This is a genomic window from Streptomyces sp. NPDC050164 (assembly GCF_044459945.1).
Taxonomy (GTDB): domain Bacteria; phylum Actinomycetota; class Actinomycetes; order Streptomycetales; family Streptomycetaceae; genus Streptomyces; species Streptomyces coeruleorubidus_A.
Map to the genome: position 1 here is coordinate 45,105 of NZ_JBITJK010000026.1, position 84,719 is coordinate 129,823.

Here is an 84,719-nt window from a genome sequence, read left to right on the forward strand (position 1 = left end):
GCGCAGTTCCCCGCGCCCCTTGCGCCTCAGCGCCATCGAGGATGTGGTCGTCACGCGAGTGCGGATGCATTGGGGTTGTTCGCGCAGTTCCCCGCGCCCCTTGCGCCTCAGCGCCATCGAGGATGTGGTCGTCACGCGAGTGCGGATGCATTGGGGTTGTTCGCGCAGTTCCCCGCGTGCCTGAGAGACCTACTGGCGCCATAGAGGGTGCTCTCTGTCCGCCCACTCTCTGCTCACCGAACCCGTGCGCATGCCTCTGCGGGATTCCGGGTCGGCCAGGGCCATGCCGATGTGGCCGGCGAGGACTATGCCGATGGTGAGGGCCAGCCAGTCGTGGACGAAGGTCGCGCTGGTGCGCCACAGGAGGGGGGTGAGGTGGGTGAACCACATCATCAGGCCGGTGCCGAGCATGACCAGGGTGGCGCCGGCGATCCAGGACGCGTAGAGCTTCTGGCCGGCGTTGAACTTGCCCGCGGGGCGGGATGTGGGGCGTTTGTCGCGGTGCAGGGCGGCGCGCAGCCAGGTGCGGTCGTGCGGGCCGAAGCGGTTGAGGTGGCCGAGGTCGGTACGGAGGGCGCGGGAGACGAGGCCCGCCAGGACCGGGACGGGCAGGGCGAGGCCGGTCCATTGGTGCAGGGTGACGACGAGGGCGCGGCGGCCGACGAGTTCGGCGAGCTGGGGGACGTAGAGGCAGGCCGCCGTCAGGACGCAGACGCCCATGAGCGCGGCCGTCGTGCGGTGTACCCAGCGCTCGGTACGGCTGAAGCGACTTACCGCGACCGCGGTGTCAGGTCGTAGGCTCATCGTCCCGTCCGTTCGAGCGGCCCACCCAGGCGTCGATGTCGTAGCCGCGTTCCTCCCAGTAGCCCGGCCTGACCTCGTCGGTGACGGTGATGCCGGAGAGCCACTTGGCGGACTTGTAGAAGTACATGGGCGCCACGTAGAGGCGGACCGGGCCGCCGTGGGAGTGGCCGAGGTCCTTGTCCTGCATGCGCAGGGCGACCAGGACGTCCGCGCGGCGGGCCTGGTCGAGGGTGAGGCTCTCGGTGTACGTGCCGTCGAAGCAGGTGAAGCGGATGGCCTTGGCCGTGGGGCGGACCCCGGCGGCGTCGAGGAGCCGGGACAGGCGTACGCCCTCGAAGGGGGTGTCGGGAACGCGCCAGCCGGTGACGCACTGGACGTCGCGGACCAGGCGGGTCTGCGGGAGGGCCTTGAGGTCGGCCAGGGTGTAGGTCGTGGGGCGGTCGACCAGGCCGTCCAGCTTCAGGCGGTAGGTGCCGGCGTTCTTGCGCGGGACCGACGAGGCGACCGAGTAGTAGCGGAAGCCGCCGCCGTTGGGGAGCAGTCCCGTCAGGCCGGTGGGGTCCTTGTCGACGGCGCCGCCGAGGAAGCCCTCCAGGCCGCGTTGCAGTTGGGGCGCGGCGACCACGCCGAGGGCGCCCAGTCCGAGGGTGCCGAGGAAGACGCGGCGGCCGACCGGGGTGCCCCGCTGTTCGGGGTGTCCGTCGTTCATGCCCTCATGTACGTCCTCGTTCACGTTCTCATTCGAACACCCGCGGCCCCGTCAGGACAGGGATCGCGGGTGCTCGTCAGAGTTCCGTAACCACTTCTTACGCGACCGGGGTCAGGACGACGCCGCCTTTTCCAGCTGGAACGCCTCGTTGCCGAGCCCGATCCGGGCGTGCTTCTCGGGATCGCGGGCGCGCAGCACCAGGCCCAGGAACAGGCCGGCGGCCAGGGCGAGGCCGATGATGCCGGGCAGCACCCAGCTCAGCGAAGAGCCCGGGCCGGCGCCGACGAGGACCTCGAAGTCCTTCACCGTGTAGCCGGCGATCACGAGCAGGGCGAGGCCCGCCAGCGCGGAGGTGACCAGCCGCCAGGCCTGGGCGCCCGCGGCACCCCGGCGGACGAAGAAGACGACGACCGAAAGGGAGGCCGCCGCCATCAGCACCATCACGCCGAGGGCGCCGATGTTGCCGAACCAGGTGAACAGCTGCAGGACGGGCGCGGTCGGGTCGCCGGCCGGCTTGTCGTCGGCGATCGCGAAGGCGGCCACGACCACCACGGCCACGACGGTCTGGAGCAGCGAGCCGGTGCCGGGCGCGCCGCTGGTGCCGCTGGTGCGGCCGAAGGCGGCGGGCAGCAGGCCCTCGCGGCCCATGGCGAAGGCGTACCGGGCGACGACGTTGTGGAAGCTGAGCAGGGCGGCGAACATGCCGGTGACGAACAGGACGTGCAGGACGTCCGTGAAGGTGCCGCCGAGGCGGGACTCGGTGAGGAAGAACAGCAGTCCGGCGCTCTGCTTCTGGGCCGTGCCGACGATCGCGGCGGGGCCGGTGGCGACGGTGAGGGCCCAGCTGCTCAGCGCGAAGAAGACGGCGACCCCGCCGACGGCGAGGAACATCACCCGCGGCACCAGGACGTGCGGGCGGCTGGTCTCCTCGGCGTACACGGGTGCCTGCTCGAAGCCGAGGAACGCGGCGATGCAGAAGCACAGCGCGGTGCCGACGCCCGCGCCGGTGAGGGTGTCCGGGTTGAACGCGTGCAGCGACAGGCCTTCCGTGCCGGGGTCGGCGAGGGCGGCGACGTCGAAGATCACGACGAGGAGCACCTCGATGACGAGCAGCACGCCGAGCACGCGCGCGTTGACGTCGATCTTCAGCCAGCCCAGCAGGCCGACGGCGAGCGCGGCCACCAGCGCCGGTATCCACCAGGCGATCTCCACCTCGGCGTAGGTGGCGAGGAGCCCGGAGACCTCGAAGCCGAAGATGCCGTAGATGCCGATCTGGAGCGCGTTGTAGGCGACGAGGGCGACCAGGGCGGCGCCCGCGCCGGCGGTGCCGCCGAGGCCGCGGGAGATGTACGCGTAGAAGGCGCCCGCGTTGTGGACGTGGCGGCTCATCTCGGCGTAGCCGATGCTGAACAGGATCAGGACGACGCCGAGGACGACGAAGAGCAGCGGCTGCCCGACGATGCCCATCACCGCGAATGTAGTGGGCATGACACCCGCGACCACCATGAGCGGGGCGGTCGCGGCAAGGACGGAGAGCAGCAGTCCCCCGGTGCCGAGCCGGTCGGCGCGCAGGGCGCGCTCCTGCCCCTTGAACGTACTGATGCCGCCGGCGGCGGTTGTGCTCGTGCTCGAACTGTCCGTGGTCATCGGGAGAGCGTCCTCACTTCTGGAATTTCCGGGGGTGTCAGGCCGTACCGAGCGCGGCGGCGCGGGCGGCGGCGAAGGCGGTGTGCGGGTCGCGGTCCGGGTACGACCAGGGCGCCGGGGTGGCGTGCCGGCCGATCCGGTGGAACAGGGCGGCGGCCTCGGCGCCCCGCCCCTCGCAGGACTTGGCGTGGGCGAGGAAGTTGAGGTCGATCAGCCGGCGCGGGTGCCCCTCCAGCTCCCACTCCAGCCACCAGTCGAAGGCGGCCTTCATCACCTGCCGGGCGCGGCGGCCGGTCCAGTGGCCCGAGGCGGCCGGGTCGGCGGGTTCGTGTCCGGCGGCGGCCAGCGCGCGGTAGCGCTCGGCGTGCGCGATGACCGGCAGGATCGCGAGCGGGGAGTCGGCGGGTGCCTGTTCGGCGGCCCAGTTGGCGAAGTCGTAGACCTCGTGCAGCGGGTCCGGGCCGGCCTCCGTGCGGCGTCCGGCGAGCCGGGCGACCATCAGGTGGTTGGCGTGGTGGTGGTCGGCGTACCGGGCGCGGACCTGCTCGAAGGTCCGGACCACGTCCTGGTCGGTGCCGAGAGCGCACTCCAGCAGGAGCAGGCCGAGCCAGGGGGTGGGGTCGGCGGGGGCGCGGGCGGCGGCGTTCGCGCAGGCCTCGCGGGCCCGGACCGGCTTGTCCTTGCCGTGCAGGGCGCGCCGGGCCTGGGCGAGGGCGAGCAGGACGGAGGCGTCGGCGGACTCGGGTTCGGCGAGCAGCCACTCACGGGCCCATGCGGCGCAGTAGGACTCCCGCGCGAGGACCATGACGCGGTGGCCGCGCCGGTCCCAGTCGTCTGCGGTGTGCACCAGCAGGGAGCGGGCGTTCTGCCAGCGGCCCTGCGCCAGCGCGGCGCGCGCGGTCACGAGGTCGGCGTCGTCGAGGGCCTCGTCGAAAGCCTGCGCCGCACGTCTGCGGCCACGACCGAGGGGAGGCGGGGGCGGGGGTGGGGGCACCGCGGAACTTCCTCACGCGCTCTTCTTGTGTTTCGCGCTCTTCTTGTGTTTCGGCTCACGGCGGTCGATGGAGCGCGTGTGTGCGCTTCGCCATGAACTGATCACGCACAGCCAACCCGCAGCCAACGGTTTACGTCAAGGGCCGCAAGGGCGTTACACGCGTCAACTGCTGTTACTTGTGTGGGTTTTGTGGTCAGCGGGGGTCCAGAGGAGGATGTGGCGGGCATCCGATTTATCCGTTTCGCCCTTTGTGGCGTGCGTCATAGTGCTGGGGGGTCGGCACCTCGCACGATGGGACGACGTACGGGCGCGCCGGGCGGAGCCGGCCGGTACAGTCGGCCCTTACGCCATCGTGACCCGACCTGATGATCGAGGTACACCGCGTGTCGGTTCTAGTCCTGATGCTCGCCGTGAGTGCCGCCTGCTGTCTGGGCTTCGGTTTCGTCCTTCAGCAGAACGCGGCCCAGCGCGCCCCGCTCAACGACTTCCTGTCCTTCCGGCTGCTGCTCGACCTGGTGAAGGTGCCGCGCTGGCTCGGCGGCATCGCGCTGATGGTGGTCGGCATGGGTCTGGGCGCGGCCGCGCTGGGGCAGGGGGAGCTGTCGCTGGTGGAGCCGCTGCTCGCGACGAACCTGCTGTTCGCGCTCGCGCTGTCCCGCCGGCAGACCCGGCAGCCGCTCGGCCGCCAGGGCTGGGCGGGCCTGCTGCTGCTGGCGGGCGGAGTGAGCACGTTCATCGTGGCGGGCGAGCCGCACGGCGGCGCCGCGACGGCCGATCCGATGCGGCAGTGGCTGATCATCGGGGCCATGACCGGGCTCGCCCTGCTGCTCACGGCGCATGCCAAGCGCTCCCGCCTGGGCTCCGGGCCGGTGCTGCTGGCCCTGGCCGCTGGGCTGCTGTACGGCGTGCAGGACGCGCTGACCCGGGTGAGCGGGGAGAAGTTCGCCGAGGGCGGCTTCGCCGGGCTGCTGACCGGCTGGCAGCCGTACGCCGTCCTCGCGCTGGGCGTCACGGGGCTGCTCCTCGTGCAGAGCGCCTTCGAGACCGCGTCCCTGCGCAAGTCGCTGCCCGCCCTGACCGCGGCCCAGCCGATCGCCGGGATCATCTGCGGCGTCGGCTTCCTGGGCGACCGGCTGCGGACCGACGCGGTGGCGCTGAGCTGGGAGGCGGGCGGTCTGCTTGCCGTGATCGCCGGGATCGTGCTGCTGGGTCTGCATCCGGCCATGCCGACGGGTACGGCGCAGCGGGTACGCGTGGGGCAGCTTCAGCCACAGCCGCAGTGAGGCCTCGCGCCCTGCTTGGATGAGGGCATGAGTGCTGCTGACGAGATCCTCGACATCGTCGACGAGAACGACCGCGTCATCGGGCAGTCGCCCCGGGGCGAGGCCTACGCCAGGGGCCTGCGGCACCGCTGTGTGTTCATCCAGGCGCGGGACGCCGAGGGGCGGATCTTCGTGCACCGGCGGACCCCGACCAAGCTGGTCTTCCCCTCCCTGTACGACATGTTCGTCGGCGGAGTGGTCGGCGCCGGCGAGGCCTACGACACGGCGGCCCTGCGCGAGGCAGAGGAGGAACTGGGCGTGACGGGTCTGCCGCTCCCGCGGTACCTCTTCAAGTTCCTCTACGACAACGGCGCCGGCCAGACCTGGTGGTCGGCGGTGTACGAGGTCCGCTGCGACCTGCCGGTACAGCCGCAGGTCGAGGAGGTGGCCTGGCACGACTTCCTGCCCGAGGACGAGGTGCGGCGGCGCCTGAGCGACTGGGAGTGGGTACCGGACGGACTGGCGGCGTACGAGCGGCTCAGGGCGTTTCGGTCGATGGGCTGAGCGGGTTCGTCCCGCGGCTGCGGAGGGCATCGCGGAGGCGGCACCGGCAACGCCCGGCGACCGTGTCCCCGGTAGGGTCACGCACGTGATCGAGTTCGTACGGAACGTCCGTTTGTGGTTCGCGCCCGCGCAGGTGCGCCAGGACGGCGAGACGCCCGACTACCGGTTCTCGCTGGCGAACGAACGCACCTTCCTCGCCTGGCTGCGCACCGCGCTCGCGCTGATCGGCGGCGGCTTCGCCGTGGACCAGTTCCTGCCGGACCTGCGCTGGGGCTGGCGGGTGGGGCTGGCGCTCGCGCTGCTGGCCGCGGGCGTGCTGTGCTCGCTGCGGGCGGTCAACCACTGGGTGCGCTGCGAGCGGGCCATGCGCCGGGGCGAGGACCTGCCGGTGTCCCGGTTCCCGGCGGTACTGAGCCTCGTCGTCGCGATAGTGGCCCTCGCCATGGTCGTCGTGGTGCTCGTGGGGTGGGAGGGGTGAACGCGCCGGCGGCCCGACGGCAGGACCCCGACCGCGACCCCGGGCTGCAACCCGAGCGGACCCGGCTCGCGTGGCGGCGTACGACGCTGTCGGGCACGGTCTCCGCCGTACTCGCCGTGAAGACCGCGCTGCACGGCGGGGCGTCGGCGCCCGGGCTCGTCGCGTGCGCGCTGTGCTGCGTCCTGTGGCTGGGCTTCCTGAGCATCGCCCACCGCCGCATCCGCACGCTCTCGGCCACCGCCAGCCCAGCGGCGTTCGCTCCCCGGCACGCCACGGCCGCGGTGCTGTGCACGCTGGCGATGGCGGTGTGCGGGGCGGCTCTCGTCGTCTAGGGGCGGGACGCGGCGGGGGCGGCCGCCGGGGCACGGCACGCCGGAGGCCCGGGCACCGCACGGCGGGACGCGGCGAACGCCGGACACCAGGCCCCCCACGGCAGGACGCGGCGAACGCCGGACACCAGGACACCGCACGCGAGGGGGCCGGACGCCAGGACACCGCACGGCGGGACACCGCACACCGCACGCCGGGCACGGCGCGCCAGACTCCAGGACACCGCACGCCGGAGGTCAGGGCACCGCACGGCGGGACACCGCACACCGGATGCCGGGACACCACACGCCAGGGCGCCGCACACCGGATGCCGGAACACCACACGCCAGGGCGCCGCACTCCGGACACCAGGACACCGCACGCCTGACGCCAGGACACCGCACACCGCACACCGCACACCGCACACCGCACACCGCACGCCGCACACCAGGCCGCGGTCAGCAGCTACGTGTCCTCCGGCTCCCAGTCCACCGTCACTACGATCTTGCCGCGCGTCCGGCCCTCCTCGTTCAGCCGGTGCGCGTCCGCCGCGCGTTCCAGCGGGAACGTCTCGGAGACGTGCACGCTCACCACGCCCTGTTCCGCCAGTTCGGACAGCCGCTGGAGGTCCTCGGCGTCGGGGCGGACGAAGTAGTAGCGGCCGCCGTAGTTCACGACGCCGCCGTCGGCGACCGACACCAGGCGGCCCTCGGGGGCCAGCAGGTTCGCCGATACCTTCAGCGCGTCCCCGCCCACCGTGTCGAACACCGCGTCCACACCCTCGGGCGCCAGCCCCCGCACCCGCTCGCCCAGGCCCTCGCCGTACGTCACCGGCTCCCCGCCGAGGCCGCGCACGAAGTCGTGGTTGGGCTGGCTCGCCGTGCCGATCACCCGGGCGCCGAGGTGGGCGCCGAGCTGCACGGCGATCGAGCCGACGCCGCCGGCCGCGGCGTGCACCAGGACGGTCTCGCCCCGCTTCACCTGGAGCAGCTTGACCAGCACCTGGTAGGCGGTGAGCCCGACCAGCGGCAGACCGGCCGCCTCCTCGAAGGAGAGATTGCGCGGCTTGCGCGCGAGGGTGCGCAGGGGCGCGGCCACGTACTCGGCGAAGGTGCCGCGGGAGAGGAAGTCCTCGCGTACGTACCCGATGACCTCGTCGCCGACGTCGAACTCCGACACGGCCATGCCGGGCCGTACGACGACGCCCGAGACGTCCCAGCCGGGCACCACGGGGAAGGCGGCTTCGAAGAGCCCCTCGAGGTAACCCTCACGGGCCTTCCAGTCGACGGGGTTCACGGCCGCCGCCCGCACCTTCACGAGCACCGAGTCCGGGCCGACCTTGGGATCGCGGACCTCCCCGAACGCCAGCACCTCGGGTCCGCCGTACCGTGAGTAGCTGATCGCCTTCATGGCTTAGACCTTCCGGGCTCGCCGCGCGGCACGCAAGCCGGATGGCCTGAACGAACCGGCCGTGACCTCCCCGGCGCCCCGCGGCGGGAGTCGTCGGCCTATCGTGGCTCCGATCACGTTTCGGCCCCACTCTGGACGACATACCGACCGGTCGGCATCATGAGTCGGGAACTGTTCACCTGCCCGTAGGAGCGACGCATGAGCCCCGACCACCCGCCCGGACTCGACCTCGACCGGCTGCGCGGCCTGCTCGACCGCGAGCGGCCCGGCCTGGTGAGCGGCGCCCTGTCCGGACGGCTGATCGAGGGCGGACGGTCGAACCTCACCTACGCGGTCTCCGACGGCACCTCCCGGTGGGTCGTACGGCGGCCCCCGCTCGGCCACGTCCTGGCCACCGCGCACGACATGAAGCGCGAGCACCGCGTGATCAGCGCGCTGCACCCGACCGCCGTGCCGGTTCCGCGGCCGGTGCTGCTGTGCGAGGACGAGGAGGTGCTCGGCGCGCCGTTCTACGTCATGGAGTTCGTCGAGGGCACCCCGTACCGCACGGCCGACCAGCTCGCCCCGCTCGGTCCGGAGCGGACCCGGGGCGCGGTGCTGAACCTGGTGGACGCGCTGGTGGAGCTGCACGCGGTGGACCCGGGCGAGGTGGGGCTCGCGGACTTCGGCCGCCCCGAGGGCTTCCTGGACCGGCAGCTGCGCCGCTGGGGCAAGCAGCTGGACGCCTCGCGCAACCGCGAGCTGGCCGGGATCGACGAGCTGCACGCGACGCTCGGACGGCAACTGCCCTCCTCCCCCGCCCCGGCCGTGGTGCACGGCGACTACCGGCTGGACAACGTCCTGATCGGCGAGGACGACCGCATCAAGGCGATCCTCGACTGGGAGATGTCCACCCTGGGCGACCCGCTCACCGACCTGGGCCTGCTGGCGATGTACAGCCTGCCCCTCGACACCGCTGACTCCCCCGTCTCCACGACGGCCGAGGCACCGGGGCACCCGGACCCGGCCGAACTGATCGAGCGGTACGCCGCCCGCTCGGGGCGCGACGTCTCCGCGGTCGCCTGGTACACGGCGTTCGCCTGGTTCAAGCTCGCCGTGATCCTGGAGGGCATCCACTACCGCTACACCCTGGGCCAGACGGTCGGGCGCGGCTTCGACCGCATCGGCGACCTGGTCCCCGTCTTCATCGAGCACGGTCTCACCACCCTTCAGGAAGGCTGACGGACATGGACTTCGCGTTCGACGCGCGCACCGAGGAACTGCGCGGCAAGCTGCTGGCCTTCATGGACGAGTACGTCTATCCGGCCGAGGCCGTCGCGCACGAGGAGCGGGCCCGGCTCGCCTCGCCGTGGGAGACCCCGGCGGTGGTCGAGGAGCTGAAGGCCGAGGCGCGCAGGCAGGGCTTGTGGAACCTCTTCCTGCCGGACTCCGAGTACGGCGCGGGGCTCACCAACCTCCAGTACGCGCCGCTCGCCGAGATCATGGGGCGCTCCCCGCAGCTGGCCCCGACGGTGACGAACTGCGCGGCACCCGACACGGGCAACATGGAGGTGCTCACCCAGTTCGGCGACGAGCAGCAGCGCAAGCAGTGGCTGGAGCCGCTGCTGGCCGGTGAGATCCGCTCGGCGTTCGCGATGACCGAGCCGGAGGTGGCCTCCTCGGACGCCACGAACATCACCACGCACATCGAGCGGGACGGTGACGAGTACGTCGTCACCGGCCGCAAGTGGTACATCTCCGGGGCGATGCACCCTGACTGCAAGATCTTCATCGTGATGGGCAAGACGGACCCGGAGGGTTCGGACATCCGCCGTCAGCAGTCGATGATCCTGGTCCCCCGTGACACGCCGGGCGTGACGATCGAGCGCGCGATGCAGGTCTTCGGCTACGAGGACCACTACCACGGCGGCCATGCCGAGGTGATCTTCGACCACGCGCGCGTGCCGGCGTCGAACCTCATCGGCGAGGAGGGCGGCGGCTTCGCCATCGCACAGGCGCGGCTCGGCCCCGGCCGGATCCACCACTGCATGCGGCTGATCGGGATGGCGGAGCGGGCGATCGAGCTGATGTGCCGGCGGGCGGTGTCCCGTACGGCCTTCGGGAAGGCGCTGGCCCAGCAGGGTGTGGTGCACAACTGGATCGCGGATGCGCGGGTGACCGTGGAGCAGTTGCGGCTGCTGGTGCTGAAGACGGCGTGGCTGATGGACACGGTCGGGAACAAGGGGGCGCACACCGAGATCCAGTCGATCAAGATCGCGACGCCCCGGGCGGTCGTGGACATCCTGGACCGGGCGATCCAGTTGCACGGTGCGGGGGGTGTGAGCCAGGACTTCCCGCTGGCGGAGCTGTACGCGGGGGCGCGGACGCTGATGATCGCCGACGGGCCGGACGAGGTGCATCAGCGGTCGCTGGCGCGGCGGGAGCTGAAGCGGTACGTGTGACGCGGCGGGGCGGCGGGAGGGTTTTTCGCCCCCGCCGCCCCTACCCGTCCCGTCTCCAGGGGCTCCGCACCTTCGACCCCGCTCGGGGCTGCGCCCCCAGACCCCCTCTTCGGCCTGAACGGCCTCGTCCTCAAGCGCCGGACGGGCTGGGTTGCGCAGCTACGGGCGTAGTGCGCGCAGCAGCAGGTCCGCCAAGTGGTCGGCTACCTGCTGGGGGCTCATCGGGCCCTCGGGGCGGTACCACGTGGACAGGTGGTGGACCGAGCCGAAGTGGTAGTCGACCACGAGGTCCGCCGGGGTCGCCCTGGAGAAGACGCCCGACTCCTGGCCCTCCTCGACCAGCGCGCGGAAGCGCTCGTGGTAGCGGCGGCGCTCGGCGCGGACCTGCTTGTTCTTCTCGGGGCTCAGGTGGTGCATGGACCGCCAGAAGATCATCGCGTCGTCGAGGTTCTCGATGGTCGTCACCACGACGTCCGCGGCCGCGGCCCGCAGCCGCTTCTCCACCGGCTCGTCGGCGTCCGCGACGGCGTCCAGTCTCTCCTGCTGGATGCGCAGCACGCGCGCGTACACCTCGTGCAGGAGGTCGTCCTTGGAGCCGAAGTAGTGGTACAGCGCACCCTTGGTGACACCGGCCGCCTCGACGATCTCCTGCACCGAGGTGCGGTCGTAGCCCTGCTCGGCGAAGAGCCGGGTGGCGGCGGCCAGGAGCCGCTGAGGTACGGGGGTGCCGTCCGAGTCCGTCGTCCTGGGCACTGCCGCCACCTGCCTTTCCGTACTGCTGTCAGTTGCCTTGCATCCGGGAACGAAGCTCCCGACGGAGGATCTTCCCACTGGCCGTCTTCGGCAAGTCCGGAAGGATCTCCACCTGGCGCGGATATTTGTAGGCGGCCAGTCTCTCCTTGCAGTAGGCGGCGAGTGCATCCGGGTCCGTGTCGGCGTCCGGACGCAGGCTGATGTACGCCTTGACGGTCTCTCCGCGGTACCCGTCGGGCACGCCGACGACAGCGGCCTCGCGCACCGCCGGGTGCGTGTAGAGCACGTCTTCGACCTCGCGCGGCCACACCTTGAAGCCGGACGCGTTGATCATGTCCTTCTTGCGGTCGACGACGTACAGCCAGCCCTGCTCGTCCATGAAGCCGATGTCGCCGGTGCGCAGTTCGGCGCCGGGGAACGTCTCGGCGGTGGCGTCGGGACGCCGCCAGTATCCGGGCACGACCTGCGGGCCCCGGACGACGATCTCGCCCTGCTCGCCGAAGGGGACCTCGTCACCGTTGTCGTCGACGATCCGTACGACCGTGTCGGGGCCGGGCAGGCCGACCGCGAGAGTCCCGGAGACCGGGTCGACGGGCGCCTGAAGGCCGGGCGGCACGGAGGCGCACGGCGCGGTGCACTCGGTCAGGCCGTAGCCGTTGCGGATGTACGGCCCGAAGCCCGCCCGGAACTTCTCCACCAGCGCGGGCGGCAGCGGGGCGCCGCCGGAGGAGATCACCCGGAAGGAGGAGAAGTGGTCGCGGGTGACGGACGGGTGGGCGGCCAGCGCCATGAAGGCCGTGGACGGGCCGACGGTGTAGTGCGGCCGGTGCTCGGCGAACGCGTCGAGCACCACGCCGGCCTCGAAGCGGTAGGCCAGCACGAGCGTGCCCGCGCTGTTCAGGCAGGCGCCGAACTGGCAGACCATGCCGGTGATGTGGAACAGCGGCGCCAGCGCGAAGTAGACGGGCCGCTCGGGCAGCCCCAGTCCGGTCCGCTGCCGCTCGGCGTTGTACATGATGTTGCCGTGCGTGTTGGTGGCGCCCTTGGGCGTGCCGCTGGTGCCCGAGGTGTAGCTGATCAGCGCGATGTCGGAGGGAGCGGGGTCACGCCCCTCGGGCGCCTTGTCGCCGGCCCGCGCCACAGCCACCAGGTCGTCCGCGTCCGGGGCCTGCGGCAGCCGCTCGAAGGTCAGCACGCGCGCGTCGCCCCGCGTCTGGAAGTCCAGCTCGCACCCGGTGAGCACGATCCGCACGGGCGAGTCCGCCGCCGTCTCGCGCAGATACGACTCCCACGCCCGGTCCGAGCAGATCAGCGCGGCGACCTCGCCGTCCCGCAGGACGTGGGCCACCTCGCCCGCCTTGTACATCGGGTTGACGGGCACCACGACCGCGCCCGCCTTCCAGGCGCCCAGCACGGCGAGCACGAAGTGCGGGGAGTTCTGGAGCAGTACCGCGACCCGGTCGCCGCGCTCCAGTCCGCGCGCCGCGAGATGCCCGGCGACGGAGTCGCTGAGCTCGTCGACGTCCCGGTAGGTCAGGCGGCCGTCGAAGTAGGCCAGGAAGTCGCCGTCGGGCGTCTCGGCCACGGCCCGGCGCAGGGCATGCACGAGGGAGCCCGCGGGGCTTATCGCGCCCTTCTGGGCGTCGCTCAGCAGGTCCAGCCAGGGTTTGGCCGCGTAACGGGACTCGGTCACCGGCTCTCCTCCCACTGCTGCTGGATGCGGTTCATGCCGGTCAGCCACCGGTCGGGGTCACCGGCCCGGGCCTGGTAGTACGCGGCGACCTCGGGGTGCGGCAGGATCAGGAACCGGTCCTCCTCGATGCCCTTCACCAAGGCGTCCGCCACGGCCTCCGGCTCGATCGCGGTCGGCTGGAGCACCAGGTCGCCCGCGCTGCCGGTGGCGGACAGCATGTCGGTGCGTACGCCCTGCGGGCAGATGGCGTGGACCTTCACGCCCCGGTGCCGGTACGTCAGCGACAGCCACTCGGCGAAGGCGAGGGCGCCGTGCTTGGTGACGGCGTAGGGCGCGGCGCCGATCATGGTGAGCAGCCCGGCGGCGGAGACGGTGGAGACGAACCGGCCGCTGCCCCGCTCCAGCCAGGCGGGCAGCAGCTCGTGAGCGGCCCGGACATGCGCCATGACGTTCACGTCCCAGGAGGTCGCCCAGGCCTTCTCGTCCAGCGGCCCGTCGGCGTCGCCACCTTCGAAGGCGACGCCGGCGTTGGCGCAGTAGACGTCGACGGTCCCGCCGAGCGCGTCCCGGGCCGCGCCGACGATCGCCGAGGCGTCACCGGGCACGGCGACACCCCCGACCTCCTCCGCGACGTGCTTGGCCCGCTCGGCGTCCAGGTCATTGACGACGACCCGGGCTCCCTCGGCGGCGAAGCGCCGGGCGAGTGCGGCTCCGATTCCGCCGCCTGCTCCCGTGACAACGACTCCAGCCCCTTGAAAGGCTCCCACCATCGGTCTCCTTAGACGCGGGTCAGCTATGGCGCCAGACTAACCGGTCGGTATGTACCAGGGAAGGGTCGGCTGACAACGCCCCTGAAAGGGGCGCGGGGAACTGCGCGATCAACCACAGGCAGCCCGCAGCCTCCCCACAGCCCGCGGGAGCGCTTACCGTGCCCATGCCGACCGTCCCCGCTCAAGGAGGTCACCGCATGCGCCCTTCCAGACGAGCCGTCATCACCGCGGCCACGGCGGCAGCCGTTTCAGCCGCCCCCGGCACCGCCGCAGCCCAGTCCCACAGACAACTCCGCACCGGCTTCGAACGACTCGCCCACGATGGCTACACGCTGCTTGACGGCCAAAAGGTCGGCATCGTCACCAACCCCACCGGCATCACACGCGACGTCCGCCACATCGTCGACGTCATGCACGAGGACGACCGCCTCGACCTCACCGCCGTCTTCGGCCCCGAGCACGGCTTCCGCGGCACCGCCCAGGCCGGTGGCTCCGAGGGCCGCTACGACGACCCGGCGACCGGCCTGCCCGTCTACGACACGTACCTCAAGAGCGGCCGGCCGCTCGCCGACATCTTCACCGCGTCCGGCGTGGACACGGTCGTGTTCGACATCCAGGACGTCGGCGCCCGCTTCTACACGTACATCTGGACCCTGTACGACTGCATGGAGGCCGCGCGGCTCGCCGGCAAGCGGTTCGTGGTCCTGGACCGGCCCAACCCGGTGACCGGACGCGCGGCGCTGGGGCCCGTGCTGCACAAGGAGTTCGCCACGTTCGTCGGGCGGCAGCCCGTCTCCCAGGCCCACGGGATGACCGTCGCGGAGCTGGCCCGGCTGTTCAACGAGGAGTTCCTGACCGAGCCGGTACCGCTGGAGACCGTGCCGATGTCGGGCTGGAGGCGCTCGGACTTCTACGACGCCTCCGGGCTGCCCTGGGTGCCGCCGAGCCCGAACATGCCGACGCCGGAGACGGCCCTGGTGTACTCGGGGACGTGTCTGTTCGAGGGCACGAACCTGTCGGAGGGGCGCGGCACGACCCGGCCGTTCGAGCTGCTCGGCGCGGAGGGCATCGACCGGCGCTGGGCCGCCGCCGCGAACGAACTCGCCCTGCCCGGCGTGCGCTTCAGGGAGGCGTACTTCGCGCCCACCTTCTCGAAGTTCCAGGGAAGGACGATCGGCGGTGTGCAGGTCCATGTGCACGACCGGGACGTCTTCGATCCCGTACGGACGGGGATCGCCCTGCTCGTGACGGCCAGGAAGGTGTGGAGCGGGTTCGCCTGGCGCCCCGACAACTGGATCGACAAACTCACCGGCTCCGCGCGCGTGCGCACGATGATCGACGCGGGCGCGGACACCGACGAGGTCGTGGCGGGGTGGCAGGAGGAGCTGGCGGCGTTCCGGAGGCTGCGGCGGAAGTACCTCCTCTACCGCTGAGGGCGGCAGCGCGCGCCAATGCGCCCGTGACGTATGGCCAAGCTCCCCCGTTGGCAGGACGATGCGCCACATCGCGCGCGTCACCCGGGGGAACAGGGGGCCTGTCATGGCGGATCCGGCGATGAGTGTGACTCCCTACTGGGAGCTGACCTTCGACGCGGACGGGGACCCGGCGGGCCGCCGGCGCGACCGGCTGCTCGCCGGGGTGAGCGAACACAAGGTGCGCGACCTGGTCGTCTTCGCGCACGGCTGGAACAACGACCGCTCGGGTGCGACCCGGCTCTACGACCGGTTCCTGGCGCCCGTCCCGCGGCTGGCCCCGGCGGCCCGGATCGGGTACGTCGGGGTGCTGTGGCCGGCGATGCGGTTCTCCGACGAGCCGATCCCGGACTTCCCGCGGGCCGTGGCGGCCGGGGCACCCCGGCGCCCGGTGCTCGACAAGGACACGCGGCACGCGCTGCTGGAGTCCTTCCCGGGCCGGGCGATCCTGGTCGACCAGATCGCCCGGCTGCTGGAGCAGCAGCCGCCGGAGGAGGCCGAACTGGAGGAGTTCGGGCGGCTGGTGCGGCTGCTGGTGGAGGTGGTGGCGCCCGGGCCGCAGGCGCTGTTCGCGGCGGACACGGTGGCGGAGGGCGTGCCGCAGAGCGAGCCGGAGATGTTCGCCGGCTCCTCGGCGGCGGCCTGCGAGGAGTTCGCGCGGGCGCTGGCGGGCCTCGAAGCGCCCGGCGCGCAGCAGGGGTTCGGCCTCCCCAACCCCTGGGAGGGAGCGCACGAGCTGCTGCGGCAGGCGACGTACTACGCGATGAAGCGCCGCGCGGGAACGGTCGGTGAGCGCGGTCTCGGCCGGGTCCTCGGGCAGCTCGCGAAGGCGGCGCCGGGCGTGCGCGTGCACCTCGTCGGGCACAGCTTCGGCGCGCGGCTGGTGTCGTTCGCGCTGCGCGGCCTGGCCGAGGGCGTGCGCACGGTGAAGTCGGTGACGCTGCTCCAAGGGGCGTTCTCGCACTACGCGTTCGCGGCCCGGCTGCCGCACGACGCCCGCGCCGGAGGGGTGCTCCAGGGGCAGCAGAACCGCATTGACGGTCCCCTGGTGTGCTGCCACTCCCGGCACGACTCGGCCCTGGGCACGATGTATCCCCTGGCCTCGCGCATGGCGGGCGACAGCCGGTCGGTCGCGGGCCTCGGTATCGGGCGGGCCCTGGGCGCCAAGTGGGGTGCGATGGGCTACGGCGGGGTGCAGGCGGTGCCGGGCACGCGCGCGTACACCCTCGCCGAGGCCCTGCGGGCGAAGCTGCCCGCCTCGGGGTGCGTGAACGTCGACGCGGCGGTGGTGGTCAGGCGCGGTGGCCCGCCCGCCGGCGCGCACAGCGACATCCTGCACGAGGAGCTGGCCCGGCTGGTGCTGGCGGCGGGCCGCATCCGCTGACCCGCCGCCGGCCCGTTGCGTCACCGGTGCGAGGTGAACTCCACGACCTGCTGGTAGGTCGGCCGGTTCTGCCAGCTGATCTTGCCGTGCTTGATGCCGCCGAGGGTGCGGTGGTTGATGGAGTCGGCGCACCACTGGTCGCCCGCCGAGCACACGTCGTCGCCCGGGTAGACCTGGGCCGCGGTCTTGCCGGCCGCCTCCTTCAGGGTGCTGACGAGGGTGTCACGGCAGGCGCCGAGGTCTCCGCCGCCGCAGTACTCGCGGGCCAGCGGTCCCCGCACCTGCTCGCCGAGCACGGCCCGGATGTCCTTGTCGACGTAGCTCCACCAGCCGTACTGGAAGGAGCTTCCGGCGTGCGACCCGGTCGGGCCGTGGGAGGCGGACGGGGACTCGTCGACGGGGAGGTTGGCGGTCATCGCCTCGAACAGCTCGCTGCCGAGGCCCGGTTCGAACTCGGCCTTGACCAGCAGCGGCCACCAGGCGTCCAGGATGCGGATCGCGTCGGCGTCGGCGTACTTCTTGGAACCGGCCGAGGTCTCCGTGCGCTTGCCGCCCGCGGCGACCCACGCCTGGAGTTTGCCGACGGCGGCCGCGGCGGTGGGATCGGTGACCGGCGAACTGCCCACGACCTTCAGCAGCCTGGGCAGGACGTCCTCCGCCCGCAGGTCGGCCGTGCCCGCGTCGGCCATGGCCTTCACCAGCGCGGCCCTGGTCACCCCGCCCTGCTGGACCAGTTTCTTCACACGGTCCTGAAGGAGGTTGCCGCGGTGCACGGAGCCGTTGCCCCAGGGCGCGGTCGTGTAGTCCTTGGCCTGCTTGTTGTTCCAGGAGATGTAGTAGTCCTGGTCGATGGAGTTGGGGTGGGCGGAGGGCGGGGTGTAGTCGGCCGTGTTGGTCGCCGGGTCCCAGCCCCGCCACTCGTACGCCGGCCGGGCCCACACCGGGAACTCGGCGTCGACGCCGTTCGCGCGCACCGGGTTGTCGCCGCTGTTGTAGTAAGCGGTGTGCTCGGAGTCGACGTAGAACCAGTTGAAGGTGTAGTTGATGTGCTGCACCGCCTTCTGGAACGACTCCGGGCCCTTCACGTAGTCCGGGTCGTTCAGCATCTGGAAGCCGATGATGGAGTCGGCCTCGTGCATGAAGGACGAGCGCAGGGTGGTGTAGGCGACCTTCTTGCCGCCGACCGTCGCGCGGTACTCGACGGGTCCGTACTTCGTGCGCCAGACGCGCATCGTGTAGGAGCCGGCCGCGGTGCCGTCGGCGGTCGTCGGCTTCCAGGCGTTCTTCCGCTCGACCTTCTCCATCGGCGTGCAGGTGCCGCGGTACAGGTAGTGGTAGTCGTCCTTGCACAGCTCGACGGCGTACGTGTCGATGATGTCCTGGCCGGAGGTCGTGGCGCTCCACGAGTAGTCCTGGCCGCGGCCGAGTTCGACGTACATGCTCAGACCCGCGAAGGAGGCGCCGCGGGCGCTGATGCCCGGCCCCTGGAGTTCCTGGAGCAGCAGCAGCTGGGGCGCGAAGTAGCCGGTCTGCGGGCCGAACACGGCGACCGGGTGGCCGCTGGCGGTGTGCTCGCCGCTGACCACGAGGGCGTTGGACATGCCGCGCTTGGCGGACGACAGGGCCGTCCTGGCCGCCTCGCCGGAGGCGTTGATGGCGCTTGAGCCCCTCGCGCTGCCCGTACGGTCGTGGACCAGCGGTTCCTGGGTCACCGAGCCGGCGTCGGGCAGGGCCCGGCCCTGCGGGTCGGCCGGTTTGGTCGCGTACGGGAAGCTGCCGTCGTGCTGGGTGAGGACGGCCTCCGGGTCGTTGCGCTCGCGGAAGGACTCCCAGACATTGGTGCCCTCGGCGACGCCGTACTTCTCCTGGGCGGCCAGGAGCGAGAGGGCGTTGTTGACCTCGCCGCCTCCGCCGGAGCCGAACAGCGCGCCGATGACGGAGGCCAGCGCGACCATGTCGGTGATCTTGAAGTGCTCGATCTTCCCGGCGTTGGTGACCGAGTCCTTGTGCCCGGTCAGGACGTACTCGCCGGGGAAGTACCGGCCGTTGTCGGAGGCGTCGATGTAGGCGTTGATGCCGTCGAGGTAGGCCTTGGCGTCGGCGAGGGCCAGCTTGCCGCGCTCGCCGTTGGTGGCGACGGCGTTGTCGATCTGTGCCTGGAGATCGGCCTCGGAGTACGGGGCGTGCCGCCAGAACTGCTGTTCCAGGCCCTGGTTGGAGGGCGCGCCGCCCGCGAAGGAGGTCAGCTGACCGCGTCCGACGTGCCGGAAGACGTCCATCAGCCACAGCCGGTCCTGGGCGGCCGCATAGCCGGCGCCGAACTCCGTGCCGTACCTGGTGGTACCGGTGATGTGCGGCACACCGGTCTTCTTGTCCCGGACGATCGTCACGTCGCTGCGCCCGGCGGGTTTGACGGTGGAGGCGACCTGATCGGCCGGGACCCCGAAGGACGCGTCGTTGAAGAAGTTGTTGATCTTGTCGTTGGTGAGGCCGGTGTACCCCTTGGCGAGGTCGGCGTAGGGCCCGAGCTGGTCCGCGGCGTGCTCGGGCTGGGTGCCGAAGGCCTGGTTCAGGAGGATCTGGGCGAGGGTGGCGTTGCCGTTCTGACCGGGCGGGAGGATGTCCGAACACTGGTTCCCGCAGTAGTCGTTCGCCACCGCCGCGGCCTGCGCGGTCTTCGTCTCCGAGGCGGCCGCCTGCGACAGCGGCGACAAAAGACCTGCTATCAGGGCGCATACCGATGCGGTCTTCAGGAACCCGGGGATTCCGCGGGGAGTTCTCATTCTGTCGAGAACGGTGCGTGGGTTACGCCGTGACATGTGGGGGGGCTCCTCCCGACGGGGGTGGGCGGGATGTTACCGCCGGTATCCCCGTGTTTGAAGATGAGCAAGCGTCACTTTTTGGAGTCAGCACAACAGGCACACGGACCACGGCAGTCGACTCACGGCCTCGTCGGACGGCTTATGGAGGCCATTTGGAATCGGATGGAGCCGATTCGCTTGTCGATACGTCTATTCGGCGACGTCCTTACGACGACGCCGAAGTGACCGGATTACAGGTGCAGGTGTGACGGAGGTGCAGGACGATGGCCGGTTTCCGGAGTCTGGCGAGACAGGTCCGCGATCCGCGGTGCGATCTGGCACTGCGGCGCTATTCGCTGCGCAAGTGCCTTGAGAGGTTCGCCCCTTACGGGCACAGGGCGACCTGGGACCATCTGTGTTCCCGGGCAGGGTTCGGCCCCGAGGACCGGTCCCCCGATCCAGCGCGGCTCGTGGCCGCACTGGACGAACTGGAGGAGGCGCGGGCGGTCTGGCTGGCCTACGAGGTCGAGTTCGCCGAGCGCCGCAAGAAGGAGAAGCACGACGGACTGCGCCAGCCGGGCAGTGTGGACGACTGGCACCGGCTGACCTGGGGCGGTTTCGGCGTGGCGTGGTGCGACGATCCGGCGGTCCATCCCCGTGAACCGCTGGCCGAGGTGCTGCGCCGGCTGATCGCCGCGCTGGAGCGCGAACCGGGCTCGGCGTGCCCGGTGTGCGGCGGGGAGCAACTCGCCTGGAAGTACGACCTGGACCACGAGCCTTCGGCGGGTCCGGTCTGCACGGACTGCGGAATTCTGGTGCCGCGTCCGGTCCTCACGCCCGAGGCCCTGGCGGACGCCAGGCGGGCGAGGCTGTTGGTGTCGGCTTGACGAGTGCGGGTGCGCGGGGGGTGCGCCGGGGATGCCGCACCCCCACTGTCGTCGCCGGGGCCCGCTGTCAGTGGTGACTGGCACCATCGGGACATGGTGCAGGTGTGCCTGAACGGTCCGCGGACCGCCGCCGACGGTACGGCGGTGCCGCTGACTCCCGAGTCCATGGCCGACTCCGCGGCCGACGCCGTCGCGGCCGGGGCCACGGACATCCATGTCCATCCCAAGACGCCGTGCGGGCGGGACACGTTGTCGCCGCGGGTGCTTGCGGTGACGTTGTCGGCGATCCGGGCGCGGGTGTCGGTGCCGGTGGGTGTGACCACGGGCGCGTGGGCCGAGCCGGACGCTGCCGCCAGGCTGGAGCGGATACGGAGCTGGACCGTCCTGCCCGACCACGCCTCGGTCAACTGGCATGAGCCCGGGGCGGAGGAGGTTGCCGCCCTGCTCCTGGATCTCGGGGTGGGTGTGGAGGCCGGCATCTGGTCCGGGACGGACGGTGCGCAGCGGTTCACTGCCTCGCCGTTGGGGCCGAAGGTGCTGAGGGTGCTGGCCGAGGTGACGGATACCGACCCTTCGAGTGCGGTGGCTTGTGCGCGCGGGCTGTTGTCCGACCTTGGTGCCGCGCATGGGCGTCCTGTCCTGCTGCACGGGGAGGACGGGGGTGCGTGGCCGGTGCTGCGGCTTGCGGGCGAGCTCGGCTTGGCCACACGAGTCGGGGTGGAGGATGTGCTGCGTCTGCCGACTGGACGACTGGCCAGGGCCAATGCGGAGTTGGTCGCGGCGGGGTTGGTGGAGTACGAGGCAGGTCGGCGAGACCCTCGGCGTGATTGCTGAGGCCGGGTGGGTCCGCAGCCCGGCGGAGCGGGGTATCGCCGCGCCCACCCGTGCCGCCCCAAGCGGCACGACTGCCCGCAGCTAGGCGCGCATGCAGCACTAAGCGGACGCCCGGCCCTTGTCGACCATCAGGCGGGAGCCCGTGCGGCGTTCGCCGAAGACGTCGCCCGGGTTGGAGAGGACGCAGGTGTCGAGGGAGAGGCAGCCGCAGCCGATGCAGTCGGTGAGGTGGTCGCGGAGGCGGTTCAGCTGCTTGATGCGTTCGTCCAGCTCCGAGCGCCAGGCTTCCGAGAGACGCGCCCAGTCCTCCCGGGTCGGCGTCCGCTCCTCGGGAAGCTCCGCCAGTGCCTCGCGGATCGTCGCCAGCGGGATGCCGACCCGTTGCGCGGCCCGGATGAAGGCGACCCGGCGCAGCGTGTCACGCGAGTAGCGGCGCTGGTTGCCCGAAGTGCGGCGACTGCTGATCAGGCCCTTGGACTCGTAGAAGTGCAGGGCGGAAACGGCGGCCCCGCTGCGCGCCGCCAGCTGGCCGACCGTGAGCTCGTGGATCTTCTCTGAAATCTGGGGCACCCCTCGAACCCTACCGAGTCCGTTGACAGGGCCCCCCACAGCCGACCATGCTAAGCAGTCGCTTAGAGACACGAGCGCACGCAGACTTCCTGACGCGAGAGGCCGGGACATGGCACAGCCGAGGATCTTCACATCCGTCGACGACCTGAAGTCGGCGGTGGGCGAGCAACTGGGGCACACCGACTGGCTCGACATCGACCAGAAGCGGATCGACCTCTTCGCGGAGGCCACCGGCGACCACCAGTGGATCCACGTCGACCCGGAGAAGGCCGCGGCGGGACCCTTCGGCACCACCATCGCCCACGGCTATCTCACGCTGTCGCTGCTCCCCCTCTTCGGACCGCAGCTGATCTCCGTCGAGGGCGTGAAGATGGGCGTCAACTACGGGACGAACAAGGTCCGTTTCCCCTCCCCCGTCCCCGTCGGCTCCCGGCTGCGCGCCACAGCGACCATCAGCGCCGTCGACGACGTGCCCGGCGGCGTCCAGGTGACCGTCGCCTTCACCGTGGAACGCGAGGGCGGCGACAAGCCGGTGTGCGTCGCCGAGTCCGTCTCCCGCTACTACCGCTGAACCACCTCTGACCCCGGACCCCGGCGGGCTACCGGCGGGCTGCTTCTCCCCCGGCCCCCACCATCCGCAGCACCAGGTCGGCGTACAGCGCGCCGACCTCGTCCGGCGTCCACGGCCCGTCGACACTGAACCAGCGGGCCACGTCGACGCAGAGCGAGAGAACGGCCAGGGTCGTGCCCTTCACGTCCAGCACGTCGAACTCACCGGCCGCCACGCCGTCCTCGATGATCCCCCGCACCTCGGCGTCGCACTGCCGGCGCAGCGCGACGATCTCGGCACGGGCGTCCGGACCGAGCGAGTCCAGCTCGTACTGGACGACCCGGGCGGTGGTGCGTCCGCCGGCGTGCCAGCGGACGAAGGAGCTGACCGCGCCGGACAGGCGCTCGCGGGCGGTGCCCTCCCGCCGGGCCGCCGTCCGCAGGATCTCCAGGGCCTTCTCGTGGCCGATCCTGCTGATGCGGTGCAGCAGCTCTTCCTTGGTCTTGTAGTGGATGTAGAGCGCGGCCGGGCTCATCCCGGCGCGACCCGCGATGTCCCGGGTCGTCGTGGCGTGGTACCCGCGCTCGGCGAAGGCCTCCACCGCGGCGATCAGCAGCCGCCGCGCCGCGTCGGGCGTGACCTCGCCCCACGCCTGCGCCTCGCCGCCGGCCGTCTCCTCCGCCGTACTCATCACTCGCCCCTCTCCACCGACAGGGACAACACCATACCGCCGAAGGTGAGCGGGCGCTTAGTGCGGCAGCTCAGCGCTTCTCGAAAGGGGTGTAGGAGGGCGCCGCCCCCTGTGCCGGCCCCTCCTGCCGGTCCCGGATCACCTTGGCGAGGGTGAAGGAGGAGGTGACCAGGTACAGGACGGCGATGGCGAGGAAGCCCCGCACCCAGGCGTCGGCGCTCAGCTGGTAGATGCCGATGGCGGTGGCCGCCATGGCGACGGCGAAGGAGGCGACGGCCTGGCCGTAGAAGGCGGCCGTGTTCTGCTGCTTGCTGCCCGGTGTGTCACTCATGGGGCCAGCTTCGGCGGACGTGGCCCGCGCCACATCCGCCGAAATACTCAGGGGCGTACTCAGAACGCCGAAACGCCCGTCAGCGCCCGCCCGATGACCAGCTTCTGGATCTGGCTCGTGCCCTCGTAGAGGGTCATCACGCGGGCGTCCCGCAGGAGCTTGCCCGCGGGGTACTCGTCGATGTAGCCGTAGCCGCCGAAGACCTGGAGCGCGTTGCCCGCGGCGCGGACGGCCGCCTCCGAGGCGAACAGCTTGGCCTTGGACGACTCTACGGCGAACGGCCGGTTCCGGTCGATCAGATCGGCGACCCGCCAGGTCAGCAGCCGGGCGGCGTCGACGTCCACGGCGATGTCGCTGATCAGCTCCTGGATCAGCTGGTGGTGGGCGATGGTCTTCCCGAACTGCTCGCGCTCGCCCGCGTACTGCACGGCCGCGTCCAGCGCGGCCTGGGCTATGCCGACACAGCCCGCGGCGACCGACATCCGGCCCTTGGCGAGGGCGGACATGGCGATCGAGAAGCCCTTGCCCTCCTCCCCCAGCAGCGCCGAGGCGGGCACCCGCACGTCCTCCAGCACGAGCTCGGCCGTGGCCTGGCCGCGCAGCCCGAGCTTCCCGTGGATCGTGCGGCGCGTCAGGCCGGGCGTGCCGGTGGGGACCAGGAAGGCGGAGACGCCCTTGTGGCCGGGGGCGTCCGTGGAGCGGGCGAAGAGCAGGACGACGTCGGCCCAGGTGCCGTTGGTGATGAACATCTTGGTGCCGTTGATGACGTAGTCGTCGCCGTCCCGCACCGCCCGCGCCCCGAGGTTGCCCGCGTCCGAGCCCGTGCCCGGCTCGGTCAGGCCGAAGCAGCCGACCGACTCGCCGGAGGTGAGCCCCGGCAGCCACCGCCGCTTCTGCTCCTCGCTCCCCCAGGCGGCGACGGTCTTCGCGACGAGCCCCAGCGAGACGGAGACGATCCCGCGCACGGACGAGTCGCCCCGGCCGAGCTCCTCCGTGACCAGGCAGTACGCGAGGTGGTCGCCGCCCGAGCCGCCGTACTCCTCGTCGATCGTCAGCCCCAGGAAGCCGACCTCGCCGAGCTTCTCGACGATCGCGCGGTCGACTTCCTCGGCGCGGTCCCAGGCGACGGCGTTCGGGGCGATCTCGCGCTCCACGAAGTCCCGGGCGAGCTGCCGTACGGCGGCCTGCTCCTCGCTGAGCTCCAGGTTCACCACAGGTCACTCCACTTGAAAGCCGTACATTTAAATTAGCACTGCTAGTTTCAATCGGCAGCCCTACTATGTGCGCCATGGCCCGACCGCGCAAGCCCTTGCTCAGCACCGACCGGATCGTCGAGACGGCCCGCGCGCTCGTGGACGCGGAGGGCCTCGCGGCCGTCTCCACCCGCCGGCTCGCCGCCGAACTCGGGGTCAGCGGGCCCTCGCTCTACAACCACTTCCGCACCAAGGACGAGATCCTGGAGGCGGTCGCCGACTCGGTGAGCGGCCAGGTGGACCTGACGATGTTCCAGGACGGCCGGGACTGGCGGACCGCGCTGCACGACTGGGCCGTCTCCTACCGGGCCGCGCTGCGCGACCACCCGAACATCGTCCCGGTGCTGGCCCGCGGCCCCGGCCGCCGCCCGGCGGGCCTGCGCCTGGCGGACGCCGTCTACGGCGCGATGGTCGAGGCGGGCTGGCCGTCGGCCCAGGCCACGTCCATCGGCGCCCTGATGCGCTACTTCGTCATGGGCTCCGCGCTCGGCTCCTTCGCCGGGGGCTTCGTGGACGACGCGAGCGCCTACGACCCCGCCGACTACCCCCATCTCCAGCAGGCCCACCTCCTCGCCGAGCAGCAGGAGAAGATCGACGAGCGGGCCTTCGAGACCGGGCTGACGGCCCTGCTGGACGGGCTGGCACGGCAGTACGAGCAGGTGCGGCGGACCGCGTAGCAACGCTGAGTCAGACAGTTCGGCGACGGCCGAAGTGTCCGTGTTCCATGCTGGGGTCATGACGACGAGGGACCCGCAGGCCACGGCCCTGGCACGGCTCGCGGCGCTGTTCGCGGACGAGACCCGGGCCGCATGCCTGCTGGCGCTGCTCGACGGGCGGGCCTGGACCGCGAGCGAGCTGGCGCGGCACGCGGGTGTCGCCGCGTCGACGCTGAGCGAGCACCTCGGCAGGCTCGTCGCGGACGGGCTGCTCGCCGAGGAGCGGCAGGGCAGGCACCGGTACGTCCGGCTGGCCGACACGCGAGTCGCGCAGCTGGTGGAGGACCTGGCTGCACAGGTCGCGCCGGGTAGGGCCGTACGGCCGCGGAACCTGCGGGAGTCGAGCGCCGGTTCGGCGATGGCCCGGGGCCGCACCTGCTACGACCATCTCGCCGGGCGGCTCGGCATCGCGGTCACGGACGCGCTGACGGCGCGCGGGCTGCTGCGACAGGAGACCGGGTTCGCGCTCACCGACGCCGGGCTGGCGTGGTTCGAGTCGGCCGGTATCGGTCTCGACCGGCGTGGCCGGCGCCCCTTGGCCCGGGCCTGTCTCGACTGGACCGAACGCCGGCCTCATCTCGCGGGCGTCGCGGGCGCGGCCCTGTGCCGACACGCCCTGGAGACGGGGTGGTGCGTGCGTATCGGCTCCGGGCGGGCCGTGAAGGTGACGGCGGCCGGTGAACGGGCCCTGTTCGAGCTGCTGGGCGTGGAGGCCGTGGCGCTGCGCTGACCCCGAGGTCTCGCCGGACAGGCGCCGACGGGCCGTGGACGCCCCGTCCGAAATTCGCGAGCGTCCCTCCCCCTCCCCTCCTAGCCTCGGGATCATGATGAACAACACCCCGCCCCGTCCCGCCCGCCGCGCGGAACTGCTGGCCGCCGCGGCGGCCACGGTGACCGTCGTGCTGTGGGCGTCCGCCTTCGTCTCGATCCGCAGCGCGGGGGAGGCGTACTCGCCGGGCGCGCTGGCGCTCGGGCGGCTGCTGGCCGGGGCGCTGACGCTGGGGGTGATCTGCCTGCTGCGGCGGGAGGGGTGGCCGCCGCGGTCGGCCTGGCGCGGGATCGCCATATCGGGCCTGCTGTGGTTCGGCGTCTACATGGTGGCCCTCAACTGGGGCGAGCAGCAGGTCGACGCGGGGACGGCCGCGTTGGTCGTGAACACCGGGCCGATCCTCATCGCGCTGCTCGGTGCCCGGTTCCTCGGTGATCCGATGCCGCCGCGGCTGCTGGCGGGGATGGCGGTGTCGTTCGCCGGTGCGGTGACCGTGGGTCTTTCGATGTCGGGCGAGGGCGGTTCCTCGGTGCTCGGGGTGGTGCTGTGCCTGCTGGCGGCGGTCACGTACGCCGCTGGTGTCGTCGCGCAGAAGCCGGCGCTGGGCACGGCGAGTCCATTGCAGGTGACGACGTTCGGCTGCCTGGTCGGCGCCGTGGTCTGTCTGCCGTTCGCCGGGCAGCTCGTCCAGGAGGCCGCGAAAGCGCCGGCCTCCGCGACGCTCAACATGGTGTACCTGGGCGTCTTCCCGACCGCCCTCGCCTTCACGACGTGGGCGTACGCCCTGTCCCGGACGACCGCGAGCCGGATGGGCGCGACGACGTACGCGGCGCCCGCGCTGGTCGTCCTGATGTCCTGGCTGTTCCTCGGCGAGGTGCCGGGGCTGCTCACCCTGGTCGGCGGTGTGCTGTGCCTGGCGGGTGTCGCGGTGTCGCGGTCGCGGGCGGGCGGGGCTCCGGGAGCGGTTGCGGAGCCCCGGCCCGAGCGGACTTCGGACTCAGCCCGCTGACTCCGCTTCCGCCTTGACCTCGGGCGCGGCCTCCGGTTCCGCCGCACGCGCCCGGTCCGCGAGGACCTTGATCGAGATCAGCGCGATCACCGAGAGCGCGATGATGTAGCCGGACACCGCCATCGAGGTGCCCGTGGCCTCCAGCAGCAGCACCATGACGAAGGGGGCGAGGCCGCCGCCGGCGACGGCCGCGATCTGGTAGCCGAGGGAGGCTCCGGTGTAGCGCATCTCGGGCGTGAACAGCTCGGCGAACAGGGCGGCCTGGGGGCCGTACATGATGCTCAGGAAGCAGCTGGCGACGAACGTGCCGACCGCGAGCCACAGCAGCGAGCCGGTGTCGATCAGCAGGAAGAGCGGTACGGCCCACAGCGCGATGCCGGCCGCCCCGAAGGCGTAGACCCGGATGCGGCCGATGCGGTCGGAGAGCGCGGCGGCGGCCGGGATCAGCACGAGCTGGGTGAGGCTGACGCACAGCGAGACCATGAGCACCGGGCCCTTCTTCATGTCCAGCTCGCGCGTGGTGTAGTCGAGGACGCCGGTGATGAGGATGTAGAACGTCGCGGTGTTCACGGCGAAGGAGCCGCCGGCCAGGAGCACCGTGCCGAGGTGGCCGCGCAGGATCGTGCGCAGCGGCGAGCTCTGCTCGGACTTCTCCTGCTCGGCGAGGGCGCGTTCGGCCTCCCGGAACGCCGGGGTCTCCTCGACGCGGGTGTGGATGTACCAGGCGAGGCCGAGCACGAGCAGGCCGACCAGGAACGGCACGCGCCAGCCCCAGGCCGCGAACGCCGAGTCGGTGGTGAGCGCGCCGGCGGCCAGGAAGACGGTGTTGGCGGTGACCACGCCGATGGGGACGCCGAGCTGGACGACGCTGCCGTAGACGCCGCGCTTGCCCTCCGGGGCGTACTCGGTGGCCAGGAGCATCGCGCCGCCCCACTGGGCGCCGACGGCGACGCCCTGTGCGACGCGGAGCAGGACGAGCAGGATCGGGGCGGCGACGCCGATGGTGTCGTACGTCGGAAGCAGGCCGATGCCGGTGGTGGCCACGCCCATCAGCGTCAGCGCGAGGACCAGCATCGGCTTGCGGCCGCGCTTGTCGCCGAGGTGGCCGGCGACGATGCCGCCGAGGGGGCGGGCCAGGAAACCGACGGCGAACGTGGCGAAGGAGGCCAGGACGCCGGCGGTGGGGCTGCCTGCGGGGAAGTAGAGGTCGCCGAGGACGAGGGCGGCGGCGATGCCGAAGACGAAGTAGTCGTACCACTCGACGGCCGAGGCGAGGGCCGCGGCGGTGGCTACGCGGCGGCGGTTGCCCACGGCGGGCGTGGTGGAGGTGGGCGGCTGAGCGGAAGGGGCCGTGTCCATGTGGTGCACGCTCCGGTGGGTGCGGGGACGGAACGGGGGGTGGCTCGGATTCCGGGGAACGTACTGACCGGACGGTATGTACGTCAACGGGTCGCACACCAGGAGTTTTGCCTGTACGCGCCACCGACTACGGGTGCGGGCACGCCTGAGGCCCCGGCCTCGCGCGGAGGCCGGGGCACGGGGGAAACGGGCTAGAAGACGACCAGTGCCCGGCCGCCCTTGCCCGCCAGCATGTTCTCGAAGGCCGCCGGGATGCCCTCCAGGGAGATGCGTTCGGTCACCAGGGCGGTCAGGTCCAGACGGCCCGCCCGGACGTGTCCGGCGAGTACCGGGAGGTCCTCCGCGGGGTTGGAGTTGCCGTAGACGCAGCCGGTCAGGGTGCGGCCCCAGTGGAAGATCTCCAGGGCGTTGAAGGTGACCTGCTGGTCCTTGCCGCCGATGCCGACGACCGTGGTGCGGCCACCGCGGCGGGTGGAGTCCCAGGCCGTGCGGATGGAGACCGCGCGGCCGACGCACTCGACGGCGACATCGACGCCCTGTCTGCCGGTGAGGGCGCGGATCTCGCGGGCGGTGTTCTCGGAGGCGAGGACGTAGTCGGTGGCGCCGGCCGTGCGGGCCAGCTCTTCCTTCCCGGCGGACACGTCCACCGCGACGATCTTCGAGGCCCCCGCGATCCGGGCGGCCTGGAGGGCGGCGAGCCCCACTCCCCCGACGCCGAACACCGCCACGGTCTCGCCGGGCCGGACCTGGGCCGAGTGGTGGACGGCGCCGTAGCCGGTCAGGACGGCGCAGCCGAGGAGGGCCGCGTCGGTGAGCGGGACGCCGTCCGGGGCGGGCAGGACGCAGGACGCGGAGACGACCGTCTCCTCGGCGAACGCGGCGACGTTCAGACCGGGGTGGAGGTCGGTGCCCTCGGTGGTGCGGGCGTAGACGTCGGCGGCGCCGCCCAGCGCGTTGGCGCACAGCCAGACCTCGCCGAGCGAACAGGCGTGGCAGGTGCCGCAGGACGGGGCCCAGTTGAGGACGACCCCGGCGCCGGGCGCGACGTGGGTGACGCCCTCGCCGACGGCGACGACCGTGCCGGCGCCCTCGTGACCGAGGACGGCCGGGACCGGGACGCGCATGGTGCCGTTGGACAGGGACAGGTCGGAGTGACAGACCCCGGCGGCGGCGAGCCGGACGCGGACCTGGCCCGGTCCGGGGTCGGGCAGGTCGATGCCGGTGATCTCCAGCGGGGAGCCGACGGCGGGCAGGACGGCGGCGCGGACAGCCATGACGGAAGGAACTCCCCTGGGGCTAGAACTGGAGGGACTTGGTCTGGAGGTACTCGGTCAGGCCGTGCACGCCGAGCTCGCGGCCCACGCCCGACTGCTTGTAGCCGCCGAAGGGGGCGAGGGGGTTGAAGCGGCCGCCGTTGATGTCGACCTGGCCGGTCTCCATCCGGCGTGCGAAGGCCACCGCCTCGGCCTCGTCCCCGGCCCAGACGGCGCCGGCCAGGCCGTAGACGGTGCCGTTGGCGATCCGCAGCGCGTCCTCCTCGTCGTCGTAGCGGAGGATCGACAGGACGGGGCCGAAGATCTCCTCCTGCGCGATGGTCATCTCCCAGGTGACGTCGGCGAAGACGGTGGGGCTGACGAAGTAGCCCTTCTCGCGCGGGGCTTCGGGGCCGCCGGCGACCAGGCGGGCGCCTTCCGCGACGCCCTTCTCGATGTAGCCGCGCACGCGTGCCTGCTGCCCCGCGTTGACGACCGGGCCGATGCGCTCGCCGTACTTGGCGGCGGCCGTCGCTGCGAGCTCCACCGCCTCGTCGTACCGGTCGCGGTGGACCAGCATGCGCGTCCAGGCGCTGCACGTCTGCCCGGAGTTGGACATGACGTTGGCGACCCCGACGTTGACCGCCTTGGCCAGGTCGGCGCTCGGGAGGATGACGTTGGCGGACTTGCCGCCGAGTTCGAGGGCGACCTTCTTGATCTGCCCGGCGGCGGTCGCGGCGATGTGCCGGCCGACGGCGGTGGATCCGGTGAAGGAGACCAAGTCGACACCGGGGTGCTCGGCGAGGGCCTGGCCGGCGACCGGGCCGAGGCCGGTGACCAGGTTGAAGACGCCCGCCGGGACGCCCGCCTCGTGTACGGCGTCCGCGAACAGGCGGGCGACCAGCGGGGTGTCCTCGGCCGGCTTCACGACGACCGTGCAGCCGGCCGCGAGGGCCGGGGCGACCTTGGCCACGATCTGGTGCAGGGGATAGTTCCAGGGCGTGATCGCCGCCACGACGCCGACCGGCTCGTGGTGGACGACCGAGTTGCCGGTCTTCTCCTCGAAGGCGTACGTGGCCGCCAGCTCGGCGTAGGAGCCCGCGACCGCGATCGGCACGGCCGCGTGGACGGCCTGCGAGAACTTCAGGGGCGAGCCGAGTTCGGCGGTGACGGTCTCGGCGATCTCGTCCGCGCGGGCCACGAGCACGTCCCGGAGGGCGGCAAGGCGCGCCGCGCGCTCGGCGGGCGGGGTCGCGGCCCACTCCGGCAGAGCGGCACGGGCGGCCCGTACGGCGGCGTCGACGTCCTCGGCGGTGCCGGCCGGGACCGTGCCGATGACCTGCTCGTCGACCGGGTTCACGACCTCGATCACGTCGTGGCCGGCGGCGGGGCGCCAGGCGCCCCCGATGTACATGCCGTCGTGTGCCTTCATCGCGCATTCCTCCGGGGCGGGGCGTCGTCGTCCGGCACATAAACTAGCGACGATAGTTTTCCGGCGCCAGACGTCCCGGTGCTCCCGGTCATCACAGCACGGAGCGGGCCCCGCCCGGATGTGCGGCTCCTCACGCCTCCAGATCGGGCAGGCGCGCCGGGTGCGGGCAGATGCGGTCGCCGTGCTGGTCGAAGACGAAGAGATGGGCGAGGTCGACGAGGAGCGGCACCTGCATGCCGTGGCGGAGGGCCAGGTCCGGGGTGGTGCGCACGATGAGGTCGCCGGGCAGGCGGGGGTCGGCGGCCGCGAGGCCGGGTCGCGATTCCTCGGAGTGGTCCAGGGTCACGACGGGGCCCGCGCGCCCGGCGACGGCCCGCTCCCGCAGGCGGTCGATGACCGAGCCCTCGCGGCGGCGGCGCCGGTCGGGGCGGCCCGGGCGCGGACGCGGGGCCTCCAGTTCCGGGACGACGGCGGGGCTGGAGCCGGTGTTGAAGTGGACGAGGATCTCGTGCCCCTGGAACTCCACGTGCTCGACCAGGCCGGTGATCGGCACCTCGCCGGGGCGGGACGCGGAGTGTTTGGCGATGCGGATGGCTTCCGAGCGCAGGCCCACGATGACCTCGCGGCCCTGCTGGACGCGCAGCATCTGGTGGTCCAGGGAGAGCGGCTCGGGCAGGCGCAGGAACTGCTTGCCCAGGCTGATGGTCATCGCGCCCTCCAGCGGGGCGCGCACCAGGCCGCGCAGCAGGTTGATGCGCGGGGTGCCGATGAAGGCGGCGACGAAGACGTTGCTCGGCAGCGCGTAGACGGCACGCGGGCTGTCGACCTGCTGGAGCACGCCGCCGCGCAGCACGGCGACCCGGTCGCCGAGCGACATGGCCTCGGACTGGTCGTGGGTGACGTAGACCGTGGTGACGCCCAGCTCGCGGGTGAGCTGGGAGATCTCCGCCCGCAGGTGGGTGCGGAGTTTGGCGTCGAGGTTGGACAGCGGCTCGTCCATCAGGAAGGCCGAGGGGTGGCGGGCGATGGCCCGGCCCATGGCGACCCGCTGGCGTTCACCGCCGGAGAGCTGGGCGGGCAGGCGGTCGAGGAGGTCCTCGATGCCCAGCATGCGGGCGGTGGCGTCCACGCGCGGGGCGGGGTCCGTGCCCGGCGCCTCGATACGCAGCGGGAAACCGATGTTGGCGCGGCTGGTCATGTTCGGGTAGAGGGCGAAGTTCTGGAAGACCATCGCCATGTCCCGCCCCGACGGCGGCAGGTCGTTGGCGTAATCGCCGTCGAGTAGCAGCTCGCCCTCGTCGATCTCCTCCAGCCCGGCGATCATCCTGAGCACGGTCGACTTGCCGCAGCCGGACGGGCCGAGCAGGACGAGGAACTCGCCGGGTGCGATGTCCAGCGACAGCCGGTCCACCACGCGGGCGCCTCGCGTGTAGGCCTTGCTCACGTCGTGCAGGGAGATGGCGCGTGTCATGAGGTGCCCCCGAGGGGTCATCAGGGCGCTGGTGCTCCGCGGTCGGAAGCCTCGTGCGGGTCGTACGGGGCTGTGGGTCACGGAAGTTAACGGAATGTGCGCGGGTTGGGGAAGACGCGGGGCGGGATCCGGGGTTTTGGTCCAGCTGGCGAGAAGGCGGACGGCCTGATTCGGCTACGGCCGGGGGCCGCCCGGGTCAGTGGATGCCGGTGAGGTGGGCGAAGACCACGGTCGCCAGCAGCACCCGGCCCCGCGCCAAGCCTCCGGCGCAACAGGACCATGGCCGCGCCCAGCCACTGCGGCGGAAACAGAAACCGCCCGAGCCGAATCGCGCTACGACGTCAGATATCGCTCTTCCGGCACAGCCGCACCCTCGACCGGCGGGCTTGCCCCGATGCCGCCGCACCCGGCTCCCCCCGCGACCGCACGGCAACCCCCGAGGACAGCAGCAACAGCACTCCGAGCATCACGAACGGCGCCGCCACCCCCGCGACCCCGGCGATCAGCCCGGCCGCGGCGGGCGCGGCCACCTGGCCCAGCCGGTTGCCGGTCAGGCGCAGGGCCAGGGCCGTGGAACGGGCCTCGTCGGGGGCGGCCTGGACGACCGTCGTCATCGACAGCGGCTGCCCGACGCCGAGGCAGAAGCCGAGCAGCACCAGCAGCAGGCCGAGCCCCCACACCGGCATCGGCAGGGCGATGCCCGCGCACAGCAGGGCCGCCAGCAGACAGGTCACCGTGAGCAGCACGGTGCGGCCCAGCAGCCGCAGCAGGGGCGTCAGCACCAGGCGGCACGCGATGGTGGCCGCCGCTCGCAGGCTGAGCAGGAGGCCGATCACGGACGGCGCGATGCCCCGGTGCTCGCCGACCACCGGAAGGTAGGCGGTGAGGATGTCGGTCGCGGACAGCACGGCGAGGCTGATGAGGATGCCGGCCGGCACGCCCCGGGTGCGCAGGATGCGCCGGACCGGGACACGGTCGCCCTTCTCCGCGCGGGACGTGGCCGCCGTGCGACGGTGCTCGATGCGCCACAGCGACGTGAACGCGACCGCCCCGATCGCACCCGCCGCGATCAGGGCGAGCGCGCTGGTGCCCGTCATGTCGTCGCCGCCGATCACCGCGCCCGCGGCGATGGGGCCGACCAGCTGGCCGAGCGCGGCACCGATGGTGAAGTGGCCGAAGTTGCGGTCCTGTTCGTGCGGCGCGGACTGGCGGGCGACGAGGGACTGGGAGCCGATGACGAAGCAGAGGTGGCCGAGGCCCATCACGCCGCTCCACAGGGCCATGGCCCACAGGGAGTTCGCGACGCCGCTGAGCGCGCAGCCGCCGGATATGAGGACGACGCCGACGGGCAGCAGGGGCGCGCAGCGGCCGTGGTCGGTTCGGCGGCCCAGGGGTACGGCGGCGAACAGCGGCAGCAGCGCGTACACACCGGCGATGACACCGACCGCACGCTCGTCCGCACCCAGCGCGAGGGCCCGGTAGGAGACGGCGGGCCGGGCCATCGACACCGCCCCCTGCGCGAAGCTGAAGGCGATGACGAGGCGGAGCAGCCAGCCGCGGTTCCCACCGGGCCTCACGATGACGTCCTCCATACGGTGGTCAGATGATCCCGAAGAGCATGCCCGCCCCGAGGATGACCAGACAGGTGAGGGCGGCCCACTTCACGACGAACTTCGTGTGGTCGCCGAACTCCACCTTGGCCATGCCGACCAGGACGTACACGGCCGGGACCAGCGGGCTGGACATGTGCAGCGGCTGGCCGACGAGCGAGGCGCGGGCCATCTCCAGCGGGGAGACACCGTGCGCGGCGCCCGCCTCCGCGAGGACGGGCAGGACACCGAAGTAGAAGCCGTCGTTCGACATGAAGTAGGTGAGCGGGAGGCTGAGGATGCCGGTGACGAGGGCCATGTGCGGGCCCATGCTGCCGGGGATGACGTCCACCATCCACTTGGCCATGTGGTCGACCATGCCGGTGCCCTGCAGGACGCCGGTGAAGACGGCGGCGGCGAAGACCATGCCGGAGACGTTCAGGACGTTCTCGGCGTGGGCGGCGATCCGGGCCTTCTGGTCCGGGATGTGCGGGAAGTTGACGGTGAGCACGAGCGCGGCGCCGAGCAGGAACAGCACCGGGATCGGCAGCACCTCCATGATCATGGCGGTGAGCAGACCGACCGTGAGCAGCGCGTTGAACCAGTACAGCTTGGGGCGCAGCGTGGCGCGGTGGGGGTCGAGGCCCTGGAAGTCGTCGCCCTGCTCGTCGGCGTCCGTGCCGGAACCCGCGCCGCCCGTGACGCTCTTGCGCATGGAGACCTTGCCGTCGCCGGAGCCGCCGGCGCCCACGAGGACCGTCTCGGTCTCCTTCTCCTCGACCTTGTCCTCCACCAGCACCTCGTCCAGCGTCAGCACGCCCAGCCGCCGGCGCTCACGCACACCGAGGACGTAGGAGAGGACGAAGACGAACAGCAGGCCCACCAGGAGCGCCGGGATCATCGGGACGAAGATGTCGCTGGCGTCGAGCTTGAGCGCGGTCGCGGCGCGGGCGGTCGGGCCGCCCCAGGGGAGGGTGTTCATCACGCCGTTGGCCATGGCGGCGACACCGGTCATCACGACCAGGCTCATCTTCAGGCGCTTGTACAGCGGGTACATCGCCGAGACGGTGATCATGAAGGTGGTCGAGCCGTCGCCGTCCAGCGACACGATCGCGGCGAGCACTGCCGTGCCGACGACGATCCGCATCGGGTCGGCTTTGCAGAATTTGAGGATGCCGCGGACGATCGGATCGAAGAGACCGACATCGATCATCACACCGAAGTAGACGATCGCGAACATGAGCATCGCCGCAGTGGGGGCGAGGTCGGTCACGCCGTCGAGTACGTAGTCGCCGAGCTTGGCGCCCTTGCCGACGAACACGCAGAACAGCGCGGGAATCAGCACGAGCGCCGCGATCGGCGACATCTTCTTCATCATGATCAGGACCAGGAAGGTCGCGATCATGGCGAAGCCGAGGATGGTCAGCATGAGTGGATACCTAACGTTCGCCCTTGAACATCCCACCAGGGCCGGCGGTGTCCGAGACGTTAGGTGCGTTCAAGCAGCGTTAACAAGACGTTGACGTGCGAGCAATAAGCGCAAAACTGCTGGTCACAGCTTTGCTCAGGTCAGAGGCATGAGCTTTTCGGTCACGGATGCGCATCCGGGGGCCGTCTCGGGGGCGATCTCGACGGGCACTCCGTTGAGGACCGCGTTGCCCGACAGCGGGTCGAGCAGACGGCCGTCGAGGAGCTGGTTGACGTTGACGCCGGGGTCGGTCGCGGCGTGGCTGAGGCGGGTGCCGGGGCGGTCGTGGCCCCAGCCGTGCGGCAGGCTCACCACACCCCGGCGCACCTCGTCCGTGACCTCGGCCGGTGCGCTCACCGCTCCCCCGGCGCCCTTCACACGCACCGGCGCCCCGTCGCGCACGCCCAGCCGCTCGGCGTCCTCGGGGTGGATGTGCAGGGTGCAGCGGTTGGAGCCGCCGGTGAGGGCGGGCACGTTGTGCATCCAGCTGTTGTTCGAGCGGAGGTGACGGCGGCCGACCAGGACGAGTCCGTCGGGGCGTTCGGCCAGGGCGCGCTTCAGGCGGGGCAGGTCGTCCGCGATCGGCTGCGGCAGCAGCTCCACCTTGCCGCTCCTGGTCTTCAGCGGCTGCGGGAGCCGGGGGCGCAGCGGGCCGAGGTCGATGCCGTGCGGGTGCGCGAGCAGCTTCTCCAGGGTCAGTCCGTCGGGTCGTACGCCGAAGCCGTCGCCGTAGGGGCCGAGGCGCAGCATCATGTCCAGCCGTCGCTCGGGGCCGGTGTCGCCGGTGAGCTGCGCGGCGAGCTCGCGGGGGTCACGGCCGTGCACGGGCGAGTGCGGTGCCTCGACGGCCTTGCCCAGGGTCTGGTCGATGACCATCTGGTCGACGGCGGCGGGATCGGTTCCATGCATGCCGGTCACTGCGAGGATCAGCCGGGCAAGGATCTCCGTCTCGGCCATCCGGCCCGGCTCCAGCGGGATCGCGGGGCGGGTGTAGCGCACCTGGTTGCGGACGGCGAGGGTGTTGAAGGCGAAGTCGTGGTGCGGGCTCTGGGAGGGCGGGGGCGGGGGGAGGACGACATCGGCGTGGCGTGAGGTCTCGTTGAGGTACGGGTCGACGCTGACCATGAAGTCGAGCGAGTCGAGCGCCTTGTCGAGCCGGTCGCCGTCGGGTGCGGAGAGCACGGGGTTGGCGGCGACGGCGAGGAGCGCGCGCACCGGCTCGCCCTCCTCGGTGGCGGTGTCGATCTCCTCCGCGAGGGCGGAGAGGGGCAGTTCGCCCTTGGCCTCCGGGTGCCGGCTCACGCGGGAGTGCCAGCGCCCGAGGGCGAAGCCGCGGCCGGGTCCGGCGGGGCGCGGGGTCTTGTCGGTGGCGGCCTGCGGGAAGAGCGCGCCGCCGGGCCGGTCGAGGTTGCCGGTGAGGATGTTCAGGACGTCGACGAGCCAGCTGGCCAGGGTGCCGTGCGGGACGGTGCAGCTTCCGATGCGGCCGTAGACGGCGGCGGTCGGGGCGGCGGCGAGTTCGCGGGCGAGGGCGCGGATGACGTCGGCCTCGACATCGCAGGCGGCGGCGACGGCTTCGGGGGTGAACTCCCGCAGGGCGTCGGCCACTTCCTCGACGCCCTGCACGTGCGGGATCGGTTCGGTGAGACCCTCGTCGAAGAGCACCTGGGCCATCGCCGCCAGCAGCAGCGCGTCGGTGCCGGGCCGCACGGCGATGTGCCGGTCGGCGAGCTTCGCGGTGCGGGTGCGCCGCGGGTCGATCACGACGAGCGTGCCGCCGCGCGCCTTGAGCGCCTTGAGCTTGCCGGGGAAGTCGGGGGCCGTGCACAGACTGCCGTTGGACTCCAGCGGGTTGGCGCCGATCAGGAGCAGGTGGTCGGTGTGGTCCAGGTCGGGCACGGGGATGGCGTTCGCGTCGCCGTAGAGCAGTCCGCTGGAGACGTGCTTGGGCATCTGGTCGACCGTGGAGGCGGTGAAGACGCTGCGGGTGCCGAGCCCGGCGAGCAGCACCGGCGGGTAGAGGGCGCCGGCCATGGTGTGCACGTTGGGGTTGCCGAGGACGACGCCGACGGAGTTCGGGCCGTACCGCTCCACGACGGGCCGGATGCCGGCGGCGACCGCGTCGAAGGCCTCCTCCCAGGTGGCCTCGCGCAGCTCGCCGTCCCTGCGCACGAGCGGGGTGCGCAGCCGGTCGGGGTCGGCGTCGACGGCCCCGAAGGAGGCGCCCTTGGGGCAGATGAACCCCTTGCTGAACACGTCGTCGCGGTCACCGCGGGCGTGGGTGACGCGCGTCCCCTCGACGGTGAGGGTCAGGCCGCAGGTGGCCTCGCACAGGGGGCAGATTCGCAGGGCGGTGCGGGACACGGGTCCTCCCGGGGGCGGCGGCTACGGTGACGCACGGACCCGCCCGAGCATACCGACCGGTATGCACGGTGGGGAGGCCTCGCCGGGGGTGAGTCAGTCGAGTACCCGGGCCAGATAGGCCCGCAGCATCTCCCGAGCCTCCTCGATGATCTTCCGGTCCCCCTCGGGTGCGACGCGGAAGGCCAGATGAACGAGGGTGTCGGCGGTTTCGACGGCGATGAGGAACACCCGGCGCAGATCGTCGTCCGGCTCGCGGTCGAGGTAGCCGGAGAGGAGCTCGGTGAGGCGGTCGGCGACGCGGTGGTTGGGTTCGGCCTGGCGGGCGCCGACCGGGATCTGGTTGCCGAAGTCGACGAGGGAGAAGCCGGGCGCGGTGCGCTTCATCTCCAGGTACTCGTCGAGCACGGCGTCCATGGCCTCGCGCCAGCCCCCGTCATCCGCCTCCCGCAGGCGCTGGGTGATCCGCTCCGAGTAGCGCTCGAGGTTGCGCTGGGCCAGCGCGTCGACCATCTGGCGCTTGTTGCCGAAGAAGCGGTAGACCGAGCCGATGGGCACTCCGGCCCGCTCGGCGACGGCACGGGTGCTCAGGGCGTCGTAGCCGACCTCGTCGAGGAGGTCGGCGCAGGCGTCGAGGATCCTGGTCAGGCGTTCGGCACTGCGCCGCTGCACGGGCGCACGACGGAGCGATGTCGCGTGGGGCACGGGCTTCATGATGCCTTTCCGGCGCGGTCCGGTGAACCTCGCCCCCCGGTAGGTGACCGGGGCGTTGCACGGGCCCGCGCCTTGCGCCGGGCGTTCGCGCTCGGCGTCGTGGCCGGGCCCGGCTCCGACGCGGTGATGTCGGCCGTGCTCTCCACGGGTTCGCCGTCCACCACCCATACGGTGCCGTCGTCGGCGTAGAGGCGGGCCGTCACCTGGTGCGTGCCGCGCGGTACGAGCCGGCCGGCGAGGCGGTAACCGGGGGCGCGGAGCCGGGCGACGAGGCGGCCGTCCACATAGAGGTGCGCGAGGCCGCGTCCGGCCACCGCCCCGGCGGACTCGGAGGCGGGCGAGAAACGGAAGTTCCGCAGGGTCAGGCGCACGTCCCAGCCGTCGGCCGCGCCGGGCTGCACCTCGACGCCGACGCCTGGGGCGCTCTCCTGCCCCACCTCCCGGTAGGGCCGCCCCTCGTCGTCCCGGTCCTCCAGCAGCCTGCCCATCGGTGTGGGCGACACCCCGCCGCCCCGCTCCCGCTCGGCACCGGAGCCGCAGCCCGCGGATCCGGCCAGGAGGAGGACACAGACCACGAGCACGGCCAGAGGTCCCCGTGTACACGACATGCCGGGAGCGTAGAACGCGCGTCCGGTACCGCGGATCGTCCTGGAGTCGGGTTCCGGTCATCCGCCGGAAGGAGGGCGCGCGGAGCACGTGTCTCCCTTGCGCTGGGGAAAACGCAATCCTACGGTACTGCATAGGAATCGGATGCAAGGGAGCAGCGATCATGGGCGATGGGGGTACCTCCCGCGCGAGCGGGTTCGAGCGTGGGGGAGCGCGGAAGACCGCCGAAGGGCTGACCTATCTCTCCGGCTTCGGCAACGAGCACAGCTCTCAGGCCGTCCCGGGCGCACTGCCTCAGGGCCGCAACTCGCCCCAGCGGGCCCCGCTCGGGCTGTACGCGGAACAACTGAGCGGTACGGCCTTCACCGAGCCCCGGGCCCACAACCGCCGCTCGTGGCTGTACCGGATCCGACCGTCGGCCGCGCACCCGGCGTTCACCCGCACCCACAACGGCTCGATCCGCACCGCCCCCTTCACCCAGACCGTGCCCGACCCCAACCGCCGGCGCTGGGGCCCGCTCCCCGACCCGGCGCCCGAGACCGACTTCCTGGCCGGCCTGTGGACCCTGGGCGGCAATGGCGACGCCACCCAGCGCACCGGCATCGCCGTCCACCTCTACACCGCCAACGCCTCGATGGACCGGGTGTTCAGCGACGCCGACGGCGAGCTGCTGATCGTCCCGGAGCGCGGCGGGCTGCTGCTGCGCACGGAGTTCGGTCTGCTCCATGTGGAGCCGGGCCATGTGGCGCTCGTCCCGCGTGGGGTCCGCTTCCGTGTGGAGTTGCTGGACGGGTCCGCCCGCGGCTATGTGTGCGAGAACTACGGTGCGCCCTTCCGCCTGCCCGACCTCGGCCCGATCGGCGCGAACGGCCTCGCCAACCCCCGGGACTTTTGCGCCCCGGTCGCCGCGTACGAGGACGTCGAGGGCCCGGTGGAGGTGGTGAACAAGTTCTGCGGCAACCTGTGGACGGCCACCTACGACCACTCCCCGCTCGACGTCGTCGCCTGGCACGGCAACCATGTGCCGTACGCATACGACCTGCGCCGTTTCAATGTGCTCGGCACCATCACGTACGACCACCCGGACCCGTCGATCTTCACGGTGCTGACGTCCCCGTCGGACACCCCGGGTCTGGCCGGGGTCGACTTCGTGGTGTTCGCCCCGCGCTGGCTGGTGGGCGAGGACACGTTCCGGCCGCCGTACTTCCACCGGAACGTGATGACCGAGTACATGGGCCTGATCGAGGGCGCGTACGACGCGAAAGCGGAAGGGTTTGTGCCGGGCGGCGGCTCGCTGCACAACATGATGTCGGCGCACGGCCCGGACCGGGAGACCTTCGACCGGGCGAGCGCCGCCGAGCTGAGGCCGCAGAAGATCGACGACGGCCTGGCGTTCATGTTCGAGACGCGCTGGCCGATCGCCCTCACACCGCAGGCGGCCCGCGCCGAACACCTCCAGCAGCGCTACGACGACGTCTGGCAGGGCCTGGAGCGGCACTTCCGTCCCTTGCACTGAACAGCCCCGACCGGTACGGATGGCCCGTGACCTCCTTCGCCCCGGACTCGATCGTCCTGAACCGCAAGCTGCCGCTCTGGTATCAGGTGTCGCAGTCGCTGCGTGCCTCGATCCTCGGCCGCTCGCCCCAGGACCCGCTGCGCCTGCCCACCGAGGAGCAGCTGGCCGGGCACTACGGCGTGAGCGTGCTGACCATGCGGCAGGCGCTGAAGGAGCTGGAGGACGAGGGGCTCATCTCGCGCCACCGACGGCGCGGCACGTTCATCGAGCCGCATGCGCGCCGGGGTTCGCCGGTCCGTCTGCTCGGCTCGGTGGACGCGATCGTGGCCCAGCAGTCCGGCATGACGGCCGAACTGCTGGACCACGGCACCACCCCGGTGCCGGCCGAACTCGCCGAGTTCTTCCCGGATCTGTCCGAGGTGGCGACGTACCACCGGCTGCGCAGCGACGAGAAGACCGGTGAGCCGACCAACCACGCCCGCAACTACGTGCGTCCCGAACTGGCCGCGCGCATCGACCTGGACGACCTGGTCCGGTGGCCCATGACCAAAGTGCTGCGGGATGCCGTCGGAGCGGACATCAGCCGCATCACGGACACGGTGGAGGCCCGCCTGGCCGACCCGGAGACCGCGAAACTGCTCCAAGTGCCGCTGCTCAGCCCGATCCTGCACTACACGGGCGTCACGTACGACGCCGGCGGGCGGCCTGCGGACGTGGCCGTCATCCAGTACCGGGGGGACCGCTTCTCCTTCACGGTGACCCTGGACGCGACCTGACCCGTGTGTCGGAGCCACGCCGTACGATGCCCTGCGTGACGCACGACGACGCTCCGCTGCTGGCGGACCTCATGCCGTGGTCCGTCGCACCGCCGCGGCTCGGCCGGGGGTGGCCGGCGGGCCCCGACGCGGTGTCCCTGAAGGCCCGCTGGGACGCCCTGATGAAGGCCGAAGGACCCGACCGCGAGACCCTGTTCGAGCCGACCCGCTCACGCACGCCGCACACGGCGGTCGGCCAGTTGCCCGGCCGGGCCGGCAGCGGCACCCAGAAGCTGGCGCGCGCCTCGGGGCCGTGCCCGGAGCCGGTGCGCGTGCTGTACGCCCCCTTCGACGAGCAGTGGCTGATCCCCGACCAGCGGCTCATCGACGCGGCCCGCCCGGAACTGTGGCGGGTGGCGGACGAACGGCAGGTCTTCGTGCTGGAGGCGCCCGAGGCCCGCGCCCCGCGCCTGCTCGTCACCTCCCTGCTCCCGCTGCTCCGCCCCGGCCGGATCCGCCCGCTGTTCCGGCGACCAGGCGGGCAGGAGCCGAACCTGGCCCCCGGCCTGCTCGCCCACCTGGCCACTCGCCTGGGCGGCGCCCCCACACCGCTGGACGTACTGGCCTGGATCACGGCGACGGCCCGCCCGGACCTCTCCGTCCCGCTCACCGGGGACGCCGACGCCTGGGCGCGAGGCCTGGAGCTGGGCCACCGGCTGCTGTGGCTGATGCGCCGCGACGGCGAACGCCCCAAGCTCCCCGGCGGCCGCCGCCCCTACGTCCGCGCCCCGCTGCCCTCCCGCCCCCTGACCCTGCGCTACGACAGGGAGGAGGAAGCTCTCCTCCTGGACGAGGGCCGCATCTCCCCGGTGCCGCCGGAGGCATGGGACTTCGAGGTGGGCGGGGTGCGCGTCCTGGAGCAGTGGTTCACGGCGCGCGTCACCGAGGCCGAGCCGGGCACACTCGCGGCGATCCGCCCCGCCACATGGCCCCAGACCTGGACGTCGGAGCTGCTGGAACTGATCACGGTCCTGGCCCTGCTGGCCGAACTGCGCCCGCTGGAGGAGCCGACGATCCCCGACCCGATCACGACGACCGAGCTGCGCGAGGCCGGCGTCCTGCCGGTACCGGCGTCGGCCCGCCGCCCGGCCTCGGTGCTGGGCGACCCCGAGGAGGGCCCGGAGGGGCAACTCGCGCTGCTCTAGCGCAGGTCGGGATCGTAGGCGTCCAGTACGCGTTCGAGGGCCCGTCTGAACACCGCTTCCAGATCGACCGGCCCGCTCTGCTCCATGAAGGCCGCGGCCAGTCGCGGATACGCGCCGGTGGCCACCTGGCTGCCCAGATAGGCCATCCGGACCGCGTTCTCCTCCTCCTCGGACCACGGCATGGAGCGGGTGCGCTCGACGGTCGCGATGTCGTTCGCGGTGTACGTCGTCACGACCCCGTTGAGCAGTGCGATCAGCTCCGTCTTGGTGCCGGCCGGAGCGTCGAGCGGTTCCAGGCAGGCCAGGCAGTGCTCCAGGTAGCGCAGGGTGTTGGGGCTGAAGCCGAACAACCCTGACATCGCACGCGGCACCCAGGTGTGGCGGTACATGATGGCCCGGGTCTCCTGCGCGTTGCGGAGCATGTCGGCGCGCCAGTCGCCCGTGGGCTCGAACAACTCGTGCTCGGCACCGACGGCGTCCACCATCAGCTCGTACAGGTCCTCCTTGCGGGGGACGTAGTTGTACAGCGACATCGTGCCGCAGCCCAGTTCCGCCGCGACATGCCGCATGGACACCGCGTCCAGCCCCTCCGCGTCGGCGATCCGCACCGCCGCCGCCGCGATGTCGGCGCGGGTGAACGCCGGTTTCGGCCCACGGCCGGTGCGCTCGGGGCGCGCCCAGATCACTTCGGGTACGGCCGCTCGGCCCGCCATCGGTCATCACCTCGGCCTCCATCCTAGTTACGTACACCGTACGTAGTGCGCTATGGTCATGACATGACTTCTACGTACGCTGTACTTAGTGAGGGTCTGGAGAAGCGGTTCGGGAAGGTCTGTGCCCTGCGCGGGCTGGATCTCGCGGTGGCCGAGGGGACGGTGTGCGGGGTCCTCGGGCCGAACGGGGCGGGCAAGACCACGGCCGTACGGCTGCTGACCACGCTGCTGCGGCCGGACGCGGGCTCCGCACGGGTCGCCGGGCACGACCTCACCCGGGAGGCCGCCGCCGTACGGCGCCGGATCGGTGTCACCGGGCAGGACACGTCGATCGACGGGGATCTCACCGGACGTCAGAACCTGCTGCTGTTCGGCAGGCTGCACCGGGTGCGCGGCCCTGCCGGCCGGACCGCGGAGCTCCTCGACCGCTTCGGGCTGGGCGAGGCCGCCGACCGGCCCGCCTCCACCTACTCCGGCGGCATGCGGCGCCGGCTGGACCTGGCGGCGAGCCTGATCCGCCGCCCCGAGGTGCTGTTCCTGGACGAGCCGACGACCGGCCTCGACCCGGCCAGCCGCAACGTCATCTGGGACGCGGTGCGCGACCTGACCGCCGAGGGCACGACCGTGCTCCTCACCACCCAGTACCTTCAGGAGGCCGACCAACTCGCCGACGACATCGCCCTGGTGGACCGGGGCCGGGTCGCGCACACCGGGTCGCCGGCGCAGCTCAAGGCGCTCGTCGGGGCGCACGCCGAGGTCGTCGTGACGGACGCGGACGCGCTCACGAAGGCGGCGGCCGTCCTCGACCGGCTCACCGGCGCGCAGCCGTCGTTCGACCACGAGCGGAACGCCGTCGGCGCGGTCGCCAAGGACCCGACGCTCACCCTCCCCCTGCTCGTTCGCACGCTGGACTCGGCGGGCGTGCCGCTGCTCGACGTGAGCCTGCGGCCACCGACCCTCGACGACGTCTTCCTGCGCCTCACGGGCACCACGACCACGACCGGCGAGAAGGAGCGTGCCGCATGAGCATGCTGGCGTACGACGGGACCGCGATGCTGGGCCGCCAGCTGCTGCGGATGCGGAACAACCCGGGGCTGCTGATCCTCACCCAGACGATGCCGATCAGCATGCTGCTGTTCTTCGGCTACGTCTTCGGCAGCGCACTGGCGATGCCGGGCGAGGCGTACCGGGCGTTCCTCGTGCCGGGCCTGCTGGTGGCGACCGCCGCGGGCGGGATCATGACCGGCATGTTCCAGGCGGCCCAGGACACGCACCGGGGCGTGACGAACCGCTTCCGTACGCTGCCGATGAGCCGGGCGGCCGTACCCCTGGGGCAGGCCGCCGCGGACGTGGTGGTCACTGCCGTCGGGACGGTGCCGTTCCTGCTGGTGGGGCTCGCGGTGGGCTGGCGGGTCGAGGGCGGCCCGCTCGCAGCGGCGGGGGCCGTCGGGCTGCTGATGCTGTTCCGCTTCGCCTGCACCTGGGCCGGGATCTACCTCGGCCTGCTCACCCGGAACGAGGAGGCGGCCGGTCAGCTGGGCGGGGCGACCTTCCTGCTGCCGCTGCTGTCCAGCGCGTACATTCCGACGAGCGGACTGCCGGGGTGGCTGCGCACGGCCGCCGAGTGGAATCCGATCAGCGCGGTGGCGACGGCCCTGCGGGACTTGTTCGGCAACGCCCCTGTACCCGACGGAGCGGCCTGGCCGGTGGCCCACCCCGTCGCGGGGTCGCTGCTGTGGTGCGCCGTGCTGCTCGGGGTGTTCGTGCCGCTGGCCGTGCGTCAGTACGCGCACGGGGAACGGTGAAGGGGCGGCCGGAACACCGGAGCCGGACGACGCCCCCGGTCACTGCCGGGCGGGGATGAGGCACCGACTGGGGGCGGGCCGCGCTCGGGTACACACCTGGCGCTGCTGCGTGCCGTGGGGATGACGGACGACGAGTGCGCAGCGTTACGCCAGGAGCGGTGTGACCGCCCGAGCGCGGGCCCCTACTTGCCGCCGAACAGCGAGCGGCGCAGCCGACGCAGCGGTGCGAAGAGCGAGACGCGGCGCACGCGCGCTCCCCTGCCACTGCGGTCCTGCGGTTGACGCGCGGTCAGTTCGCGCATCAGCGAGGTCGCCTCGACCGTCTCCCGCTGCGGGACGGCAGGACCACCCAGCACCGAGAGGTGGCGGTCGAGGCGCGAACTGGTCGCGCTGCTCCCGCAGGTGATCGCAGGGACCCTCGCCCTGCTGCGCACTGTTATCTGTTCCATGTCACTCCCCACCCGTACGAGTCCACCCGGCCCGGGCAGGTTAACCCTATCGCCCCGTCCGGGCACTCGTGTATCGCGGTCACAGGATTCACCTTCCCCACAAGGGGGTTGACGATGTATGTCCGATTACTCTCCGAATCCAACAGATTTCAGGGCGAGTTGGACGATTGGCTGGGTGGTGGGCTGCGGCGATCCGCCGTCGGGCTCGACGGTTACGGCCAGTGACGTCGCGGAGGTGCCGAGATCCGTCGCGACCAGGGGCGTGTCGCCCTCGAAGAGGCCCAGGGAGCGTGGTTGCGCGCCCGGGCGCATGAGCCACAACTGGTGCACTCGGCCGCCCGACGGGGCACCGTATCCGCCGAGGGTGACCACCGCGCTCGCCTGCGAGGCGGAAGCGATCACTGCGATGGTTCTGCCCCGCCCGTCCCGGCCGCTGCTCGCACGGGCGTCCCCAGCCGCGAGAACGTGGGCGATCTCACGTGACCGGTCCCGCTCGGCGGTCAGCTGGTCCTGGGTCCGGTTCGCCTGCACCGCGAACAACGAGGCAACGACGAGGGCCGCGGCGGCGGTGGCCGTGGCGAAGGGCACGAACAGCGGGATCCGGCGCCGCTGTCGCTGCCGCGGCGGCGGCTGGGTGCCCCACACGTGCGGCGGCAGCTGCGGCGCACGCACGCGGGCCGGCTCGCGTGCCGTGTCCTGCGGCGCCGGGTCTTGCGGAGTCGTCCGTACGGCGGCCATGACCCGGTCGCGCAGGGCGGCGGGGGCCGGGGCGGCGCTGGACCAGGCGAGCCGGACGGCGTCCTCGGACAGGGCGCGCACCTCGGCGGCGCAGCGGACGCAGTCCCTGAGGTGCTTCTCGAAGCGGACCCGCTCCGGGGGTTCCAGGGCGTCGAGCGCGTAGGGCGCGGCGAGCGAGTGCAGGTCCTCGCGGCGGAAGAGACTCATGCCACGCCTCCCAGGCATTCGCGCATCCGGGTCAGCCCGTCGCGCATCCGCGTCTTGACGGTGCCCAGCGGCAGGGAGAGCCGCTCGGCCACCTCACGGTAGGTGTAGCCCTCGTAGTAGGCGAGGGTGACGGACTGGCGCTGGAGGTCGGTGAGGCGGTCCAGGCAGACGCGTACCCACTCGCGTTCGAGTCCCGCCTCGACCTCCTCGGTGACCTGGTCGAAGGCCGGGTGGTGGGCGCGCCAGGCCTCCCGCTGCTCACGCTCGCCGGCCGCGCGGGCGCTGCGCACCCGGTCGACGGCACGGCGGTGGGCGAGGGTGAGGATCCACGACATCGCGCTGCCCCGGCCCGGGTCGAACTTCGCGGCCGAGCGCCACAGTTCGAGCAACACCTCCTGAGCCACCTCCTCCGACTGGGCGGGGTCGCGCACCACTCGCCGTACGAGCCCGAACACCGGGCCGGACACCAGCCCGTACAGATCCTCGAAGGCCTTCTGGTCGCCGCCCGCCACGAGCAGCAGCAGCTCGTCCGCCTCCACTCGGTCCCCCTCTCCCAGGCCGCATGGGGCCTGTCCCCTCACACGAGGCATTCGCAACGCACACACCTCCGGATGGGGTTACGGATCAGCGCGCCGAAAACGCGGGTCGCCCGGCGATGAAACAACTTTCCCGACGGGCCGTAAGAACGTTTGAGATTCGACCAATCCGCTTCGCCGACCGCTCCGAATGGCGTGTGTCAGGCAAGTTGGCACTGAGGACGGACGGCATGACACCTTTCTCCAGGACCGGTGCGGGACGCAGGAGCATCGCGACCGCGATCTGTGGTGCGCTGGCCGCCGGCGGGCTCGCAGCCGCCGGTGTGACCGCGCTGGAACCTGAGGCGGCCTCCGCCTCCAGTCACCGCGAGGCCCCGCTGATCTCGGGGACCCCGCAGTACGACAACACCGACGTGTACGCGTTCGTCAGCCCGGACAAGCCGGACACGACGACCATCGTCGCGAACTGGATCCCCTTCGAGGAACCCGCCGGCGGGCCGAACTTCTTCACGTTCGCCGAGGACGCCCAGTACGACCTGCGCATCGACAGCGACGGTGACGCGCAGGAAGACCTGCTGTTCCGGTACACGTTCAAGACGCACACGAAGAACGACAAGACGTTCCTGTACAACACGGGTCCGGTCGAGAGCCTCGACGACCCCGACCTCAACATCACGCAGACGTACGACCTCGAACTGATCAAACTGCGCGATCTGAAGGCGGTGTCGAAGACCAAGGTCGCCGACGACGTGCCGGTGGCGCCGTCGAACGTCGGCAAGGCGTCGATGCCGGACTACAACACCCTGCGCAAGCAGGCGATCCACAAGCTCGCCGGGGGCGCCCAGACGTTCGCCGGGCAGGCCGACGACCCGTTCTTCCTGGACCTCAGGGTCTTCGACCTGCTGTACGGCGGGAACCTCTCCGAGGTCGGCAACGACACGCTCAAGGGCTACAACGTCAACACGGTCGCCCTCCAGGTCCCCAACAGCTTCATCACCCAGTCGCACGACCAGCCGGTCGTCGGCATCTGGTCGACGACGCAGCGCAAGAACGCCCAGGGCTACTTCGCGCAGGTCTCGCGCCTCGGCAACCCGCTGGTCAACGAGGTCGTCAACCCGCTGAAGGACAAGGACAAGTTCAACGCGTCCGCGCCGCGGGACGACGCCCAGTTCCTTCAGAACGTCACCAACCCGGAGCTGCCCAAGCTCATCGAGGCGATCTACAAGATCCCGGCGCCCGACGAGCCGCGCAACGACCTGGTCGACGTGTTCCTCAAGGGCGTCAAGGACCTCAACCAGCCGCCGCACGTGACGCCGTCGGAGCAGCTGCGTCTCAACACCTCGATCAAGCCGGCCGCCGAGCCCAAGCGGCTGGGTGTCCTGGACGGTGACAACGCGGGCTTCCCGAACGGCCGGCGGCTGACGGACGACGTGATCGACGCCTCCCTCCAGGTCGTCGAGGGCGAGCTGCTGGGCGCGAAGAACGACCTGGGCGACGCGGTCGACAAGAACGACAAGGACTTCGAGAGGGCCTTCCCGTACGTCGCCCTGCCGACGGAGGGGTCGCGCGGGCCGCTCGCCAAGGGCGTGGAGGGCGGCAACGACGTCCGCAACCAGCTCGGCGACGCGCTCCGGCCGGCCGGCGCCCAGGGCTCGGACGACATGCGCCTGATCGCCGCGTCGGCCGGGGCCGGGGCGGGCGGCATCGTCCTGATCGGCGCGGCCCTCATGTGGTGGCGCCGCATGCGGAACCGGGCGTACTGACCCGCTCCGCTCCCACCGACAGGCGCGGCCCGTTTCCCCACCGTCCCCCACGGCACGGGCCGCGCCGCCCACCCCAGCATCAGCACACCCGACCGAGGAGAGGTCATGCCTCCGCGTACGACGGACAGCGCACCGGAGAGGCGCGACGACGACCAGCCGCACCCCGGCCAGGAGACCGACTCAGAGCCGTCGGTGCTGCGGGGGCAGGGGCGAGCCGGCACGGGCGGTGACGCCGGGGTGGAGGCGGGGCAGGATGAGGGCTCGGCTGCCGAAGCGGGCGACGGGCCGCGCCCGGAGCCAGCCGGCGGGACAGGGGGCGGGCACGACACCGACCCGGTCCCTGGGGCGGTGGGCACGGCAGGTGCGTCCTCCCCCGGCATGAAGGCTCGCGCCGCGCACGGCACCGGCCCCGGTGCCGAGAGCACGCCCGGCACCCACGACCATCCCGGCGCCGAGACCGAACCCGCCGCCGAAGGCAAACCTGACGGGCGCAGCCTTGGCCCTCCTTCCGGGCACGAGGACAACACCGGCGCCGAAAGCGCGCCCCGCTCCCACGCCGACCCCGAGAACGACGCCGGCGTCGACGAACGCGTGGCCGCCGTGCGGCGGGCCGCTGATGGCGGGCGGCGTTGGCGGGCTGCTCATCTGGCAGGCTGTGCCGCGCTGTTGGCCGTCGCGCTGACCGGTGGGGCCATCGCCTTCGGGGGTACGGGGGGCGGCCGTGCGGGGGCCGGTGTCGAGGCCGTGTCCGCCGGTGCGCCGGCAGCCGGCGTGCTGGCCCGGGGGGATCTCGACTCGGGGATCGGGTCCCTGCAGCGGCATCTTCGCACCCAGCCCAGGGACTTCGGCAGCTGGGCCACCCTCGGGATCGCCTACGTCGAACAGGCCCGGACGAACGGCGACCCCTCGCGCTATCCGCAGGCCGAGCGCGCGCTGAAGCGGTCCCTGGAGCTGGACCCCGGCAACGACCAGGCCCTCGCCGGCCGTGCCGCCCTCGCCGCCGCCCGGCACGACTTCACCGGCGCGCTGAAGGAAGCCGACCGGGCCTTGAAGCACAACCCCTACAACGAACGCGCCTTGTGCACGCGTATCGACGCCCTCGTCGAACTCGGCCGGTACGAGGACGCCGCCGAGGCCGCCGGCACCGCCGACGACAGGCGGCCCGGGGTGCCCGTGTTCACGCGGTACGCGTACGTGAAGGAGCTGCGCGGCGACGTCCGTGCGGCGCGTGACGTGCTGGAGCGCGCACTGGAGGCCGCCGACTCGCCCGCCGACATCGCGTACGTCGCCACCTCCCTCGGCCAGCTCGCCTGGAACCAGGGCGAGTACAAGACGGCCCTCGGCCACTACGCCCGTGCCCTCGCCGCCGACGAGGACTACCTCCCCGCCCTGGAGGGCCGCGCCCGCGCCCAGGCCGCGAACGGCGAGCGGACGGCCGCCGTCGAGGCACTGGAACAGGTCGTCGCCCGCTTCCCGCTGCCCGGCCCGCTCGTCGCCCTCGGCGAGCTGTACGAGGACCGCGGTGCCGACGGCGACCGGGCGAAGGCCGGCGACCAGTACGCCCTCGTCGACGCCTGGACGTCCCTCGCCCGCGCGGGCGGTGTCAACGCCGACCTCGACTCGGCCATGGCCGCTGCCGACCACGGCGACAAGAAGGAGGCCCTGCGCGCCGCCCGCGCCGAGTGGAACCGCCGGCACAGCGTGCACACCGCCGACGCCCTCGCCTGGGCCCTGCACGTCAACGGCCGTGACGAGGAGGCCCTGCCCTACGCCCGCCGCGCCACCGCCACCGGCTACCGCAACGCCGGCTTCCTCTACCACCGCGGCATCATCGAACGCGCCACCGGGAACGACCGCGAGGCCCGCGCCCACCTGAAGGCCGCGCTCGACCTGAACCCCGGCTTCTCGCCGCTCGGCGCCCGCGAGGCCCGCACCGCGCTCAAGGACCTGGAGGGGACCCGGTGACCCCGCGCCGCCTGTTCGCGTCCGGCGCCGCCGTCTTCACGGCCGCCTGCGCGCTCACCCTGCTGCCCGCCGGCGCGGCGAGCGCCCACCCGCTGGGCAACTTCACCGTCAACCGCTACGACGGTCTGGTCGCCGCCCCCGGCCAACTCCGGGTCCACCACGTCGAGGACCTCGCCGAGATCCCGGCGACCCAGGCGGGACCCGACATCGAGCGGCTGGGCATCACCCTGTGGGCCCGCGAGCGGTGCGCCGCGGCCGCCGCGGACAGCAGGCTCACCGTCGACGGCCGCGGCACCCCGCTCACCACCGAGCGCAGCCACGCGCGCGTGCGGCCCGGGCAGGCGGGGCTCGACACCCTCCGTGTGGAGTGCGAGCTGACCGCTCCCCTGCCGTCCGGCACGTCGGACGAGGAGACCGTGTCCCTCGGCTTCCGTGGCGCGGGCGCCTCCTCCGGCCCGGGCTGGCGGGAGATCACGGCGCGGGGCGACCGTATGACGCTCTCCGAGTCGGACGTACCGGAGAAGTCGATATCGGCCGAACTGACCCGCTATCCCGAGGAGTTGCTCTCCTCCCCGGCCGACACCGCGGCCGCCGCCCTGCGCGTGCGCCCCGGCGGTGCGGCCCTGGCCGAGGAGGAGTCGGACGCCCCCGCCGCCTCCGTGCTGCCGCGCGGCGCCGACCGCTGGACGCGGGCCCTGGACGACCTGGTCGCCCGGCACGACCTCACCGCGGGCTTCGCCGCGCTGGCCCTGCTCATCGCCGTCGTCCTCGGCGCGATGCACGCGCTCGCCCCGGGCCACGGCAAGACCATCATGGCCGCGACGGCGGCGGCCCGGGGCGGCCAGGCCCGGATGAAGGACGTCCTGCCCATGGCCGCCTCGGTGACGGTCACCCACACCCTGGGCGTGGTCGCCCTGGGCCTCCTGGTCACGGCCGGTTCGGCGGCGGCCCCCTCGGTGATCGCCTGGCTCGGCGTCGCCAGCGGCATCCTGGTGACCCTGGCGGGCGCGAGCCTGGTCCGCCGGGCCCTGCGCAACCGCGCGCACCCCCACCACCACGGCCCCGGAGGCCACACCCACACCCACGACGACGAGAGCCACGGCCACACCCACGCGCACGATCACCATCACGACCACGACCACGACCACGACCACCGCCACCACGACCACCCGCACGACCACACCCGCCCCCACTCCCACCCCCACACGGTCGAGCACACCCACGGCGGATTCACCCACTCCCACCCCGTCGCCCCCACCCTCCGCGGCACGATCCTCATGGGTTTCGCGGGCGGGCTCGTGCCCAGCCCGTCCGCCGTGGTGGTGCTCGTCGGTGCCGCGGCCCTCGGGCAGGCCTGGTTCGGTCTGCTGCTGGTCGTCGCGTACGGCGTCGGGCTCGCGCTCACCCTCACGGCCGCCGGGTACGCCGTCGTCAAGGCGGGCAGCGGCATGACCCGGCTCCTGGACCGCCGTCCCCGCTGGACGGCGGGCCCGATGGCGGCCCTGGTGCGCCGGACCGCGCCGCTCGGCTCGGCCTTCGCCGTGGTGGTACTCGGAGCCGGACTGGTGTTCAAGGGGGCGGCATCCGCGCTGGGCTGAGTTACGTTCGTGAGGAAATCCGACGTCATGGGGAAAACAGACCTCGTGGAGATTTCGCCCGGCTGCGAATGGGGGCGCCGTGTCCGAAGAACCGGGTCATGAGCGTGTGATCGCGGGCCGCTACCGGCTCCTGGCACCGCTCGGCGAGGGCGGTATGGGGACGGTGTGGCGCGCCCGCGACGAGGTGCTGCACCGCGAGGTCGCCGTCAAGGAGGTGCGCGCCCCGGCCGGACTGGGGGGCGACGACGTGCAGCGGATGTACGCCCGGCTGGAGCGGGAGGCGTGGGCGGCGGCCCGGGTCGCCAACCGGAACGTGGTGACGGTGTACGACGTGGCGACGGACGGCGGCCGGCCGTGGATCGTCATGGAACTGGTCCGCGGGCTCTCCCTGGCCGAGGTCCTGGACGCCGAGGGCCCGATGCAGCCGCAGCGTGCCGCGCACATCGGCGCCGAGGTGCTGGCCGCGCTGCGGGCGGCGCACGAGGCCGGGGTGCTGCACCGGGATGTGAAACCGGCCAATGTGCTGATCGCGAACGACGGCCGGATCGTGCTCACCGACTTCGGGATCGCCATGGTCGAGGGCAGCTCCGCTCTGACCATGACCGGGGAGGTCATCGGCTCGCCCGAGTTCCTCGCCCCGGAGCGGGCGCTCGGCCGCACGCCTGGCCCGGAGTCCGACCTGTGGTCACTCGGTGTGCTGCTGTACGCGGCGGTCGAGGGCCACTCCCCGTTCCGTCATGACACCCCGCTGAGCACGCTGCGCGCGATCGTCGACGAGGAGCTGCCGCCGCCGCACCGGGCCGGTCCGCTCGCCCCGGTCATCGAGGGGCTGCTGCGCAAGGATCCCGCGCAGCGGCTGCCGGCCGAGCGGGCCGAGCAGGACATGCGGGTCATCGCCGCGGGCGGCTCGCCGCACGCGGGCACCGTACGGGCGGTGCCGTATCCGCCGACGGTGGCGGCCCGTCACGAGCCCTCTCCCACGCCCCCGATGCCCTTCCCGGGTCAGTCGGCGGCGTCCGGTTCCGGTGCTACGACGACGGCGGCCGGTCAGGACCGCGACCGCCGGGCCGGCCGGGTGCTGGTCGCGGGCGTGGTCGCGCTGGCGCTCGCGGTGGGCGGGCTGACGTACGCGCTGCTGAACCGCGAGGGCGGCGACGGGAACGGCAACCGGGGCGCCGGGGCGAGTACACCCGCCGAGACCAAGGATCCGCCGCGGAACACCGGGAGCGGGAAGTCCAGTCCTTCGCCGACGCCGACGCCGAGCGAGAGCGAGGAGAGCAGTCCGCCGCCGCAGTCGGTGCGGGTCGGCCTGGACGGCACGCGCACGGACTACTCGGGCCCGTGTCCGCCGCCGAGCGCCGAGGCGCCGAGGTTCACGGCGACGTTCACGGTGGGGCGGCTGCCGGCCGAGGTGCGCTACCGCTGGGTGACGCAGGACGGCTCGGTGCTCGACGGGGGCTGGAAGACGCTGTCGTTCCCGGAGGGCGGCGGCCGTACGAAGCAGGACGCGGTGACCGTGACGACGGACGCGGAGAGCGGGACGTTCGAGAACGAGATCGGTGTCGAGGTGCGGGAGCCGGTGCGGACGACGTCCGAGTCGGTGCCGTTCTCGATCACGTGCGAGACGGAGACCCCGACGGGCGGGGCCTCCCCTTCTCCTTCGGACACGGGTTCGGACGGGGGGTCTGACACGGAGTCGGACACGGACTCCGGTTGAGCAGTCAGTCGTTGGCGTTGAGCACGGGCAGATAGCCGCCCGACTGGCCGGGTGCCTTCGGGTGGTACGACTCGCCGATGTTGAGCCAGTTGACGCTGTGCAGCCAGGAGTTGCCGGAGCAGATCTCGTGGCCGGTGAAGGCCGGTCGTACGTCGCCGAAGGTGAAGCCGTGGTTGGCGGCGCGCTTGGCGATGGCGGTGTTGAGGTGGTCGGAGGCGTCGTTGATGGCCTTGCGCTTGGCCTCGGAGAGGCCGAGGCAGGTGGTGTCGAGCTTGTAGAAGCGGGGGTAGCCGAGCACGACGACGTGGGCGTTGGGTGCCTTGGAGCGGATCGCCGAGTACACGCTGTCGAGCTTGCCGGGCAGCGTGGAGTCGACGTACGCCCGCGCGGTGTTGATGCGGGAGATGCAGGCGCTGTCGGACTGGGTCACACAGGTCGTCATGACGTCGGCGAATCCGGCGTCGTTGCCGCCGACGGTGATGGAGACGAGGCCGGTGGCGCTGCTGAGCGGGCCGAGCTGTCCGGACAGAACATCACCCGTTCGGGCGCCGGAGCAGGCCGTGAAGTCGAAGGTCGAGGGTGAGTGGGCGGTGGCCCAGAGGTAGGGGTAGGCCTTCGTGCTGCGCTTGCAGTCGCCGCTGGAGCCGATGTAGCTGCCGGCACCCACTCCGGAGGAGTAGGAGTCACCGAGCGCTGCATAGCCGCCAGTTGCGGCGAGTGAGGACGCCTGCGCCGTGGCTGCCCCGGTGAGGGCGGTGCCGGCGGCGAGGAGGAGCGAGCTCACGAAGACGACAAGTCGGGAACGTCTCATGGAACCTCCCTTAGCAGGATCTCTGCCACAACCGTCGTAGCAGCTACGCGCATTGACAGGAAGTGTCCATGCCAAGCCTTTTCGGCCCTTTCCAGGACGCGCACGGCGCGTTCACCTCACGCCGTGTTACGTACCGGGCACCTCTTGTTACGTGCCCATGACAGATTTGTTGACTAGTGCTCAACTCTCTTGTTCTACACCGGTAGTTGGTCGACGCTTTACTCCGGCCGAGGGTGGAACGCGACGCTCCCGGCCGTGTGCGCGAGCACGCGCACATCCCCCACATGACGCGCGCCCCACCCAGGCGCGCGCCGCCTAGAGGAGGACTCCCTCGTAATGGCACAACTGCGTAGCAAGAGACTCGGGTTCGCCGCGATCACCCTGTCGGCGACCGCCGCCCTCGTGGGCGGCCTCACCGCCCTCCCCGCCCAGGCCGCCGCTCCCGCCGAGGGGCGGGTGCTCGCCGCGGACTCCCCGGCCGCGATCAAGGACAGCTACATCGTCACGCTCAAGAAGAGCGCGGGCCTGAAGGCGTCCTCGGCCGCGGGCAAGGATCTCGTCGAGGAGTACGGCGGGTCCGTGCGCAAGACGTTCGGCAAGGCGCTGAACGGCTACTCCGCCACCCTCTCCGCCACCGAGGCCAGGCGCCTCGCCGCCGACCCGGCGGTGGCCTCGGTCGAGCAGAACCAGCGCGTCCAGCTGTCCGCCACCCAGACCAATGCTCCCTGGGGCCTGGACCGCATCGACCAGACCTCGCTCCCGCTCTCCGGCACCTACACCTACCCGGACAGCGCGGGCACCGGCGTGACGGTCTACGTGATCGACACCGGTGTGCGCATCACCCACCAGCAGATCAGCGGCCGTGCCGCGCACGGTTACGACGCCGTCGACGGCGACAACAACGCCTCCGACGGCAACGGCCACGGCACCCATGTGGCCACCACGATCGCGGGCTCGACCTACGGCGTCGCCAAGAAGGCGAAAATCGTCGGGGTGCGGGTGCTGAACAACAGCGGCTCCGGCACCACGGCCGGTGTGATCGCGGGCGTCGACTGGGTGACGAAGAACCACTCCGGCCCCTCGGTCGCCAACATGTCGCTCGGCGGCGGCGCCTCCGCCGCACTGGACACGGCGGTCCGCAACTCCATAGCCAGCGGCGTCACCTATGCCGTCGCCGCGGGCAACAGCAGCACCACCGCCTCCTCGTCCTCCCCGGCCCGGGTCGCCGAGGCGATCACGGTCGGCGCCACCACCCGCACCGACGCCAAGGCGAGCTACTCCAACTACGGCTCGGCCCTGGACATCTTCGCGCCCGGCTCCTCCATCACGGCCGGCTGGCACACCAGCGACACCGCGACCAACACCATCTCCGGCACCTCGATGGCGGCCCCGCACGTCGCGGGCGCCGCGGCGGTCTACCTGGCGGGCCACACCTCCTCCACCCCGGCCCAGGTCGCCTCGGCCCTGGTCGGCGGCGCCACCACCGGCAAGGTCACCAGCGCGGGTTCGGGCTCTCCGAACCGGCTGCTGAAGCTCGTTCCGTAACCGGCACGGACTACCAGCACCTGAACAACCGTTCCCCGCCAGGCTCGACACGCCTGGCGGGGAACGGTTGTTTCCGTCACCGGAACCTTTCAACTTGCGCCCCACGAAACGCATCCCGCAACGACCAAACCAACAAAAACGTGAGGGGCCGTTCCAGGTCTTGCCATACGGGTTCAATCGTCAATACCGTCGTACATCTCACCCGCATCGGTCCGTCAGTACGCGGCTCTAGGGGAGGGCTCAAGGACCGCGACGAACCGACGCGGGGCGCGGTAGGGGGGTGCCGTGCTCGGTGACCGCAACTGTCTTCGAGCCGTGCCGCGCGGTCGGCTGCCGTTTTTCGCCGTCGGCCAGCTTTGCCAGCTCACCCGGCGTGCCCGAAGCTCCATCTCGGCGTGCCACGGGTGAGAACCCCCCTTTCGAACCGGACTGGAGCCGGACTGCCCTGGGGGGGCGGTCCACCGGACGAGAGGGACCAGACTCATGAGCTCAGTTCTGCAGCCGGCCGCGGCGGAGCAGTATCCGCCGACCGCCGGGAAGTACCGGCCCGTCTCCTCTCACCTGGCCATCGCGCCGCCGGTGAGCGTGGTCATCCCGGCCATGAACGAGGCGGAGAACCTTCCGTACGTCTTCAAGACCCTGCCCGACTGGATCCACGAAGTGGTCCTGGTCGACGGCAACTCCACCGACGACACCGTCCAGGTGGCCCGCGAGCTGTGGCCCGACGTCAAGGTCGTCGAGCAGCGCGGCAAGGGCAAGGGTGACGCCCTGATCACCGGGTTCCAGGCGTGCACCGGCGACATCATCGTGATGGTCGACGCGGACGGCTCGGCGGACGGCAACGAGATCGTGTCGTACGTCTCCGCGCTGGTCTCCGGCGCGGACTTCGCCAAGGGTTCCCGCTTCGCCAACGGCGGCGGCACGGACGACATGACCTTCATCCGCAAGCTCGGCAACTGGGCCCTGTGCACGGTCGTCAACCGCAAGTTCGGCGCCCGCTACACCGACCTGTGCTACGGCTACAACGCGTTCTGGCGGCACTGCCTCGACAAGATCGACCTCGACTGCACCGGCTTCGAGGTCGAGACCCTGATGAACATCCGGGTCGTCAAGGCCGGGCTCAAGGTGCAGGAGATCCCGAGCCACGAGTACCTGCGCATCCACGGCACCAGCAACCTGCGGGCCGTGCGCGACGGGCTGCGCGTGCTCAGGGTGATCCTCCAGGAGCGCTCCAACCGCCGGGCGCTGCGCCGCCGTTCGCCCCAGTCGCCGATGCTCGACTCGGTCCGGGGAGAGGTGTCTTGAGCGGTCCCGGCATCTCCGTCGTGATCTGCGCGTACACCGAGGACCGCTGGGAGGACATCCTCGCGGCGGTCTCCTCGGTGCGGGCGCAGTCACGGCCCGCCCTGGAGACACTGCTGGTCGTCGACCACAACGACACGCTCCGGGAGCGGCTGGCCAAGGAGTACAAGGATTACCAGGAGGACCAGGAGACCTCCGGCGGCGCAGTGGTGCGGGTGCTCGCCAACGCGGGCCCCCGCGGCCTGTCCGCCGGCCGCAACACCGGCATCGCCGCCGCGCGCGGCGAGGTCGTCGCCTTCCTCGACGACGACGCCGTGGCCGAGCGCGACTGGCTGCTGCACTTCGCCGAGGCGTACGCCGACCCGCGCGTGATGGCGGTCGGCGGGCGCACCGAGCCGGTCTGGGCGTCGGGGCGGCGGCCCGGCTGGTTCCCCGAGGAGTTCGACTGGGTGGTGGGCTGCACCTACCGCGGCCTGCCGCCCGGCCGGGTCCGGGTGCGCAACGTGCTCGGCGGCAACGCCTCGTTCCGCCGCAGCGCCTTCGACGCGGCGGGCGGTTTCGCCACCGGCATCGGCCGGGACGGCGACAAACGCCCGCTGGGCTGCGAGGAGACGGAACTGTGCATCCGTCTCAGCCGGGCCCGGCCGGACGCGGTGCTGCTGATCGACGACCGGGCGGTGATCCACCACCGGGTGCCCGAGGCCCGCGAGCACTTCCGCTACTTCCGCACGCGCACGTACGCCGAGGGCCTGTCCAAGGCCCTGGTCGCCCGGAGTGTCGGCGCCGACAAAGGGCTGGAGTCCGAACGCCGGTACGCCACCCGGGTCCTGCCGGCCGGGGTGGCCCGGGGGCTACGGGACGCCCTGCTGGCCCGGCCGGGCGGTGCCGGGCGGGCGGGGGCGATCGTCGCCGGGGTGCTGACGGCAGCGGGCGGATACGTCGTCGGCAGCGTCCGGGCGCGCCGGGGCGGGACCACGTTCTCGGTGCCCGAGTTGTCCGTGCCCGGGGCGGAGGGGGCGGTGCTCCGTGAGTGACGCACGCGTACCGATCCTCATGTACCACGCGGTCGCGACCGATCCGAACGACGCTACCCGCGCCCTGTCCGTCACCCCGGAGGCGTTCGCCGGGCAGATGGCGGTGCTCGCGGACCGGGGTCTCAGCCCCCTCACCACCGCCGAGCTGGCGGCGTGCTGGCGCTCCGGCCGCGCGCTGCCCGAGCGACCGGTCCTCATCACCTTCGACGACGGCTACGAGGGCGTGCACCGGCACGCCCTGCCCGCCCTCGCCAAGCACGGCTTCCCGGCCACCCTGTTCGTCTCGACCGGGTGGATCCAGGGGCCGTACGACACCGGCGGCGGCCTGGACACCATGCTGGACTGGGAGCAGGTCCGCGAGCTCGCGGCGGCGGGCGTCGAGATCGGCGGACACAGCCACAGCCATCCGCAGCTCGACCAGGTCTCCGAGGCCACACTGCGGTTCGAGCTGATCCACTGCAAGGAGATCGTCGCGGACCAACTGGGCACCGTACCGGCCTCGTTCGCCTATCCCTACGGCTACTCCAGCCGCCGGGTCCGGCAGGCGGTGCACGAGACGGGCTACGCCCAGGCACTCGCCGTCGGCAACGGCCTCGCGCGCCGTGCGCAAGGGCCGTACGCCCTGCGGCGCGTGACGGTGCGCCGCAGCACGGGCACCGACGAGTTCGAGCGGATGGTCGAAGGCCGCGCGATCGCCCGTACGTTCGCCCGGGACCGTGCCCTGACCAAGGGGTACGCCATGGTCCGCAGGACACGCCAGGCACGCCGGCTGGCCTCCCGCCTCGGGGCCTGACCAGCACCTGGGAACACGCCGCGTGCACCGGGAAACCGCGTGCACGCGGCGCCCTCGTGCCGGATCATGGCGGCATGTCTGGAAACCCGCACGAGGCGCTGCCGATCCGGCTCAACGTCGACGACTCCGACTCCCCGTCCGATGTCGTCGACGCGCTGTTCCTCGGCCGCTTCGCGACGGGCGAGCAGCCGTACTCCCACGCCGTGAACATCGACCGCGTACGCTCCGGGGCGACGCTGATGCCGCCCGGTGCCCGCGTGCTGCGCGTCGCCCGGGACGACGACCGCAGCGCGACGCTCGCGGAGGGCGACGGCTGGACGCTGCTGATCTCCCGCTGGAACCGGGGCGCCGACGTCACGGTGACGGCGACCAGCGCGGAGCTGGCGAAGAAGGTCCTCGACCAGGCCACGGACGGCGCGGCGGACGAACCCGAACCGCAGCCGGAGAACGTCACGATGGGCTTCTGGTACGTCTCCCCGCGCCGCGGCCCGCACCGCACCACGCGCCAGATCGCGGCGGGCACCTGGGACGAGATCCGGCCCAACTACACGGCGCCGGTGGCGGACGCGATGGACCGCCTGATGAAGACGACCCCCGAGGACATCTCGGGCCGGCTCCTCCTCCTGCACGGCCCGCCGGGCACCGGCAAGACGTCGGCGCTGCGCACCCTCGCCCGCTCCTGGCGGGACTGGTGCCAGGTGGACTGCGTCCTGGACCCCGAGCGGCTGTTCAGTGACGTCGGCTATCTGATGGACATCGCGATCGGCGAGGAGGACGCGGCGGGCAAGGGCCGCTGGCGGCTGCTGCTCCTGGAGGACTGCGACGAGCTGATCCGCGGCGAGGCCAAGCACACGGCGGGCCAGGCGCTGTCGCGGCTGCTGAACCTGACGGACGGACTGCTCGGCCAGGGCCGCAACGTCCTGGTCGGGGTCACGACCAACGAGGACCTGGAGCGCCTGCACCCCGCCGTCGTCCGGCCCGGCCGCTGCCTCGCCCGGATCGAGGTGGGCCCGCTGACCCGCCGGGAGGCGGTGAGCTGGCTGGGCCGCGAGGACGGCGTCGGCAGGGAGGGCGCGACGCTGGCCGAGCTGTACGCGCTGCGCCGGGGCACGTCCCCGACGGCCCTGCCGGAGCCGCGTGGGGACGCCGACGCGGGGCTGTATCTGTAGCGGGGCCACCCGCCGGGTTCGCTCACAACCGTTTCTCACCTCCCTGTCACCAAGGCGTGCGACGGTGTGCGGAGGAGCGACGCCGAGCTCCGCATGGACCAGGGAGGCCTCTGATGGCACACACGGCACCCACCGTCTTCAGCGAACCCACCCACCGCGTCGCGCGGTGGGTCCTGCCCGTCGTCCTCGGTCTCGTCTACGGCAACTGGGTCGCGGTGAACCGGCGTCACGGTGGTCCGATCACCGGACCGGATCTGGCGTGGGGTGTGTGGAGCGGGCTCGCCTTCACAGCCGTCTGCATCGCCGTGGTCCAGGTGACCCGGCGCCTCAGACGCGACCTGCACGCCCTGCACGCCCTGCTCCGGGCCGCCTTCGCCGGCGCCGCACTGGGCTTCCTCTACAGCCAGACCGGCGACGACATCCGTCCTGTGGTCATCACGACGCTGCTGGTCACGGCAGCCATCTTCCTGTTGCTGTTCTACCGCTTCCACACGCGCGCCGACGCGTAGGGGCTCCGGAGGACCAAGGTCGCCACTGCCACCCTCCCAGGGCGTGTGGTGCTTTGATAGGGATATGACCCTGTTCGTCGGCACGTCCGGGTGGCAGTACAAGGACTGGCGGGACGTCCTGTACCCGTCCGGGCTGCCGATGCGACTGTGGCTGGAGGAGTACGCCGGGCACTTCGCCACCGTCGAGATCAACAACGCCTTCTACCGGCTGCCGGCCCGGGAGACGTTCGAGGACTGGCGCGGGCGGGTGCCCGCGGACTTCGTGGTCGCGGTCAAGGCGAGCCGCTATCTGACCCACATCAAGCGGCTGAAGGACCCCGAGGAGCCGGTCGACCGCCTGATGAGCCACGCGGCGGGTCTCGGTGACCGCCTCGGCCCGGTGCTCCTCCAGCTCCCGCCCAACCTGCGCGCCGATCCGGGCCTCCTGGACGCCTGCCTCGCCTGCTTCCCCGCCTCGAGGCGGGTCGCGGTCGAGCCCCGCCACGACTCCTGGTGGACGCCGGAGGTCCGCGCGGTCCTGGAGTCCCGGCACGCGGCCCTGTGCTGGGCCGACGTCCTGGCCCGCCCCGCGACGCCGCTGTGGCGCACGACCGACTGGGGCTACGTCCGCTTCCACCAGGGCCGCGCCCGGCCCTGGCCGCACTACGGCCGCCGCTCCCTGGCCACCTGGCTCGACCGCATCGCCACGACCTGGTCCGACGGCGAGGACGTCTACGCGTACTTCAACAACGACCCGGGTGGTGCGGCGGTGGCGGACGCGATGACGTTCGCGCGGCTGGGGAGATCGGCGGGCCTGGAGATCACACGGACACCCGAGCGTCTGGCGCAGGCAGGCCGAGCAACGCCCTACTCCCCGTAAGACGCCCGCAGGGCATCCCGTACGGCGGCGAGCGCCGCGTCCTCCCCCTGCCCGAGCCTGCGAGCCCGCTCCGCAAACGCCTGGGCGGCGGCCGCCAGCTCCCGGTCCGCCGCCGAGCCGGCGGCGGCCACGAACGTGCCGTGGCGCCCGCGCGTCTCGATCACGCCGTCCGCCTCCAGCGCCCGGTACGCCTTGGCGACCGTGTTCGCGGCGAGCCCCAGCGACTCGGCCAGCCCCCGCACGGTCGGCAGCCGGTATCCCACCGGCAGTTCCCCCGACCGCGCCTGCTCGGAGATCCGCGCCCGCACCTGCTCGTACGGCGGAGCACTGTCGTCGATGTCGATCTTCAAGGTCACAGGCCGATTGTCCCGTACCCGACGGAAAATGGGAGGCACCCGGGCTGCGCCCCCGCGTAACGTGCGCCTCCATGACCGTGATCGTGCGCGACCTGCGACCCGACGTCCGAGCCGACGCCGAGGGGTTCTCCCGGACCCGCCGCCTCGCCCTGCCCTACATGCTGTCCACGCCCGAGTCCGTGGTGCACACCCTGACCCGCGCCCACCCGGACGCCCACTTCGGGCAGCTCGTCGCGGAGGAGGACGGCGAGATCATCGGCACGGCCCAGATCAGCGTCGCCCACGACAGCCCGGAACCCGGCCAGGGCTCCGCCAACATCTACGTACGCCCCGAGCGCAGACACCGCGGCGCCGGTTCGCTCCTGCTGCGCACCGCCGAGGAGCGCTTGGCGGGGCTGGGCGTGCGGAAGCTGTTCGCCTGGGTGCTGGACGAGCCGGACAACCTCGCCTTCGCCGAGCGGCACGGCTTCCGGGCCAGCCGCTCCGCCTACTTCCTGCGCCTGGACCTGGCAGGCGGCACGCTGCCGTTCCGCGAGGACCCGCCGGCCGGCGTCGAGCTGCGCACGGCCGCCGACTTCGCGGACGACCCGCGCCCGTTGTTCGAACTGGACGCCGAGACGGTGTCGGACGAACCGAGCGACATCGATACCGAGTTCACGGACTACGAGGCCTGGCTCGAACAGAACTGGAAGCACCCGCTCCTCAACCGGGACCTGACCACGGTCGCCCTCGTCGACGGCCGCCCCGCCGCCTTCAGCGTGGCGCACACCGACGGCAGCCGCTACGGGACCGCCATGACCGGCACCGCCCGGGCGTTCCGCGGCCGGGGCCTGGCGAAGCTCGCCAAGAACGACTCCCTGCACCGGGCGCGTGCCGCGGGGTACACGGAGGCGTTCACCGGCAACGACACCGGCAACGACACCGGCAACGAGCCGATGATCGCCATCAACAAGTGGTTCGGCTACGAGATCTGCGCGAAGGAAGTGCGCCATGTCCGTGAAATCGGCTGACCTGCCCGGGCAGCTGAACGTCGCGCTCGTCAAGGCGGGCCGTACGAAGATCCGCTACACCGGCGAGCTCCTGACGGACGACGGCACCCGCCTCGCGGTCCGCGCCCCGTGGGCGGGCAGCGGCGTCCGCGACTTCGGCTTCGTCCGCTTCGAGCCCGGGGACGTCTTCACGGAGTACTACTGGCATGACCGCTGGTACGCGGTGAAGGAGGTCCGCTCGGCCACGGGCGCGCTGAAGGGCTGGTACTGCGACATCACCCGCCCCGCCTCGCGCTCCGGCCCGGAGCTGGTCGTGGAGGACCTCGACCTGGACCTGTGGGTCTCCGCGGACGGCACGGACGTACGGCGCCTGGACGAGGACGAGTTCGCAGACAGCGGCCTCAGCGAGACGGACCCCGAGGCAGCGGCCGCCGCGCTCGCCGCACTCGACGAATTGGAGTCACTGGCCCGCGGCGGCGATTTCACCGCGCTCCTGGCCTGAACCCTCCCCGTTCACGCCGTCACGGCCACCACCGCGTACCGCTCGTCCGCCACCTCCCCGCCCCACAGCAGCGGATCGCCGGACAGCCGCTCCACGCTCACCTGCCCGGCGATCGGCGCGAGAAGGCCGGTGAGCCGCTCCGCCGGTATCCCGACCGGCGGCTCGGCCCTCCCCCACACCCCCTCGATCAGCACGAGCCGTCCTCCCGGCCGCAGCAGCCGGGCCCAGTGCCGCAGGGCACGGCCGGGGTCGGGCAGGGCCCACAGGACATGCCGGACGAGCACGGCGTCGAAGCGCCGCTCACCGACCGGCGGTGCCGCCGCGTCACCGATGAGGAACACCGCGTCACGCCCGGCCAGCTTCTGCCGGGCGAACGTCACCATCGCCGGGGAGAGGTCCACGCCCGTCACCCGGTGCCCCTGCTCGGACGCGAGGAGCGACAGACTGCCGGTGCCGCAGCCGAGATCGAGGACGTCACCGGCCCGCCCGGGCAGCCAGGAGCGCAGCCGCGCGGCCCAGGCCCGGCGCACCTCCGGGTCGCGCAGTCCGTGGTCCGGCTCCTCGTCGAAGCCGGCGGCCCGCGCGTCCCAGTCCACGTCGGCGCCGATGTTCGCCGAGGTCGTCACGTCACTGTCGTTCGCCATGTCCCCAAGAGTGACACCCGCCACTGACACTCGAATCGTGACAGCCGCCACTGACAGACCAGGAGCGATGAGGAACTCTCCCCCGAAAGGTCTACCTCCGTGAGAACACGGAACCCGGTAGCCCCTTAAGGAGGCAGCCATGCGCCGTGTGACCGTGCAGAAGCCCCTGAAGAAGTCGGATGTCCGCCGGCTCCGCGAGGAGGTCGACGAGCGCCCCGCCGGGCGCCCGGAGGTCCGCAAGGACATCGCACGCACCTGGTGGCCGGACGCCTGAGCGGCCGGTGCCGATCATGAGACGCACGCGTCAGAGCAGCCGCTTGCGGTAGTGGACGCGGTCGTAGGGCCAGTCCAGTCGCCGCTCCACCAGCTCATAGCCGTACTTCGGATAGATCTCCTGGTTCTCCCACATCAGCGCGTTCGTGTAGAGCCTGACCTCGGGCAGCCCCAGCGCACGCGCCTGCGCGTCCACGAACCGCAGCAGCCGTCGCCCCACTCCCCTGCCGTGCGCGGTGGGGTGGACGGCGATGATGTCGAGGAAGAGATGGTCCTCGAACGCCTCGACCACGACGAGGCCGGTCACGGGATCGCCCGTCACAAACACCTTGCCCGCGGCCACGTTCGCCGCGTGGTCCTCCTCCATGGGCTGCGGCACCCGTCCGATGCGCTCGATGTACGGGCGGAAAGCCGCGTCGATCACGCCCTCGACGACCGGTACGTCGGCGGTGCCGGCCGGCCGGATCTCCTCATCTGCCATGCCGAGACGGTACCTACCTGATGCCAGTGTGAGCACTCCCTCAAGCGGGCCATGAGGATCTCCCTCACCCGCCCTCAACAGGCGATTTCACGGTTCTCAAGGGCTAGCTTCGGATCACCCCACGGGATCCGGCCCACTGAGGCCCGACCCTGTTCCCACGTACCGTTTCGAGGCGTTCCCGCATGCCCGCACGCCGCACGGCAGTCACCGTCACCGCCCTCGGCGCCCTCCCGCTCGCCCTGAGGGCCCGGAGAGTCCCGAGTCGGCCAGGGGCTCGACCTGGCCCCCGCCGACCGGCCGGCGACCAGGGTGCGCAGCGGCTCGCACACCTTCAAGTACCGCGTGACGGCCCCTCACAAGGGCACGTTCAAGGTGTACATCACCAAGCCCGGCTACGCCCCGGCCAAGCCGCTCGCCTGGAACGACCTGGATCTGGAGTGCCCGGCCCCGACGGCCTCCGCTCCCACCAAGGAGCAGATCGAGGCGGATAACGACAAGTCGACGATCGAGCACCACGGGCACGGCGACAACGACCCCAGCACCTCGGCCGAGCCGGCCGCGGCCCCGGAGAACACCGCCCCGAACCGGCCCGAGGCGGCCGAAGCCACTCCCAACCAGCCGAAGGCGGCCGGCGCCACGGGGAGAACCTCGCCGAGACCGGCGGCGACAGCGGCACCGCGTACGTCGCGCTCGGCGGCGCGGCCGCGCTGGCGCTCGGCGCGTCGGCCCTGTTCCTGTCGGCCCGGCGGCGGACGGTGAGCGGCAGTCGCCACGGCCGCTGACCCAGGACTCGGGGCCTGTCCGGCGGCTCAGGCCGGACAGGCCCCGAAGCATTTCCCTACACGTGTCAGCCGAATACACGTGTCAGTCGAACGCCGACGCACACGTGGTGGGCCTGGCCCGAGCCGGGTCGAGGGCGTTGGCCACCTCGTGGAAGGCGATCCGGTCGAACAGCCCGATGGCCACGTGCTCGGACAGGCCGACCGGGCACAGGTCCTGGAGCAGGACGTTGCGCACGTCCGGCCCGCTCAGGTACTGGCTGCGCCACGGCGTGACCACCTCGTCGTACTTGGTGGCGATGACGGTGTAGCGCACGCCTGGCACGGTGTCGCCGCCCGCGTTGAGCCGCTTGAGGAAGTCGGAGCCGGTGACCTGGTCGGCAAGGGCGGGGGTGTTCTTCGCCAACAGGTCGGCGGCGCCCGGGAAGTAGGGCAGCAGCTTGGTGAAGCCGTTCAGGTCGGTGCCGTGGTTGCTGGGCGCGATGCCGACCAGGGCGTTCACCTTGGCGGCTCCGCCGAGGAACCGCAGATACCAGCGGGGCATCATGCCGCCCTGCGAGTGTCCGACGACGTCGGTCTCGGGGGCGCCGGTGGCGGCGAGCACCTTGTCGACGAACTCCTTGAGCTGCCCGGCCGACTTCTCGACGGGTCCGAGGCCGTGGAAGAAGGGGACGCCCTCCAACTGGCCGTAGTCGAGGGAGAAGACGCAGTAGCCGCGGACCTTCAGGTAGGGGGCAAGGCCCAGCCAGTTGTCGACGGAGTTCCCGAGGGTGCCGTGGACGAGGACGACAGGGCGGGGATGGGCGGCGGACGGCTTGCAGGAATAGTCGTTCCAGCCGGAGCTCGGGGCGCCGGCCGCCTGGGCGGAGGTGGCGGGGACGGTGACGGCCGCGGCGGTCAGCAGCAGCGCGGCCAGGGGGCTGAACACTCGTTTCCAGGGCAGCATCGAGTGATCTCCTTGCGGCTCAAGGGAGGTGCGACGGCACGACGCCCTGTGATCCGGATCACGGGATGCTGTTCACTCGTCAAGTTACGAGCGGGTAGTCAAACTTGGAAGTTACGCGTCAGTAAAAACTTCCAGCGATAACCGCCACCGGCGGACTCACGTAACGCCCTTCACCAGGCAGGCCGCACGGGCCCCCGGGGGGCGATCCGCAGCAACTGCTCCCGCAGCAACCGCACTTGCCCCTCCCCCAGCACATCCCCCCACTCCCGCACAGCCTCCGCGGCCACCTCCTCCGCAGCCCGCGTACAGTCCCACCCCCGCCCGGTCAACACGACCAGCCGCGCCCGCGCGTCCTCGGGGTGTGGCCGCCGCTCGGCGTATCCCTTGCGGACCATCTCGTCGACGAGCTGGCTGGCAGCCTGCTTTGTCACCCCGAGGTGGACGGCGAGGTCGGTGACCGTCGCGCCATCCGGGGCGAGCCGGGCAAAGGCGAAGCCGTGCGCGGGCCGCAGCCCCTCGAAGCCGCGCGCGACCACACCCTCGTGGATGCGCTGCGTGAGCCCGCCGGCGACGGCGAGCAGGGCGGCGGACAGGGCCATGGCCTCGGAGTTCTGCACGCATGCATTGAAACACCCTTGACGCGACGGTCAAGCAGCTTGACCATATAGTCAAGCTACTTGACCATATGGAGGCCGTCATGCCCGTCGTCCGCTCGTCCGAAGCCGTCACCCATGAGATCCACGGCGCCCGATTCGTCTCGTACGCCACCCCGCGCAGCGGCAGCAAGGAGCTGTGCGCCTGGCGCGGTGAGATCCCCGCCGGCCTCAAGGCACCCGCGCACACCGTCAGCCGGGAGGAGATCTTCCATCTGCTCGACGGCGAGCTGCTGATCACCCTCGACGGCCGCACCGAGCGGATCGCGGCGGGCGACACGGTGATCGTCAACCCTGGCGCCACCCTGGCCGTCGAGAACCCCACCGACCGGACCGCGTACTCCTGGGTCACCACCTCCGTCGGCCTTGAGGCACGGCTCGCCGACGGCACCCGTATCGTGCCGCCGTGGGCCAACTGACGTCACGCAGAAGGATCTACGCCGCCAGCCCCCCTAGTCCCCCGGGCATCACCGCCCGCGGCCCGAACTTCGCCCGTGCGCGGTCCGCGACCTCCTCGATGCGGCGGACCTTCTCGTCCACGGGGTCGAAGGTCAGCTGGTGGGAGGCCTGGTCGGCGGGGTCGAGCCCCTCGGCGCGCAGGGCGATCGCGCGGACCCGGGCGCGTTGCAGGCCGAGCGCCTCGTACATGGCGTACGCGGCCCTGGTCAGGTCCGGCGAGTGCGCGGTCGGCTCGGTCAGCGTGCGGGTGCGGGTCGTGGCGGAGCGGTCGGCGTAGCGCACGGTGAGGGTGAGCGTGCGGCAGATCTTGTCCAGGGCGCGCAGCCGGGCACCGATCTCCTCGGCGGCCGACAGCAGGGCACGGCGGTGGCGGTCCGGGTCCAGTTCGTCGCGGCCGAAGGGGCGTTCCGTCGCGAGGGAGCGGGAGACGGCGTTCGGTACGACCCGGCCGCGGTCGATGCCGTTCGCCTTCTCGTGCAGCTCGCGGCCGGCCTTCGCACCGACCAGCCGCTGGAGCGTGGACAGCGGCGCCGCGGCGACCCTGCCGAGGGTGTCGAGGCCGTAGTCGCCCAGCGTGCGGGCGGTCGCGGCGCCCACGCCGGGCAGCGCGGCGACGGGTTTGTCCGCGAGGAACTCCGCGATGGCGCCCTGCTCCTGGGGCACCGCGCACGTCACCCCGGGCACGGCGTCGCGCAGCGCCACGCGGGCCAGCATCGGCCCGGGCCCGGCACCGATCACGCAGTCGACCCCGTACAGCGCGAGCGAGCGCACCCGGATCACCGAGGCCAATTCGACGGCGTCCCGCCCGAAGTACCGCTCGGCGCCCCGCAGGTCTGCCAGCGCCCCGTCCGGTGGCAGGGCCTGGACGACGGGGGTGAACTCCTCGAGCATCCCGAGCAGTCGGGGCAGGTCGGCCTCGCGCGTCGGAGGCAGCTGGAAACGTACGCAGAGGATGGTCATCCCGCACTCCCCGGACTCTGGTGCCACAACTTTCTTCCCACCGCGGGCCCTTCGCCCGCGGGACGCAGATCGGCCCAGGGGTGCATCTCGTACCCCGTGGGCATGCGGATCTTGCGCTGCTCCGCCGGATCCTGGGCCGCGGAGCCCGCCGGCGCGGGCGCTCCCTCCGAGCCGGCCAGCCGGGCCGCGACTCCCTCCAGCCCCTCCTCCTGCCGCACCTCCAGCAGCGCCGCGAGGTTCCAGGCAACGGCGCCCACCACGCTCAGGCTGCGCGGGCCGCGCCGCTGCACCACCCCGCGCACCAGCAGCAGCCAGGAGTGGAAGACGGTGTGGGCGCAGGCGTCGTGGGAGTCGTCGAAGAAGGCGAGGTCGACCAGGCCCGTGCCGTCATCCAGGGTGGAGAAGATGACCCGCTTGCCGGACCGGATCGGCGGCGTCTGGGTGGCCGCCTTGGCACCCGCGACCAGCACCGTCTCCCCGTGCCGGGCCTCGCGCAGCCGACGCGCGGACACCACGCCCAGCTCGTCGAGGAATGCCCGGTGATCGTCCATCAGATTGCGCGAGGCGTCCATGGACAGCACGCCCAGCTCGGCACTGAGCCGCTCCGACGAGGTGAGGTCGGGCAGCCCGGCCGGGGCCGTCTTCCGCCCGCCGGCCAACGGGAGCTGGCCACCCCCCGCGCCCCGCGCGCCCCGGTGCAGCTCGGTCAGATGCAGTTGCAGATCACGGCGGTTGGCGCCGAACGCGTCCAGCGCTCCCACCTGCGCGAGCCGCTGGGCCAGCGGACGACTGGGCCGGCCCCGCTCCCAGAAGTCGACCAGCGAGGCGTACGGCTGCCCCTGCTCGATCCGCGCCGCCTCGGCCTCACTGATGCCGTGCACATCGGAGAGCGCCAGCCGCAGCCCCCATTTACCGGACACCAGTTCGATACGGTGTGCGAAGCCCGACGCGTTCACGTCCAACGGCAGCACCGGCACCCCGCGCCGCCGCGCGTCCGCCAGCAGCAGCCGCTTCGGATACATCCCGGGGTCGTGCGTGAGCAACCCCGCGTAGAAGGCGGCCGGGTGATGCGCTTTCAGCCACGCCGACTGGTACGTCGGCACGGCGAAGGCGACCGCGTGGGCCTTGCAGAAGCCGTACGACCCGAAGGCCTCGACGATCTCCCAGGTCCGCTGGATCGTTTCCGCGTCATATCCGTTCGCCGCCGCGTGCTGCGCGAACCACACCTTGATCCGCCCCTGCGACTCCGGATCCGACAACCCGCGCCGCACCCGGTCGGCCTCACCGCGCCCGCAGCCGGTCATGATGCCGACGATGTCGATGACCTGCTCGTGGAAGACGACGACCCCGTACGTCTCCTTCAGCGGCTCCTCCAGATCCGGGTGCGGATAGCGGATCGGCGCCCGCCCGTGCCGCGCCTCGATGAACGGCCGCACCATGTCGGCGGCGACCGGTTGTTTCCGCTTAGCTGTCGTGTCTCTTAGGTAGCCGTAGGTACGCGGGTCGAACACAGCGCTCGGTCGGTGAGCGGCGAGCGGCCTGCTTGGGCTCTGGAACTCGGTTCCAGCACCAGATGACAGGCCTCGGGGATTGTCGGCCCCCCGGCAACGAGACATTGCCAACTCCTCAGGGCTGGATGACGCAGAGCGAAAATGCAAAACCAGCGCTCACGCCCCTCTCCTCGGCGTACGGTTTGCCCGTCAAGGGGAGGTGCCGGCCATTTCCACGTTCGATGAGCTGCACGAGCTTGGGCACTTCGGCCCCATCTGTCTGTCTTTGATCTACAAGTTGATCCGGGAGGAAGTCCGGCGGCTGCCGGTTCTGTCTCCGGCGGCTGGCTGGCAGGAGGCCGATCTAGAGGATCTGCTGGGTGATTTTCTTGCAGACCGAATCGAACCGGTGACCGCCAACCTTCTGGCTCAGGCCAAGAATGACGACTCTGTCGGAAAGCTGCTGCGGACGTCGATCCGGTACTGGTTGATCGACCGCGCTCGTAAGACTGCGGTCGTATCGGTAGGTCGTTCGCTGGAAAAAGTGCTGGCCGAGAGCGGCGCCTTCGAGACGGTGCCTCCGGGCACGGAGGGTGCTGGCAGGTGGCGTTTGGCCGACACCACGGTGCAGCCGTGGTCGGGCCCCGTTACCCCGCTCGTCGAGGCCGCCTACTCCGTAACAAACATCAAGATTCCCAAGTGGAACAGTGAAACGCGCCGTGCCCCCGTCGCCGACAGGGCATCGATAGAAGCCGTGATCCATGCGGTTCTGACCGCTGCCACCGGATCGATGGACGTCGCTCAGCTGGTCGAGGTGTTCACCGCCCGCTTTCCCGTGGTGTTGGATCCGGTTGTTGTCTCGCTCACGGCCGATGCCGGATCAGAGATCGCAGTGGGTGCTCACTCTTCTCCGGAAGAGATCGTCCTTGCATACGTTGACGATGCCGAAGCAACGTCTACAGCCGAAGCGATCGTGGGCATGCTCAACCCCCAGGAACGGCGCATGGTGCCGTACCTGGACAGTCCCGGAGAGATCCAGACGCTTCTGGGCTGCGGTCGTTCCCAGGCCTATCACCACGCAGCACGCCTGAGGGAGAAGCTGCGTCAACTCGTCGGGGACGGCGACGATGTACGTTCCGTGGGGTCGGAGGTGATCCGGTTGTGCAGCGGAGCAGCGGAGACACGATGAATAGAACCGGGGCCGGACACCCTGAGCGCTATGACGTCAGTCAATGGTGGAGACCTGCTCAGTCGATGGATGCGGGAGGACACCATGAGTGACCAGGGGGTACCGCAGCGTTTTCTGGATCTGGCCCAGCGGGCTCGTGGACCGCGGGCCCTGTCAGAGGCAGGGCTCAGAGAGCGGTTCGGTGATCCGGCTCAGGTGGAGCTTGAGATCGGTCAAGTGTGGCGGGCGCGCTGGGAGGACGTCAGCATGCTCGTGCTAGTCCTGGACGTCAAAGCCCGTGAAGTGAGCGCGGTGCCCGTCACGATCGACCCGCCGGCCGAAGACGAGAACAGCATGGTGGTGGCCAGGTCACGTGCTGCATTCGGCGTGAACACCACCGTGTGGACAGGCCTGGCCTCCTGCATCCCGATGCGGGTATTGGAGCGCGTGGTCGACGCTTGGGGTGAGGACCTCGTGGAATTCACCGCGGCAAGACTCCGAGGCCGGTCGGGGCCGGTCCCGGCAGGAGTACGCGAGGGGCTGCCGATCCGTTCCGCCTTGGAGCCAGCTGCCGAAGTGCGCGCCGGCCTCGCCGATGATCTGGAGTACCTCCAGCATGCACCTGGTCTGCCTGCTGAGGAGGTCGGGCAACCGGCTGGAACTCTGGCGTCGCTACTCGGTGACCAGCTGGACTTGGGGGCGCTGTGCACTGCGTTGCGGCTGCCGCAGCCGCAGGTCATGAAACTACTTCGAGGCAAGACACCGCTTTCAGCAGACCAGATCGACACGTTCGCGTCGGCCACGGGACTGCCCGCGGAAGAGATCGCCCGTACAGTCCGCCCCTTGCCTGCTGATCTTGTTGTCGTCGCTGAGCACCCCCGGTGGCGCCCTGTCTGGGCGCGCCGGGCCCAGCGCCTGGGAATCAGTGAAACGCAGGCACGACTTTCGGGCGGCTATGGCGCCTTCGCGCTGGCCGCTCGTCAGACCGGCGGCGGGCCCGCCGACTGGGAGGCACGTCTGAGGCAGTTCCTCCGTGACGAGGACGGCGCGGAGGAGAGATGACACGTCACCGGTTCATCGAGGAGGCCCCACGTCAGGCCGAGGCGATGATCTCCGCCGTCGAGCGCCTTCACCCGGGGGCGTTGGAGGCGCTGCGCGCTGATCCGCTGGCTGAGCTGCACCGCTGGACGGACATCCGGGTGTCGTTGGAGGCCGAGGCGGACGCCGGCGGCCGGTGTTCGGTCGCCGGCAGTTATCGGTCAGACTCCAATCCCCCCACCCTCGTGGTCGGGGCGGCACGCTCACTTCGGCGCCGGGGATTCACGGGACTACACGAGCTCGGCCACCACCTCCAGCAGACCGACCCAGCCCTGGGGCAGCGTCTGTTCGACTGGGAGGATTCGGAGGCCTTCGAGGATGCAGCGTGCGACGCGTTCGCAGCACGCGTCCTGGTGCCGGATGACCGTATTCCTGAGGATGTACGCCGCAGAGGGCCGTCCGCCGACGACGTGATCACCATGTTTCGTACGTCCCAGGCATCGCGGGAGGCATGCTGTGTGCGAGCGGCGCAGTATCTGGCTGGCGGCGGCGCCGTCGTGCTGCTCGACATCACGGGCGAGGTCCTCTTCGCCGCGTCCCGGGGCATGATCCCGCCGGCCCACGGCTCCGACCAGTCTGGGACCCCGCTCGTCTCCGCTGCCCTACGCACCCGAGGCACGATCCAGCGGGACAAGACGTACATCGTCTACCGGTCCGGAGGGCACAGCGATCTGTTGTACGGGCAAGCGGCGTGGTGTGACGAGGACTACCTGATCACGGTGCTGGCCGAGGACAGCGTGGCATGGCGGGCCTTCACGGCGCCGCGCCCGAACACCCAGAGCTCCCGGTTCGGTTCCTGGTGGGAGTGCGAGACGTGCGAGGACTTGTTCAAGGTCACTGAGCGAGCGTGCGAGGAATGCGGCGAACCGCGCTGCGGACAAGCGCACTGCGGGTGCACGACCGCCAGAAGCCGGAGCGACCGCACCTGCGAGCGCTGCTTCATGGTCTTGGCTCCGTCACGCTTCGAGGGCGCGAGCACGACCTGCCGCGACTGCTCCTGAACCCGTTCGAGTAACGCCCGAAGGCCAAGATCCTGGGAGCGATCCGGACGATCTCAACGGTGTGACGTCAGAGGAGGGTGAGCCGCCAAGTGGCGGCTCCGCCCGGGGCTCCCGGGCGACGTGGGGCGCTCGGCGCCCCTCACCCGAATGGAACAGCACTATGGGAAACACCGAAGACATCCTCAACGACGTCCGCAGCCAGATCGACGCCCACCCTCAGCCTCTGGCTGAGGCCCGCACGCGGCTGGACCTGGTCCGCTCCAGCGCAATTAGCTTCCGGGGCGCACTGCGGACCTACCGCAGTGGCTCGCTGCCTCAGCACACTTTCATCCACCCAGTCGGAGACGGCGACGGCGGAGTCGTACTCGACCGTCGCGTGTATCCGCAGCTCGGTCCCGACGGTGGCGGCGAGACGCCCGGCGACGTCACCGACGAACTGTGCGCACTCCTCGGTCCCGCAGTGCGCAAGGTCTACCCGAAAGCCCGCTGCGGCACCTCCAAGCGCGGCCCCAAGATCGCCTTCGGGCAGACCGTCGATGGCCAGGACCCGACCGTGGACCTGGTCGTTGCTCTCACCCGGAAGGAGGGAGCCGGGCTGTGGATCCCGAACCTGGAGACCAACCGTTGGGAGGCCTCCGACCCCGAGCGCCACGTGGTGCTCTTCACCGGTGGGGAGGAGTCGCTTCGGCGTACGCGACGGCGCGTGGTGCGCCTGCTGAAGGCATGGAACAAGCAGTACGGCCAGCCGGGCTTCTCCTCCCACAACCTCACGGTCTGGGCGTGGGAGTTCGTCGAGCCGGGGATGGGTATGGCGAAAGCGCTGAGCACGGTTCTGTCCAAGGCTGCACTCCGGGTGGAGACCGGTGGAGCCACCAAGGACCCGGCCGGGGTCTCGCCGAACGTGAAGCTGCTGGTGAGGCGCGACGTCGCAGCCCGGCGACTGCGTACCGCAGCGGACGGCGTGGCCGAGGCACTGGCAAACGACGACGACCGCGACGCGGTGCTGTCAGCGCTGTCGCGGGTCTTCTACCGGTACGTTGACGCCCCGGTGTCCGACAGTCTGGCGGGCAAGATCGCCGCGCTGCGTCGGCCTTCCCCCGTCACGACGGTGACCCTCGGACTCGGCGGTGCAGCGGCTGCCGTACGCCCCACCCGAGCCTACGGCGAAACCGGACGCCACGCGTGACTCGCCGCCCCGCGTGGCGCAGGCCGGCCTGGTACGCCAGGCCGGCGGCGCGCATCGCCTTCCAGTACCGGCTCGCCGCCTGTGGCCTGCAGGTCAGCGTTATCCGGCCGCCGCGTCGACACCGTGGCGGCTTTGCTCTGGCAGTCCGGTTGCGCGTACCGGATGTCACGGAGCAGATGGTCTCGATCGTTTTCCCCCCAGGAGCGCCCGAGGTGCCGTGCGTGTACACCGACGGACCGTCCGAGTCCCCTCATCGGTATCCCGACGGCGCGCTGTGTATGTGGTTTCCGTACGATCCACCCGAACAGCGCTGGATCCGCAACGACGGGCCGACTCCCCTTCTGGGGCATGTCGTGGCCCACCTGTTGCGCGAAGAATGGTGGCGCCGTACGGGCGAGTGGCCTGGCGAGGAGGCGCCCCACGGCACGTAGAACGTAGTGCCGCATAACGACTTGGAGGGCCGCATGACGTCCGCACAGACGGCAGTACCGTCACCGGTCCCCACCGCATCGGCGGCCGCCGTGGTCCCTTCGGCGCCTCCTACGACGGGCTCTACTACCTCCTCTCTCGAATCCGGCATCGTCCTGTCGGCCGTACTGTCCGGAGCGTTCCTCGCCGCCATGCTCACCGCGACCATCAACATCTGGCTCGCACGACGCAAAAGCCGTGAAGAGGAACTTGGCCGACTACGGACCGCGTTCGCCGAGGCATTCGCGGCCCACAGCGCCTACAAGGAAATGCCGTACGCCATCCGTCGTCGACGCTCTGATGCCCCAGCCGAGGAGAGGGTGCGGCTGTCAGAAGCCCTGCGGGACATCCAGGCCAACCTCTCGTATCACCTTGCCTGGACGAAAATCGAATCAGAAACCGTGGGCGCCGCCTACGCGGAGCTCATACAGGAACTCCGCAGGACAGCAGGGGCAGCCATGCACGCCGCCTGGGAAGCACCGGCCATCGAGACCGACACCGCTGTGAACATCCCGCCTGCCGTGATCGATCTCAGTGCGCTGCAGCCCCTCGAAACTGCGTACATCGATGCCGTCCGCACACACCTGCGTGTCCTTACGCCGTGGTGGTATCGATAAGGCCCGATCAGGCCGACCGCCTTGAGAGTGGTACCGATCTCGGGAAGCGCCTGATCATGCGACATGGAACGTCGCCGCTCCTGCCGGCTGCACCGCCTCCGCGCCGAACCGGTTTCGGGCGCGATCGGCGGCGGCCTCGATACGGCGGGCTTTCTCGTCGGTCGACTCGAAGAGCAGTTGACGGGAGGCCCGTTCGGCGGCGATCAGGTTCTCCGCCCGCAGCGAGATGGTACGGACGCGGGCGCGCTGAAGAGCGAGTCGGTCATGGAGGTCGTAGGCGAGCGCTGTCAGAGAGCGTGTGTGGGCGGTGGGTTCGCGCAGCTTGCGGGTGCGAGTTGTCGTCGAGCGGTCTGCGTAGCGGATGGTGAGAGTGAGAGCGCAGGCCACCTGAGACTCGCCGCGCAGTTGTAGGCCGAGGCGGTCGGTGAGCGCGAGCAGGGCGGCGCGCTGCCGGTCCCGGTCCAGCTCGTCCTGAGCAAAGTGGTGTTCGACGCTCATCGAGCGGGGTGGGGCCGAGGGGGTCACTGGCCTCGGGTCGAGGCCGCGGGCCGCGTCATGGAGGTGGCGTCCGGCGGTGACACCCAGGATGCGCTGCAGCGTGCCGAGGGGTGTGGCGGCGATCCTGCCGACGTTGTCCAGACCGTACGAGGACAGGGTGCGGGCGGTCGCCGGGCCCACGCCTTTCAGGGCGGCGGTGGGCTTCTGCGCGAGGAAGGCGGTGACTGTGTCGATGCCGTCGGGCAGGGTGCGGACTGCCGAGGGCGGGCCGTCGGCCGCGACCATGCGGGCAAGTAGCGGGTTTGCAGCGACACCGACCGTCGAGCGGAGCCCGTACAGCCCACCGGTGCGCGCTCGGATGCGCTCGGCCAGTGCCGTGGCGTCCGTACCGAAGTAGCGCAGGCTGCCGGAGACATCGGCCAGTGCGGCGTCCGGTGGCAGTGCCTGTACCAGGGGGGTGTACTCGGCCAGCAGGGTGAGGAGACGGCTGTAGAGCTGCTCGTCCTGCAGGTCGTGGAAGTGGATGTAAAGGATGTTCATCCTGCACTCCCGGGGCTCTGGTGCCATAGCTTGCGGCTCTGTTTGACGGACTCGCCGGGCGGCTGCAGATCCGCCCAGGGATGCAGTGCGTAACCGGTTTCCAGTTGGAGGCTGCGGCTGCCTGCGGCCTTGCCCAGTGGTGAATCGGCCTGAGTGAGTCGCTCCGTCACCGCCGACAGGCCGTCTTCGCGGCGCAGCTCGGCCAGTTCGGTGAGGTCCCAGGCGGCCGAGCCGGTCACCGACAGTGCCTTTCCACTGCCTCCGCCACGGCGCTGCACCACTCCGCGCACGAGCAGCAGCCAGGAATGGAAGACGGTGTGTGCGCTGGCCTCGTGGCTGTCCTCGAAGAACGCACAGTCCACCAGGCCTGTTGTGTCGTCGAGCGTGGTGAAAATGACGCGCTTGCCGGAGCGGACCGGCGGGGTCTGGACGGCTCCTTTCGCGCCGGCGACCAGCACTACCTGGCCATGTGGCAGGTCTTTGAGCCGCTTCGCGGAGATGACGCCGAGTTCCTCCAGCAACTCCCGGTGATCACCCATGAGGTGGCGGGAGGCATCCATGCCGAGTACCCCGAGCTCGGCTCCGAGCCGCTCGGCATCGTCCAGGTCGGGCAGACCGGCGGGGGCGACCGTACTGTGGACCGCAGCGGGCTCCCCCAGCGTCAACTGGCCCTGCGCAGAGCTCCGCTGGCTGCGATGCAGCTCGGCGAGGTGCAAAAGCAAGTCGCGACGATTGCGGCCGAAGGTGTCCAACGCGCCGACTTGGGCGAGGCGTTCGGCGACGGGCCGGGATGGCCGGGCCCGAGAAGCGAAGTCCTGGAGCGAGCTGTAGGGGCGCCCGACGACGATTCGCGCCGCCTCGCTCTCACTCATCCCACGCACGTCACAAAGAGAGAGCCGGAGCCCGTGGACGGGTCGATCACCCTCCGCATCAGACACCAGTTCGATTCGATAGGCGGAATCCGACGCATTTACATCCAGCGGCAGGATCGGCACGCCTCGCCGCCTGGCATCCGCGAGCAGCAGTCGCTTCGGATACATCCCCGGGTCGTGCGTAAGAAGCCCTGCGTAGAAGGCGGCCGGATGATGAGCCTTCAGCCAGGCCGACTGATACGAGGGCACCGCGAAGGCCACCGCGTGCGCCTTACAGAAGCCGTACGCCCCGAACGCCTCGACGATCTCCCAGGTGCGCTCGACGACCTCCTCCTCATAGCCGCGCCTGCGAGCCTCCTGCGCGAACCACGCCCGTACTCGTCCAACCTGGTCGGCGTTCGACAGCGCTCGCCGCGTGTAGTCACCGAAGGCCAGGGTGCAGCCGGTCATGATCGACAGGATCCGGATGATCTGTTCGTGGAAGACCACCACGCCGTACGTCTCCCGCAGCGCGGGCTCCAGGTCAGGGTGCGGACAGCGGGGGGCCTGGCGCCCGTGCCTGGCCTTGATGAACGGATCGACCATGTTGGCCGCAACAGGTCCTGGTCTGAATAGCGAGATGTCGACGGCGAGATCATGGAAGGTTTCGGGCTGCAACCGGGCGATGAGGTCGCGCTGACCGGGTGACTCGGTCTGGAAGCATCCCAGAGTCTGTGACGACTTGATCAACTGGAAGGTCTTCGGGTCATCCGGCGGTACCTGAGCGGCGTCATCCAGATCGATGCGGTGCCCGGTGGTCCGCTCGATCTCGGCGACGGCGTGCGCCATGGCGGACTGCATGCGTACGCCGAGCACGTCGAGCTTGAGCAGCCCGAGGTCCTCGACGTCCTCCTTGTCGAACTGCGACATGGGAAATCCCTCGCCACTGGTCGGCATGACCGGGGTACGGCGCAGCAGCGTCGCGTCGGAGAGCAGGACACCGCACGGGTGCATGGCGATGCCGCGTGGGAGCGCATCCAGAGCCTCGACCAGGTCCCACATGTGCGAGCCGTACGACTCCGGGTCGATGCCGCGCAGCTCCGGCAACTCCTGCAGAGCGGCACGAGCATCGCGAGCTCGGATATGAGGAAACGATTTCGCAAGCCTGTCCACCTCGGCTGGATCCAGGCCGAGGGCAAGGCCGACATCGCGCACGGCGTGCCGAACCCGGTAGGTCTCCGGCATGGACACGGTGGCCACCCGCTCCGCACCGAAGCGGTCAATGATCGCCCGGTAGACCTCAAGCCGGCGTGCGGACTCCACGTCGATGTCGATGTCGGGCAGTTCCGTGCGCCGGTCGGACAGGAAACGCTCCATGAGCAGACCGTGCTCGACGGGATCGGCGGTGGCGATCCCGAGGAGATGGTTGACCAGGGAACCCGCGCCGGAGCCGCGGGCGGCGACCCGGATGCCGAGTTCGCGAGTGTCGGCAACGACCTGGGCGACGGTGAGGAAGTACGAGGCGTATCCCAGTCTCTCGATCAGTCGCAGCTCGTCCTCAAGACGCTCCCAGCGGCGGCGGTCGCGGTCGTAGCGGTGCAGCAGCATGGCGGCAGTGCACTGCGAGCGCAGCACCCGCTCGGGAGTGCGTCGGTGGGCGCCGACAAGCTTCGGCTCGGGAAAATGCACACGGCCGAGTCCCAGGTCACCCTCGGGGTCGACACGGCATGCGGCAGCGGTCTCCTCGGTGACCTCGAGTAGTCGGCGGGCGGTGTTCGCGCGATACCCGGCGGCTTCGGCGACCTGCTCGGCGATGTGTGCCATGTCCGTTGCCGGCTTGAGCCACCGCTCGCCACAGTCGCGCTCACCGCGTGGATCGATCGGCACCAGGCGGCGCGCGGAATCCAGGACGTCCGCGACCGGGCCCTGGCCGGGGTCGGCATAACGTACGGCGTTGCTCAGGACGGGCGTGATCCGCTGATCGGCGGCGAAGCCGAGAGCGCGGGCCGAGAGCCGCAGTGAACCGGAGCCGGTGCCGCTGCGGCCATGACAGACGACCTCGATGCGAAGCGCCGCGCCCTCGTACCGCTCCCGCCAGGGCGCGATCAGCTGGGCGGCGCGGTCCGGCCGCCCTGCGGCCAGGGCGCGGCCGACGTCCGAGGTGGGGCCGAGCAGCACGGTGAGATGCTCCCCGCCGAGGGCATCCCAGGGCAGCAAGGGGCGCCGGCCTCCCGTGGTGTCCGCGTGCGCGGCGCTCACCAGCCGGCACAGCTCGGCCCAGCCGCGGGCGCCGTCCCGGGCAAGGAAAACCACGCGCTGGGCCGACTCGTCGACGAAGGCGCCGCCGCGAGCCGGTGTGCGTCGCCGCTCTGTACGTCCAGCCACTTCGGAAGGCGCCTCCACCGCGAGATCCACTCCGAACAGGGGGCGGACGCCGGCCCGGCCGGCGGCCTTGGCGAAACGGACGGCCCCGCCGAGGGTGTCCCGGTCGGTCAGGGCGACCGCGTCCATTCCCCGCTCGACGGTCCGCTCCGCAAGCTGCTCGGGGTGCGAGGCGCCGTACCGCAGGGAGAACCCGGAGACGGCGTGCAGATGCGTAAAACCGCGCACCTGGACCACCTCGCCACTGACTGCCCCCTATCCCACATCGCCACTCCGGTCCCTCCGGGGTGATGACACCACCCTAGACCAGCATCGAACGTTTATGCGATTCGAAGAGAGTGCTGTCGCACTCAAGCCCACGGGGAGGCCGGTGCACCCACACGGAACCGGGTCAGCGAGTGCCAGGTGCCCTCACCTGCCGGGATCAGGGCTATATGACCAGCAATTATCACAGTATGTAACGACACTCTCGGGTGCTGGCCGTGCGGTCACTCGTCGGTGTTGTAGGTGATCCAATGTTCAGGAACGAGGGCTTCGCCGTTGCTGCGCCGCCAACGCGCTCGGACGGCGCTACGGAAGGGCTCGTCGTCGAGGTCGGCGTGTTCGACGACTATGACCTGAAAGCCGCCCTGGAGTGCCGCGACACTTGCGTGGATCGTCTTGTAAAGGTTGAGGAGGGTAGCGCGGGCGGTTCCGAACCCGCCGTCGCGCGTCTCATCGGGAAAGCCGGCCTGCGAGGGCTGGTCGAGGATGAGGAAGCGCGGGACGGGGCTGTTGATCTCGGCGAACCACTCGTGCAGGCTCAACATGGTCGCGATGTGGTAGCCCAGGTAGTTCTGCCCGCTTCCCATCTCGGACATCTTGGTGGGCCGCGGTCGGGTGTCGGCGATGAGCGTCAGTGCCTGAGGATCGAGCCGGATGGGCTCATCGTGGTGCTCCAACTCCAGTGCGGTCGCCTTGGCCTGGATCTTCTGGTTGACCAGGGACAGGTGGCTGCTGAGCAGGTCCTCCTGGACGGTGTTGGCGAGCTGGTCTTCGAGTTCGGCGATCTGCACGGTGAGCTCTTCCCGGCGGTCCACGGCAGGCGGTGCCTGGGTGTGGCGGGCCATGGCGTCAAGGAAGAGGCTGATGCGTCCTTGCACGACAGCCGCCCGGTGCTGTGAGTCATTCTGGGCGGTTGCCCGTTGGCCGGCGCTGAAGACTTCGATCTCCTCTTGATTGCGGGCCAGTGCCGAGCGCAGATCCGCGAGAGCCTCTTCCTCTTCGGTGATGCGTGCGTTGATGTCCGGAGTTGCCTCCCCGATCGTGGTCATCTCGGCGTCCAGACGCTCAAGGTCCTGGCGCATGATCTGTGTAGCCTGGCCGGCGTCGGGCGCATGGCTGCCACACACCGGGCACAGCCCTTGCTGTGGTGGCATCTCCGCACGGGCCTGCGGCAGAAGGCCGAGGGTGGCCAACCGTGCATGCTGCTCGTGTACCTGACCGAGGAAGTCGTCCTTTTCTCGGGCAATGGCCTTGAGGTTGGAGATGCGCACGCGGGTCTGAGCGTAAGCCTGGCGCAGGTCGCGGCGGGCTGCATTGAGCTCCGACAGCGGGTCCTCGGACGTGACGGGAGCCGCGTGCGGGACAGGCGGCTCGGTGAGGCGCAGTCTCGCGACGATCTCGTCGTGCGATAGAAGGCGGCCAGACGGCGCAGGGTCGAGCAAGTTGGCTTCGACGGCTTCGGCAAACAACGCGGCGGCCGTTCCTGAGGCATGTCGGAAAGGCTGTGCTGCTTCCTGGCGCTCCTGGGCTTCGGCCAGTTGCCGACGCAGGAGCTTGAGTTGGTGCTCGCGTTGGGCGCGCTCGGGATCGACGGCGCCGAGGAAGTACGGCAGCATGGCCCGCAGCGCCGGGCGATGAAACTCCTCGGATTGTCCGTGGAAGAGCAGGTTCTGGTTGGCGACCTCGTTCTGCTCCTGCAGGCAGAAGAACAAACCGTGCCGGACTGATGGGGAAAGCTGGCGGACGCTTCGCGCCACGGGCAACCGCACGGAAGGGTCAATGCCGGTAAACCGCGACAGGACTTTCTTGGCGATCTCCAGTGGCATGGAGAAGGTCAGTTCTGTGATTGCGGGCGGCGGTGCACCGTGTGCCTGGGAAATGATGCAGAGCGTGGTGTTGTTTGCAGCCTTGCCGACGGGGGCCGGTCGGGCCACGAACAGTTGCTGATCGTCCTTGACGACGGTGAGGGCGAAGACATGCACGAAGTTTCGGAGGGCTGCGCCGCGGATGACGAAGCCATCGCTGCCCAGGCAGTAGTCGACGATGGTCAGGATGGCGCTCTTCCCGCGCCGGGCATCCCCCGTGATGATGTTGAGCGCGCCCGTCTGAAACGGGACGGTGCGAGTCTCTCCTTTTTTGTTGTAGATGGAGATGGCGCTGATCTGGAACGTCAAGGCCGCACTCCTAGCAGGGTCATGACGGTGCTTATGCTTCCGGCGCTGGGCAGCCAACGCCCCAACAGGCGCGCAGCCTTTTGGAGGGCGACGACTTCGTCACTGCCCCCGGTGATCGCCTGCCTCAAGGCTCCCTGAGGAACGTGGAGCCGGCCTTGCTCGTCGCAGGCAAGCAGGCGCGTTTGCAGCGCCATCAGTAGGCCGGGGCGGACAACGTCGGCGATGGCGGTCGCGTTCAGGGTCATGGAGGTACGTACGGACGGGTTCTCCTGCACCCAGCGATGCAGTCCGCTCGCGGTCGACCGTGGCAGCGCAGTGCGTATCGTCGGTTGCAGGGCCATGACCGCGGCCAAAATCGCGACGACGACCGGGCTCGGCGTGCCAAACTCCGACTGGTGGCCCTGCACAGAGCGGGCCGCGAGCAGACCTGTGAAGGCCGGGTTGTACAGGGCACGCTCATCGCGGCTGAAAGTGCTGAACTCGCTCATGCGGACGTGGTCTCCGCCGGCTCAAGCACGGCCATCAGCCGAGCGACGAAGTCCATGTGCCAGCCGATCTTGTATTCATCAGCCAGGATGTGGAACGAGCCCTTGGCCACGAAGGGTTCGTCGCACTCGGGCCGGATACGCCGCTGGGCCTCAGTCATCGCCCATCGGTAGAGGTTCCTGGCCGCAGCAACCTTCTCGACTTCCGCTGCCTCGGCGCCAAGGGTGTCGACCATTTCATCGAAGAGGTCTTCCCACTCCTCGGTCAGGCGTCGCTCGTAGCGGCTGATCTCTTTTGGCAGCAGAAGATTCTCGTTCAGCCAGCGCGAGCGCTGGCTGAACGCTCTCATGTAGTCGCGCACTGCCTTGTTCACCCGGTTGGATCCCAGCTCAATGAGCTCCAACTGCTGGACGAAGGGCTGTCTCGCATACTTGGCGAGGTCGGCCTGCATCTCGGCGATGTCCTCATCGATGGGCAGGTTCGCCCTCCCAAACTGGTTACGCAAGTCGGAGAAGGCTGCGTCGAAGTCCAGTCCGGTGATCGCGTCCAAACTCACCGCGAGCAGTTGCTGGATGGCTCGCCGGAAGAACCATCCTTCGAGACGGATGAGGAACGATGTGGCGTGCTCTCGGCCTACGGCCGTGACCGCCGTCTGGCGCAGCTTCTGCTCAACGGCGACCACATCAGGGGCGTCGCCGATCACCTGGATCTTGGACACCATGCGTTCCAGTTGAGCGTCCGTCAGGAGATCGAAAGCCGCGAAGGCTTTTGCCAGCTCGTCGCTCTTCGAGGTCCTGCGAGTGGTTTTCAGTGAGCGTTTTCAGAGTGGCCACCGGTCGGGTGACGGGGTGGCCTCCCGCAACGCACGAGGCTCCGGTGCCGTTGAGAGAGGTGTTCGACGTCTCAACTCATCAGCGCAGGAGCCTCGTTGGTTCCCTATCCTGCCGCACTCGACCTCCCGCACGCCCTGGTCGAGTGGGTAACCATGCTCATCGTCACCCGTGAGGGTGACCGCCGCTGCAAGCTCCCGCCGCACCAGCGTGCTCTCGTCGGCTTGGTCTACCTTCGCCAGCACGACACGCTCGCGCAGATCGCCGCCGGTTTCGGCATA

The 84,719-nt window shown here is 71.1% G+C and carries 78 protein-coding genes and 2 pseudogenes; 41 read left to right on the plus strand and 39 right to left on the minus strand.

Annotated features, from left to right (window positions below; translation table 11 throughout):
• Window positions 1-189 precede the first annotated feature (189 nt).
• The 4 genes from ACIBNA_RS29015 to ACIBNA_RS29030 form a co-directional block, all read right to left on the minus strand.
• Complete coding sequence (locus ACIBNA_RS29015) at window positions 190-804, minus strand: cytochrome b/b6 domain-containing protein (RefSeq protein WP_399168133.1); 615 nt, start codon at window positions 802-804, stop codon at window positions 190-192.
• Window positions 788-1,513, minus strand: a complete 726-nt coding sequence (locus ACIBNA_RS29020; RefSeq protein WP_399168206.1) for a molybdopterin-dependent oxidoreductase — start codon at window positions 1,511-1,513, stop codon at window positions 788-790. The genes ACIBNA_RS29015 and ACIBNA_RS29020 overlap by 17 nt, the downstream gene beginning before the upstream one ends.
• A 111-nt stretch (window positions 1,514-1,624) precedes the next feature.
• Window positions 1,625-3,160: an APC family permease gene (locus ACIBNA_RS29025; RefSeq protein WP_399168134.1), complete on the minus strand. Its 1,536-nt coding sequence runs from the start codon at window positions 3,158-3,160 to the stop codon at window positions 1,625-1,627.
• A 37-nt stretch (window positions 3,161-3,197) separates the two neighbouring features.
• Window positions 3,198-4,154 carry a hypothetical protein gene (locus tag ACIBNA_RS29030; protein ID WP_399168135.1) on the minus strand — a complete coding sequence of 319 codons (957 nt, stop codon included), beginning with the start codon at window positions 4,152-4,154 and terminating at the stop codon, window positions 3,198-3,200.
• A gap of 383 nt (window positions 4,155-4,537) precedes the next feature.
• On the opposite strand from ACIBNA_RS29030, the gene ACIBNA_RS29035 reads away from it, so the two are divergent.
• The 4 genes from ACIBNA_RS29035 (at window position 4,538) to ACIBNA_RS29050 (ending at window position 6,790) form a co-directional block, all read left to right on the plus strand.
• Window positions 4,538-5,437, plus strand: coding sequence for a DMT family transporter (locus ACIBNA_RS29035; RefSeq protein ID WP_399168136.1), 900 nt, complete (start codon window positions 4,538-4,540; stop codon window positions 5,435-5,437).
• Window positions 5,438-5,464: 27 nt separating this feature from the next.
• Complete coding sequence (locus ACIBNA_RS29040; RefSeq protein ID WP_399168137.1) at window positions 5,465-5,980, plus strand: NUDIX hydrolase; 516 nt, start codon at window positions 5,465-5,467, stop codon at window positions 5,978-5,980.
• An 85-nt stretch (window positions 5,981-6,065) separates the two neighbouring features.
• Complete coding sequence (locus tag ACIBNA_RS29045; RefSeq protein ID WP_338776857.1) at window positions 6,066-6,458, plus strand: DUF202 domain-containing protein; 393 nt, start codon at window positions 6,066-6,068, stop codon at window positions 6,456-6,458.
• Window positions 6,455-6,790: a DUF202 domain-containing protein gene (locus ACIBNA_RS29050; RefSeq protein ID WP_274815203.1), complete on the plus strand. Its 336-nt coding sequence runs from the start codon at window positions 6,455-6,457 to the stop codon at window positions 6,788-6,790. The genes ACIBNA_RS29045 and ACIBNA_RS29050 overlap by 4 nt, the downstream gene beginning before the upstream one ends.
• Window positions 6,791-7,232: 442 nt before the next feature.
• Here the strand turns inward: ACIBNA_RS29050 and ACIBNA_RS29055 are convergent, their stop codons facing one another.
• A complete protein-coding gene (locus tag ACIBNA_RS29055; protein WP_399168138.1) occupies window positions 7,233-8,177 on the minus strand; it encodes an NADP-dependent oxidoreductase in 945 nt (314 codons plus the stop codon).
• A gap of 198 nt (window positions 8,178-8,375) precedes the next feature.
• On the opposite strand from ACIBNA_RS29055, the gene ACIBNA_RS29060 reads away from it, so the two are divergent.
• Together ACIBNA_RS29060 and ACIBNA_RS29065 are read left to right on the plus strand one after the other, a co-directional pair.
• Entirely contained in the window at window positions 8,376-9,398 is a 1,023-nt protein-coding gene (locus ACIBNA_RS29060) for a phosphotransferase family protein (protein WP_399168140.1), read from the plus strand.
• Window positions 9,399-9,403: 5 nt separating this feature from the next.
• Window positions 9,404-10,618, plus strand: coding sequence for an acyl-CoA dehydrogenase (locus ACIBNA_RS29065; protein ID WP_399168141.1), 1,215 nt, complete (start codon window positions 9,404-9,406; stop codon window positions 10,616-10,618).
• A 159-nt stretch (window positions 10,619-10,777) separates the two neighbouring features.
• On the opposite strand, the gene ACIBNA_RS29070 is transcribed toward ACIBNA_RS29065, so the two are convergent.
• Genes ACIBNA_RS29070 through ACIBNA_RS29080 form a run of 3 tightly spaced genes read right to left on the minus strand, consistent with a single transcriptional unit; the run spans window position 10,778 to window position 13,834 of the window.
• Window positions 10,778-11,371 carry a TetR/AcrR family transcriptional regulator gene (locus ACIBNA_RS29070; protein ID WP_274815207.1) on the minus strand — a complete coding sequence of 198 codons (594 nt, stop codon included), beginning with the start codon at window positions 11,369-11,371 and terminating at the stop codon, window positions 10,778-10,780.
• A gap of 28 nt (window positions 11,372-11,399) precedes the next feature.
• Window positions 11,400-13,064 carry a class I adenylate-forming enzyme family protein gene (locus ACIBNA_RS29075; RefSeq protein ID WP_399168142.1) on the minus strand — a complete coding sequence of 555 codons (1,665 nt, stop codon included), beginning with the start codon at window positions 13,062-13,064 and terminating at the stop codon, window positions 11,400-11,402.
• Window positions 13,061-13,834 carry an SDR family oxidoreductase gene (locus ACIBNA_RS29080; protein ID WP_399168143.1) on the minus strand — a complete coding sequence of 258 codons (774 nt, stop codon included), beginning with the start codon at window positions 13,832-13,834 and terminating at the stop codon, window positions 13,061-13,063. Before ACIBNA_RS29080 ends, ACIBNA_RS29075 begins: the two co-directional genes overlap by 4 nt.
• Before the next feature lie 197 nt (window positions 13,835-14,031).
• On the opposite strand from ACIBNA_RS29080, the gene ACIBNA_RS29085 reads away from it, so the two are divergent.
• Both ACIBNA_RS29085 and ACIBNA_RS29090 read left to right on the plus strand, forming a co-directional pair.
• Window positions 14,032-15,267: an exo-beta-N-acetylmuramidase NamZ domain-containing protein gene (locus ACIBNA_RS29085; RefSeq protein ID WP_399168144.1), complete on the plus strand. Its 1,236-nt coding sequence runs from the start codon at window positions 14,032-14,034 to the stop codon at window positions 15,265-15,267.
• A gap of 106 nt (window positions 15,268-15,373) precedes the next feature.
• Complete coding sequence (locus ACIBNA_RS29090; protein ID WP_399168145.1) at window positions 15,374-16,690, plus strand: serine-threonine protein kinase; 1,317 nt, start codon at window positions 15,374-15,376, stop codon at window positions 16,688-16,690.
• A 20-nt stretch (window positions 16,691-16,710) separates the two neighbouring features.
• Here ACIBNA_RS29090 and ACIBNA_RS29095 read toward each other — a convergent pair whose 3' ends face one another.
• A complete protein-coding gene (locus ACIBNA_RS29095; protein ID WP_399168146.1) occupies window positions 16,711-19,509 on the minus strand; it encodes a penicillin acylase family protein in 2,799 nt (932 codons plus the stop codon).
• A gap of 266 nt (window positions 19,510-19,775) precedes the next feature.
• On the opposite strand from ACIBNA_RS29095, the gene ACIBNA_RS29100 reads away from it, so the two are divergent.
• On the plus strand, window positions 19,776-20,378 hold the full coding sequence (locus ACIBNA_RS29100; RefSeq protein ID WP_399168147.1) for a hypothetical protein: 603 nt from the start codon (window positions 19,776-19,778) through the stop codon (window positions 20,376-20,378).
• A 93-nt stretch (window positions 20,379-20,471) separates the two neighbouring features.
• Window positions 20,472-21,212, plus strand: a complete 741-nt coding sequence (locus ACIBNA_RS29105; RefSeq protein ID WP_399168148.1) for a 3-keto-5-aminohexanoate cleavage protein — start codon at window positions 20,472-20,474, stop codon at window positions 21,210-21,212.
• Window positions 21,213-21,311: 99 nt separating this feature from the next.
• On the opposite strand, the gene soxR is transcribed toward ACIBNA_RS29105, so the two are convergent.
• Entirely contained in the window at window positions 21,312-21,782 is a 471-nt protein-coding gene (soxR, locus tag ACIBNA_RS29110) for a redox-sensitive transcriptional activator SoxR (protein ID WP_399168149.1), read from the minus strand.
• Window positions 21,783-21,891: 109 nt separating this feature from the next.
• Between soxR and ACIBNA_RS29115 the strand changes: the two genes are divergently transcribed.
• Window positions 21,892-22,353 (plus strand): MaoC family dehydratase, encoded by a 462-nt coding sequence (locus ACIBNA_RS29115; protein WP_399168150.1) that lies wholly within the window; start codon window positions 21,892-21,894, stop codon window positions 22,351-22,353.
• Between the two features lie 28 nt (window positions 22,354-22,381).
• Here ACIBNA_RS29115 and ACIBNA_RS29120 read toward each other — a convergent pair whose 3' ends face one another.
• The 3 genes from ACIBNA_RS29120 to ACIBNA_RS29130 form a co-directional block, all read right to left on the minus strand.
• On the minus strand, window positions 22,382-23,023 hold the full coding sequence (locus tag ACIBNA_RS29120) for a TetR/AcrR family transcriptional regulator (protein WP_399168151.1): 642 nt from the start codon (window positions 23,021-23,023) through the stop codon (window positions 22,382-22,384).
• Between the two features lie 70 nt (window positions 23,024-23,093).
• Window positions 23,094-23,354 (minus strand): YiaA/YiaB family inner membrane protein, encoded by a 261-nt coding sequence (locus tag ACIBNA_RS29125; RefSeq protein ID WP_399168152.1) that lies wholly within the window; start codon window positions 23,352-23,354, stop codon window positions 23,094-23,096.
• 59 nt (window positions 23,355-23,413) lie between these two features.
• On the minus strand, window positions 23,414-24,565 hold the full coding sequence (locus tag ACIBNA_RS29130) for an acyl-CoA dehydrogenase family protein (RefSeq protein ID WP_399168207.1): 1,152 nt from the start codon (window positions 24,563-24,565) through the stop codon (window positions 23,414-23,416).
• Between the two features lie 77 nt (window positions 24,566-24,642).
• On the opposite strand from ACIBNA_RS29130, the gene ACIBNA_RS29135 reads away from it, so the two are divergent.
• From ACIBNA_RS29135 to ACIBNA_RS29145, 3 genes are all read left to right on the plus strand, one after another.
• Window positions 24,643-25,284 (plus strand): TetR/AcrR family transcriptional regulator, encoded by a 642-nt coding sequence (locus ACIBNA_RS29135; protein WP_184982067.1) that lies wholly within the window; start codon window positions 24,643-24,645, stop codon window positions 25,282-25,284.
• Between the two features lie 58 nt (window positions 25,285-25,342).
• Entirely contained in the window at window positions 25,343-26,053 is a 711-nt protein-coding gene (locus ACIBNA_RS29140) for an ArsR/SmtB family transcription factor (RefSeq protein WP_399168153.1), read from the plus strand.
• 94 nt (window positions 26,054-26,147) lie between these two features.
• The gene (locus tag ACIBNA_RS29145; protein WP_399168154.1) at window positions 26,148-27,101 is read left to right on the plus strand and encodes a DMT family transporter; all 954 of its coding nucleotides are present in this window, start codon (window positions 26,148-26,150) and stop codon (window positions 27,099-27,101) included.
• Here the strand turns inward: ACIBNA_RS29145 and ACIBNA_RS29150 are convergent.
• The 9 genes from ACIBNA_RS29150 to ACIBNA_RS29190 form a co-directional block, all read right to left on the minus strand.
• Window positions 27,090-28,460 carry an MFS transporter gene (locus ACIBNA_RS29150; RefSeq protein WP_399168155.1) on the minus strand — a complete coding sequence of 457 codons (1,371 nt, stop codon included), beginning with the start codon at window positions 28,458-28,460 and terminating at the stop codon, window positions 27,090-27,092. The genes ACIBNA_RS29145 and ACIBNA_RS29150 overlap by 12 nt on opposite strands.
• A 191-nt stretch (window positions 28,461-28,651) precedes the next feature.
• Complete coding sequence (locus tag ACIBNA_RS29155) at window positions 28,652-29,734, minus strand: Zn-dependent alcohol dehydrogenase (RefSeq protein WP_399168156.1); 1,083 nt, start codon at window positions 29,732-29,734, stop codon at window positions 28,652-28,654.
• Between the two features lie 22 nt (window positions 29,735-29,756).
• A complete protein-coding gene (locus tag ACIBNA_RS29160; RefSeq protein ID WP_399168157.1) occupies window positions 29,757-31,145 on the minus strand; it encodes an aldehyde dehydrogenase family protein in 1,389 nt (462 codons plus the stop codon).
• A gap of 130 nt (window positions 31,146-31,275) precedes the next feature.
• Window positions 31,276-32,616 carry an ABC transporter ATP-binding protein gene (locus ACIBNA_RS29165; RefSeq protein ID WP_399168158.1) on the minus strand — a complete coding sequence of 447 codons (1,341 nt, stop codon included), beginning with the start codon at window positions 32,614-32,616 and terminating at the stop codon, window positions 31,276-31,278.
• Between the two features lie 341 nt (window positions 32,617-32,957).
• Complete coding sequence (locus ACIBNA_RS29170; RefSeq protein WP_399168159.1) at window positions 32,958-34,193, minus strand: MFS transporter; 1,236 nt, start codon at window positions 34,191-34,193, stop codon at window positions 32,958-32,960.
• A 22-nt stretch (window positions 34,194-34,215) separates the two neighbouring features.
• Window positions 34,216-35,670: a CitMHS family transporter gene (locus ACIBNA_RS29175; protein ID WP_399168160.1), complete on the minus strand. Its 1,455-nt coding sequence runs from the start codon at window positions 35,668-35,670 to the stop codon at window positions 34,216-34,218.
• A 99-nt stretch (window positions 35,671-35,769) separates the two neighbouring features.
• Window positions 35,770-38,037 carry a molybdopterin oxidoreductase family protein gene (locus ACIBNA_RS29180; protein ID WP_399168161.1) on the minus strand — a complete coding sequence of 756 codons (2,268 nt, stop codon included), beginning with the start codon at window positions 38,035-38,037 and terminating at the stop codon, window positions 35,770-35,772.
• A 93-nt stretch (window positions 38,038-38,130) separates the two neighbouring features.
• Window positions 38,131-38,748 (minus strand): TetR family transcriptional regulator, encoded by a 618-nt coding sequence (locus ACIBNA_RS29185; protein WP_399168162.1) that lies wholly within the window; start codon window positions 38,746-38,748, stop codon window positions 38,131-38,133.
• Window positions 38,745-39,356, minus strand: coding sequence for a hypothetical protein (locus ACIBNA_RS29190; protein ID WP_399168163.1), 612 nt, complete (start codon window positions 39,354-39,356; stop codon window positions 38,745-38,747). Before ACIBNA_RS29190 ends, ACIBNA_RS29185 begins: the two co-directional genes overlap by 4 nt.
• A 161-nt stretch (window positions 39,357-39,517) precedes the next feature.
• On the opposite strand from ACIBNA_RS29190, the gene hmgA reads away from it, so the two are divergent.
• The 3 genes from hmgA to ACIBNA_RS29205 are packed head-to-tail and all read left to right on the plus strand — an operon-like array spanning window position 39,518 to window position 42,830.
• Window positions 39,518-40,870: a homogentisate 1,2-dioxygenase gene (hmgA, locus tag ACIBNA_RS29195; protein ID WP_399168164.1), complete on the plus strand. Its 1,353-nt coding sequence runs from the start codon at window positions 39,518-39,520 to the stop codon at window positions 40,868-40,870.
• Window positions 40,871-40,896: 26 nt separating this feature from the next.
• Window positions 40,897-41,646 (plus strand): GntR family transcriptional regulator, encoded by a 750-nt coding sequence (locus tag ACIBNA_RS29200; protein WP_399168165.1) that lies wholly within the window; start codon window positions 40,897-40,899, stop codon window positions 41,644-41,646.
• A gap of 26 nt (window positions 41,647-41,672) precedes the next feature.
• Window positions 41,673-42,830, plus strand: a complete 1,158-nt coding sequence (locus ACIBNA_RS29205) for a type ISP restriction/modification enzyme (RefSeq protein WP_399168166.1) — start codon at window positions 41,673-41,675, stop codon at window positions 42,828-42,830.
• On the opposite strand, the gene ACIBNA_RS29210 is transcribed toward ACIBNA_RS29205, so the two are convergent.
• Window positions 42,827-43,543 carry a TetR/AcrR family transcriptional regulator gene (locus tag ACIBNA_RS29210; RefSeq protein ID WP_399168167.1) on the minus strand — a complete coding sequence of 239 codons (717 nt, stop codon included), beginning with the start codon at window positions 43,541-43,543 and terminating at the stop codon, window positions 42,827-42,829. The genes ACIBNA_RS29205 and ACIBNA_RS29210 overlap by 4 nt on opposite strands.
• A 63-nt stretch (window positions 43,544-43,606) precedes the next feature.
• Here ACIBNA_RS29210 and ACIBNA_RS29215 point away from each other — a divergent pair, with 63 nt between their 5' ends.
• Window positions 43,607-44,569 (plus strand): ATP-binding cassette domain-containing protein, encoded by a 963-nt coding sequence (locus ACIBNA_RS29215; RefSeq protein ID WP_399168168.1) that lies wholly within the window; start codon window positions 43,607-43,609, stop codon window positions 44,567-44,569.
• Entirely contained in the window at window positions 44,566-45,348 is a 783-nt protein-coding gene (locus ACIBNA_RS29220; RefSeq protein ID WP_274815236.1) for an ABC transporter permease, read from the plus strand. Before ACIBNA_RS29215 ends, ACIBNA_RS29220 begins: the two co-directional genes overlap by 4 nt.
• 182 nt (window positions 45,349-45,530) lie before the next feature.
• On the opposite strand, the gene ACIBNA_RS29225 is transcribed toward ACIBNA_RS29220, so the two are convergent.
• From ACIBNA_RS29225 to ACIBNA_RS29235, 3 genes are all read right to left on the minus strand, one after another.
• The gene (locus tag ACIBNA_RS29225) at window positions 45,531-45,797 is read right to left on the minus strand and encodes a hypothetical protein (protein WP_086841716.1); all 267 of its coding nucleotides are present in this window, start codon (window positions 45,795-45,797) and stop codon (window positions 45,531-45,533) included.
• A 126-nt stretch (window positions 45,798-45,923) separates the two neighbouring features.
• On the minus strand, window positions 45,924-46,742 hold the full coding sequence (locus tag ACIBNA_RS29230; RefSeq protein ID WP_399168169.1) for an anti-sigma factor domain-containing protein: 819 nt from the start codon (window positions 46,740-46,742) through the stop codon (window positions 45,924-45,926).
• On the minus strand, window positions 46,739-47,281 hold the full coding sequence (locus tag ACIBNA_RS29235) for a sigma-70 family RNA polymerase sigma factor (protein WP_167407442.1): 543 nt from the start codon (window positions 47,279-47,281) through the stop codon (window positions 46,739-46,741). Before ACIBNA_RS29235 ends, ACIBNA_RS29230 begins: the two co-directional genes overlap by 4 nt.
• A gap of 227 nt (window positions 47,282-47,508) precedes the next feature.
• On the opposite strand from ACIBNA_RS29235, the gene ACIBNA_RS29240 reads away from it, so the two are divergent.
• The 4 genes from ACIBNA_RS29240 to ACIBNA_RS29255 all read left to right on the plus strand — a co-directional run bounded on the left by ACIBNA_RS29240 (window position 47,509) and on the right by ACIBNA_RS29255 (window position 54,321).
• Window positions 47,509-49,041 carry a DUF4331 domain-containing protein gene (locus tag ACIBNA_RS29240; RefSeq protein WP_399168170.1) on the plus strand — a complete coding sequence of 511 codons (1,533 nt, stop codon included), beginning with the start codon at window positions 47,509-47,511 and terminating at the stop codon, window positions 49,039-49,041.
• Window positions 49,042-49,146: 105 nt separating this feature from the next.
• Window positions 49,147-51,006 (plus strand): tetratricopeptide repeat protein, encoded by a 1,860-nt coding sequence (locus ACIBNA_RS29245; protein WP_399168172.1) that lies wholly within the window; start codon window positions 49,147-49,149, stop codon window positions 51,004-51,006.
• Window positions 51,003-52,604, plus strand: a complete 1,602-nt coding sequence (locus ACIBNA_RS29250) for a nickel transporter (RefSeq protein WP_399168173.1) — start codon at window positions 51,003-51,005, stop codon at window positions 52,602-52,604. The genes ACIBNA_RS29245 and ACIBNA_RS29250 overlap by 4 nt, the downstream gene beginning before the upstream one ends.
• Before the next feature lie 79 nt (window positions 52,605-52,683).
• On the plus strand, window positions 52,684-54,321 hold the full coding sequence (locus tag ACIBNA_RS29255) for a serine/threonine-protein kinase (RefSeq protein WP_399168174.1): 1,638 nt from the start codon (window positions 52,684-52,686) through the stop codon (window positions 54,319-54,321).
• 4 nt (window positions 54,322-54,325) lie between these two features.
• Here the strand turns inward: ACIBNA_RS29255 and ACIBNA_RS29260 are convergent, their stop codons facing one another.
• A complete protein-coding gene (locus ACIBNA_RS29260) occupies window positions 54,326-55,132 on the minus strand; it encodes an SGNH/GDSL hydrolase family protein (RefSeq protein WP_399168175.1) in 807 nt (268 codons plus the stop codon).
• Window positions 55,133-55,468: 336 nt separating this feature from the next.
• On the opposite strand from ACIBNA_RS29260, the gene ACIBNA_RS29265 reads away from it, so the two are divergent.
• The 7 genes from ACIBNA_RS29265 to ACIBNA_RS29295 all read left to right on the plus strand — a co-directional run bounded on the left by ACIBNA_RS29265 (window position 55,469) and on the right by ACIBNA_RS29295 (window position 62,343).
• Window positions 55,469-56,677, plus strand: a complete 1,209-nt coding sequence (locus ACIBNA_RS29265) for a S8 family peptidase (RefSeq protein WP_399168176.1) — start codon at window positions 55,469-55,471, stop codon at window positions 56,675-56,677.
• A 483-nt stretch (window positions 56,678-57,160) separates the two neighbouring features.
• Complete coding sequence (locus tag ACIBNA_RS29270; RefSeq protein WP_399168177.1) at window positions 57,161-57,982, plus strand: glycosyltransferase family 2 protein; 822 nt, start codon at window positions 57,161-57,163, stop codon at window positions 57,980-57,982.
• A complete protein-coding gene (locus ACIBNA_RS29275; RefSeq protein ID WP_399168178.1) occupies window positions 57,979-59,013 on the plus strand; it encodes a glycosyltransferase family 2 protein in 1,035 nt (344 codons plus the stop codon). Before ACIBNA_RS29270 ends, ACIBNA_RS29275 begins: the two co-directional genes overlap by 4 nt.
• A complete protein-coding gene (locus tag ACIBNA_RS29280; RefSeq protein ID WP_399168179.1) occupies window positions 59,006-59,806 on the plus strand; it encodes a polysaccharide deacetylase family protein in 801 nt (266 codons plus the stop codon). Before ACIBNA_RS29275 ends, ACIBNA_RS29280 begins: the two co-directional genes overlap by 8 nt.
• A gap of 74 nt (window positions 59,807-59,880) precedes the next feature.
• On the plus strand, window positions 59,881-60,975 hold the full coding sequence (locus ACIBNA_RS29285) for a DUF5925 domain-containing protein (RefSeq protein WP_399168180.1): 1,095 nt from the start codon (window positions 59,881-59,883) through the stop codon (window positions 60,973-60,975).
• A 113-nt stretch (window positions 60,976-61,088) separates the two neighbouring features.
• Window positions 61,089-61,484 carry a hypothetical protein gene (locus ACIBNA_RS29290; RefSeq protein ID WP_399168181.1) on the plus strand — a complete coding sequence of 132 codons (396 nt, stop codon included), beginning with the start codon at window positions 61,089-61,091 and terminating at the stop codon, window positions 61,482-61,484.
• A gap of 64 nt (window positions 61,485-61,548) precedes the next feature.
• Window positions 61,549-62,343, plus strand: a complete 795-nt coding sequence (locus ACIBNA_RS29295) for a DUF72 domain-containing protein (RefSeq protein WP_399168182.1) — start codon at window positions 61,549-61,551, stop codon at window positions 62,341-62,343.
• On the opposite strand, the gene ACIBNA_RS29300 is transcribed toward ACIBNA_RS29295, so the two are convergent.
• On the minus strand, window positions 62,331-62,699 hold the full coding sequence (locus ACIBNA_RS29300; RefSeq protein WP_399168183.1) for a GntR family transcriptional regulator: 369 nt from the start codon (window positions 62,697-62,699) through the stop codon (window positions 62,331-62,333). The genes ACIBNA_RS29295 and ACIBNA_RS29300 overlap by 13 nt on opposite strands.
• Before the next feature lie 71 nt (window positions 62,700-62,770).
• On the opposite strand from ACIBNA_RS29300, the gene ACIBNA_RS29305 reads away from it, so the two are divergent.
• Window positions 62,771-63,709, plus strand: coding sequence for a GNAT family N-acetyltransferase (locus tag ACIBNA_RS29305; RefSeq protein WP_399168184.1), 939 nt, complete (start codon window positions 62,771-62,773; stop codon window positions 63,707-63,709).
• Complete coding sequence (locus tag ACIBNA_RS29310) at window positions 63,690-64,190, plus strand: DUF402 domain-containing protein (protein WP_399168185.1); 501 nt, start codon at window positions 63,690-63,692, stop codon at window positions 64,188-64,190. The genes ACIBNA_RS29305 and ACIBNA_RS29310 overlap by 20 nt, the downstream gene beginning before the upstream one ends.
• 11 nt (window positions 64,191-64,201) lie before the next feature.
• Here the strand turns inward: ACIBNA_RS29310 and ACIBNA_RS29315 are convergent, their stop codons facing one another.
• Window positions 64,202-64,834, minus strand: a complete 633-nt coding sequence (locus ACIBNA_RS29315; protein ID WP_399168186.1) for a class I SAM-dependent methyltransferase — start codon at window positions 64,832-64,834, stop codon at window positions 64,202-64,204.
• 139 nt (window positions 64,835-64,973) lie between these two features.
• Here ACIBNA_RS29315 and ACIBNA_RS29320 point away from each other — a divergent pair, with 139 nt between their 5' ends.
• Window positions 64,974-65,108: a hypothetical protein gene (locus ACIBNA_RS29320; protein ID WP_399168187.1), complete on the plus strand. Its 135-nt coding sequence runs from the start codon at window positions 64,974-64,976 to the stop codon at window positions 65,106-65,108.
• Between the two features lie 30 nt (window positions 65,109-65,138).
• Here ACIBNA_RS29320 and ACIBNA_RS29325 read toward each other — a convergent pair whose 3' ends face one another.
• A complete protein-coding gene (locus tag ACIBNA_RS29325) occupies window positions 65,139-65,588 on the minus strand; it encodes a GNAT family N-acetyltransferase (protein WP_399168188.1) in 450 nt (149 codons plus the stop codon).
• Window positions 65,589-65,855: 267 nt separating this feature from the next.
• Between ACIBNA_RS29325 and ACIBNA_RS29330 the strand changes: the two are divergent.
• A pseudogene (locus ACIBNA_RS29330) lies at window positions 65,856-66,370 on the plus strand (lytic polysaccharide monooxygenase); the annotation flags it as partial.
• Window positions 66,371-66,452: 82 nt separating this feature from the next.
• Here ACIBNA_RS29330 and ACIBNA_RS29335 read toward each other — a convergent pair.
• Both ACIBNA_RS29335 and ACIBNA_RS29340 read right to left on the minus strand, forming a co-directional pair.
• The gene (locus ACIBNA_RS29335) at window positions 66,453-67,313 is read right to left on the minus strand and encodes an esterase/lipase family protein (protein WP_399168190.1); all 861 of its coding nucleotides are present in this window, start codon (window positions 67,311-67,313) and stop codon (window positions 66,453-66,455) included.
• A gap of 170 nt (window positions 67,314-67,483) precedes the next feature.
• On the minus strand, window positions 67,484-67,930 hold the full coding sequence (locus ACIBNA_RS29340; protein WP_399168191.1) for a MarR family winged helix-turn-helix transcriptional regulator: 447 nt from the start codon (window positions 67,928-67,930) through the stop codon (window positions 67,484-67,486).
• Between the two features lie 80 nt (window positions 67,931-68,010).
• Between ACIBNA_RS29340 and ACIBNA_RS29345 the strand changes: the two genes are divergently transcribed.
• Complete coding sequence (locus ACIBNA_RS29345; protein ID WP_399168193.1) at window positions 68,011-68,385, plus strand: cupin domain-containing protein; 375 nt, start codon at window positions 68,011-68,013, stop codon at window positions 68,383-68,385.
• Window positions 68,386-68,401: 16 nt separating this feature from the next.
• Here ACIBNA_RS29345 and ACIBNA_RS29350 read toward each other — a convergent pair whose 3' ends face one another.
• Both ACIBNA_RS29350 and ACIBNA_RS29355 read right to left on the minus strand, forming a co-directional pair.
• On the minus strand, window positions 68,402-69,385 hold the full coding sequence (locus tag ACIBNA_RS29350) for a DNA polymerase thumb domain-containing protein (protein WP_399168194.1): 984 nt from the start codon (window positions 69,383-69,385) through the stop codon (window positions 68,402-68,404).
• Window positions 69,382-70,848 (minus strand): annotated as a pseudogene (locus ACIBNA_RS29355) (OB-fold nucleic acid binding domain-containing protein); the annotation flags it as partial. The pseudogene ACIBNA_RS29355 and the gene ACIBNA_RS29350, both read right to left, overlap by 4 nt.
• A 247-nt stretch (window positions 70,849-71,095) precedes the next feature.
• On the opposite strand from ACIBNA_RS29355, the gene ACIBNA_RS29360 reads away from it, so the two are divergent.
• The 5 genes from ACIBNA_RS29360 to ACIBNA_RS29380 all read left to right on the plus strand — a co-directional run bounded on the left by ACIBNA_RS29360 (window position 71,096) and on the right by ACIBNA_RS29380 (window position 76,413).
• On the plus strand, window positions 71,096-72,064 hold the full coding sequence (locus ACIBNA_RS29360) for a hypothetical protein (protein WP_399168195.1): 969 nt from the start codon (window positions 71,096-71,098) through the stop codon (window positions 72,062-72,064).
• Between the two features lie 30 nt (window positions 72,065-72,094).
• Window positions 72,095-73,105, plus strand: coding sequence for a hypothetical protein (locus ACIBNA_RS29365; protein ID WP_399168196.1), 1,011 nt, complete (start codon window positions 72,095-72,097; stop codon window positions 73,103-73,105).
• Entirely contained in the window at window positions 73,102-74,142 is a 1,041-nt protein-coding gene (locus ACIBNA_RS29370) for an ImmA/IrrE family metallo-endopeptidase (protein ID WP_399168197.1), read from the plus strand. Before ACIBNA_RS29365 ends, ACIBNA_RS29370 begins: the two co-directional genes overlap by 4 nt.
• A 160-nt stretch (window positions 74,143-74,302) precedes the next feature.
• Window positions 74,303-75,328, plus strand: a complete 1,026-nt coding sequence (locus tag ACIBNA_RS29375; RefSeq protein WP_399168198.1) for a hypothetical protein — start codon at window positions 74,303-74,305, stop codon at window positions 75,326-75,328.
• A gap of 464 nt (window positions 75,329-75,792) precedes the next feature.
• A complete protein-coding gene (locus ACIBNA_RS29380; RefSeq protein WP_399168199.1) occupies window positions 75,793-76,413 on the plus strand; it encodes a hypothetical protein in 621 nt (206 codons plus the stop codon).
• A 54-nt stretch (window positions 76,414-76,467) separates the two neighbouring features.
• Here ACIBNA_RS29380 and ACIBNA_RS29385 read toward each other — a convergent pair whose 3' ends face one another.
• The 5 genes from ACIBNA_RS29385 to ACIBNA_RS29405 all read right to left on the minus strand — a co-directional run bounded on the left by ACIBNA_RS29385 (window position 76,468) and on the right by ACIBNA_RS29405 (window position 84,329).
• Window positions 76,468-77,451, minus strand: a complete 984-nt coding sequence (locus tag ACIBNA_RS29385) for a DNA polymerase thumb domain-containing protein (RefSeq protein WP_399168200.1) — start codon at window positions 77,449-77,451, stop codon at window positions 76,468-76,470.
• Window positions 77,448-80,912 carry a DNA polymerase III subunit alpha gene (locus ACIBNA_RS29390; RefSeq protein WP_399168201.1) on the minus strand — a complete coding sequence of 1,155 codons (3,465 nt, stop codon included), beginning with the start codon at window positions 80,910-80,912 and terminating at the stop codon, window positions 77,448-77,450. Before ACIBNA_RS29390 ends, ACIBNA_RS29385 begins: the two co-directional genes overlap by 4 nt.
• 260 nt (window positions 80,913-81,172) lie before the next feature.
• The gene (locus ACIBNA_RS29395) at window positions 81,173-83,122 is read right to left on the minus strand and encodes a DUF3732 domain-containing protein (protein WP_399168202.1); all 1,950 of its coding nucleotides are present in this window, start codon (window positions 83,120-83,122) and stop codon (window positions 81,173-81,175) included.
• Window positions 83,119-83,610, minus strand: coding sequence for a three component ABC system middle component (locus tag ACIBNA_RS29400; RefSeq protein WP_399168203.1), 492 nt, complete (start codon window positions 83,608-83,610; stop codon window positions 83,119-83,121). Before ACIBNA_RS29400 ends, ACIBNA_RS29395 begins: the two co-directional genes overlap by 4 nt.
• Window positions 83,607-84,329, minus strand: coding sequence for an ABC-three component system protein (locus tag ACIBNA_RS29405; protein ID WP_399168204.1), 723 nt, complete (start codon window positions 84,327-84,329; stop codon window positions 83,607-83,609). Before ACIBNA_RS29405 ends, ACIBNA_RS29400 begins: the two co-directional genes overlap by 4 nt.
• A gap of 207 nt (window positions 84,330-84,536) precedes the next feature.
• Here ACIBNA_RS29405 and ACIBNA_RS29410 point away from each other — a divergent pair.
• A partial coding sequence (locus tag ACIBNA_RS29410; RefSeq protein ID WP_399168205.1) for a transposase family protein occupies window positions 84,537-84,719 on the plus strand: 183 nt, incomplete at its 3' end.

Coding starts and splice junctions, on each gene's coding strand:
- ACIBNA_RS29015 (WP_399168133.1), bottom strand. CDS start 804: ATGAGCCTACGACCTGACACCGCGGTCGCGGTAAGTCGCTTCAGCCGT.
- ACIBNA_RS29020 (WP_399168206.1), bottom strand. CDS start 1,513: ATGAACGACGGACACCCCGAACAGCGGGGCACCCCGGTCGGCCGCCGC.
- ACIBNA_RS29025 (WP_399168134.1), bottom strand. CDS start 3,160: ATGACCACGGACAGTTCGAGCACGAGCACAACCGCCGCCGGCGGCATC.
- ACIBNA_RS29040 (WP_399168137.1), top strand. CDS start 5,465: ATGAGTGCTGCTGACGAGATCCTCGACATCGTCGACGAGAACGACCGC.
- ACIBNA_RS29055 (WP_399168138.1), bottom strand. CDS start 8,177: ATGAAGGCGATCAGCTACTCACGGTACGGCGGACCCGAGGTGCTGGCG.
- ACIBNA_RS29060 (WP_399168140.1), top strand. CDS start 8,376: ATGAGCCCCGACCACCCGCCCGGACTCGACCTCGACCGGCTGCGCGGC.
- ACIBNA_RS29065 (WP_399168141.1), top strand. CDS start 9,404: ATGGACTTCGCGTTCGACGCGCGCACCGAGGAACTGCGCGGCAAGCTG.
- ACIBNA_RS29080 (WP_399168143.1), bottom strand. CDS start 13,834: ATGGTGGGAGCCTTTCAAGGGGCTGGAGTCGTTGTCACGGGAGCAGGC.
- ACIBNA_RS29085 (WP_399168144.1), top strand. CDS start 14,032: ATGCGCCCTTCCAGACGAGCCGTCATCACCGCGGCCACGGCGGCAGCC.
- ACIBNA_RS29090 (WP_399168145.1), top strand. CDS start 15,374: ATGGCGGATCCGGCGATGAGTGTGACTCCCTACTGGGAGCTGACCTTC.
- ACIBNA_RS29095 (WP_399168146.1), bottom strand. CDS start 19,509: ATGTCACGGCGTAACCCACGCACCGTTCTCGACAGAATGAGAACTCCC.
- ACIBNA_RS29100 (WP_399168147.1), top strand. CDS start 19,776: ATGGCCGGTTTCCGGAGTCTGGCGAGACAGGTCCGCGATCCGCGGTGC.
- ACIBNA_RS29105 (WP_399168148.1), top strand. CDS start 20,472: ATGGTGCAGGTGTGCCTGAACGGTCCGCGGACCGCCGCCGACGGTACG.
- ACIBNA_RS29115 (WP_399168150.1), top strand. CDS start 21,892: ATGGCACAGCCGAGGATCTTCACATCCGTCGACGACCTGAAGTCGGCG.
- ACIBNA_RS29120 (WP_399168151.1), bottom strand. CDS start 23,023: ATGAGTACGGCGGAGGAGACGGCCGGCGGCGAGGCGCAGGCGTGGGGC.
- ACIBNA_RS29125 (WP_399168152.1), bottom strand. CDS start 23,354: ATGAGTGACACACCGGGCAGCAAGCAGCAGAACACGGCCGCCTTCTAC.
- ACIBNA_RS29135 (WP_184982067.1), top strand. CDS start 24,643: ATGGCCCGACCGCGCAAGCCCTTGCTCAGCACCGACCGGATCGTCGAG.
- ACIBNA_RS29140 (WP_399168153.1), top strand. CDS start 25,343: ATGACGACGAGGGACCCGCAGGCCACGGCCCTGGCACGGCTCGCGGCG.
- ACIBNA_RS29145 (WP_399168154.1), top strand. CDS start 26,148: ATGATGAACAACACCCCGCCCCGTCCCGCCCGCCGCGCGGAACTGCTG.
- ACIBNA_RS29150 (WP_399168155.1), bottom strand. CDS start 28,460: ATGGACACGGCCCCTTCCGCTCAGCCGCCCACCTCCACCACGCCCGCC.
- ACIBNA_RS29155 (WP_399168156.1), bottom strand. CDS start 29,734: ATGGCTGTCCGCGCCGCCGTCCTGCCCGCCGTCGGCTCCCCGCTGGAG.
- ACIBNA_RS29160 (WP_399168157.1), bottom strand. CDS start 31,145: ATGAAGGCACACGACGGCATGTACATCGGGGGCGCCTGGCGCCCCGCC.
- ACIBNA_RS29165 (WP_399168158.1), bottom strand. CDS start 32,616: ATGACACGCGCCATCTCCCTGCACGACGTGAGCAAGGCCTACACGCGA.
- ACIBNA_RS29185 (WP_399168162.1), bottom strand. CDS start 38,748: ATGAAGCCCGTGCCCCACGCGACATCGCTCCGTCGTGCGCCCGTGCAG.
- ACIBNA_RS29190 (WP_399168163.1), bottom strand. CDS start 39,356: ATGTCGTGTACACGGGGACCTCTGGCCGTGCTCGTGGTCTGTGTCCTC.
- hmgA (WP_399168164.1), top strand. CDS start 39,518: ATGGGCGATGGGGGTACCTCCCGCGCGAGCGGGTTCGAGCGTGGGGGA.
- ACIBNA_RS29205 (WP_399168166.1), top strand. CDS start 41,673: ATGCCCTGCGTGACGCACGACGACGCTCCGCTGCTGGCGGACCTCATG.
- ACIBNA_RS29210 (WP_399168167.1), bottom strand. CDS start 43,543: ATGGCGGGCCGAGCGGCCGTACCCGAAGTGATCTGGGCGCGCCCCGAG.
- ACIBNA_RS29215 (WP_399168168.1), top strand. CDS start 43,607: ATGACTTCTACGTACGCTGTACTTAGTGAGGGTCTGGAGAAGCGGTTC.
- ACIBNA_RS29220 (WP_274815236.1), top strand. CDS start 44,566: ATGAGCATGCTGGCGTACGACGGGACCGCGATGCTGGGCCGCCAGCTG.
- ACIBNA_RS29225 (WP_086841716.1), bottom strand. CDS start 45,797: ATGGAACAGATAACAGTGCGCAGCAGGGCGAGGGTCCCTGCGATCACC.
- ACIBNA_RS29230 (WP_399168169.1), bottom strand. CDS start 46,742: ATGAGTCTCTTCCGCCGCGAGGACCTGCACTCGCTCGCCGCGCCCTAC.
- ACIBNA_RS29240 (WP_399168170.1), top strand. CDS start 47,509: ATGACACCTTTCTCCAGGACCGGTGCGGGACGCAGGAGCATCGCGACC.
- ACIBNA_RS29245 (WP_399168172.1), top strand. CDS start 49,147: ATGCCTCCGCGTACGACGGACAGCGCACCGGAGAGGCGCGACGACGAC.
- ACIBNA_RS29260 (WP_399168175.1), bottom strand. CDS start 55,132: ATGAGACGTTCCCGACTTGTCGTCTTCGTGAGCTCGCTCCTCCTCGCC.
- ACIBNA_RS29265 (WP_399168176.1), top strand. CDS start 55,469: ATGGCACAACTGCGTAGCAAGAGACTCGGGTTCGCCGCGATCACCCTG.
- ACIBNA_RS29270 (WP_399168177.1), top strand. CDS start 57,161: ATGAGCTCAGTTCTGCAGCCGGCCGCGGCGGAGCAGTATCCGCCGACC.
- ACIBNA_RS29285 (WP_399168180.1), top strand. CDS start 59,881: ATGTCTGGAAACCCGCACGAGGCGCTGCCGATCCGGCTCAACGTCGAC.
- ACIBNA_RS29290 (WP_399168181.1), top strand. CDS start 61,089: ATGGCACACACGGCACCCACCGTCTTCAGCGAACCCACCCACCGCGTC.
- ACIBNA_RS29295 (WP_399168182.1), top strand. CDS start 61,549: ATGACCCTGTTCGTCGGCACGTCCGGGTGGCAGTACAAGGACTGGCGG.
- ACIBNA_RS29305 (WP_399168184.1), top strand. CDS start 62,771: ATGACCGTGATCGTGCGCGACCTGCGACCCGACGTCCGAGCCGACGCC.
- ACIBNA_RS29310 (WP_399168185.1), top strand. CDS start 63,690: ATGTCCGTGAAATCGGCTGACCTGCCCGGGCAGCTGAACGTCGCGCTC.
- ACIBNA_RS29315 (WP_399168186.1), bottom strand. CDS start 64,834: ATGGCGAACGACAGTGACGTGACGACCTCGGCGAACATCGGCGCCGAC.
- ACIBNA_RS29320 (WP_399168187.1), top strand. CDS start 64,974: ATGCGCCGTGTGACCGTGCAGAAGCCCCTGAAGAAGTCGGATGTCCGC.
- ACIBNA_RS29325 (WP_399168188.1), bottom strand. CDS start 65,588: ATGGCAGATGAGGAGATCCGGCCGGCCGGCACCGCCGACGTACCGGTC.
- ACIBNA_RS29335 (WP_399168190.1), bottom strand. CDS start 67,313: ATGCTGCCCTGGAAACGAGTGTTCAGCCCCCTGGCCGCGCTGCTGCTG.
- ACIBNA_RS29345 (WP_399168193.1), top strand. CDS start 68,011: ATGCCCGTCGTCCGCTCGTCCGAAGCCGTCACCCATGAGATCCACGGC.
- ACIBNA_RS29350 (WP_399168194.1), bottom strand. CDS start 69,385: ATGACCATCCTCTGCGTACGTTTCCAGCTGCCTCCGACGCGCGAGGCC.
- ACIBNA_RS29365 (WP_399168196.1), top strand. CDS start 72,095: ATGACGTCAGTCAATGGTGGAGACCTGCTCAGTCGATGGATGCGGGAG.
- ACIBNA_RS29370 (WP_399168197.1), top strand. CDS start 73,102: ATGACACGTCACCGGTTCATCGAGGAGGCCCCACGTCAGGCCGAGGCG.
- ACIBNA_RS29375 (WP_399168198.1), top strand. CDS start 74,303: ATGGGAAACACCGAAGACATCCTCAACGACGTCCGCAGCCAGATCGAC.
- ACIBNA_RS29380 (WP_399168199.1), top strand. CDS start 75,793: ATGACGTCCGCACAGACGGCAGTACCGTCACCGGTCCCCACCGCATCG.
- ACIBNA_RS29385 (WP_399168200.1), bottom strand. CDS start 77,451: ATGAACATCCTTTACATCCACTTCCACGACCTGCAGGACGAGCAGCTC.
- ACIBNA_RS29400 (WP_399168203.1), bottom strand. CDS start 83,610: ATGAGCGAGTTCAGCACTTTCAGCCGCGATGAGCGTGCCCTGTACAAC.
- ACIBNA_RS29405 (WP_399168204.1), bottom strand. CDS start 84,329: ATGGTGTCCAAGATCCAGGTGATCGGCGACGCCCCTGATGTGGTCGCC.